The 112,294-nt window shown below is 67.9% G+C and carries 109 protein-coding genes (2 of these 109 running past the window's edge); 49 read left to right on the forward strand and 60 right to left on the reverse strand.

What is annotated here, in order from left to right:
- On the reverse strand, positions 1-945 hold the 5' portion of the coding sequence (gene lysS, locus RM50_RS03590) for a lysine--tRNA ligase (RefSeq protein WP_043450051.1). The gene continues 594 nt to the left of window position 1, outside the view; 945 of the gene's 1,539 nt are visible here — the first part of the coding sequence; the start codon lies at positions 943-945; its stop codon lies off the left edge, out of view.
- Between the two features lie 68 nt (positions 946-1,013).
- On the opposite strand from lysS, the gene RM50_RS03595 reads away from it, so the two are divergent.
- Positions 1,014-1,934: an alpha/beta fold hydrolase gene (locus RM50_RS03595; RefSeq protein ID WP_052259935.1), complete on the forward strand. Its 921-nt coding sequence runs from the start codon at positions 1,014-1,016 to the stop codon at positions 1,932-1,934.
- Here RM50_RS03595 and atzF read toward each other — a convergent pair.
- The 5 genes from atzF to RM50_RS03620 are packed head-to-tail and all read right to left on the reverse strand — an operon-like array spanning position 1,912 to position 10,605.
- Positions 1,912-3,759: an allophanate hydrolase gene (gene atzF, locus RM50_RS03600; RefSeq protein ID WP_043450053.1), complete on the reverse strand. Its 1,848-nt coding sequence runs from the start codon at positions 3,757-3,759 to the stop codon at positions 1,912-1,914. The genes RM50_RS03595 and atzF overlap by 23 nt on opposite strands.
- Positions 3,756-7,517: an urea carboxylase gene (uca, locus tag RM50_RS03605; RefSeq protein ID WP_052259936.1), complete on the reverse strand. Its 3,762-nt coding sequence runs from the start codon at positions 7,515-7,517 to the stop codon at positions 3,756-3,758. The genes atzF and uca overlap by 4 nt, the downstream gene beginning before the upstream one ends.
- Positions 7,514-8,185: an urea amidolyase associated protein UAAP2 gene (locus RM50_RS03610; protein WP_043450056.1), complete on the reverse strand. Its 672-nt coding sequence runs from the start codon at positions 8,183-8,185 to the stop codon at positions 7,514-7,516. Before RM50_RS03610 ends, uca begins: the two co-directional genes overlap by 4 nt.
- Positions 8,182-9,057 carry an urea amidolyase associated protein UAAP1 gene (locus tag RM50_RS03615; protein WP_043450058.1) on the reverse strand — a complete coding sequence of 292 codons (876 nt, stop codon included), beginning with the start codon at positions 9,055-9,057 and terminating at the stop codon, positions 8,182-8,184. The genes RM50_RS03610 and RM50_RS03615 overlap by 4 nt, the downstream gene beginning before the upstream one ends.
- 48 nt (positions 9,058-9,105) lie before the next feature.
- Positions 9,106-10,605: an amino acid permease gene (locus RM50_RS03620; protein WP_043450060.1), complete on the reverse strand. Its 1,500-nt coding sequence runs from the start codon at positions 10,603-10,605 to the stop codon at positions 9,106-9,108.
- A 240-nt stretch (positions 10,606-10,845) separates the two neighbouring features.
- On the opposite strand from RM50_RS03620, the gene RM50_RS03625 reads away from it, so the two are divergent.
- Positions 10,846-11,526 (forward strand): TetR/AcrR family transcriptional regulator, encoded by a 681-nt coding sequence (locus tag RM50_RS03625; protein WP_043450062.1) that lies wholly within the window; start codon positions 10,846-10,848, stop codon positions 11,524-11,526.
- A 58-nt stretch (positions 11,527-11,584) separates the two neighbouring features.
- On the forward strand, positions 11,585-12,421 hold the full coding sequence (locus RM50_RS03630; RefSeq protein WP_043450064.1) for an alpha/beta fold hydrolase: 837 nt from the start codon (positions 11,585-11,587) through the stop codon (positions 12,419-12,421).
- 21 nt (positions 12,422-12,442) lie between these two features.
- On the opposite strand, the gene RM50_RS03635 is transcribed toward RM50_RS03630, so the two are convergent.
- Together RM50_RS03635 and RM50_RS03640 are read right to left on the reverse strand one after the other, a co-directional pair.
- Complete coding sequence (locus tag RM50_RS03635) at positions 12,443-13,939, reverse strand: DHA2 family efflux MFS transporter permease subunit (RefSeq protein ID WP_043450066.1); 1,497 nt, start codon at positions 13,937-13,939, stop codon at positions 12,443-12,445.
- A gap of 121 nt (positions 13,940-14,060) precedes the next feature.
- Positions 14,061-14,627 carry a type 1 glutamine amidotransferase domain-containing protein gene (locus tag RM50_RS03640; RefSeq protein ID WP_043450068.1) on the reverse strand — a complete coding sequence of 189 codons (567 nt, stop codon included), beginning with the start codon at positions 14,625-14,627 and terminating at the stop codon, positions 14,061-14,063.
- Between the two features lie 356 nt (positions 14,628-14,983).
- Here RM50_RS03640 and RM50_RS03645 point away from each other — a divergent pair, with 356 nt between their 5' ends.
- Positions 14,984-16,477 (forward strand): HNH endonuclease signature motif containing protein, encoded by a 1,494-nt coding sequence (locus RM50_RS03645; RefSeq protein ID WP_082006958.1) that lies wholly within the window; start codon positions 14,984-14,986, stop codon positions 16,475-16,477.
- A 164-nt stretch (positions 16,478-16,641) separates the two neighbouring features.
- Here RM50_RS03645 and RM50_RS03650 read toward each other — a convergent pair whose 3' ends face one another.
- Positions 16,642-17,283: a TetR/AcrR family transcriptional regulator gene (locus tag RM50_RS03650; protein WP_240471860.1), complete on the reverse strand. Its 642-nt coding sequence runs from the start codon at positions 17,281-17,283 to the stop codon at positions 16,642-16,644.
- 128 nt (positions 17,284-17,411) lie between these two features.
- On the opposite strand from RM50_RS03650, the gene RM50_RS03655 reads away from it, so the two are divergent.
- A complete protein-coding gene (locus tag RM50_RS03655; protein WP_043450071.1) occupies positions 17,412-17,675 on the forward strand; it encodes a hypothetical protein in 264 nt (87 codons plus the stop codon).
- Between the two features lie 76 nt (positions 17,676-17,751).
- On the opposite strand, the gene RM50_RS03660 is transcribed toward RM50_RS03655, so the two are convergent.
- The 15 genes from RM50_RS03660 to dacB all read right to left on the reverse strand — a co-directional run bounded on the left by RM50_RS03660 (position 17,752) and on the right by dacB (position 32,920).
- The gene (locus RM50_RS03660) at positions 17,752-18,678 is read right to left on the reverse strand and encodes a 4-phosphopantoate--beta-alanine ligase (RefSeq protein WP_043450073.1); all 927 of its coding nucleotides are present in this window, start codon (positions 18,676-18,678) and stop codon (positions 17,752-17,754) included.
- Entirely contained in the window at positions 18,679-19,572 is an 894-nt protein-coding gene (locus tag RM50_RS03665; protein ID WP_043450076.1) for a Rossmann-like and DUF2520 domain-containing protein, read from the reverse strand.
- The gene (locus RM50_RS03670) at positions 19,565-21,262 is read right to left on the reverse strand and encodes a PH domain-containing protein (protein WP_043450079.1); all 1,698 of its coding nucleotides are present in this window, start codon (positions 21,260-21,262) and stop codon (positions 19,565-19,567) included. Before RM50_RS03670 ends, RM50_RS03665 begins: the two co-directional genes overlap by 8 nt.
- Complete coding sequence (locus RM50_RS03675; protein WP_043450083.1) at positions 21,259-21,771, reverse strand: PH domain-containing protein; 513 nt, start codon at positions 21,769-21,771, stop codon at positions 21,259-21,261. Before RM50_RS03675 ends, RM50_RS03670 begins: the two co-directional genes overlap by 4 nt.
- Positions 21,752-22,297, reverse strand: a complete 546-nt coding sequence (locus RM50_RS03680) for a DUF3180 domain-containing protein (RefSeq protein WP_043450087.1) — start codon at positions 22,295-22,297, stop codon at positions 21,752-21,754. The genes RM50_RS03675 and RM50_RS03680 overlap by 20 nt, the downstream gene beginning before the upstream one ends.
- On the reverse strand, positions 22,294-22,839 hold the full coding sequence (gene folK / locus RM50_RS03685) for a 2-amino-4-hydroxy-6-hydroxymethyldihydropteridine diphosphokinase (RefSeq protein WP_043450089.1): 546 nt from the start codon (positions 22,837-22,839) through the stop codon (positions 22,294-22,296). Before folK ends, RM50_RS03680 begins: the two co-directional genes overlap by 4 nt.
- Positions 22,836-23,228: a dihydroneopterin aldolase gene (gene folB / locus RM50_RS03690; protein WP_043450091.1), complete on the reverse strand. Its 393-nt coding sequence runs from the start codon at positions 23,226-23,228 to the stop codon at positions 22,836-22,838. Before folB ends, folK begins: the two co-directional genes overlap by 4 nt.
- Before the next feature lie 13 nt (positions 23,229-23,241).
- On the reverse strand, positions 23,242-24,180 hold the full coding sequence (folP, locus tag RM50_RS03695) for a dihydropteroate synthase (RefSeq protein WP_043450093.1): 939 nt from the start codon (positions 24,178-24,180) through the stop codon (positions 23,242-23,244).
- Positions 24,181-24,189: 9 nt separating this feature from the next.
- Positions 24,190-24,834 carry a GTP cyclohydrolase I FolE gene (gene folE, locus RM50_RS03700; RefSeq protein WP_043450095.1) on the reverse strand — a complete coding sequence of 215 codons (645 nt, stop codon included), beginning with the start codon at positions 24,832-24,834 and terminating at the stop codon, positions 24,190-24,192.
- Between the two features lie 9 nt (positions 24,835-24,843).
- Positions 24,844-26,904, reverse strand: coding sequence for an ATP-dependent zinc metalloprotease FtsH (gene ftsH / locus RM50_RS03705; protein WP_043450097.1), 2,061 nt, complete (start codon positions 26,902-26,904; stop codon positions 24,844-24,846).
- A 172-nt stretch (positions 26,905-27,076) separates the two neighbouring features.
- Positions 27,077-28,141 (reverse strand): LacI family DNA-binding transcriptional regulator, encoded by a 1,065-nt coding sequence (locus RM50_RS03710; protein WP_043450099.1) that lies wholly within the window; start codon positions 28,139-28,141, stop codon positions 27,077-27,079.
- A 13-nt stretch (positions 28,142-28,154) separates the two neighbouring features.
- Complete coding sequence (gene hpt / locus RM50_RS20575; protein ID WP_041651844.1) at positions 28,155-28,706, reverse strand: hypoxanthine phosphoribosyltransferase; 552 nt, start codon at positions 28,704-28,706, stop codon at positions 28,155-28,157.
- A gap of 30 nt (positions 28,707-28,736) precedes the next feature.
- Positions 28,737-29,810, reverse strand: a complete 1,074-nt coding sequence (gene tilS / locus RM50_RS20580; RefSeq protein ID WP_205622221.1) for a tRNA lysidine(34) synthetase TilS — start codon at positions 29,808-29,810, stop codon at positions 28,737-28,739.
- 90 nt (positions 29,811-29,900) lie between these two features.
- Complete coding sequence (locus RM50_RS03725; RefSeq protein ID WP_043450320.1) at positions 29,901-31,046, reverse strand: zinc-dependent metalloprotease; 1,146 nt, start codon at positions 31,044-31,046, stop codon at positions 29,901-29,903.
- 365 nt (positions 31,047-31,411) lie between these two features.
- Positions 31,412-32,920 (reverse strand): D-alanyl-D-alanine carboxypeptidase/D-alanyl-D-alanine endopeptidase, encoded by a 1,509-nt coding sequence (dacB, locus tag RM50_RS03730; RefSeq protein WP_043450103.1) that lies wholly within the window; start codon positions 32,918-32,920, stop codon positions 31,412-31,414.
- Between the two features lie 154 nt (positions 32,921-33,074).
- Here dacB and RM50_RS03735 point away from each other — a divergent pair, with 154 nt between their 5' ends.
- The 3 genes from RM50_RS03735 (at position 33,075) to RM50_RS03745 (ending at position 35,787) form a co-directional block, all read left to right on the forward strand.
- Positions 33,075-33,563, forward strand: coding sequence for an inorganic diphosphatase (locus tag RM50_RS03735; protein WP_043450105.1), 489 nt, complete (start codon positions 33,075-33,077; stop codon positions 33,561-33,563).
- Between the two features lie 87 nt (positions 33,564-33,650).
- Positions 33,651-34,994, forward strand: coding sequence for a carboxylesterase family protein (locus RM50_RS03740; protein ID WP_082006959.1), 1,344 nt, complete (start codon positions 33,651-33,653; stop codon positions 34,992-34,994).
- A gap of 37 nt (positions 34,995-35,031) precedes the next feature.
- The gene (locus RM50_RS03745; RefSeq protein ID WP_043450107.1) at positions 35,032-35,787 is read left to right on the forward strand and encodes a DUF429 domain-containing protein; all 756 of its coding nucleotides are present in this window, start codon (positions 35,032-35,034) and stop codon (positions 35,785-35,787) included.
- A 1-nt stretch (position 35,788) separates the two neighbouring features.
- On the opposite strand, the gene RM50_RS03750 is transcribed toward RM50_RS03745, so the two are convergent.
- Positions 35,789-38,230, reverse strand: a complete 2,442-nt coding sequence (locus RM50_RS03750) for a phosphoketolase family protein (protein WP_043450110.1) — start codon at positions 38,228-38,230, stop codon at positions 35,789-35,791.
- Positions 38,231-38,422: 192 nt separating this feature from the next.
- Here RM50_RS03750 and RM50_RS03755 point away from each other — a divergent pair, with 192 nt between their 5' ends.
- A complete protein-coding gene (locus RM50_RS03755; protein ID WP_043450112.1) occupies positions 38,423-40,654 on the forward strand; it encodes a catalase in 2,232 nt (743 codons plus the stop codon).
- A gap of 190 nt (positions 40,655-40,844) precedes the next feature.
- Complete coding sequence (locus RM50_RS03760; protein ID WP_043450114.1) at positions 40,845-41,444, forward strand: hypothetical protein; 600 nt, start codon at positions 40,845-40,847, stop codon at positions 41,442-41,444.
- A gap of 5 nt (positions 41,445-41,449) precedes the next feature.
- Here RM50_RS03760 and RM50_RS03765 read toward each other — a convergent pair whose 3' ends face one another.
- Together RM50_RS03765 and RM50_RS03770 are read right to left on the reverse strand one after the other, a co-directional pair.
- Positions 41,450-42,034: a histidine phosphatase family protein gene (locus tag RM50_RS03765; RefSeq protein WP_043450116.1), complete on the reverse strand. Its 585-nt coding sequence runs from the start codon at positions 42,032-42,034 to the stop codon at positions 41,450-41,452.
- Between the two features lie 66 nt (positions 42,035-42,100).
- Entirely contained in the window at positions 42,101-42,988 is an 888-nt protein-coding gene (locus RM50_RS03770) for an HAD family hydrolase (protein ID WP_043450325.1), read from the reverse strand.
- Between the two features lie 258 nt (positions 42,989-43,246).
- Here RM50_RS03770 and RM50_RS03775 point away from each other — a divergent pair, with 258 nt between their 5' ends.
- Complete coding sequence (locus RM50_RS03775; protein ID WP_052259937.1) at positions 43,247-44,242, forward strand: hypothetical protein; 996 nt, start codon at positions 43,247-43,249, stop codon at positions 44,240-44,242.
- Between the two features lie 79 nt (positions 44,243-44,321).
- Here RM50_RS03775 and serS read toward each other — a convergent pair whose 3' ends face one another.
- A complete protein-coding gene (gene serS, locus RM50_RS03780; RefSeq protein WP_043450118.1) occupies positions 44,322-45,602 on the reverse strand; it encodes a serine--tRNA ligase in 1,281 nt (426 codons plus the stop codon).
- Positions 45,603-45,690: 88 nt separating this feature from the next.
- Between serS and RM50_RS03785 the strand changes: the two genes are divergently transcribed.
- Entirely contained in the window at positions 45,691-46,770 is a 1,080-nt protein-coding gene (locus tag RM50_RS03785) for a diacylglycerol/lipid kinase family protein (protein WP_043450120.1), read from the forward strand.
- A 26-nt stretch (positions 46,771-46,796) separates the two neighbouring features.
- On the opposite strand, the gene RM50_RS03790 is transcribed toward RM50_RS03785, so the two are convergent.
- From RM50_RS03790 to RM50_RS03800, 3 genes are all read right to left on the reverse strand, one after another.
- On the reverse strand, positions 46,797-47,000 hold the full coding sequence (locus RM50_RS03790) for a hypothetical protein (RefSeq protein ID WP_043450123.1): 204 nt from the start codon (positions 46,998-47,000) through the stop codon (positions 46,797-46,799).
- A 93-nt stretch (positions 47,001-47,093) separates the two neighbouring features.
- Positions 47,094-48,074 (reverse strand): prephenate dehydratase, encoded by a 981-nt coding sequence (gene pheA, locus RM50_RS03795; protein ID WP_043450127.1) that lies wholly within the window; start codon positions 48,072-48,074, stop codon positions 47,094-47,096.
- Entirely contained in the window at positions 48,074-48,400 is a 327-nt protein-coding gene (locus RM50_RS03800) for a rhodanese-like domain-containing protein (RefSeq protein ID WP_043450131.1), read from the reverse strand. Before RM50_RS03800 ends, pheA begins: the two co-directional genes overlap by 1 nt.
- 187 nt (positions 48,401-48,587) lie before the next feature.
- On the opposite strand from RM50_RS03800, the gene RM50_RS03805 reads away from it, so the two are divergent.
- The 4 genes from RM50_RS03805 (at position 48,588) to RM50_RS03825 (ending at position 51,965) form a co-directional block, all read left to right on the forward strand.
- Entirely contained in the window at positions 48,588-49,994 is a 1,407-nt protein-coding gene (locus RM50_RS03805; RefSeq protein ID WP_043450133.1) for an amidase, read from the forward strand.
- A 132-nt stretch (positions 49,995-50,126) separates the two neighbouring features.
- Positions 50,127-50,354: a hypothetical protein gene (locus RM50_RS03810; protein ID WP_043450135.1), complete on the forward strand. Its 228-nt coding sequence runs from the start codon at positions 50,127-50,129 to the stop codon at positions 50,352-50,354.
- Positions 50,355-50,901: 547 nt separating this feature from the next.
- Complete coding sequence (locus tag RM50_RS03820) at positions 50,902-51,345, forward strand: LapA family protein (protein WP_043450140.1); 444 nt, start codon at positions 50,902-50,904, stop codon at positions 51,343-51,345.
- Positions 51,346-51,383: 38 nt separating this feature from the next.
- Positions 51,384-51,965 carry a dihydrofolate reductase family protein gene (locus RM50_RS03825; RefSeq protein ID WP_043450142.1) on the forward strand — a complete coding sequence of 194 codons (582 nt, stop codon included), beginning with the start codon at positions 51,384-51,386 and terminating at the stop codon, positions 51,963-51,965.
- A 92-nt stretch (positions 51,966-52,057) separates the two neighbouring features.
- On the opposite strand, the gene RM50_RS03830 is transcribed toward RM50_RS03825, so the two are convergent.
- The 3 genes from RM50_RS03830 to RM50_RS03840 are packed head-to-tail and all read right to left on the reverse strand — an operon-like array spanning position 52,058 to position 56,210.
- On the reverse strand, positions 52,058-53,578 hold the full coding sequence (locus tag RM50_RS03830; RefSeq protein WP_043450144.1) for a carboxyl transferase domain-containing protein: 1,521 nt from the start codon (positions 53,576-53,578) through the stop codon (positions 52,058-52,060).
- A gap of 2 nt (positions 53,579-53,580) precedes the next feature.
- Positions 53,581-54,792 carry a CaiB/BaiF CoA transferase family protein gene (locus RM50_RS03835; protein ID WP_043450147.1) on the reverse strand — a complete coding sequence of 404 codons (1,212 nt, stop codon included), beginning with the start codon at positions 54,790-54,792 and terminating at the stop codon, positions 53,581-53,583.
- Between the two features lie 50 nt (positions 54,793-54,842).
- Positions 54,843-56,210, reverse strand: coding sequence for an SLC13 family permease (locus RM50_RS03840; protein ID WP_043450149.1), 1,368 nt, complete (start codon positions 56,208-56,210; stop codon positions 54,843-54,845).
- 133 nt (positions 56,211-56,343) lie between these two features.
- Between RM50_RS03840 and RM50_RS03845 the strand changes: the two genes are divergently transcribed.
- Entirely contained in the window at positions 56,344-57,042 is a 699-nt protein-coding gene (locus RM50_RS03845; RefSeq protein WP_043450151.1) for a FadR/GntR family transcriptional regulator, read from the forward strand.
- A gap of 30 nt (positions 57,043-57,072) precedes the next feature.
- Here RM50_RS03845 and RM50_RS03850 read toward each other — a convergent pair whose 3' ends face one another.
- Together RM50_RS03850 and RM50_RS03855 are read right to left on the reverse strand one after the other, a co-directional pair.
- Complete coding sequence (locus tag RM50_RS03850; RefSeq protein ID WP_043450154.1) at positions 57,073-57,576, reverse strand: DUF4190 domain-containing protein; 504 nt, start codon at positions 57,574-57,576, stop codon at positions 57,073-57,075.
- Between the two features lie 35 nt (positions 57,577-57,611).
- Entirely contained in the window at positions 57,612-58,208 is a 597-nt protein-coding gene (locus RM50_RS03855; RefSeq protein WP_043450329.1) for a LysE/ArgO family amino acid transporter, read from the reverse strand.
- Between the two features lie 70 nt (positions 58,209-58,278).
- Between RM50_RS03855 and RM50_RS03860 the strand changes: the two genes are divergently transcribed.
- The gene (locus RM50_RS03860) at positions 58,279-59,205 is read left to right on the forward strand and encodes a LysR family transcriptional regulator ArgP (protein WP_043450158.1); all 927 of its coding nucleotides are present in this window, start codon (positions 58,279-58,281) and stop codon (positions 59,203-59,205) included.
- On the opposite strand, the gene RM50_RS03865 is transcribed toward RM50_RS03860, so the two are convergent.
- The gene (locus RM50_RS03865; RefSeq protein ID WP_043450161.1) at positions 59,165-60,187 is read right to left on the reverse strand and encodes a nuclease-related domain-containing protein; all 1,023 of its coding nucleotides are present in this window, start codon (positions 60,185-60,187) and stop codon (positions 59,165-59,167) included. The two genes, RM50_RS03860 and RM50_RS03865, sit on opposite strands and share 41 nt — an antisense overlap.
- Before the next feature lie 239 nt (positions 60,188-60,426).
- Here RM50_RS03865 and pgm point away from each other — a divergent pair, with 239 nt between their 5' ends.
- Positions 60,427-62,091, forward strand: coding sequence for a phosphoglucomutase (alpha-D-glucose-1,6-bisphosphate-dependent) (gene pgm, locus RM50_RS03870; RefSeq protein ID WP_043450164.1), 1,665 nt, complete (start codon positions 60,427-60,429; stop codon positions 62,089-62,091).
- On the opposite strand, the gene RM50_RS03875 is transcribed toward pgm, so the two are convergent.
- Both RM50_RS03875 and RM50_RS03880 read right to left on the reverse strand, forming a co-directional pair.
- Entirely contained in the window at positions 62,088-62,597 is a 510-nt protein-coding gene (locus tag RM50_RS03875) for a 2'-5' RNA ligase family protein (protein WP_043450330.1), read from the reverse strand. The genes pgm and RM50_RS03875 overlap by 4 nt on opposite strands.
- A gap of 199 nt (positions 62,598-62,796) precedes the next feature.
- On the reverse strand, positions 62,797-63,402 hold the full coding sequence (locus RM50_RS03880; protein ID WP_043450165.1) for a malonic semialdehyde reductase: 606 nt from the start codon (positions 63,400-63,402) through the stop codon (positions 62,797-62,799).
- 200 nt (positions 63,403-63,602) lie between these two features.
- Between RM50_RS03880 and RM50_RS03885 the strand changes: the two genes are divergently transcribed.
- The gene (locus RM50_RS03885) at positions 63,603-64,967 is read left to right on the forward strand and encodes a uracil-xanthine permease family protein (protein WP_043450168.1); all 1,365 of its coding nucleotides are present in this window, start codon (positions 63,603-63,605) and stop codon (positions 64,965-64,967) included.
- Between the two features lie 5 nt (positions 64,968-64,972).
- On the opposite strand, the gene RM50_RS03890 is transcribed toward RM50_RS03885, so the two are convergent.
- Entirely contained in the window at positions 64,973-65,905 is a 933-nt protein-coding gene (locus RM50_RS03890; protein ID WP_043450170.1) for an SGNH/GDSL hydrolase family protein, read from the reverse strand.
- Positions 65,902-66,786 carry a GAF domain-containing protein gene (locus RM50_RS03895; protein WP_043450171.1) on the reverse strand — a complete coding sequence of 295 codons (885 nt, stop codon included), beginning with the start codon at positions 66,784-66,786 and terminating at the stop codon, positions 65,902-65,904. The genes RM50_RS03890 and RM50_RS03895 overlap by 4 nt, the downstream gene beginning before the upstream one ends.
- A 278-nt stretch (positions 66,787-67,064) precedes the next feature.
- On the opposite strand from RM50_RS03895, the gene treS reads away from it, so the two are divergent.
- Entirely contained in the window at positions 67,065-69,338 is a 2,274-nt protein-coding gene (gene treS / locus RM50_RS03900) for a maltose alpha-D-glucosyltransferase (protein WP_043450173.1), read from the forward strand.
- A 42-nt stretch (positions 69,339-69,380) separates the two neighbouring features.
- On the opposite strand, the gene RM50_RS03905 is transcribed toward treS, so the two are convergent.
- Positions 69,381-70,601, reverse strand: coding sequence for an ROK family transcriptional regulator (locus tag RM50_RS03905; RefSeq protein ID WP_043450175.1), 1,221 nt, complete (start codon positions 70,599-70,601; stop codon positions 69,381-69,383).
- Positions 70,602-70,794: 193 nt separating this feature from the next.
- On the opposite strand from RM50_RS03905, the gene RM50_RS03910 reads away from it, so the two are divergent.
- The 10 genes from RM50_RS03910 (at position 70,795) to RM50_RS20150 (ending at position 81,186) form a co-directional block, all read left to right on the forward strand.
- Positions 70,795-71,883 (forward strand): Gfo/Idh/MocA family protein, encoded by a 1,089-nt coding sequence (locus tag RM50_RS03910; RefSeq protein WP_043450177.1) that lies wholly within the window; start codon positions 70,795-70,797, stop codon positions 71,881-71,883.
- Complete coding sequence (locus RM50_RS03915; protein ID WP_043450179.1) at positions 71,880-72,710, forward strand: hypothetical protein; 831 nt, start codon at positions 71,880-71,882, stop codon at positions 72,708-72,710. The genes RM50_RS03910 and RM50_RS03915 overlap by 4 nt, the downstream gene beginning before the upstream one ends.
- 140 nt (positions 72,711-72,850) lie before the next feature.
- Positions 72,851-74,176: an ABC transporter substrate-binding protein gene (locus tag RM50_RS03920; RefSeq protein WP_043450181.1), complete on the forward strand. Its 1,326-nt coding sequence runs from the start codon at positions 72,851-72,853 to the stop codon at positions 74,174-74,176.
- A 12-nt stretch (positions 74,177-74,188) separates the two neighbouring features.
- Positions 74,189-75,151 carry a carbohydrate ABC transporter permease gene (locus RM50_RS03925; protein WP_043450182.1) on the forward strand — a complete coding sequence of 321 codons (963 nt, stop codon included), beginning with the start codon at positions 74,189-74,191 and terminating at the stop codon, positions 75,149-75,151.
- Complete coding sequence (locus RM50_RS03930; RefSeq protein ID WP_043450184.1) at positions 75,151-76,041, forward strand: carbohydrate ABC transporter permease; 891 nt, start codon at positions 75,151-75,153, stop codon at positions 76,039-76,041. The genes RM50_RS03925 and RM50_RS03930 overlap by 1 nt, the downstream gene beginning before the upstream one ends.
- Before the next feature lie 40 nt (positions 76,042-76,081).
- Entirely contained in the window at positions 76,082-76,840 is a 759-nt protein-coding gene (locus RM50_RS03935) for a sugar phosphate isomerase/epimerase family protein (protein WP_043450188.1), read from the forward strand.
- Positions 76,837-77,964 carry a Gfo/Idh/MocA family protein gene (locus RM50_RS03940; RefSeq protein WP_043450191.1) on the forward strand — a complete coding sequence of 376 codons (1,128 nt, stop codon included), beginning with the start codon at positions 76,837-76,839 and terminating at the stop codon, positions 77,962-77,964. The genes RM50_RS03935 and RM50_RS03940 overlap by 4 nt, the downstream gene beginning before the upstream one ends.
- Positions 77,965-78,079: 115 nt before the next feature.
- Positions 78,080-79,246 carry a Gfo/Idh/MocA family protein gene (locus RM50_RS03945; RefSeq protein WP_052259938.1) on the forward strand — a complete coding sequence of 389 codons (1,167 nt, stop codon included), beginning with the start codon at positions 78,080-78,082 and terminating at the stop codon, positions 79,244-79,246.
- 16 nt (positions 79,247-79,262) lie between these two features.
- Positions 79,263-80,264: a sugar phosphate isomerase/epimerase family protein gene (locus tag RM50_RS03950; protein WP_043450193.1), complete on the forward strand. Its 1,002-nt coding sequence runs from the start codon at positions 79,263-79,265 to the stop codon at positions 80,262-80,264.
- 7 nt (positions 80,265-80,271) lie between these two features.
- Entirely contained in the window at positions 80,272-81,186 is a 915-nt protein-coding gene (locus RM50_RS20150) for a TolB family protein (RefSeq protein WP_052259939.1), read from the forward strand.
- Positions 81,187-81,196: 10 nt separating this feature from the next.
- Here the strand turns inward: RM50_RS20150 and RM50_RS03960 are convergent, their stop codons facing one another.
- The 3 genes from RM50_RS03960 to RM50_RS03970 form a co-directional block, all read right to left on the reverse strand.
- A complete protein-coding gene (locus RM50_RS03960; RefSeq protein ID WP_052259940.1) occupies positions 81,197-82,060 on the reverse strand; it encodes a glycosyltransferase family 2 protein in 864 nt (287 codons plus the stop codon).
- Positions 82,061-82,271: 211 nt separating this feature from the next.
- Entirely contained in the window at positions 82,272-82,637 is a 366-nt protein-coding gene (locus RM50_RS03965; RefSeq protein WP_043450198.1) for a hypothetical protein, read from the reverse strand.
- 60 nt (positions 82,638-82,697) lie between these two features.
- Positions 82,698-83,597: an SDR family oxidoreductase gene (locus RM50_RS03970; RefSeq protein WP_043450201.1), complete on the reverse strand. Its 900-nt coding sequence runs from the start codon at positions 83,595-83,597 to the stop codon at positions 82,698-82,700.
- A gap of 219 nt (positions 83,598-83,816) precedes the next feature.
- Here RM50_RS03970 and RM50_RS03975 point away from each other — a divergent pair, with 219 nt between their 5' ends.
- Genes RM50_RS03975 through RM50_RS03985 form a run of 3 tightly spaced genes read left to right on the forward strand, consistent with a single transcriptional unit; the run spans position 83,817 to position 85,375 of the window.
- Positions 83,817-84,338, forward strand: a complete 522-nt coding sequence (locus RM50_RS03975) for a DUF6328 family protein (RefSeq protein ID WP_043450203.1) — start codon at positions 83,817-83,819, stop codon at positions 84,336-84,338.
- A gap of 3 nt (positions 84,339-84,341) precedes the next feature.
- Positions 84,342-85,004: a DUF6766 family protein gene (locus RM50_RS03980; protein WP_043450206.1), complete on the forward strand. Its 663-nt coding sequence runs from the start codon at positions 84,342-84,344 to the stop codon at positions 85,002-85,004.
- Between the two features lie 44 nt (positions 85,005-85,048).
- Entirely contained in the window at positions 85,049-85,375 is a 327-nt protein-coding gene (locus RM50_RS03985; RefSeq protein WP_043450209.1) for a hypothetical protein, read from the forward strand.
- A gap of 12 nt (positions 85,376-85,387) precedes the next feature.
- Here RM50_RS03985 and RM50_RS03990 read toward each other — a convergent pair whose 3' ends face one another.
- The 5 genes from RM50_RS03990 to RM50_RS04010 form a co-directional block, all read right to left on the reverse strand.
- Entirely contained in the window at positions 85,388-86,512 is a 1,125-nt protein-coding gene (locus RM50_RS03990) for a glycerate kinase (protein WP_043450212.1), read from the reverse strand.
- 111 nt (positions 86,513-86,623) lie between these two features.
- Entirely contained in the window at positions 86,624-87,433 is an 810-nt protein-coding gene (locus RM50_RS03995; RefSeq protein ID WP_052259941.1) for an SDR family oxidoreductase, read from the reverse strand.
- A 109-nt stretch (positions 87,434-87,542) separates the two neighbouring features.
- A complete protein-coding gene (locus RM50_RS04000; RefSeq protein WP_043450214.1) occupies positions 87,543-87,983 on the reverse strand; it encodes a hypothetical protein in 441 nt (146 codons plus the stop codon).
- A gap of 88 nt (positions 87,984-88,071) precedes the next feature.
- Complete coding sequence (locus tag RM50_RS04005) at positions 88,072-88,335, reverse strand: hypothetical protein (protein ID WP_043450216.1); 264 nt, start codon at positions 88,333-88,335, stop codon at positions 88,072-88,074.
- A gap of 156 nt (positions 88,336-88,491) precedes the next feature.
- Positions 88,492-89,268 (reverse strand): class I SAM-dependent methyltransferase, encoded by a 777-nt coding sequence (locus tag RM50_RS04010; protein ID WP_043450218.1) that lies wholly within the window; start codon positions 89,266-89,268, stop codon positions 88,492-88,494.
- A 186-nt stretch (positions 89,269-89,454) separates the two neighbouring features.
- Here RM50_RS04010 and RM50_RS04015 point away from each other — a divergent pair, with 186 nt between their 5' ends.
- From RM50_RS04015 to RM50_RS04025, 3 genes are all read left to right on the forward strand, one after another.
- Positions 89,455-91,128, forward strand: a complete 1,674-nt coding sequence (locus tag RM50_RS04015; protein WP_052259942.1) for a hybrid sensor histidine kinase/response regulator — start codon at positions 89,455-89,457, stop codon at positions 91,126-91,128.
- Between the two features lie 20 nt (positions 91,129-91,148).
- Positions 91,149-92,699, forward strand: a complete 1,551-nt coding sequence (locus tag RM50_RS04020) for a putative bifunctional diguanylate cyclase/phosphodiesterase (protein ID WP_043450222.1) — start codon at positions 91,149-91,151, stop codon at positions 92,697-92,699.
- Between the two features lie 171 nt (positions 92,700-92,870).
- A complete protein-coding gene (locus RM50_RS04025) occupies positions 92,871-93,935 on the forward strand; it encodes an EAL domain-containing protein (protein WP_240471855.1) in 1,065 nt (354 codons plus the stop codon).
- 17 nt (positions 93,936-93,952) lie between these two features.
- Here the strand turns inward: RM50_RS04025 and RM50_RS04030 are convergent, their stop codons facing one another.
- The gene (locus tag RM50_RS04030; protein WP_043450224.1) at positions 93,953-94,189 is read right to left on the reverse strand and encodes a DUF6480 family protein; all 237 of its coding nucleotides are present in this window, start codon (positions 94,187-94,189) and stop codon (positions 93,953-93,955) included.
- 134 nt (positions 94,190-94,323) lie between these two features.
- On the opposite strand from RM50_RS04030, the gene RM50_RS04035 reads away from it, so the two are divergent.
- Positions 94,324-94,761: a hypothetical protein gene (locus RM50_RS04035; protein ID WP_043450226.1), complete on the forward strand. Its 438-nt coding sequence runs from the start codon at positions 94,324-94,326 to the stop codon at positions 94,759-94,761.
- On the opposite strand, the gene RM50_RS04040 is transcribed toward RM50_RS04035, so the two are convergent.
- The 4 genes from RM50_RS04040 to RM50_RS04055 form a co-directional block, all read right to left on the reverse strand.
- Positions 94,758-95,570 carry a glycerophosphodiester phosphodiesterase gene (locus RM50_RS04040; RefSeq protein WP_043450229.1) on the reverse strand — a complete coding sequence of 271 codons (813 nt, stop codon included), beginning with the start codon at positions 95,568-95,570 and terminating at the stop codon, positions 94,758-94,760. The two genes, RM50_RS04035 and RM50_RS04040, sit on opposite strands and share 4 nt — an antisense overlap.
- A 44-nt stretch (positions 95,571-95,614) precedes the next feature.
- A complete protein-coding gene (locus tag RM50_RS04045) occupies positions 95,615-95,878 on the reverse strand; it encodes a hypothetical protein (protein ID WP_043450232.1) in 264 nt (87 codons plus the stop codon).
- A 101-nt stretch (positions 95,879-95,979) separates the two neighbouring features.
- A complete protein-coding gene (locus tag RM50_RS04050) occupies positions 95,980-96,798 on the reverse strand; it encodes a Cof-type HAD-IIB family hydrolase (protein ID WP_043450235.1) in 819 nt (272 codons plus the stop codon).
- 94 nt (positions 96,799-96,892) lie between these two features.
- Entirely contained in the window at positions 96,893-97,204 is a 312-nt protein-coding gene (locus RM50_RS04055; protein WP_043450238.1) for a hypothetical protein, read from the reverse strand.
- A 271-nt stretch (positions 97,205-97,475) separates the two neighbouring features.
- Between RM50_RS04055 and RM50_RS04060 the strand changes: the two genes are divergently transcribed.
- Both RM50_RS04060 and RM50_RS04065 read left to right on the forward strand, forming a co-directional pair.
- Positions 97,476-97,907 (forward strand): LexA family protein, encoded by a 432-nt coding sequence (locus RM50_RS04060; protein WP_043450241.1) that lies wholly within the window; start codon positions 97,476-97,478, stop codon positions 97,905-97,907.
- Positions 97,908-97,915: 8 nt separating this feature from the next.
- Positions 97,916-99,214 (forward strand): Y-family DNA polymerase, encoded by a 1,299-nt coding sequence (locus RM50_RS04065; protein WP_205622219.1) that lies wholly within the window; start codon positions 97,916-97,918, stop codon positions 99,212-99,214.
- A gap of 52 nt (positions 99,215-99,266) precedes the next feature.
- Here the strand turns inward: RM50_RS04065 and RM50_RS20585 are convergent, their stop codons facing one another.
- A complete protein-coding gene (locus tag RM50_RS20585; protein ID WP_110542275.1) occupies positions 99,267-99,413 on the reverse strand; it encodes a lmo0937 family membrane protein in 147 nt (48 codons plus the stop codon).
- A 276-nt stretch (positions 99,414-99,689) separates the two neighbouring features.
- Here RM50_RS20585 and RM50_RS04070 point away from each other — a divergent pair, with 276 nt between their 5' ends.
- The 9 genes from RM50_RS04070 to RM50_RS04110 all read left to right on the forward strand — a co-directional run bounded on the left by RM50_RS04070 (position 99,690) and on the right by RM50_RS04110 (position 109,240).
- Complete coding sequence (locus tag RM50_RS04070) at positions 99,690-100,865, forward strand: ABC transporter substrate-binding protein (RefSeq protein ID WP_043450244.1); 1,176 nt, start codon at positions 99,690-99,692, stop codon at positions 100,863-100,865.
- 361 nt (positions 100,866-101,226) lie between these two features.
- On the forward strand, positions 101,227-102,018 hold the full coding sequence (locus RM50_RS04075; RefSeq protein WP_240471856.1) for a matrixin family metalloprotease: 792 nt from the start codon (positions 101,227-101,229) through the stop codon (positions 102,016-102,018).
- Positions 102,019-102,183: 165 nt separating this feature from the next.
- Entirely contained in the window at positions 102,184-103,203 is a 1,020-nt protein-coding gene (locus tag RM50_RS04080) for a VOC family protein (RefSeq protein WP_043450249.1), read from the forward strand.
- 6 nt (positions 103,204-103,209) lie between these two features.
- Positions 103,210-104,172, forward strand: coding sequence for a fumarylacetoacetate hydrolase family protein (locus RM50_RS04085; protein WP_043450251.1), 963 nt, complete (start codon positions 103,210-103,212; stop codon positions 104,170-104,172).
- Entirely contained in the window at positions 104,169-105,206 is a 1,038-nt protein-coding gene (locus RM50_RS04090) for a cyclase family protein (protein ID WP_043450255.1), read from the forward strand. The genes RM50_RS04085 and RM50_RS04090 overlap by 4 nt, the downstream gene beginning before the upstream one ends.
- A 51-nt stretch (positions 105,207-105,257) precedes the next feature.
- Positions 105,258-106,382 carry an FAD-dependent oxidoreductase gene (locus RM50_RS04095; protein ID WP_043450258.1) on the forward strand — a complete coding sequence of 375 codons (1,125 nt, stop codon included), beginning with the start codon at positions 105,258-105,260 and terminating at the stop codon, positions 106,380-106,382.
- Complete coding sequence (locus RM50_RS04100) at positions 106,379-107,452, forward strand: amidohydrolase family protein (protein WP_043450260.1); 1,074 nt, start codon at positions 106,379-106,381, stop codon at positions 107,450-107,452. Before RM50_RS04095 ends, RM50_RS04100 begins: the two co-directional genes overlap by 4 nt.
- Positions 107,453-107,463: 11 nt before the next feature.
- Positions 107,464-108,462, forward strand: coding sequence for a fumarylacetoacetate hydrolase family protein (locus tag RM50_RS04105; RefSeq protein WP_043450262.1), 999 nt, complete (start codon positions 107,464-107,466; stop codon positions 108,460-108,462).
- Position 108,463: 1 nt separating this feature from the next.
- Positions 108,464-109,240 carry an SDR family NAD(P)-dependent oxidoreductase gene (locus tag RM50_RS04110; RefSeq protein ID WP_043450264.1) on the forward strand — a complete coding sequence of 259 codons (777 nt, stop codon included), beginning with the start codon at positions 108,464-108,466 and terminating at the stop codon, positions 109,238-109,240.
- A gap of 14 nt (positions 109,241-109,254) precedes the next feature.
- On the opposite strand, the gene RM50_RS04115 is transcribed toward RM50_RS04110, so the two are convergent.
- From RM50_RS04115 to RM50_RS04130, 4 genes are all read right to left on the reverse strand, one after another.
- Positions 109,255-110,037: an SDR family NAD(P)-dependent oxidoreductase gene (locus tag RM50_RS04115; protein ID WP_043450266.1), complete on the reverse strand. Its 783-nt coding sequence runs from the start codon at positions 110,035-110,037 to the stop codon at positions 109,255-109,257.
- Positions 110,038-110,160: 123 nt separating this feature from the next.
- Positions 110,161-110,724 carry a DoxX family protein gene (locus tag RM50_RS04120; protein WP_052259943.1) on the reverse strand — a complete coding sequence of 188 codons (564 nt, stop codon included), beginning with the start codon at positions 110,722-110,724 and terminating at the stop codon, positions 110,161-110,163.
- A 100-nt stretch (positions 110,725-110,824) separates the two neighbouring features.
- Positions 110,825-111,787 (reverse strand): LysR family transcriptional regulator, encoded by a 963-nt coding sequence (locus RM50_RS04125; RefSeq protein WP_082006961.1) that lies wholly within the window; start codon positions 111,785-111,787, stop codon positions 110,825-110,827.
- 48 nt (positions 111,788-111,835) lie between these two features.
- Positions 111,836-112,294 carry the final stretch of an MFS transporter gene (locus RM50_RS04130; protein ID WP_043450270.1) on the reverse strand. It continues 759 nt past the right edge of the window, so only the last 459 of its 1,218 coding nucleotides appear in the window; its start codon lies off the right edge, out of view; its stop codon occupies positions 111,836-111,838.

Consider the following 112,294-nt stretch of genomic DNA (forward strand, 5'->3'; position numbering starts at 1 on the left):
GGCACCCACGGCGTCCGCGGCGTCAAGGATGATCTCCTTGATCCGTTCGGCCATGACGAATTGGTCGGCCCAGGCCTCGTAGCACTCAAGGGTGGTGAATTCGGGGCTGTGGGTGGAGTCCACGCCTTCGTTGCGGAACACGCGGCCCATGTCGTACACGCGGTCGATGCCGCCCACGACTGCCCGCTTGAGGTACAGCTCGGTGGCGATGCGCAGGGTCATCTTCTGGTCGAATGCGTTCATGTGGGTCTCGAACGGGCGGGCCAGGGCGCCGCCGTGGACCAGGTTCAGGATGGGCGTTTCCACCTCGACGTAGCGGTGGCGGAACAGCGTTTCGCGGATGGAACGGGTGATGGCCGCGCGGGTGTAGACCATCTCGCGTGCCTCGTCGCGGACCATCAGGTCAACGTAGCGCTGGCGGACGCGGGTTTCCTCGTTCAGGTCCGCGTGCAGGACGGGCAGCGGGCGGAGGGCCTTGGAGGCCATGGACCAGGAATCCGCCATGATGGACAGCTCGCCGCGGCGGGAGGAGATGACCTCGCCCTTGATGAAGACGTGGTCGCCGAGGTCAACCAAGGCCTTCCAGTCGGCGAGCGCTTCCTCGCCCACGTTGGCCAGGCTGAGCATGGCCTGCAGGCGGGTGGCCTTGCCGTCGGTGCCGCCTTCCTGCAGGGTGGCGAAGCAGAGCTTGCCGGTGTTGCGGATGAAGACAACCCGCCCGGTGACGCCCACGATGTCGCCGGTGGTATCGTCCGCTTCGAGGTGCGCGTACTTTTCCCGGATCTCGGCGAGGGAGTGCGTGCGCTCCACACCCACGGGGTACGCCTCGGCGCCGCGCTCAAGAAGTTTGGCGCGCTTTTCCATGCGGATGCGCATCTGCTCGCTGGCGTCGACGGGCTCTGGGGCGTTCTTGGGCGCGGGGGTGTTTTGGGAAGTCACAATCATCAAGTTTACCGGGCATTGGGTAGCCGGGTTCCCAGTTGCCGTGCAGGTGTGCGCCCTAGGATGGGCGGGTGAAAGAACGCGTACTTCCAACGCACGACGGCGGCAGGCTGGCTTTGTACAGCTACGGCACCGATGATGCCCCGGGCGAAAAGCGGGTGCTGGTGATCGGCGGGGCGTTCCTCACGGCGCTGATCTACCGCCCGTTCTCGATTGAGCTGGCCAAGGGCCTGGGTGACGGCTGGGCGGTGGACGTCTACGACCGCCGGGGCCGCGGCAACTCGTCAGAACAGCCGGCGGACTATTCCATGGCCACGGAAATCCAGGATGTCCGGACGGTCCTCACCGCCACCGGTGCCCGGAACATCCTGGGCCACAGCCTGGGCGGGGCGGTGGCCCTGAACGCCGTCCAGGAGTTCACCGGGACCTCGTTCGTCCCGGACAGGCTGGCCGTGTACGACGCGGCGGTGAACAGCGACGGCAGCATCGACACCGCGTGGCTTGACGGGTTCGAGGACGCCGTCAACAACGGCAGGGTGGGCCACGCCCTGGCGCACATGAAGAAGGCCACCAAGCCCGGTTCGGCGATGGCCAGGATCCCGGAGCCGGTGCTGGCCGGCCTGATGGCCGTGTTGTCCCGCACGAAGGTCAACAGGATGTTCCAGCAGGTCATGCCCAGTGGAGTGGGCGAACTGCGGGCCGCCTACGACGAAAAGGACCACGCCCGGGACTTCAGCGTGCTCCCCGCGGGCACGCATTTCATGGCCGGCGGAAAGAGCCCCCGCTACTACAAGGTGACGGCGGAGCGGCTGCATGCGGCGGTGCCGGGCCGCACCTACCAGCTGTCCCCCAAGTGTTTCCACGGTTCCATTCCGGCCGCCGTGAAGGAACTGGTGACGGACATCGCGGCCTACTTCACAGCCGGCTCTGAACGTCCGGACGGGGAGCCCCGCCCGGACGCCACTGGCGCTATCCGCGTTCCCCGCGGCTGAAGCCGGCCAGCGCCGCTTCCCCGAGGTCGCGCCACACCGTCCGCGGCTTCGGGGCCACGCTCCGGTCCGCCAGCCAGTCGCCCCAGGCGGTGATGTCCTCGCCGGAGGAGGCAGCCACGGCGTCGCAGGCGAATCCAACGGCGGTGGAACCGTCCGAAAGCGTCACGGATCCCAGCAGCATGGGCTCGGGAAGGGCCGCCAGGAACGTCCCAAGGGCCGTCGGGGACAGCAGCCACCGCTCCCCCGCGAGCTCGGCGCCGTCGTCGGACCGGTAGACGCCCGGCTTGGGCGGCACCGTGGCCAGCGACACCATCCGGTAGCGTGCGGCGGTCCGGACGGGCCCGTCCCAGTACGCCCCCAGTTCCTCCAGCTGCGGTGCCAATGGCTGCCCCCTGCGGTGCGCTCCCACCACCACCAGCGGGACGGCGGCGGCGCCGGCGGCCACCGGCCAGGGAACGGACGACGGCGGCTGGCTGGCTGCCGCCTGCAGGGGAACCGAAGCGCCGGCAGCAAAGAGCGCCGGGGCGGCGGGGGTGGCTTCGATGCGGCGGGCGATGTCTGCGGCCACGGCGTCGTCGAAGGTCCGTCCCACTACCGTCAGCCCGAACTGGGCACCCTCCACCTCGCCGGCAGGAACCGCCACGGCGCAGAGATCAAAGAGGTTGCAGAAGTTGGTGTACGTGCCCATCCGGGAGTTCACGCCCACCGGGTCCGCGGCCACGTCGGCCAGCGTGGGGTGGAACGGCGCGGTGGGGATCAGCAGGCCGTCGAAGCCCTCCAGCCGGGCCATCGCCTTCGCCTTGAGTGCTTCCAGCTTGGCGGTATCGGCAACGTACCGGTGCGCGGGAACGGTGCCGGCCGCCCTGATGATGCCCTCCACCGTGGGGTCGATGCCCGCGTCCCCTGCCCCGCCGCCGTCGAACGTTTCCAGGAAGCTGCCCACGGCGGCATGCCGTTCTGCCACCAGCCCGCCGTCGTAAAGGAGCCGGGCGGCCTCGAGGAAGTCGTCGAATTCGATGGGGGCTGTTTCCACACCGGAGGCTGTGAGACGGCCTACGTGCCGCCCAAACTCGGCAGCCCAGGCCGGCGGAAGGGCCGGGAGGGTGGCCGGATACGCGACCCGGGGCCGTGATGGTGCAGCCAGCCGGACGTCCGTGGGCCAGTCGCGGGAGTTGCCGGCCATGACGCCCATGGCCAGCTCGGCGGTGGACAGGTCCCGGGCAAAGATGGTGACGGCATCCCAGGACCGGCAGGCGGGCACCACACCGGCAGTGGAGACGGCGCCCAGGGTGGCCTTGATCCCAACAATGCCCTGGAGCCCGGCCGGCACCCGGCCGGAGCCGGCGGTGTCCGTGCCGATGGCGATGTCCACGAGCCCCAGCGCGACGGCCACGGCGGAGCCGGAGCTGGACCCGCCGGAGATGTACTCCGGCCGGCGCGAGTCGCGGACGGCACCGTAGGGGCTGCGGGTCCCCACCAGGCCCGTGGCGAACTGGTCAAGGTTGGTGGCCCCCAGGACCAGGGCGCCGGCGGCACAGAGCCGGGCCACCGCTTCGGCGTCCTTTTCCGGGAGGTAGCCGAATCCGGGGCAGGCGGCCGTCGTCGGGATGCCGGCCACGTCCACGTTGTTCTTGACGGCGAGCAGCAGGCCGGCCAGCGGGAGCTGCGCCCCGCCGGCCACAGCGGTATCTATGGACGCCGCTTCGGCCAGCAGGTCCTCCCCGCTGCGGAGGGTAATCCAGATTTCGGGCCGGTCCACTGCCTTGAGCGCTGCGAGCGCTGCCTTCACGCGGCGGGTGGCGTTGGCGGTGACTGGCGTGCTCATACGGCTGCCTCTTCCAGTTCCAGTTCTTCCAGTCCTGCCGGTTCGGGGGCGCCTGCCGGTTCGGGGGCGCCTGCCGGTTCGGGGGCGCCAAGGACCACCACTGCCTCGCCGGCCACCACCTGGCCGCCGGCCGCCGGCAGGACCCGCAACACCACGCCGTCGCACGGCGCCTCGAGCACGGTTTCCATCTTCATGGCCTCCAGCGATACCAGCGGCTGGCCCTTGGCCACCCGGTCGCCTTCCGCCACGTCGACCTTCCAGACGCTGGCGGCGAAGGGTGCTGCGACGAGGGAGCCGTTCGCCGGGACCTCAACGTCGTCCACCACGGGCGTGACGACGGCGGCGAGGGCCTCGGCGCGGTCGAACTCGCCGGCGTCGGCCCAGGCCTGCCGTTCCACGGCGAAGGCCGCGCCCTGCTTGTCCCTGAATGCGTCGATGGAAACGCGGTTCTCGGCCAGGAACTGTTCGTGCCCGGCCAGGGAGAAGGTGCCGTCCTCGATCTCCACCCCGCGGCCGCGGCCGGCGGCCATATCGGCGCGCAGGTCCAGCAGTTCCTCGGGGCTGACGGGGTACCAGGAGATCCGGTCGAAGAAGCGGAGCAGCCACGGCGACCCGGGTTCGAACGGGGCGGAGTCGGCGTACCGCGACCACACCTGGGTGGTGCGGCCCACGAACTGGTAGCCGCCCGGACCTTCCATGCCGTAGATGCACATGTAGGCGCCGCCGATGCCCACGGCGTTCTCCGGCGTCCAGGTGCGGGCAGGGTTGTACTTGGTGGTGACCAGCCGGTGCCGCGGGTCCAGCGGGGTGGCCACCGGCGCTCCGAGGTAGACGTCGCCGAGTCCCAGGACCAGGTACTCGGCGTTGAAGACGGTGTCGAAAACGTCGTTGACCGAGTCCAGGCCGTTGATGCGTCGGATGAACTCGATGTTCCAGGGGCACCAGGGGGCGTCGTCGCGGACGCCTGCCATGTAGCGTTCGATCGCTTCCCGGGTTGCTGGATCGTCCCAGGACAGCGGCAGCCGGACCGTGCGGCTGGGCACCACCAGTTCCGAGCTGGCGGGCAGGGCTGCCTCGACCTCCTGGACCAGGTCCAGCAGCCGGGCGGTGGACAGGACCGACGGGTCCACCTTGATCTGCAGCGACCGAATGCCGGGAGTGAGGTCCACGATGCCAGGCACCCGGAGCTGTTCAATGTGCTGGTGCAGGGCGTGGACCCGGGCGCGCAGCCCGAGGTCCAGCACCATCTCGCCGTATTCCACCAGCAGGTTGTCATCGCCGGAGCGGCGGTAGGTGACTGCGGGCCGGCCGGAACCTTCCGGCACCCGGCCCAGCACGCCGTCGTCGCCGTCCCCGCGGACGGGGCGGGGGGCCGTGCGGCCTACGGCCTGAGCTGCCGTGGACGGGTCCGCTGACCACAATGCATCCCCCGGGAGGACCAGCTGCCGGCCGGGTCCCAGGTCCCTGGCCGACGGCGCCCGGCTGGCTTTGATGGGCACGAACCGGACCTTGTCGCCCGGCCGCAGTTGGCCCAGCTTCCAGCGCTCGGCCGTCACCACGGTGACGGGGCAGACGAAGCCGCCCAGGCTGGGGCCGTCCGGGCCCAGCAGGATGGGGGTGTCACCGGTGAAGTCCAGGGCGCCGACGGAGTAGGCGGTGTCGTGGATGTTGGACGGGTGCAGGCCTGCCTCGCCGCCGTCGGTGCGGGCCCAGCGGGGCTTGGGGCCGATGAGGCGGACGCCGGTGCGCGCGGAGTTGAAGTGCACCTCATACTCAGTGCCGTACAGCTCCTCGATGTCTTCGCGCTGGAAGAACTCGGGGGCGCCGTGCGGGCCTTCGGCCACTGCCAGTTCCCAGGTTGTGGTGAGGGCGGGACGGCTGTCGAGCGGGACGACTGCGGTTGGGGCCGGGTCCTCCGCGGACTTCACCGCGCGCAGCACGTCGCCTGCCCGGAGGACCCGTCCGGCGTGGCCGCCGAACTGGCCCAGGGTGAAGGTGGAGGCGCTGCCCAGGTACTCGGGGATGTCGAGGCCGCCCTGGAACAGGATGTAGCCGCGCAGGCCCTGGCCGGCGGCCGTGCCGACGTCGAGCGTTCCGCCGGCCGGGACGGTGACGGGTGTCCAGGCAGGCACCTCCGCGCCGTCGACCGTTACCGTTGCCTCGGCACCGGTGACGCAGATGGTGGTGGCGTGGGTGAAGGTCAGGCTGGGGCCGGTCATGGTGAATTCCAGGCCGGGGGCGCCTTCCGGGTTGCCCAGGGCAGTGTTGCCGAGCCGGAAGGAGAGGTCGTCCATCGGGCCGCTGGGCGGAACACCGATCTGCCAGAGACCGGTCCGTCCCGGCCAGTCCTGCACGCTGGTCTGCAGGCCGGGGCGGGTGACGGTGATGCGCGGCTCCGGGTCCCCAACACCGTCAAGGGTGCTGGTGGAGTGCCCCACGCTGCGGACCACGTCCATGCCGCTGACCGCCCGGAGCATTCCCAGGTTGGTCTCGATGCCGTCGATCCGGGTGTTCTCCAGGGCGGCGGCGAGCCGGTCGAAGGCCTCGGCGCGGTTGGCGCCGGAGGTAATGATTTTGCCCAGGAGGGGATCGTAGTTGGTGGAAACGTCGGTGCCGGTCTCCACCCAGGCATCAACGCGTGCTTCGGCCGGGCCGGGATAGGCGGCGTTGGTGACGGTCCCGGCGCTGGGCTGGAAGCTGCGGGCCGGGTCCTCGGCGTAGACGCGGGCTTCCACGGCGTGGCCGGATACCGGCAGCGCGTCCGGAACATCGGCCAGGACAGCCTGGGCTTCGGCTCCGCCCTGGGCCAGGCGGAGCATCCATGCCACCAGGTCCACGCCCGTGACGGATTCGGTGACGGGGTGTTCCACCTGGAGGCGGGCATTGACTTCCAGGAAGGAGGCTTCCCGGCGGGCGGAGTCGTAGACGAACTCCACGGTGCCGGCGGAGCGGTAGTTAAGGGAGGCGCAGAGGGCGCGGGAGCTGCGGTGCAGTTCCTGGCGCAGGTCGTCGGGCAGGTCCGGGGCCGGAGCTTCCTCCAGGACCTTCTGGTGGCGGCGCTGCAGCGAGCAGTCCCGGTCACCCAGGCTGACAACGCGGCCTTCGCCGTCGCCGAACACCTGGACCTCAACGTGCCGGGCGTTTTCGACATACCGTTCGGCGAAGACGCCGGCCGTTCCGAAGCTGGCGCCCGCCAGGCGGGCCACGCGGGGGAAGCTCTCCACCAGTTCCGCTTCCGACCGGCAGACCGTCATGCCGATCCCGCCCCCACCGCCGGTGGCCTTGAGCATCAGCGGGAAACCGATCGTCGCGGCGGCCGCCACCGCGGCGTCCACATCCTCCAGCAGCCCGGAACCGGCGATCATCGGCACCCCGGCCGCCCGGGCGGCGTCGCGCGCTGTGTGCTTGGTGCCGAAGATGCGCAGCTGCTCGGGGGTGGGGCCCACGAACACCAGGCCTGCGGCTTCCACCGCTTCGGCGAAGGCGGCGTCCTCCGACAGGAAGCCGTAGCCGGGGTGGATGGCGCCGGCGCCGGTTGCCTTCGCGGCGTCCAGGATCGCGTCCACCCGGAGGTAGGACTCCTTCGCGGGGGCAGGGCCCAGGAGCACGGCTTCGTCGGCGAGCCGGACGTGCTTGGCGCCGCGGTCCGCCTCGGAGAAAACGGCAACCGTGCGCAGTCCCAGCTTCTTGGCGGATTCGATGATGCGGCAGGCGATTTCGCCGCGGTTGGCGACCAGCAGGGTGTCAAAGTTGTTCACTTGGCTGCCTCCGGCCGGGTGACGATCATGCGGACTGGGGTGGGGTTGAAGCCGTTGCACGGGTTGTTGACCTGCGGGCAGTTGGAGACGAGCACCAGGGTGTCCACCTCGGCCCTCAGGGCCACGCGCTTGCCGGGGGCGGACAGGCCGTCGACGATGCCCAGGGCGCCGTCCGGGTCCACGGGAACGTTCATGAACCAGTTGATGTTGGAGACAAGGTCCCGCTTGCCCAGGCCCCACCGCGAGCCCTCGATCAGGAAGTTCTCCACGCAGGCGTGCTGCTCGCGGGTGTGCTGGCCGTAGCGCAGGGTGTTGGATTCCTGGGAGCACGCGCCGCCGATGGTGTCATGCACGCCCACTTCGTCCGCGACCACGGTCATCAGGGCGGCGCCGGTGTCTGCCCGCAGGACAGAGCCGGTGGTGAGGACGATCGACTGCTGCGCGGCGATCGTGGTGGCGGCGGAGTAGCGGATGGTGGTGTCGGCCGCGGCGTAGAGCAGGCAGTCCACGGCCTGGTTGCCTTCCAGGTCCACGATGGTCAGCACGTCCCCGGCAGCCACCACGGCGGACCAGGGGCCGCGGGCCTCGACGAATTCGTCCAGGACCACCGCGCCGTGGGCGAGGGCGGTCCGGGCGGCGTCCGGGCGGGTGTCAATGGCGGTGTTCATCGGGCGTTCCTTGCGGTGAGGTCGTGTTCGGTGTTGCGGAGTGCCTGCAGGTGTTCCGGCGTGAGTGGGCCTGCCAGGTTGCCTGCCGCCAGCGCATCCAGGTCCTGCGGGGCGTGCCAGGCGAGGATGTCGACGGCGGTCCCCGTGAAGTCCGGCCGCGGGTCCAGCGGGTGGGCGGTGTTGGCCAGGACCAGCACGGCGTCCATCTGGAGGAGGAGTTCGACGGCGGCGCCCGGCCCGGCGCTGCCGGTGAAGGTGATGCTGCCGGCCGGGTCCACGGTGACGCCCTTGAAGAAGGACAGCGAGGGGGCGACATCACGGGGGCCGAGGCCGTTCTTGAGGGCGCCGAGGGTGAGCAGTTCGCGCGCCGCCGGGGATGCGCTGTGCGCTGTTCCGGCGCCGTACTTCGCGGTGTTGCCGGCGAGGGTGGTGGCCCCGGTGAGGGCGTCATGCCGGTTGGACGTGTCCGCGACGATGGTGGCTATCAGCCGGCCGGCGTCCGAGAGCAGCGGGTGGCCGGCACCCGGATAGGCCTGCCACGGGACCTTGACCGTGTCGGCGCCGTTGAGGCGTTCGTGCAGATTGCCGGCACGGTACAGGAGGGTGTGCACGCAGGCGTCCCCGGCGGTGTCGGTGAGCCGGATACGTGTGCCGCGGGCCAGGGGCAGGCTGGTGTAGCGGCCAAAGGCGAGGGACTCCGCCCAAGTGGGGGACGCGCCGTCGGGCATCCCGGCCAGGAGGCGGGCGGGCGCCGAAGCTGCCGGCACGAAGCGCATGGTCTCCGCGGTCCTGCCGTGCTGTTCCCGGGCGTGGGCCCGGGCGCCGGCCGTGGTGGCGGTCCCGGTGACAGCGGTTTCGATGGTCTGTGTCATGTCAGTCCTGTAGGTCGTGGAAGGTTTTTGCTGAGCGGGAGTTGCGGGTCACGCCTTGGCGAGGTTCCGGCTGCGGACCCAGAAGCCCAGGAGCAGGACGGCCGTGACCATCAGGGGCGCGGACCAGAGCAGGAGGCCGTTCTCTCCGGAGGGGTCATACACCTCGGGCCGGGGCCAGGCGAGGTTGACCACCATGACCGCGCCGTAGAGCACTGCGAGGATGTTGACCGGAAGGCCCCACCGGCCCAGGGAGAAGAGGCCCGCGGGCATGGCCTGTCCCACCCGGTTCCAGTCGCCGCGGAGGCGGTTGATGAGCTGCGGGACGGTGACCAGCAGGTAGGCGAGGTAGACCATGACGATGCAGACGCTGCACAGGGTGGTGAACAGGGCGGCGTTGCCGACGTTGATGGCGAGCACGCCCACTGCCAGGGCGCCGATCACGATGGAGGGCCACATGGGGGTGCCGCGGGTGGGGTGGACCGAGGAGAGCAGCGCCGACGCCGGGAGCTTGCCGTCGCGGGCCATGGAGAAGACCAGGCGCGAACCTGCGGTCTGGATGGCCAGGGTGCAGACGAAGATTGCGATGGCCACGTCCACCAGCAGGACCTTGCCCCAGAAGGTGCCCAGGACGGCGGTGAGGACGTAGGGCAGGCCTTCCGTGGCGAGGCGGCCGTCGTCCAGGCTGGGGGCGGCCATCAGGGCGGTGATGATCATCAGCGCGCCGCCGAGGCCGGAGATGAGCAGGGCGGACAGGATGGTGCGGGGGGCGGTGCGGCGCGGGTCCTTGGTTTCTTCGGACAGTTCGCCGGCGGAGTTGAAGCCCACCATGACGTAGGCGGCCATCAGCCCGGAGACCAGGAAGGCCCCTACGGCGCCAAGGTCCGATCCCTGCAGCACAGTGGTGTCAGCAACCACGTCCGGTCCGCGCTGGGCGGCGCTGACGAGCGCCAGGATCACAGCCGCGACTCCCACGATTTCGCAGGTGACGCCTACCGAGTTCACGTGCGCCATCAGCTTCACGCCCAGCGAGTTGATGATGGTGGTGGCCACCAGGAGCACGGCGCCCAGGACCACGGCGTTGGAAGCCCCGGTCACGGTGTTGAGCGCGGGGTCGCCGCCCACCACTTGGAAGCCGTCCCAGAGCTGGGGCAGGACCACCTGCAGGGCGATGGCGGCTGCAGCGGCGGTCACCACCTGCGCGATGGCCATGAACCAGCCGGCGAACCAGCCGACGCCCTCTCCCCCGACGCGGCGCGCCCACTGGTAGACGGCTCCGGAGAGCGGGTAGCGGGCTGCGAGTTCCGCGAAGTTCAGGGCCACCAGCAGCTGTCCCACCAGGACAACTGGCCAGGTCCAAAAGAACGCGGGTCCGGCGAAGGAGTAGCCGAAGGCGAAGAGCTGGAAGATGGTGGTGAGGATGGACACGAAGGAGAAGCCGGCGGCAAAGGATGCGTAGCGGCCGAGCTTGCGGTGGAGGGTGGGCTGGTAGCCCAGGGACGTCAGGTCTGCATCGTCCTGGTGGACGGTGGGGAGGACGGTTGATGTCATCGGGAATCTCCGGGGGTGGAAAGGGATCGTGGGGGCAAAGCCTCCCGGTACCGCAGCGCTCGGCCGAAGCCTGCTGATTACCGGTCAATTGATAGTTTTCCAGCGGGATGTCCCCAAACAGTTTCACCTCTGTAAAAGGCGGATAGACATCTTGTTTCCGGCAGATTTCCGTCCCCTCACCACTGCCAGCGCCGGATTGGGCCGGGTTCGCGCGCGTCGAGGTGGTGCAAGAATGAGGCAGTGACTTACGCCGGACCGGGCCGCCCCCGCCACCAGCAGCCCTCGCGGCCAGGGGCCACCGCCCGCGACGAAATCCTCGATGCCGCGGCTGAGCTCTTCACCACCCAGGGTTTTGCCAGCACGTCCACCCGGTCCATTGCGGACGCCGTGGGAATCCGGCAGTCCTCCCTGTACCACCACTTCAAGACCAAGGACGATATCCTCGAGGACCTGCTGGAGGGGACGGTGTCGGCCGGCCTGACGTTTGCGCGCGCCGTGGCGGCCCTGCCCGCAGGCGATCCGGAAACCGAAGCCCCTGCCGGAAGCCGGCTGCACGCCGTCGCGCTTTACGACGGCACGCAGCTGTGCAGTGCCCGGTGGAACCTTGGCGTCCTGTACCACCTGCCGGAGGTCCGGAGCACCCGCTTTGCCCGTTTCCTCAGCGACCGGCAGGAGCTCAGGGCCCTGTACGGGCAACTGGGCGCGGGCCTGCCGGCCACTTCGGCCGGGGTGGAGGGTCCGGACGGCGGTGACTTCACCTTCCGCCTGGTCGAATCCCTGATCTACCTCCGGGCCGATGGCGCGGTTACCCCAGGTTCGGCCCTGCAGGCCGCGGACGCGGGACTGATCCTCTGCGGACTGGGCCCCGAACTGCCGGCCATCCGCGCCGCCAGTAAGGCGCTGATCGAACGCCTGGCGTAAGATCCGCAACGCCGGGCGCCGGGATGCCCCGCGCAGTTGGCTCGGCTAGGCTCGGAACATGACGCGAGAGAACATCAGGACCCCCGACGGCGGCACTGTGGAGCTCTTCTCCACGGGCGCGGAACTGGCTTCGGCAGGTTCGGGCGTGGTGGTTGTTCCGCCCTCCATGGTGACGGCCGCGGACTACACCAAATTCGCGCAGAAGCTGAGCGCATCACTGGGCCGTCCGGTGCACACCTTCAACCGGCGCGGGCGGGGAGCCTCGTCTCCGCAGCCGGAGGATTACACCCTTGACGTGGATATCCGCGACCTGGACACGGTCATGAAGCACACCTCCAGCACGGACGTCTTTGGCCACAGCTTTGGCGGCGCGGTTGCCCTGCACGCAGCCCGGACCCTCCCGGTGGAGCGGCTGGCCGTCTACGATCCCGCCGTCTCCGTGAACGGCAGCGTCACGGCCACTTGGATCGCCGAGTATGAACGCGCCATTGCTGCCGGCGACGACGACAGGGCCCTCGCCGTCATCCAGCGCGGGCTCGAGGCCGGCGGGACGTTCTCATCACGCATGCCGCTGTCCATGCTGACGCTGGCAAACAAGCTCACCGCGGGCACCACGGAGGGGAAGCAGCAGCGTGAGCTGATGCGGACCGGCGTCCGCGAAATCAAGGCGATTATTGCCGCGGACATGCCGGCCGAGCCGTTCCAGGCTCTGCCGCTGGAAACGCTGATCGTGGTGGGCGAGAAGAGTCCCGCCTACTTCGGCATCGCCTGCGGGCAGATCCACGATGTCCTGTCCGGGTCCAGCTACACCATCCTTCCCGGGTTCGGCCACGACGGCGCCATCAAGGCCCCGGACAAGCTGATCAAGGAACTGAGCGACTTCTTCGCCGGCTGAGTACGGCTCGGGCGGATTGGGCTAATGCCCTGCGCCGTGGCCCGCGGCGCCTTCGGTCTTGCGCATCATCGCGGAGAGGACGACGGCGGCAAAGGCGATCACTGTGGCCGTCATGAAAGCGGCACTCATCCCGGCAACGAGTCCGGACGCGGCACTCACAACGGCGAAGATCGACACCAACAGGGCCGTACCCGCGGCCCCGGCCACCTGCTGCGTGGTGCTCATGATCGCCGACCCGTGCGAGTAAAGGTGCGGAGGCAGCGGGTTCAGCCCCGTGGTGAAGGCCGGGGTGAACAGCAGCGCCAGGCCGAAACTCAGCCCCACGTGCAGGGTGACGATCCACCAGACCGGTGTGCCGGCGTCGAGCATGGAAAACTGCCAGAGGGTGACCACCATGAGGATGGATCCGGACACGGTCAGTGGCAGCGGGCCAACCTTGTCGAAGGCGCGGCCGATGACCGGACCCAGCAGCCCCATGGCCAGGCCACCGGGCAGCAGGGCAAGGCCGGTTTCGAGCGAACCCAGCCCGCGGACCTGCTGGAGGTAGAGCGGCAGCAGGATCACGCCGCCGAACAGGGCCATCATGGCCACCACCATCAGCAGCACCGAGACCGTGAACATCCGGAAGTTGAAGGCCCGCAGGTCCAGCAGCGGCGCTGCAGCCTTCTGCAGCCGGAGCTGGCGGAACACGAACACGGCCAGGGCGGCGACGCCGATGAGCAGGGCTGCAATGGCGCCCGCGCCGGGGCCGGCCTGCCCGCCGTGGCCGCCGCCGATCTGGCTCAGGCCGTACACCAGGCCGCCGAAGGCAGGAACGGTCAGGATGACGGACAGGAAGTCCAGCTTGCCCTTCTCGGCTTCACCCACATTGGTGAGGTACTTGGCGCCGATGGCCAGCGCCGCGAGGGCCACGGGCAGGACGAAGATGAACATGAAGCGCCAGGTGAAGTGCTCCAGGATCAGGCCGGAAACGGTGGGGCCCATGGCCGGCGCAACCGAGATGGCAATGCTGACGTTCCCCATCACGGCGCCGCGCTTGGCCAGCGGCACCAGGGTGAGGATGGTGGTCATCAGCAGCGGCAGCATGATGGCTGTGCCGCCTGCCTGGACGATGCGGGCCAGAAGCAGCACCTCGAAGCCGGGGGCGGCAGCGGCAAGCGCGGTTCCGCCGGCGAAAAGGCCCATGGCCAGCATGAACACAGCCCTGGTGGAGAGCCGTTGGAGGATAAAGCCCGTGGTGGGGATGACTACGGCCATGGTCAGCATGAAGCCGGTGGACAGCCACTGGACGGTGGGGGCGTCCACGCGAAGGTCCACCATGAGCCGCTGCAGGGCGACATTCATGATGGTCTCGTTGAGGATCACCACGAATGTCGCCACCAGCAGCGTGCTGATGATGGTCACTGCCTCCCGGGACATCTTCTCCGGCGCGGAGGACTGGGCTTCGTGTCCGGGCACTTCCCGTCCGGGCGTTTGGACGGATGGGCCGCTGGAGTCGGGCGAGGTCTCGGTAGACATGGGTGTTCCCTCAGGGGTTTTATGAGTGGTGCGCGGTCAGCCGCTGCAGATTCCAACACTCTACCCGCTGGAGTAATTCCTCCACACGGGGATTTCTTAACCCTGGGGGAACATTGGGGGGTTAGGCCGTCTGCCCCGCATGCTGCCCTTCGGAGATCTCCTCCACCAGCTTGTTGTTGAAGGCTGGAAGGTCGTCAGGGTTCCGGCTGGTCACCAGTCCCTGGTCCACCACCACTTCCTGGTCTGTCCAGTTGGCACCGGCGTTCTTCAGGTCGGTTTCGAGGGTGAAGTAGGACGTGACGTTCCGGCCCCGGACCACGCCGGCCTCGATCAGCAGCCACGGTCCGTGGCAAATGGATGCCACCGGCTTGTGCTGTTCAAAAAAGCTGCGGGTGAAGCTCTGGGCGTCCTTGTCGACCCGCAGGTGGTCTGCGTTCACCACGCCGCCCGGAAGTACCAGGGCGTCGAAATCGGAGGCATTGGCATCGGCCACGGTGAGGTCCACGTCGAAGGTGTCGCCCTTCTCCGTGCCGTTATAGCCCTGCAGCTTGCCGCTCTTGGGAGCCACCAGGGTGGGCTCGCCGCCGGCGTCCTTCACGGCCTGCCAGGGGCTGGTGAGCTCCACCTGCTCCACGCCGTCAGTCAGCAGGAATGCCACCTTCTTGCCTGCGATGCTGTGCTCTGACATTTTTCCTCCTCATCCTTGCGGTTGCGCGCTTTTGGCACGCGGGGGTCCCGCTTGAGAGTTGATTGCCTGACCAGTCCAGCCTAGGAAATGGGAAAGTAATAAGCAAGCTGACTATCCACCTTGCGCGCTCTCCCGAGTGCGCCGCGCAAGCTCCTTTGCGCGGCGGGTATTTGGGGTGCGCCGGGGATTTTGCGCCCTGGAATTGCGTACGACGGCGGCAGGCATCTTGCGCGGCCGAGGCACCTTCTTGGACGGCCGGTGGCGTTTGGACGTGACGGCTGGGCCTCCGGCGGCTCCCGACCGGTGGCCAGTGACCGGCGATGCCACGTCAGAATGTCAGTGGGTCGCTGGATGATATGGGTATCGGAATCGGGACACGCGGGGCAGCGGTTGTGGAGGGACTTGAATCCTCCATGGCTGCCTTCCGCAGGCTGGTTCAGGAAGACACCGCCCTTGCCTCAGGTGCCTGCGTTGGCACTGAGGTGGACGTGCTGCAGCGGCGGTATGAGCTGTGCCTGGAAGGGTTGGAGCTGACAGCCCGGCTGGAGGCGCGGCTGGCGGCGCTAAAGTCCCGGCAGGCTGTCCAGGCCGTCGAGTTTCAGCAGGCCATGACTCCGCCGGACGCGTCCGTGCAGGACCGCCTTTATGCCGAGATGTCTACTGTGGAGGAGATCGCCGGGGTCCTGACAGTGAGCTCTGAGGCCGCGGGGGCGTTGGTGGAGCAGTCCCGGCGGGTCTGCTCCCTGCCGCCGGTGTTCGAGGCGTTGTCCGCCGGGGCGATGTCCTGGCAGCACGCGAAGATTATTGCTGACGAAACGGAGGGGCTCACTCCTGAGGGCGCGGTGAAGTTGGTGGCGCATTTCTTCGATCCCGAGGGTCCCAACCTCCCCCGCGGCGCTGGCCCCGGTGAACTTGTCCCGTCACGGTTCAGGGCCAAAGTCCGTGCCTGGCGCGAACGCCACCACCCCGAGTCGATCGAGAAGCGCCACGCCAAAGGGTTCAAGGATCGGCGGATGGACTACACCCCGGACCGGGACGGCATGGCCTGGGTTTCAGGCTACCTCCCCGGCGACACCGCCTGCGCCTTCTGGAACCGGAGCACCGCCACCGCCCGCGGACTCCAGGGACCCGACGAACCCCGTACCCTCACCCAACTCCGCCCGGACATCGCCGCGTCATTGCTCCTTGGCGCCACCCTGCATCCCACTACCGCGGACACTGCCCGTGCCGCCAGCAGCGGAAATCCAGGAGCGGCAGGCGAAACCAACACCACAGTCGGCAAGGTCCCCGCTCCACGGGCCGACGTCCTGGTCACCGTGCCGGTATTCTCCCTCCTCGGCCTCACCGACGAACCCCCCGAACTCGACGGCTTCGGGCCCATCCCGGCATCGATGGCACGGAAACTGGTCGCGGACGGCGCCGAATCGTTCTACCGGGTCCTGATCGACCCCAGGGACGGGGCGCCGCTGGAGATCGGCCGCAAGAACTACCGGCTTACCGAGACCATCAAGCGCTGGATCAGGATGCGCGATGGCAAATGCACCTTCCCCGGCTGCACCAACCGCACTCCCGACAACGACACCGACCACCTGCAAGCCTGGGACCGCGGCGGCAGTACTGAGGTCAGCAATCTGGCCCAGCTCTGCCCCAAGCACCACCGACTCAAACACGCGCGCCCCTGGATTCCCGAGCCGGCAACCAAGAACGGGGCACCCGGCTGGACCTCGCCAACAGGACGGCACTACAAAGCCGAACACCCCGACCCCGAACCGCCACACTGGCCACCAGGCATCCTGCCGGGAGAACGAAGCCTGCTCGAAGAAGTTCTACTGCAGCGCCTGGCTGCCTAGCGCCTGCGCAACAACACCCTCCAACAGCACATTGTGCTGCTACCTGGCCGACGTCCTGCTACTTGGCCGACGTCCTGTTACCTGCCGGGCGTCCTGCTAGCTGCCCGGCCTCCTGCTGCGTGCAGGTGTTCCCGCTGCGGCCGACGCCGCGACGGGCCGTAGTGCTAACCCCTGTGGTGCTCAATCAAGCAGCCCGCCATCTGCTGTGCACGCTGGGCCGCCTGCAGGTCCCCCTCGGTGGCCGCAATGATGGAGCCCTTCATCAGAATGTGCCAGGACCGCGCGAAGTCCTCCGCCCGGGACAATCCGGCTTCTTCCGCCAGCCCCTGGACGTGCCCACGCATCTTCGCCAGGTAGTCCTTGCTGGCTTGGCCCAAGGGGTGCGCAGGCCCCATTTCGAGCAGGACGTTGATGAAGGCACTGCCCTCGAAATCGTCCCGACGGAACCACTCGGCAAAGACATCGAAAATTGCCAGCAGTTGCTCCACGGGCGTGCTGCCCCGCTGGCGCGCCTTGGAGATGATGCTGTCAACGGTCCACTGTTTATCGCGCTGTTCCAGGAACGCCAGCACCAGGGAATCCTTGGACGGGAAATGGCGGTAGAAGGTGGCTTTCGCAACGCCGGAACGTTCAATGAGTTCGTTTACGCCAACGTCCCGAATCCCCCGCCGCGAAAACAATTCGTAGGCCACCGACAGGATCCGCTCCTCCGGGTCCAGGCGGCTGGAGGAAGAAGCTGGCGCCGACGGCTGGAGAGACGCTTGCGCGGAGCCTACGTCCGGCTTCATACCGGACCCCGGATTCATCACATCCATAGGCTAATTCTGGCACGAGACAGACTTGTCTTTCTCCCTGTAGTGTGTTGGCTACGTGCAGTGCATTCGAACGCCGCACCGGCAACGTCGCCGGTGCGCATTGATGCAAGGAGGCCACTATGACAGCAGAGCAGCTCGCCCCCGTGCCCCCAGATCCGGAGCCATGGCTTCCCCGTGACACGCCCGCGGAGATCCGGCAGTTCGCCATTGAGTCCCTCCGGTGGCAGGCGCAGGAAATCATCGATGAACTGCTTTCCAGCACAGACCCCGCCGATGAGCTGGCCAAGGCCCGCCTCCGGCGCTTCGTGGCACGGAATCCGGGGCGGCCGGAAAAGGCACTCCTGGAACAGTTCATGGCCAGCGAGGACGGACCGGCCCTCTAACCGGCCGTAAATAGGCCGGGTCAGGATTGCAAAGGTCAGGCTGGAACAGGGTCAGGGGCAGGAACAGGGGCGGGGCTCAGGAATTCAGCGGCATATTGTCGATCAGCCGGACCGGACCAACCCTGGCCGCGATCAGGGCCAGCGCTTCGCCGCGGAAGGGAGTCTCGCGGCAGTTCTCGGCCAGGGGCTCCAGGGTCCCCGGGTCCACTACCTCGAAATAATCGAGTTCCACCAGGGGCTGGGACTCCACCAGGGCCAGCGCCGAATCAAGGTCCAGCGGCTCATGGGCATTCGCCCGCTCCTCCAGCAGCCGCAGGGCCCTGGACAAGACCAGCGCGGCGTCCCTCTCGTCGTCGGACAGGAACCGGTTGCGGCTGGAAAGTGCCAGACCGTCAGCTGCCCGGACGGTTGGCACGCCAACGATCTCCACCGGGAAGTCCAGGTCGGCAACCATGCGCCGGACCAGGGCCAACTGCTGGGCGTCCTTTTGCCCAAAGTAGGCGCGGTAGGCCGGCAGGCTGCCGTTGACGGCATCGCCGCCGGAGCCAGCGGGAAGACCCGCCGCAGGCATCCCGTAGTGCAGCAGCTTGGCCACGACGGTGAGTGCGCCGTCGAAGTGTCCGGGCCGCGAGGCGCCCTCCCACTTCTCCCCCAGCCGGCCGGAGGTAACGCGCACCAAGGGCTCACCGCCGGGGTAGACCTCCTCCACGGAAGGCGCGAACGCCAGGTCCACGCCCTGCTCCTCCAGCAGCGCGAGGTCAGCCTCAAGCGTCCGCGGATAGCGGTCCAGGTCTGCAGCGTCGCCGAACTGGAGGGGGTTGACGAAGATGCTGGCCACCACCACGTCGTTCTGCCCGACGGCGGTCCGGGCCAGGGCGGCGTGGCCCTCGTGCAGTGCGCCCATGGTGGGCACCAGCCCCTGGGAAGCGCCTCCCTTGGCGGTCAGCAGCCTGGCGCTTTCGGCTTTCAGGCCGGCCACTGTGGTGACGAGTTGTATGGACACTCAGTCCTCCTTTTGGTCAAGGGCGTCGTTCAGCCCCTTCAGCTGGTCAGGTTTCAGCAGTCCGCGTCCTTCGGCCCGAAGCGCCGTCGCCCGTGCCATCGCAAGGTAGGCCGCCAGGATGTCGCCGTGACCGCCGCCGTCGAACTCCCGCAACGCCTCGGCGTGGGCACGCACCGTACCCACATCCCCGCGGGCCACTGGTCCGGTGAGTGCCGATTCCCCGGACGCCAGGGCATTCTCCAGCGTGGCCCGCAGGAGCGGACCCAGCATGCGTTCGGGCGATTCCACGCCGACGTCACGCAACAGTTCCGAGGCCTGCGCCACCAGGGTGACCAGGTGGTTGGACCCGTGCGCCAGGGCTGCGTGGTAGAGCGTCCGGTCCGCCTCCGCGATGGCAACTGGCTCGGCCCCCATCTCCACCACCAGCGCCTGCGCGATGGGCAGCATGGCGGCATCCGCCGTCACCCCGAAAGTGCAGTCCAGCAGCCGGGTGAGGTCCAGGCTCATGCCCGTGAACGTCATGGCCGGATGCAGTGCCAGCGGGATGGCGCCGGCGGCACGGACCGGATGCAGTACTCCGACGCCGAAGCGGCCCGAGGTGTGCGCCACGAGCTGGCCCGGCTGCCAGGCGCCAAGCTTCGCCAGTCCCTCCACCAGGTCCGGCAGGGCGTCGTCCGGGACGGCGAGCAGCACCAGCTCGGCCCGCTCCACGATGTCCTGCACCTCAAGGACCGGCACGCCGGGCAACAATGCTTCGGCCCGTTCCCGGCTCGCGTCGGACACCGCCGAGACCCCGATGACGGCGTGTTCGGCCGCACGCAGGGCAGCGCCAAGCACGGCCCCCACCTTGCCGGCACCGATGATTCCGACGCCGAGGCGTCCTGGCTTAGCCATGCTGCTGGCCTTCCTGTTGGGGACGGGGGCGCGCTTCTCCGGCGGCCGCCTCCGGCAGCGTCGCCGCAACCACCGTCGCGCCGGGTACGGGGTCGGGTGCGTCTGCCGGGATAACCTGCCGCAACCATTGTTCGGTGGTTTGCCTCTTCCGTGCCAGCCGGGCGCGGGCCGACTGCTCATTGAAGAGTTGCCTGGCCTCGTCCAGGCCGGCCTGGATCAGCCTCGGCGCAACGGGACCGGCGGTGGTGTGCAGGACCAGGTCGGCAACGCGGAACCGGCGGGCCAGCGGGCCCTGATGGAGCGCCATCGACTGCGTCCGCTGGTGCGGCACCACCACAAGGTGCCGCCACCAGCGGCCCGAGCGGATCAGCAAGGCGGTGCCGGTAGCCGCAAAGCCGTTCCGCCGCCAGGCCAGGGGTGCAAGAATCCGGGCCCGGCGCGGCGTGGTGACGAAGCCGCCGTCGGAATCCCTGCCTGTAAGCCCCGCGGCGAAAACGGCTGCGGGCGCGTCCGTCCCGGGGTCCGGGAGCACCAGCGACAGCATGGCGAGGACGTCGGCGAACGTGCCCACCGGCAGGAGGATGGTCCTGGTGTTCCCTTCGACGGCATTGCCGGAAGCCCCGTAGCCGGCGACATTGACCTGCATCCGGTACCAGCCGAGCGGACGCCACAATGGCGGCTGGGAAACCTTCACCACCTGGATCCGGCCGGGCGGCAGGGTCTGCGCCTGCGTGTCCAGCAGGCCGTACCGCAGCCGGATCCCGTCGGGCGAGATGGCTGCGGTGAAGTTGTAGCCCTTGTTGAAGAAGTTCCAGTAACCGGCGGCGAGGCCCAGGGCGGCCGGCACCAGGTAGAAATAGAAGGCTCGGTTGTCAGTCACGGCGGACAGGACCACCGAAGCGGCGCCGCCCACCACGATGAAGAAGCTTTGCTCACTCAACAGCAGCGATCCGATAAGGCGCGACGGCGGCACGGCAAGTACGGTGGCTTCGGGCGCCTCGGGTGCAGGCAGGAAAGGGTGCTCCCCCGGGTGCAGCGCCCCGGAAGCTGTTCCGCCGACGGTCACGGCGCCGGCGACGGGCCCGCCCGGAGCGTGGCCAGGTGCGGGACCAGGGGCGGCCGCCCCTGCCCCGGAGGCTTGGGCCAGGATGGTGGCGCGCAGCTGCCTGGCGTCCCCGATCTTGAGGTAGGCCAGGCGCACTGCGGACTCGCCGGCGTCGGCCACCTCGAACCGGAGCTCGGCCAGGCCAAAGATCCGGGCCAGCAGCGGCTGGACGATGTCGATCGCCTGCACCCGGTCCAGGCGTGCCTGCCGGTGCTGGCGGAAGAGGAAGCCGGAGTTCACCCGGACGTAGCCGCCGGATACCTGGTACTTGGTGAAGTACCAGGTGAGGACGAAGCCGAGCACGGCCACGGCCAGCACCAGCGCTCCGCCGCCCAGGAGCCACGGCGCGCGACGGGCGAAGCCGTTTTCGAACACTGCCTGTCCCTGCAGCATCCGCTCAAAGAGGTCCCGGCCAAAGAAGAACGTGATCGCGGCCAGGGCAAACCAGCCCCTGACAAAAGGTGACGCCGGATGAACGCGCCGCCAGTCGCCGTCGGACGTGCCGGTGCTGTCCGGGACTGGGAAAGGAGGTGCGGAGGCGGGCGGAACGGGTGGCTGCCCGGGCAGGTGGCCGTCAGCCGTCACAGCCCTGCCAGCCTGGCTTCGCCGCGTGCGGCCAACTGTTCGCGCAGCCGCGCGCCCTCCGCTGCGGGGAGGCCGGGGATGCGGGCGTTGGTGCCGGGGGACGCCGTGTGCAGCTTGACGCTGCACAGGCCCAGGGCCCGTTCCACGGGTCCGACGGCGATGTCCACGTACTGCATCCGGCCGTAGGGCACGGCCATGGTGCGCTGGAAGAAGATGCCGCTCCTGACCAGCAGGTCGTCGTCGCGCTCGGCATAGCCGATGGCCCGGACCTGGCGTGGGATGAGGACCAGCCGCCACAAAGCCAGCAGCAGCGCGATGGCGGGAACGGTGACGGCCAGCCACAGCGGCGGCCACCGCCACCAGCCCAGGAGGACCATCACCAGCGGCGCGGACAGGACCAGGACGGTAACCAGGTTGGCAACGGCCCATTCCACCAGCCGGACCGTGACATATTTCGGTGACACCCGCTGCCAGTCGATACCCGGCGGGTCAGTCGCCTCGGTATGCATACTCGCCTTCCCCTGCGGCCTCGCCGCGGGCAGGCCGGCCCTTCCCGTCGAGGCCCTTGGTGTCGCCGTCTTCCGGGGGAATTTTGCAGAAACGCTCCACCAGGAGCCCCACCACGATCATCACCAGGCCGCCACCGGCCATGGCAAGGGCCAGCCAGGTGATGCCTTGGTCGCTGCGCAGGCTCCAGATCCGCAGCTGGTCCAGGAAGATGCCCACGTGCCACCCCAGCAGAACCGTTCCGGCATACGCGCAGGCCTGGGCCAGGACCAGTGTCCGGGCGGCCAGCAATGGATCCAGCTGCGTCTTCTGCGCCTTGCTGTTCGGCTGGTGGCTGTTCCGCCACCGGAGGACCCGGATCCCCAGGATCAGGGTGATGATGACGATCACGCCCATGGTGGCCAGCGCGGTCGCAGGCAGGACCGGCGTGGCCATGCTGTAGCGGCTGGTGACCACCGTGGCTGACCAGCCCGCGACGGCAAGAATGATGCAGACCAGGAGCAGGCGCAGCGGGCTGATGGGCTTCATCGTTCCTCCACCGCTCCCGCCGTCGGCATGCCGTCAAAGTCACCGAAGCCGTCGAACGGCGCGAGGTCGGCGAAGTCCTCTGCCTTCACGGCGAGGGCGCCGATTCGCTGACCGTCCAGGGTGGCGGCGGGTTCGATGAGCGACCAGGGGTAGAGCACGAACGCCCGGGACGCCGCCCGCGGATGCGGGATGGTCAGGGCGGGGTCGTCGCTGTGCAGGTCACCGTAGGTGATGATGTCGACGTCGAGTGTCCTCGGACCCCAGCGGACCTCGCGGACGCGGAGGTGCTTGTTTTCCACCGCCTGGCAGTGGGCCAGCAGCTCCTGCGGGGACAGGCTGGTTTCCACCGTGATGACCATGTTGAGGAAGTCCGGCTGCCCGGCAGGGCCGCCTACGGCCTTCGTCTGGACGATGGGCGAGACGGCGAGGAGCCGCACCTCGGGCGGATCCACCAGGTCTGCGACGGCCTCCGTCAGGGTTTCGTTGCGTTCTCCGAGGTTGCTGCCCAGGGCGAGCACGGCCTTGGTGTAGACGCCGTTCATGCCTGGGCTCCGGCCGGCGCAGGATCGGCTGCCTTCCGTTCCCGGTGGACGCTGACGGCCACGTCGCCGAACGGGACTTCGATGGGGGCCTGCGGTTTGTGGACGGTGATGTCCACGGCCTGCAGCCTGAATTCGGCCAGGAGGCTGTCGGCGATCCGCACTGCCAACGCCTCGATGAGGTTCAGGGGTTCTCCGGAAATCCATTCAGTAATACGCTGCGCCACCTCGCCGTAATGCGCGGTGTCCCGGACGTCGTCGGACTGCGCCGCTTCGGTGAAGTCGAGATACAGCACCGCGTCCACCACGAAGGGCTGGCCATCCCGGCGTTCGAAATCGAGAACACCGTGGTGACCCACTGCGGTCACTCCGGTCAGCGTAATCCTGTCCATGGGTCCCCCGGCCCTATTGCGTCTTGGGTACGGCTTGTTGCGCGGGTCCGGCAGCCATGCGCGCAGCCACTTTGACGGCGTCAAGGCTGGGCCCGACGTCGTGCACGCGCACTGCCCAGGCGCCGCGGTAGGCGCTGATGGCGGTGATGGCCGCGGTGGCACCATCCCGCTCTTCCGGCGCGGCGGACTTGCCGGCCACCGTAAGCAGGGTGCCCAGGAAGCGCTTCCGCGAGGCACCCACCAGAACCTTGTGGCCCAGGCTGTCCAGCTGGTCCAGGTTCTGCAGCAGTTCCCAGTTCTGGGCGTCATTCTTGGCGAACCCCAGGCCCGGATCAATGATGATCTGCTCCTGGCTGACGCCGGCGGCGTAGAGCTTGTCCCGCACTCCTGCCAGCTCGGACACCACTTCCCCGGCAACGTCCGTGTATTCGGCGAGCGAGTTCATGGTCCGGGCGTCCCCGCGGCGGTGGGTGAGGACGTAGGGCACCTTGGAGGCCGCCACGAATTCGGCCATTTCGGGCTCGATGCTGAGGCCGGAGATGTCGTTGATGATGGCGGCGCCGGCCTTGACGGCCGCTTCCGCCGTGGAGGCGTGCGTGGTGTCGATGCTGACCAAGGCGCCGGCCTTCACCAGGGCTTCAACCACGGGCAGGACGCGGCGCTGTTCTTCGTCGGGGGTGACGTCATCGGCGCCGGGCCGGGTGGACTCGCCCCCGACGTCGATGATGTCCGCACCGGCGTAGAACATCCGCAGGCCGGCGGCGATCGCGGTGTCCGCGGTGGGGTGCTTCCCGCCGTCGCTGAAGGAGTCAGGGGTGACGTTCAGGACTCCCATGACCAGGGTGCGGCCGGTGGGGAGGTCTTCGAAGCGCGCCGCCGGGCGGGGCTTGCGCAGGATGGGCAGCGGGGAGGTTGCGGGCCCCGTTCCCGGGGCTGCAGCGAGTGAATCCATGGTCTGTGGTTACCTTCCGAGGATGAGGCTCATGGCTTCGGCACGGGTGGCCGGGTCATGAAGCTGCCCGCGGACCGCACTGGTGACGGTCTTCGCTCCGGGCTTGCGGATGCCGCGCATGGACATGCACATGTGTTCGCATTCAACAACGACAATGGCGCCACGGGGCTTGAGGTGGCTGACCAACGCTTCGACGATTTCCGTGGTGAGCCGTTCCTGCACCTGCGGGCGGCGGGCATAGATATCCACCAGCCGGGCCAGCTTGCTCAGACCGGTGACCTTGCCGTCATGGGACGGGATGTACCCCACGTGGGCCACTCCGTGGAACGGAACCAGGTGGTGCTCGCAGGTCGAATAGAACGGAATGTCCTTGACCAGGACCAGTTCCTCATGGTCCAGGTCGAAGGTGGTGGACAGGACGTCCGCGGGATCGTGGTGCAGCCCGGCGAACATCTCGGCGTACGCCTTTGCCACCCTCTTCGGGGTGTCCAGGAGGCCGCCGCGGTCCGGATCCTCACCGATGGCAAGGAGGATTTCGCGGACGGCCGCCTCGATCCGGGGCTTGTCCACTTTTTCGGTTTTCGAGGGGTGGGCACCGGCCTCCGCCAGGTGTCCGGCGGAGGCGGGAACGTCGTCGTCGTCGAAGGAAGTCACAGGGAAAGCTTAGCCGCGAAGGGTGTCAGGCCCCGATTCGGGGGTCCCCCCGTGAAACGGTGCATCCTCCGGAACGCCCTGCGCATGCGGGGGCTGGGCGTCCAGCGGCTCGTCCAGGCGGGCCTGCTTGGCTTCCTCCTGGGCCTCGCGCTCCGCCCGCTCCCGGCGGGTTTCCACCGGGCCGGCGAGGACGGGACGGGTCTCCTTGGAGAGCCACACTTCACGGAAGTCCCGCTTGCGGACGTCACGGAAGATGTCGGCGATCTCGGCTTGGTTAAGTGTTTCGCGTTCCAGCAGTTCCAGGGCCAGGATGTCCAGGATCTCCCGGTTCTCGGTGAGGATCTCGTAGGCCTCATCGTGGGCCTGCTCGATCAGGCGGCGCACTTCCTCGTCCACGACGTAGGCGATCTGGTCGGAGTAGTTCCGCTCGTGCCCGGCGTCGCGGCCCAGGAAGGGTTCACCGCCGCCCTGGCCCAGGCGGACAGCGCCGACGCGTTCGCTCATGCCGTATTCGGTGACCATCTTGCGTGCGGTGCCGGTGGCCTTCTCGATGTCGTTGGAAGCCCCGGTGGAGGGATCGTGGAACACGATCTCTTCCGCCACGCGGCCGCCCATGGCGTAGGCCATCTGGTCCAGCAGTTCGTTGCGGGTGATGGAGTACTTGTCGTTTTCCGGGACCACCATGGTGTAGCCGAGGGCCCGGCCGCGCGGAAGGATGGTGATCTTGGTGACCGGCGCGGAGTTCCGCAGGGCCGCCGCCACCAGGGCGTGGCCGCCTTCGTGGTAGGCGGTGATCTTGCGCTCGTGTTCCTTCATGACGCGGCTGCGCTTCTGCGGGCCTGCCATGACGCGGTCAATGGCCTCGTCCAGGGCGCGGTCGTCGATCAGGTTAGCGTTGGAGCGGGCGGTGAGCAGCGCGGCCTCGTTCAGGACGTTGGCCAAATCTGCGCCGGTGTAACCGGGCGTCTTCTTGGCCACCGCCTTCAGGTCCACGCCCGGTGCCATGGGCTTGCCCTTGGCGTGCACCTGCAGGATCTGGTCGCGGCCGATCAGGTCCGGCGCTTCCACGGACACCTGGCGGTCGAAACGGCCCGGGCGCAGCAGGGCCGGGTCCAGGACGTCGGGACGGTTGGTGGCCGCGATCAGGATGACGTTGGTCTTGACGTCGAAGCCGTCCATTTCAACCAGCAGCTGGTTGAGGGTCTGCTCGCGTTCGTCGTTGCCGCCGCCGATGCCGGCACCGCGGTGGCGTCCGACGGCGTCGATTTCGTCCACGAAGATGATTGCCGGGGAATTGGCCTTGGCCTGCTCGAACAGGTCGCGGACACGGGAGGCACCCACGCCGACGAACATTTCCACGAAGTCGGAGCCGGAGATGGAGAAGAAGGGTACGCCCGCCTCACCTGCGACAGCGCGGGCCAGCAGGGTCTTGCCGGTACCCGGCGGGCCATAGAGCAGGACGCCCTTGGGGATCTTGGCGCCAACAGCCTGGAACTTGGCCGGTTCCTGGAGGAATTCCTTGATTTCCTGGAGTTCCTCCACGGCCTCATCCGCACCTGCGACGTCGGCGAAGGTCACCTGCGGCATGTCCTTGCTGACCATCTTGGCCTTGGACTTGCCGAACTGCATGATCTTGGATCCACCGCCCTGCATGCGGGTCATCAGGAACCAGAAGAGGGCGCCCAGCAGGATGACGGGGATCAGGAGGGAGAGCAGGCCGGAGAACCAGTTGCTTTCGATCGGCTGGTCCGTGAAGCCCTGCGCCGGCTTGGCGTCCGTAACGGCCTTCACCACGTCCTGCGCGCGGGCATCCACGAAGAAGAACTGGACGCTCTTGCCCTTGTCCTGCCCATCCAGCTGCAGGTTGTCCTTCAGCGTGAGGTCAACGCGGTTCTCGCCGTCGAAGATCTTGGCCTGCTCCACCTTGTTGCTGGAGAGCAGTTCCAGGCCCTTGTCCGTGTCGATCCGGGCCGCACCGCCGGGGGCGAGCGTCGCAAAAGCCACCAGGAGCAGACCGACCACAACGACGATCCAGATGCCCGGGCCTTTGAAGAAGTTCTTAGCTTTCATCTGTTCGGGGGCTCGCCCCGTCCCTTCCGGTAGTGCTTCACGGCGAGTAGTCTGCGCGCGTGATGGTGCTGCGTCAGCTTCTAGCTATACACCGTCCGGAGTACATCACGCATAGCGAAAAGCAAAAGTTCCCTGTGGGCGTAGCATGCCGGCTGTCCGCCGGACGCCTGCCTCAGCGGTGCTCCCCGGGCGCCGCCACGGATCCGCGGGTCACCAGCGGACACTCGAGCAGCACGGGCTCCGGGCGGTCATGGAACCCTGGCCCGGCGTCCCCGGGCTCTCCGGCGTCGATCGTGTCGATCAGCCGGTTGGCCGCCCAGGCGCCCATTTCATAGTGCGGCAGGGCCACGGTGGTGAGGCCGGGGTGGAGGCTGCCGGCGATCAGTTCCTGGTCGTCGAAGCCAACGATGGACAGGTCTTCCGGGATGGACAGGCCCAGTTCCGCGGCAGCCCGGTAGGCTCCCATGGCCATCCTGTCGTTGTAGCAGAAGAGGCCCGACGGCGGGTTGGCGCCTTCCAGCATCCGCCTGGCGGCCGCGTACCCGCCCAGGGCATCGGACGACGCCGTCCCGACAGGGGCGCCGCCGGCGTCCAGTCCCGCGCGGGCAAGGGTGTCCCGGAAACCCTGCAGGCGCTGGTGGGTGGAGGGAACATCCTCCGTATTGTTGATGAAGCCGATCCGCGTGTGCCCGGCGGCGAGCAGCGCCTGCACAGCTGCGGAGGCGCCGCCGTGCTCGTCCGGAACCACAGCCGGGAACGTCCCGGCGTCGGTGACGGCGTCCACCAGTACCGATGGCACCCGGGCCAGGTTGGCGGGCGGCTGAACGCTGCGGTGGTACATCGTTGCGTAAAGGATCCCGTCCACCTGCCGCTCCAGCAGCGACTCGACGTCCGCCTGCCGGGATGCGGTGTCGGCGGCGCCTGCGGTGTTGATGAGCATCAGGGTGTAGCCGCGGGCGCGGGCGGCCTGGTCCGCGCCCAGGATGATCCGGCCGGCGTGCGGCGTGGTGGCCACGTCCTCGCTGACCAGGCCCAGCACGCCGGACTTCCGGCTGCGCAGTGCCTGGGCCAGGCGGTTGGGGCCGTAGCCCAACTGGTCCGCCGCCGCCCTGACCTTGTCGCGGGTGTCCTGGCTGACGCGGGCGTAGGGCGCATCGTTGAGCACGTGCGAGACGGTGGTGGCGGAGACGCCGGCCGCCTTGGCAACGTCCCGGATGCCGATGTTCCTTGGCAAGATGGTGGGCGGCAGCCTACTCGTAGACGTGCGGCGCCAGGGTGCCTACGAAGTCCAGGTTGCGGTACTTCTCGGCGTAGTCCAGTCCGTAGCCGACCACGAATTCGTTGGGGATGTCGTAGCCGACGTACTTGACGTCGATTTCCACCTTGGCGGCGGTGGGCTTGCGGAAGGCGGTGCAGATTTCCACCGACGCGGTACCGCGGGACTCCAGGTTGGTCTTGAGCCAGGACAGGGTCAGGCCGGAGTCGATGATGTCCTCGACGATCAGCACGTCCTTGCCCATCAGATCCGTATCCAGGTCCTTCAGGATGCGCACTACCCCGGAGGACTGGGTTCCCGAGCCGTAGGAGGAGACAGCCATCCAGTCCATGGAAATGTGGCTGTGCAGTGCCCGGGCCAGGTCCGCCATAACCATCACGGCACCCTTGAGGACGCCCACAATGAGGATCTCGCGCCCTTCATAGTCCTTGTCGATCTGCGCTGCGAGTTCGGTGATCCGCTGCTGGATCTGTTCCTTGGTGTAGAGAACGTGCTTGAGATCTGCCTGGACGTCGTTTGAATCCACCAATGGCTCCTGTGTAGATGCGGGGTGCGACTATTTTGTGGGCGGCTTGGAAGGCCGGAATACTAGCTTCCCACAGCGTGCCCGTTCGCGGGGAACGGGACCGGGGCCGTGGGGGGCGGCGGGGACGGCTTTGCCCGTGGCTCCCTCCAGCTGCGCCAGCGACAACCGGTAGGCGCTGACACCGCCGGGAAGCTGCACCGGGCCGGCCGAACCGTGCCGCCGGAGCAGGGCTTCCGCCGCCAAAAGGCGCTGGTAGCTGGGCTGCTGGCCGCCTGCCTCCGCCGCGGCCTTGGCAATGACCCGGAACCTGATGGCCGGCGCCAAGGCGCGCAGGGCCTCTTCCGGAAGGGCAAGGTCGGAGCCGTCCCGCTCCACGAGGGAGGCGTAGGTGCTTTCCGCCACATCCTCCAGGTAGTCGGCGTCCAGTTGCAGGATTGCAGCGGTCCGGGCCAGCGATTCCGCCACGCCGGGGCCCAGCTTGTCCTCCAGGTGCGGGAGGACCTCCACCCGGGTCCGGGACCTCGCGAAGGCGGGGTCCGCGTTGGTGGGATCGTGCCAGGGGTCCAGTTCCTCCACGACGCAGATCTCTTCGGTGTCCGCCCGCCGAAGGCCCAGGAACGGGCGAAGGAGCACCGTGTCTCCGGAGCCTGCCCGGGCCGGGCGCATGCCGGCAAGGGAACGGGTTCCGGAGCCTCGGGCCAGGCCCAGCAGGACCTGTTCGGCCTGGTCGTCCAGGGTGTGCCCCAGCAGGATTGCCCCGGCGCCCTGGCCAGAGGCGGCAGCCTCAAGGGCGGCATGGCGGGCCTCGCGGGCAGCAGCTTCGGGCCCCATTCCGGCGGCGGCCACCCTAACGGTGCGGATCTCCACCGGTGCAAGGCCCAGCTCCTGCAGCATCCCTGCAGTGCGGGCTGCCACCTCGGCGGAGCCGTCCTGCAACTGGTGGTCCACCACCACCGCACCCACGGTCAGCGGATGGCCGTCCACGTGGCCGCGGCGGGCGAAGTAGGCCGCGACGGCGGCGAGCGCCAGGGAGTCCGGCCCGCCGCTGCAGGCCACCAGGACGTGGCGGGGGTAGCCGGCACCTGCCAGGGCCTCCTGCAGCATCCTGCGTGCAGTGCCGACGACGGGAGCCAGCCTTCCGGGCCGGCGCCGTCCGCTGGTGACAGGGGACGGCGCCGGAACGTCGTCAGGCAACTACAGGCCCATCCGCTCAAGCCACAGCTTGGCGTCGTGGATCTCCGGCTCAGTGGGAAGGTGGTCCACCGAGTCCCAGACCTTGTTGAAGCCTTCCATCCCGGCAACGTCCACCACGGCGCGGACGAAGCGGGCGCCGTCGGAGTACTGCCGCATCTTCGCGTCCAGGCCCAGGAGGCTGCGGATGAACTTCTCGATCACGCCGCGGTCCTTGCCGCGGTCGTTGAACCGCTGCCGGATGGTCTTGACGGACGGCACGATGCTGGCGTCCACGGCGTCCATCACCACGTTGGCGTGCCCTTCGAGCAGGCTCATGACGGCGGTGAGGTGCGAGATGGCGGCCTTTTCCTCGGGATCCTGGAGCAGGTCCAGGATGGCGCCGCGGCCCGGCGTGTTTCCGCTGGCGGAGCGGTCCTTCAGTGAACGCGCAGCAGCGGAGGCACGCTCCATCAGGGAGTCGACGTTGCCCAGCAGGTGCCCGCTGAGGTTGTCGATCTGCTCCAGCATGTGGTGGCGCAGCCAGGGGGCCGCCGCGAACTGGACCCGGTGGGTTTGTTCGTGCAGGCACACCCAGAGCCGGAAATCCTCCGGCGTGACGTTGAGTTCACGCTCCACCGAGATGATGTTCGGGGCCACGAGCAGAAGCCGGCCGGCGGCGGGTGCGGAGGAGTTCTCGGCAAGCGCGGCGAAGGGGTCGTACTGGCCCAGGACCTTGCTGGACAGGAAAGCGAGGACAGCGCCCAGCTGGGAGCCGGTGATGGCGCCGCTGACCTGCGCGGCAGCGGGGCTCAGGTTTCCGCTGCGGCTGTCCAGCATCTTCTGCATGGCCGGTTTGAGCATCACGGCGAAGCTTTGGGTGTTGGCTTTGGCCCAGGACGCCCGGTCCACCACCAATACTGACGAGTCGCGCAGATCGCGCGCCGCCTCCAGCCCGGTGATCTCATGGACGTGCGGAACGGAGGCGTCCGCGAGCCGGCGCAGGCTGTCCACCGCCCCGCCGATGGCTGCTTCGTCCAGCACCGGGCCGGCCGGAGCCAGCCGCGCTGCGGCGGAAGCGGCAAGGTCCCAGTTGATCAGGGACTGGGCAGTCGGTGACCCGGCCTTCGTGGACACGGTCGGTGCGGACTCGCGCGCAGTGGACTCCATGGTTCCCATCAGAACACAGCAGCCCGGGGATCGTCCTTAAGTTCGCTCACCGGCGAACTTCCACAGCCTCCGCACAGGAGCGCGAAAGCGCTGTCCAAGACCCGCCGGGCAGGCTGGAAACCGCAGGGCAACCTGCCTGTCCGGAGCGGCCCGTACCCGCACAACCGTTGCTGCCCCGCATCGTTCATGCGGGACAGGGCCGGTCATAACCATCGAAGGAGGACACCATGATCCCTTACCGTCCCATCGTGCCCCTGACCATCGGCCCGCGCACGGGCTGGAGGTCGGTGCTGGCCGCCGTCGTCATGGCCGCGCTGCTGGGCGTCCAGCCGCAGTAATACCCGCCGCCCCACCCCGGGTGGGCGCTAGCGGCAGCCGCAGCCGGCCAATACGGTGGCGGCACGGTCCAGGGCTTCCTTGTTGCCGGCGGCGCCGGGTGTCAGTCCGTTGCCGATGAAGGAGAACACCAGGAGCCTTCCATCCGCGTCCACAACGTAGCCGCTCAGCCCCAGCACGGTGTTCAGGGTTCCGGTCTTGGCCCGCACCAGCCCGGCGCCGCCGAAGGTGGTGGCGTCCCCGTACCGGGCGTCCAGGGTGCCGGACAGGCCGCCGACCGGGAAGCCGTCCAGAGCGGCACGCAGCCTGGTGTCGGCTCCGGTGGTGATGGCCCGCAGCACGTCCACGAACAGCCGTGCCGGGACCTGATTGCCCATGGCAAGCCCGCACACGTCCGCCAGCTTGAGGGTGTCCGCGGGGATGCCGGCCGCCCGGACCTCGTCCGCCACCACGGCCACGGCGCCGTCGTTGCTGCCGGGCCGGCCCGTGGCCACGGCGGCCAGCCGGCCCATGGTTTCGGCCAGGTAGTTGTCCGATACCTGCAGCATCAGGTCCACCTGCTCCGCCACCGTGGCCGATTCGACCGCGGCGAGGACTGCCGGGTTGGCCTGGGAAGCGCCCGCGGAACGTTCGACGCCGGCCGCCACCGTCAGTCCCGCAGCGGCACCGGCCGCACGCAGCTGGGCCGCGAACGCTTCCGCCGCGGTTATCGCCGAATCCTGCGGCCGGGGGCCGGTGGTGACGGCGGGATCGAAGCGGGCCGAGTTGAGGGCCAGCGGGTACAGCGGCGCTATTTCGCCTGCTTCCACGTCGCCGGACTGCCAGTTGGGATTCAGCGCGGGTCCCGTGAACAGGGAGTCGTCCACCAACACCGTGATGTCGCCGGTGGTGCGGGCGGCCTGCAGTGCCTGCACCGTGCGGGCCGCGAGGGTGGCAAGGCCGGCATGGCCCATCACCTGCTCCGGCTGCGATCCGCCCGCGGCCAGGAGGACGTCGCCGCCGCCCACCAGCACCACCTGCCCGGCGGCAGGGCCTTGCACCACTTTGGTGGTGAAGCGGCGGTCCGGCCCCAGGGTGCGCAGCGCGGCCACCGCCGTCAGCAATTTAAGGTTCGACGCCGGCACGCGGCCGTCTGCGCCGCCCCGGTCGAAGAGGACCTGGCCAGTGAAAGCGTCCTGGACCATGCCCGTGAAAGTACCGCCGCCGTCGGTCTTCAACACCGGATCAACCTGCGCCGCCACCACCGTCGGAGCCGGCACCGGGGCGGATTGCCGAAGCGGTGCCAGCACCTGCGGGGCGGCAATCGTTGCCGGGGCCTGCTGCCAGGCGGGCGGCGCCGGGGCGGGCGGAGCTGCTGCCGGGCCGGTGAAACCGGGAACAACCAGGAGGACCGCCGGTATGGCCAGGACCAGCAGGAGCAATGCGGCGAACACCAGGTGCCAGGGCGTGTGCGGCTCTTTCCCGGAGACCCGTCGGGGGCTGCCGGGGCGCCCGGCCCGGCGGGCGCGCAGCGGTTCCTGGCCGGTAGTTTTGGTCATGCTGGTGCTGGTCCTCAAGTCCTGAAATTTCCCCACAAGTTCCTGATTCCAGGGCCTCTCGCTATATCCTCAATACTAGTCGGCGGCACCGACACGCTTTTTTGTGGCCCGTCAAGTGTGCCGCGCACCCCCTGCAATTGCCGAGGAGCATTCCATGAAGCACGACGTGACCATCGAGATCCCCAAGGGATCACGCGTCAAGTACGAAGTTGACCACGAGACCGGCCGCGTCCGCCTGGACCGCGTCCTCTTCACCTCCATGCAGTACCCCACCCACTACGGGTACTTCGAGAACACCCTCGGCGAAGACGGCGACCCGCTGGACGCGCTGGTGCTGCTGCAGGACTTCGACCTGCACCCCGGCGTCATCGTTGAGTCCCGCCCCATCGGCGTCTTCAACATGACTGACGACGGCGGCGGAGACGCCAAGATCCTGTGCGTGCCGGTGGATGCCCGCTTCGACCACATCCAGGAAGTCAGCGACGTCAACGAGTACCTGATCAAGGAAATCGAGCACTTCTTCACCCGCTACAAGGACCTGGAGCCCGGCAAGTGGGTCAAGGCCGAAGGCTGGGGCGACCGCGCCGCCGCCGAAGCCGAACTGGAAGCCTCCATCAAGCGCTACGTGCCCACCGGACACTAGTCCCGCTGAGGGTGTGGGGCCCCTCCTTGTTGACGGGCCCACTCCAACCGCCGTCGTTGTTCCAGGAAGTTGTGGCATGGTGGGGCTGTGAGTTTCGAGCACGCCCCGACGTCCCAGCTGTTGTTCCAGCCACCCTGCGGCCCCGTCACCGGCTGGGCTGATGGTGACGTCCTCCGCGCCAGCGGCATCCCGTACGCCACGGCCGGACGCTTCCAGCCTCCGGTGCCCGCCCCGGACTGGACCTCGGAATTTTCCGCTACGTCCCTCTCCCCCGCCTGCCCACAGGCACCAGTCCCCTTCCTCGACGACGTCCTGGGCACCAGGTACGGTGAACTGCCCGGCAGCGAGGACTGCCAGAACCTCTCCATCACCATGCCCGGAGACCTCAGGCCGGAGGAACGGCTGCCGGTCATGGTCTGGATCCACGGCGGCTCCTACACCACAGGTTCGGGCGACCTGGCCATCTTCGACCCCGCCCGGCTGGTCGCCGAAAACCGCGTCATCGTGGTGTCCGTGACGTACCGGCTGGGCCTGTTCGGGTTCCTGGCCACTCCGACCGGCCGGCCCGGCAACCTGGGCCTGCTCGACCAGCTTGAGGCCTTCCGCTGGGTGCAGCGGAACATCGCCGGCTTCGGCGGCGATCCGGGCCGGGTCACCGCGTTCGGCCAGTCCGCGGGCGGCGACGCCATCGCCCACCTGATGGCCGTGCCGGAAGCACCCAGGCTCTTCCAGCGCGCCATCATCCAGAGCGCACCGCTCGGCATTACCCGGGGACGGGCCAGGATGAACCACGCGATGGGAACCGCTGCGGAGTCCCTGACGGAGGAGACCCCGGCCATGGAGGTGGTGGCCCGCGAGGCAGACGTGGCGCAGGTGGCCAGGAAGTTCGGGATGCTGGCGGCCATGCCGTTCGGCACCCAGTACGGGCACGATCCGCTTCCCGAAGAGCGAGGCATTGAAGAAGCGTGGAACCGCGCCGCGCCGGCCATCGACGTGCTGATCGGCCATACCTCCGAGGAGGCGCGCCTGTTCCTTCCCCGCAGCCCGCGGCTGATGCGCCTGGGAGGCATCCCCCTGGCGGGCCCTGCCGCCGTGCGGGCCATCGACTGGGTGGTCACCGAAACCGTGTACGGCAGGGCCACCCGCCGGTTCGCCCGCCGCCACGCCAAGGCAGGCGGAAGGGCGCACCGCTACGTCCTGGACTGGCACGCGCCCGGCAACATCTTCGGCGCCGCCCACACGGTGGATTTGCCCCTGCTGCTCGGCAACCGGAAGACCTGGGACGGCGTTGGGCTCATTGCCGGAGCGGACTGGGCGGACGTGGACGCCGCGGGCCGCAGGATGCGCGCCCTGTGGGCCGGCTTCGCCTCCGGCCAGGACCTCGGGGACTCGGGCAGCATCCCCGGCGTCCTGCGGTACCGGGCCGTCTGACGCAATGCCGTCTGACCGCAGGGTTGGTGGGCAGCCCATGAAGACCCTCGGCGTGGACCTGGCGGCCGCGACCAAGAAAACTGCCGTGGCCGTCATCGAGTGGAGCGATGACCGGGCCCGGCTCACCCACCTGGCCCTGGACGTGGACGACCAGGAGATCGTGGACCTGTTCGGCACTTGCGCCATGACCGGCGTCGATTGCCCCGTGGGCTGGCCGGACGCGCTGATCCCGTTCCTCACCGGCCACCTGAATAATGATCCGGCACCCGTCCTTGACCACGACGGGATCGCCGGCCGCCGGCTCCTCGCCTATCGCGATACCGACCGGTTCTGCACCGCGCAGACCGGGCTGATTCCGCTCAGTGTCTCCGCTGACCGGCTGGCCCACCCGGCCATGCGCTGCGCCGTCATCCAGGCGAAGATCGCTGCGCTGCACGGCCCGCAACCGCGTGACGGCTCGGGCCGGCTGGCAGAGGTGTACCCGGCGGCATCGTTGAAGATCTGGGGGCTCAAGGGCCGGGGCTATAAGGGCCGGGGCACTCCGGAAGCGGAGCGGCTTGGCGTGCTGCTCGGCTCACTGCAGGACCAGGCGCCATGGCTGGACCTGGCCGGGAACGAGGCGCGGCTCGCGGCTTCGGACGACCTGTTCGATGCCGTCATCGCCTCGCTGACCGCCCGGGCCGTGGCCCGCCGTCGTACCCTCGCCCCTGACGATGCGCATGCCCGGGCGGCCCGCAGCGAAGGCTGGATCCACCTGCCCTCCTGCACCCCGGATGAACTCCTGGGGCAGTAAGTCAGCCGCCCAGCTTCCAGTTCCGGATCTCCTCCGGGTCCTCGCCGTGGGTGCGGGTGTGCTCGCGGGCCCGGCTGCGCCGGTCCTGCAGGTCCTGGCGCAGGAGCGAATGCTTCTCGGCCAGGCCCGGCACGCGGTCGATCGCGTCGATGGCAAGCGTGAAGCGGTCGATGCCGTTCAGCATGGCCATATCGAACGGCGTGGTGGTGGTCCCCTCTTCCTTGTACCCGTGCACGTGAAGCCCCTGCTGGTTGGCCCGCCGGTACGCCAGCCGGTGGATCAGCGCCGGGTAGCCGTGGTACGCGAAGATGACGGGCTTGTCCGCCGTGAAAATGCCGTCGAAGTCGTGGGCCGGGAGGCCGTGCGGGTGCTCGCTTTCGTCCTGCAGCCGCATCAGGTCCACCACGTTGACCACACGCACCTTGAGTCCCGGGGCGCCCTCGCGAAGCAGCTCCGCCGCGGCCACGGTCTCCACCGTGGGGACGTCACCGGCGCAGGCCAGGACGACGTCGGGCTCCTCGCCCGGCACCTCCGAGCCGGCGAACGTCCAGATCCCCAGGCCGCGGCGGCAATGGCTGGCGGCATCCGCGGGACCAAGCCAGGTGGGCGAGGGCTGCTTGCCGCTGACCACGATGTTCACGTAGTCGGTGGACGCCAGGCAATGCTCCATGACGGAGAGCAGGGTGTTTGCGTCCGGCGGCAGGTACACCCGGATGACCTCGGCCTTCTTGTTCACGGCGTGGTCGATGAAGCCCGGATCCTGGTGCGAGAACCCGTTGTGGTCCTGCTGCCACACGTGCGAGGACAGCAGGTAGTTCAGTGACGGCACCGGCTGGCGCCAGTGCAGTTTGCGGGACACCTTCAGCCATTTGGCGTGCTGGTTGAACATGGAATCGACTATGTGCACGAAGGCCTCGTAGCAGTTGAAGACGCCGTGCCGCCCGGTCAGGAGGTAGCCCTCCAGCCAGCCCTGGCACAGGTGCTCGCTGAGCACCTCCAGGACCCGTCCGGAGCGGGCAAGGTGCTCGTCGACGTCGTCAATCCGGTACTGCCACACCTTGTCGGTGACCTCGTAGACGTTCTGCAGCCGGTTGGAGGCCGTCTCGTCCGGGCCGAACAGCCGGAAGTTTTCCATGTTCTGCGCAATCACGTCCCGCATCCAGAAGCCGAGGGTGATCATCGGGCTGACCCGGTCGGTTCCCGGGCTGGGCACCTCCACGGCGTGGTCCTGGTAGGCGGGCAGCCTGAGGGCCCGCCGGAGCAGCCCGCCGTTGGCGTGCGGGGTGGCACTCATGCGGAAGTCCCCGGTGGGTGCCCCTTCGGCGACGCCGGGCCGGAGCCGGCCGTCGCCGTCGAACAGCTCTTCCGGCCGGTAGGACTGCAGCCATTCCTCCAACTGCTTCAGGTGTTCGCCGTTGGTGCGCACCTCGGACAACGGGACCTGGTGGGCCCGCCAGGTCCCTTCCACCTGCAGCCCGTCCACCATCCGCGGCCCGGTCCAGCCCTTCGGCGAGCGCAGCACGATCATGGGCCAGCGGCGGCTCCCCTCCCCCGCCTGTTCTCCGGATTCGTCCCGCCGGTGGGCGTCCTGGATGGCCCTGATGTCCGCCAGGCAGCGGTCCAGCACGGCGGCGAAATCGCGGTGCGCCTGCTCCGTGCTGTCCGGGTCCGCCACCGTCACGAAATACGGCTCGTGGCCATACCCGCGCAGCAGCTGCTCCAACTGGTCCTGCGGCATCCGGGCCAGGATGGTGGGGTTGGCGATCTTGTAGCCGTTCAGGTGCAGAATGGGCAGCACGGCGCCGTCCGCGGCAGGGTCCAGGAAGTTGTGCGAGTGCCAGCTGGCCGCCAGCGGCCCGGTTTCGGCCTCGCCGTCGCCAATCACGACGGCGGTCACCAGCTGGGGATTGTCGAACACCGACCCGTAGGCGTGGGCCAGCGCGTACCCCAGTTCCCCGCCTTCGCTGATGGAGCCGGGGCTTTCCGGCGCGGCGTGGCTGGGGATGCCACCCGGGTAGGAAAACTGCCGGAACAATTCGGCAAGGCCGGCCCCGTCATTGCCCACATGGGCATAGATTTCCGAGTACGTCCCCTCCAGCCAGGCATTGGCGACGACGGCGGGACCGCCATGGCCCGGACCGGCAACAAAGAGCATCTCCAGGGAGTCGCGGCGGATCACCCGGTTCAGGTGCGCGTAGACGAAGTTGAGCCCGGGCGTCGTTCCCCAGTGGCCCAGGAGCCGGGATTTGGTGTCCTCTGCCTGCAGAGGTTCGCGCAGCAGCGGGTTGGACCGCAGGTAGATCTGCCCCACGGAGAGATAGTTCGCGGCCCGCCACCACCGGTCGACGAGCTCCAGCTCCGCCTGGTCGATGCCGTCCCGCTGCACCGTGTCCTGCTGGTTCCCGTCCTGCTGTTTCCCGTCCTGTCCAGTGCTGCCGGCCATAACCATCCTCACCTTGGGTATGCCGCTGCAGGCGGCCGTTCCCCCATCGCAACAGATCGAGGGGCACGCAGGCAACCCCCGCCGTCGCGCCTTTCCACCTTGCCCCGCCCCTGCAGGCCACCTGTAGGGTAGTAAGCAAGCTTAGCTTCCGCCTGGCGGGGCTGGGAACATCTGATGAGGGGAGATCAAGACATGCCAGCCGAAGACAACATCGCAATTCCCGGGGCGCCGGCCAGTGAGGCTCCGGCGCAGGCAGAGCCCACCACACCCCGTGAACCGCTGCCGCCCAAGCCGGACCAGCGCGGCCCGGAGGCAGTGTCGCCAACCGGCAGCCCCACCGGGGCACCCGCCACTGCGCGCGGCCAGTCCGGCCAGTACCTGACCACGGCCCAAGGCCTCCGGCAGCAGGATACGGACCACTCGCTGAAGGCCGGCCCGCGGGGACCCATCCTGCTGCAGGACCACCACCTGCGCGAGAAAATCACCCACTTTGACCACGAGCGGATCCCGGAGCGCGTCGTCCACGCACGCGGAGCTGGAGCACATGGCGTGTTCCGCTCGTACGGGACGGCTTCGAAGGTCACGCGCGCCGGATTCCTTGCCCCGGACGTCGAAACGCCCGTGTTTGTCCGGTTCTCCACGGTGCTTGGCTCCCGCGGGTCAGCGGACGCGGTGCGGGACACCCGCGGGTTCTCCACGAAGTTCTACACGGATGAAGGAACCTACGACCTCGTGGGCAACAACATTCCGGTGTTTTTCATCCAGGACGGAATCAAGTTCCCGGATATCGTCCACGCGGCCAAACCCCATCCAGACCGTGAAATCCCACAGGCCCAGAGCGCGCACGACACTTTCTGGGACTTCGTCTCGCTCCACACCGAGGCGCAGGCCCACACCATGTGGAACATGTCCGACCGCGGCATCCCGCGGTCATACCGGACCATGGAGGGCTTCGGCGTCCACACGTTCCGGCTGGTCAATGCCGACGGGGACACCACGCTGGTGAAGTTCCACTGGAAGCCCAAACAGGGTGTCCACTCGCTGGTCTGGGAAGAAGCCCAAATCATTAACGGCATGGATCCGGACTTCCACCGGCGCGACCTTGCCGATGCCATCGAAGCCGGCGCCTATCCGGAGTGGGAACTGGGCATCCAGACGTTCCCGGACACGGAGGACCAGATGTTCGAAGGCATCGACCTCCTGGACCCCACGAAGTTCGTTCCCGAGGAACTCGCGCCGGTGCAGCCCATCGGCCTCATGACCCTCACCGCGAACCCGACGAACTACTTCGCCGAGACCGAGCAGGTGGCCTTCCACCCGGGGCACCTGGTGCCGGGCATCGACGTCACCAATGACCCGCTGCTGCAGGTCCGCCTGTTTTCCTACCTGGACACGCAGATCTCGCGCCTGGGCGGCCCCAATTTCGGGCAGATCCCGATCAACCGGCCGCACGCCCCCGTCAACGACATGCTGCGTGACGGCATGCACCAGACGGCGGTCCACTCGGGGGTTGCCCCGTACCGGCCCAATTCGCTGGATGGCGGCTGCCCTTTCCTTGCCGGACAGGACCTGGGGGCCTTCGTGGACGTGCCGGCCGCGGTTGCGGAATCCATCAAGGAGCGGCGCAACCCGGCCTCCTTCGATGACCACTACAGCCAGGCCCGGCTGTTCTTCCGCAGCCTCAGCGCGGTGGAACAGGACCACGTGGTCCAGGCGTATACGTTCGAGCTCGGCAAGTGCTACGAAACCGCCGTCCGCGAACGCCAGCTCCAGGCCCTGGCCAATATCGACGCCGCGCTGTGCGCCGCAGTGGCCGCCGGCCTCGGCATGGCTGCCCCGGAAGCTTCTGAGCAGGTGGCGGAGCATGCTCCCAGCCCGGCGCTGTCCCAGGTCGGCCGGACGTGGCCGGTAGCCGGGCGCGTGGTGGGCATCATTGCCGATTCCTCCAGCGACCTTTCGCAGGTGGACGCGGCCCGCAAGGCGCTCGACGGCGAGGGCATGGTCCCGCTCGTCATCGCACCAACCGGCGGCACGCTTTCCTCCGACGGGCTTTCCGTCACGGTGCAGCGGACCTTCCTCACGGCTCGGTCCACCGAATTCGACGCGCTGATTGTTGCCGGCGGGCAGCGTCCTGCCCCGGACGCCACTGCCGGTCGCGATGCCAAAGCCGGGGAGCCGGCGGCAGGCGCCGATCCGCGCGTCGGACTCATGCTGTCCGAGGCCTACCGCCATGCGAAGGCCATCGGCTTCTGGGGTTCGGGTTCCGGGGTTCTGGACGCGGCAGGCATTCCCCAGCAGGCTGCTGGCATAGCTGCCGGAGATGACGCTGCGTCGGTAACCTCCGCGGTCTCGGAACTTCTCGCCGCCCACCGCGCCTGGGATCGTTTCCCGGCGACCGGTGCCGCTGCGGGCCCGGCACGCTGACCCACGCAAACTGACCCAGACAAACTGACCCAGGCAGGTTGGTCGAGGCAGGTGGTTCCGCCGGTTTATCGCTGGGGGTCCGCGTCATCCCGATGCGGGCCCCCGGCCCTGTTCCCGGGAGGTCCGGGCCGCTGACCAGTCGTAACATGCCGGTTTCGCAGTTCCTACTTCCGGGTAGTGTGGATCCAGAATGTTCACCCTGACCATCAACCAGACGGACAGCCGGCTCGACGGAGACCAGGTCCCGCAGCTGCTCAAGGCGCTGCGGCACATCCCCGCGCGCCTGGACTTCGACCGGTCGGTGGAGGACGAAGTCCAGGGAATCGTCGATTGCCCGCACCAGGCCGTGGATGCCGCGCTGATCGCGCTGCGCACCGGGCACTGGTACGTGGGGATCGGCGCCGGGCCGGTGAATGAGCCCCTGCCCAACCAAATCAAGGACGCCTCCGGCCACGGCCTGGTCTATGCCCGCCGCGCGGTGGACCGGCTGCGGAGCAGCAAAGAACGCATCCCGGTGGCGGTGGAGGGGCCCCTGGCCGATGTGGCCCATGATGCCGAGGCCGTCCTCCGCCTGCTGGGTCACATCGTGCGGGACCGCTCAGAGGCGGAATGGCGGGTGCTGGACCTGCTGACGCCCGGGGTCCGCGGCCAGCAGAAGGCCGTGGCGCAGGAACTGGGGATCACCACCCAGGCCGTCAGCAAGGCCGTGGCACGGGCCCAGTGGAACGAGGAGCATGCCGCCCGGCCGGCGGCCGCCAGGCTGCTGGCCCTGATCCTGGCGGTGCAGTAACCGGTTCAGCTCCCGGTGGCAGCCATGACCGGCTCGCCGTTGAAGTACTCCAGCTTCCAGCCATCGATCGCGTGGTGGTGCGCAAGGTTGAGGGCCGCGTTGTCCACGCTGGTGAGGGTCTGGCCGATGGCGCGGCTGAGCGTGACGCGCAGGAGGGTGCCGTGGGTGACCACCAGGAGCCGCCGGCCGCGGAACTCCTCCGCCAGGGCTTCCAGGGCTGCAATGCCGCGGTCGGCGGCCTCCTCTTCGCTCTCGGCACCCTTGAACCCGCCGGGGACGCGCAGCGCCTCCAGCTCGGGGCCGGCCTGCATTCCTTCGGCGGGGCCGAAGCTGCGCTCGGTGAGTTCCGGGACGCGGCGGGCCACGGTCAGCCCGAGGCCTTCCGCGATCAGGTCGGCCGTTTCAGCGGCACGGCTCAGCGGCGAGGAGACGATGGCGTCCCATTCGTACGGGGCCAGGATGCCGACGGCGGCACGCGCCTGTCCGCGTCCGACGTCGTTCAGCGGGATGTCGGTGGATCCCTGCAGCCGGCGCTCGGCATTCCAGTCGGTCTGGCCATGGCGGACGAGGGCGAACGTCGTAAGGGTCATGCCTCTATTCTGCCTTGGCGCCGGCCGCCGACCGGAATCGCGGCAGCGGGCCCTGCCCTGCCTGGCTCAGAGGAGGCTGCGCAGCACGTGGGCCGCGCCGTCGTCGTGCACGGAGTGGGTGACCTCATCCGCTGCGGCCACCACTTCCGCGGGAGCCTGCCCCATGGCCACCCCCCTGCCGGCCCAGGCGAGCATCTCGATGTCGTTCCGGCCGTCGCCCACCGCGACGGTCAGGTGCTCTTCGAAGCCAAGCCGGACCCGGAGGTTTTCCAGGGCGCTGGCCTTGGTGACGCCGGCTGCGGCGATGTCCAGCCATGCGGTCCAGCCCACGGAGTACGTCACGCCCGCAAGTCCCACGTGGTTGATGGCCTCGTTGAACTCCTCGGGCGTGTTCTCGGTGCTGAACACCACCACGCGCACGGCGGTGGCCTCCAGCATGGTGTGGAAGTCAACGCCGATGGCCTCGACGCCGAAGCTGGCGTCCTGGAACCGCTCGGTGGAGAGGAAATTGCCGTCGGCGTCCTCGAGGGCGTACTTGGCCGAGGGCAGCCGTTCCCGGAGTGCGCGCAGGGCCGGGGCGGGGTCGAACGTAGCCTTGTGGATCACCTCGTAGCCGTTCTCCAGTTCCGGGTGGAGCCGGAGCGTCACGCCGCCGTTGCAGCAGATGGCGTACCCGCGCTCGATGCCGATCTTTTCGATGATGGGAAGGGTGGCATTCAAGGAGCGGCCGGTGGCAATCATCACTTCATGCCCTGCGGCCACCACCGCCTGCGCGGCCTCCCGTACTCCCGGGGACATGTGGCCGTCGTGGTTCACCAGGGTCCCGTCCACATCCAGGGCGACCATGAACTTCCGGTCGACACCGGTGAAGCCGGCGTTGTCCTGGTGGTTGTCTCGATTGGTGTCTCGCCGGTCATCGTTGCCGGCGACTGAGGTTTCAGTCAGCGTTGTCATCCACATAGTGAACCAGACGTAACTGACAGGCGCTAGGACGCGGACCACAGGTTTATTGAACTGTTGGTTAACACGGCGGATTTCCACATTTGGGGGCCGGTGCTCGTCAGCTTCGTAATGCACCCGTCTGCGGACATCACAGCGCCGCCCGCACCGGTGCACCGTCCATACGGCGGTGCAAATGCGAAATCCAAGGTTGTCCACATGCCCGGGCTTTCCCCTTCAACGGCCGTCCGTTGGCCGGTGAGGATAAGTGGCATGCACCTGATCTCCGCGCAGGACCTCCGCCGCACCACGGGTGACACCCGTTCACTCAGCAGGCGCTATGCGCGGGGTGAACTCGTCCGCGTCCGCAAAGGTGTTTACGCCGACAAGGAAGAGTGGGTATCCCTGGCTCCGTGGGAAAGATATCTCCAGACAGTCCGCGCCGTGGATTTGGAGCTCCCGGGATCCACATTTTGCCTGAACTCAGCCATTGCTGTTTGGAACCTGGCCCTCCTCGCAGTTCCCGGGTACGTCGATCTGGCCGGGGCATCGAGGGGGCACACCGGGCGGAAGCAGTCAACCACTTCCGCAGCCTGCAACTATTTCGGAGTAACGGGCATCGAACACATCAGCGCTTACGGAGTTCATAGGCATCCGGGGCATCCTGCCGCAGTTGAGTACGCAGGGCTTCAGGTGACTCCCCTGCCCGCGACCGTAGTGGAAGTCATCGCGAGGGAGAGCTTCGCGGCAGGAGTAGTGCTGGCGGATCACGCCATCAGCAGCCGCCGCCCTTCGGGACCTGCGCTCAGCAAGGATGAACTGCTGGACAAGGCTTCCCGGCTCCCCTCAGGAGCCCGCCGGGATTGGGTGGCCAAGGTGCTCGACTTCGCCTCGCCCGAGTCAGAGTCGGCTGGTGAATCGCTCAGCCGCGCCCAGATGCATCTGCTCGGCTTTCCGGCCCCCATGCTCCAAGCAACGTTCCGGCAGGGGGGTTCACTGCTCGCCCGGACTGACTTCTTTTGGCCTAAGTACCGGCTTATCGGGGAGTTCGACGGCGACGCAAAGTACCTGAGTGACGACTACCTGGGTACACGGACGGCACGGCAAACCGTGCTGGCGGAGAAGAAACGCGAGGACAGGCTGCGGGCAGCGGGTTTCCGGTTTGTTCGATGGGACTGGGCAACGGCTTCAGACGCCACCCGCTTCGCGGCATGCCTCCGGCGGGCAGGCCTGCAGAGCACCCGGAGCAGATCATCCGGCACCCACTGACGGACAGTGCACCCCCGCACTCGCGGGTGCACTGTCCGTCCAAGGGTGAACTGTCCAGATGCGGGTGTATCACACAGGACTAGAGAACCGGCAGGACCTCAAGCCCGCCCAGGTACTTCTGCAGCGCCTTGGGGACTTTGACCGAGCCGTCCGGGTTCTGGTGGTGCTCCAGGAGCGCCACAATCCAGCGGGTGGTGGCCAGCGTACCGTTCAGGGTGGCCACGGCGCGGGTGCCCTTGGAAACGCCCTCCGCGTTCACTACCCGCTCCCGGATGTTCAGGCGGCGGGCCTGGAAGGTGGTGCAGTTGGACGTGGACGTCAGCTCGCGGTACGCGCCCTGGGTGGGGACCCAGGCTTCGCAGTCGTACTTCCGCGCGGCTGAGGTGCCCAGGTCGCCGGCGGCGGTATCGATCACGCGGTACGGCAGCTCGCACTTGGCCAGCATTTCCTCTTCCCACGCAAGCAGGCGCTGGTGCTCCGCTGCGGCTTCCTCCACCGTGGTGTAGATGAACATCTCCACCTTGTTGAACTGGTGCACGCGGATGATCCCGCGGGTGTCCTTGCCGTGCGATCCGGCTTCGCGCCGGTAGCAGGAGCTCTGGCCGGCATACCGGATGGGACCTGCCGAGAAGTCCAGGATCTCGTCCGCGTGGTACCCGGCGAGGGCGACCTCCGAGGTGCCCACCAGGTACAGGTCGTCCTCGGCCAGGCGGTAGATCTCGGCGTCGTGCTTGACGTCGAAGCCGGTGCCCTGCATGGTCTCGGGCCGCACCAGCGTGGGGGTGATCATCGGAATAAAGCCGGCTTCGATGGCCTGGTCCATGGCCATCTGCAGCAGGGCCATCTCCAGCCGGGCGCCCACGCCGCGGAGGAAGTAGAACCGCGCGCCGGAGACCTTGGCCCCGCGTTCCATGTCGATGGCGCCAATCAGCTCACCGATCTCCAGGTGGTCCTTCGGCGTGAAGTCAGGGAATTCACGCGGCGTGCCGACGGTCTTGACCACCACGTAGTCGTCTTCGCCGCCTTCGGGAACGCCGTCCTCGATGAGGTTGGGGATGGTGCGCAGCAGCTCTTCCTGCTTGGTCTGCGCGGCATCAGCCTCGGCGGAAGCTGCCTTGACGGAGTTGGCCAGCTCCTTGACCTCGGCCAGCAGCGCCTGCTTTTCCTCACCCTTGGCCTGCGCCACCTTCTTGCCGAACACGTTCTGTTCAGCCCGGAGGTTTTCGAAACGGATCAGTGCGGCACGGCGGGCGGAATCCGCGGAGATGATCGCGTCCACCACTGATTCATCGGCGCCGCGGGCACGCTGGCTGGCACGGTACTTGTCCGGGTTTTCGCTGAGGTCTTTTACGTCGATCACCAGACAAGGGTATCCAATTCAGTGCACGACGGCGGGCGCCCGGCGCCGTGCCGCCGCCCGCCGTGCGCCGGGCTACTGTTGAACCACCATGAGCGACTGGATTCTCTACCTGCTGATTGCGGTGGCGCTTGCCTTCGCCACCTCGAGCTGGTGGGGCGTCCGCCGCCTCAAGGCACTGCATATACGCAGCACCGTGGCCGGCGAAGCCTACGACATAGGCCTGGCCCAGCAGCGGGTGGCGGTGGTCCTGAATCCGGTGAAGGCACGCGCCGAGGAAGCCAGGGCAACCATCCAGCGGGCCTGCCTTGCCGCGGGGTGGCAGGCGCCGGTCTTTTACGAGACCACGGCGGAGGACCCCGGCTTCTCGCAGGTCAAGGCCGCCCTGGCCGGCAAACCCGACGTCGTCCTGGTGGGCGGTGGCGACGGCACGGTCCGCGTGGTGGCTGAGGCGCTGGCGCACACCGAGATCGCGATGGGCCTGATCCCGCTGGGCACCGGAAACCTGCTGGCCCGCAACGTGGACCTGGACGTCAGTGACCTGCATGCAAGCGTCCAGACTGCCCTGTTCGGCCGCCAGCGCTACATCGACACGGCGCGGATGGCCATCGAAAACTCGCGGACCGGGCACTACTCAGAGCACGTGTTCCTGGTCATTGCCGGGATCGGCATGGACGCCGAAGTCCTGGCCGACACCAACGCGGGGCTGAAGAAGGCCGTGGGCTGGCTGGCCTACACCGAAGCGGGCGTCCGCCACCTGCCGGGACGGCGCAAGAAGGTCTCCATCTCCCTGGACGACAGTCCCGAGCAGATCCGCAACATCCGCAGCGTCCTTTTCGCCAACTGCGGGCTGGTGCCGGGTGGGATCGACTTCATCCCGCAGGCCATGATCGACGACGGGATGCTCGATGTAGTGGTGATGAGCCCGCGCAGCGTGATGGGCTGGCTGCTGATGTACGTGAAAATCATGTTCAAGCACAGCGGAAAGCTGCCGATCATGACCGTCTACCGGTCCGGCCGGGTGGTCATCAAGTGCCCGGAACCCATGCCCACACAGCTCGACGGCGACACGTCCGGGGAGGCGACGAAGCTCACCGTGCAGGTGGAACCGCGGTCGCTCCTGGTCCGGGTCAGGGGGCAGTCACACGGCAGCAGCGCCGCAATCAGGTAGGCGGCGGCAATAAGTCCTGGGCGTGGTCAGGCGCTGGCCTTCTTCGCAGCCTCCGCAGCGGCTTTCGCGGCAGCGCGGGCCTCGGACTGCTCACGGATCATTGCCTGCTCCTCTTCGAAGCGCAGGCGGTCGGCGCGGTCGGCTTCGTCCCCGTCCCAGTCCTGGTTGTCCGCGGCGGGCTTGGGGTTGACGATCATCCCCTGGCCGTCATTGTCATTGCTGCTGGTCATGACCCGCTCCCTTCATCCGGGGCCATACCCCTGTGGATCAAGCAAGCATACGCATTGTCCACAGCCCGGGGAAGTACTCCGGACGGTATTCACCTACGCTGTGGGCGAAGCCGCGGAACCGTTTTCACCTGCACCGGATTCCCTGCCGAGGATGGAATCCACCCAGGATCCGGCAGCCGAAAAAGCCGCGTCCGAGGTGTACCCCGGCACGGGTGTTGCTTGCCCGTCAGCCCGGGCATACGAACCCAGGAAGCGGATGCCGGGGCTGATGCGGTGCAGCCCGGCCAGCGCATCCGCCACCCGCGCCTCACCGGCGTGGCCCTCCGCGTCGATGCTGAAGAAGTAGTGGCCCAGGTACTGTCCGGTGGGGCGCGATTCGATCCTGCTGAGATTGACCCCGCGGCTGGCGAACTGGTCCAGGATTTCCATCAGCGCGCCGGGACGGTCCTGGGGAAGCGGGACCACCACTGTCGTCTTGTCGGCGCCGGTCCGCGCCGGCAGTGCGCCCGGGCGGCTGACCAGGATGAAGCGGGTCACCGCCTCCGGGTTGTCCCCGATATTTTCGGCCAGCATCGAGAGACCCGGGTGCCCGTGTGCGACAAGGGGCGCGCAGATCGCCGCGTCATAGTGGCACTCGTCGGCCAGCAGGCCCATGGCCGACGCCGCTGTAGAGGAGCCGGGAACGTATTCCGCTTGAGGAATGTTGGTATCCATCCATACCCGGCACTGCGCCCAGGCATGGCCGTGCGTGGAAACCCGCCGTACATCCCGAAGCTGCACTCCAGGCCGGGCCACCAGGACAAAGCTGATGGGCACCAGGACTTCCCGGATAATCCGGAGTTCCTGGCCGGACGCGATAGCGTCCAGGGTGGCGGTAACGCCGCCCTCCACGGAGTTCTCGATGGGGACCATCGCGGCGTCGGCCTGCCCTGCGCGGACCATGTCGAGTGCAGCATTGACGTTCGACGCCGGGACTCGGGCCGCCTGCAATGCGCCGGGTACGTGCAGCAGCGCTGCCTCCGTGAACGTCCCCTCGGGTCCCAGGAAGGCGTACACCGGGGAGTGTGCCGGCACTAAAGCACCAAGGGCTTCAGCCCGTTGTCCGAAACCAGCGGCTTGCCGGATTCCAGCCACTGGTCCATACCGCCGGCAACGTTGATGGCGGTGTAGCCCTGGCCCGTCAGCCATTGGGCAGCCCGGAAGGAGCGGCCGCCGGTCCGGCAGATGACGTAGATGTCCTCGTCGGGGTCGAGCTCGTCCAGCCGGGCCGGGATCTGGTCCATGGGGATGTGGAGGGCGCCGTCTGCATGGCCGGCGACCCACTCATAGTCCTCCCTGACGTCCAGGATGACGGCGTCGGCGGGGATGTCGTGGACGGGGACGGTATCGAAATCACTCATCGGGAGTCCTGTCGTGGTGGATCAAAGTCAGTATTAAGCCTAGTAGGTCCTGCTCCGGCCAGCAGATGGACGGGCAAGGCTAGGCTTCTTGGTGACGTTGGGGCTTCCGTTGGGTTCGAAGTCCCAACTGGAGCCTGCGCAGCGCCCGCCAGGCCGGAAACCACCCGCGAGAGGACAGGAGGCCCGCATGGTTGAGCTGCACGACCTCCCGGCGGTGGAGCTGCGGAACCTCCTGCGTACCGGAGAGGTGTCCGCGGTGGAGGCCGCCGCCCATTTCCTGGCCCGCATCGAACAGCGCAACCCCCTGCTGGGCGCCTTCATCACCGTCACCACCGGGCAGGCACTGGAACAGGCGAAGGCGGCTGATGCCCGCCGCTCCCGCACAGCCGGCGGCGATCTGCCCCTGCTGCATGGCATGCCGATTGCCTTCAAGGACCTCACCGATGTGGCCGGCGTGGTGACCACCCACGGCAGTGCCGCCCTGGACCACAAGCCCGCCCCGGCGGACGCCCCGCTGGTGGCCCTCTTCAAGGACGCCGGCGTGATCTCGCTGGGCAAGACCCAGGTGCCCGAATTCGGACTGACGGCCTACAGCGAAAACCGCATCGCCCCGCCGTCGCGCAATCCGCACGCACCCAGCAGGAGCCCGGGCGGGTCCTCCGGGGGCAGTGCAGCCGCCGTCGCGGCAGGGCTGCTCCCCTTTGCCCCGGGGACCGACGGCGGCGGATCAGTCCGCATCCCAGCTGCGGCCTGCGGACTCGTCGGGTTGAAGCCAGGCCGCGGGCTGGTGGCAGCCGGGGAGAGCGCGGGCGATCCCGCACGGCTGGTGGTGCCTGGTCCGCTCGCCCGGAACGCGGAGGACGCAGCGCTGATGATGGACGCCATGGCGCCCGGCGGCCACTACCTTGGGGCGCTTCGGCGGGAGCCGCCGCGCCTGAGGATCGGCATCACCCTGGACAGCCCCTGGTCCGGCACGTTCCCCTTCACCCCGGACCAGGAGGCCCTGGACGCGCTCCGCGCAGGCGAAAACCTCCTGGAACACGCGGGCCATACCCTTGGCGACGCCGCCATCCGTTACGACAACCGGTACCCGGACGCCTTCACCACCGCCTGGACGGCCGGGGTTGGCGCTGCCCGGATCAGCCCCGCACGCGAAGCCTCGCTGGCACCCCTCACCCGGACCTTCAGGCGGCGCGCCCAGCAACGCAGCCCGGCCAAGCTTGCCGAGTCGCTGGCATTCCTGCGCCGGTTCCAGCACGACACCCTGGCCCAGTACGGCGAGTGGGACCTGATGCTGATGCCCGCACTGGCGCAGACCCCGCGTCCGGTGGGCTGGTTCACCGGGACCGCCCACGGCAGTGAGCCTTGGCCGTCCGCCCAGTGGCCCGGAGACGCCGACGGCGACTACCGGAAGCAGTGCGAGTACGCGCCGTGGTCATCGATGGTGAACGTGTGCGGCCTGCCCGCCATCACTATTCCGGTGCACTGGACCGGCGGTTCCAGCGGCAGCGGGCTCCCCATGGGCATCCAACTGGTGGGCCCGATGGGTTCCGAGGCCGTCCTCCTGCAGGTCGCCCACCAGCTGGGTTTCTAGGGGCCACCCCGGTCCCCGCTGTTGACCTGAACCTAACGGCGGCTTAACCCGGCCGTAACCTGGCTTGACCAGACTGGTAAGGCGCCATCCCGTTTCCTCCACCATCAAGTGCTCCACGAGGAGTTGTCCTGCATGAACGCTGAAACCAACGCGACCGGCGCCGAAACGGACGCAACGGCTGCCGACGGCCGCCCGGACCTAAGCAACACCAACGTCAGGGAAGACCTCGCCATGACCGGCCGGTGCGCCCTGGTCCACCTGCCCACCGGCAGGACCTGCCTGCTTCCGCTGCGCCACCAGGGTCCGTGCGACTTCCATGGCCCGCAGGAGGCCCAGGACGTGGTGGCGGCCGGCAGCTAGCCCGAAGTAATCGCCGGCGCAGGAAATTTCCGGGCGCCAGCGTTTTTGACGTGCAGGCAGGGTCCCGGCGCAGGCGTTTGGCGCTGACTGTCGACTCCCGGAGGGATCAGGAGGACGATTAATAGGCAGTCACCATAAGGAGGTCTGTGATGTGCTACGCATCGAGCAAGGACTTTGGGTGGGGCGCCAGGAAAGAAACCACGCGCCGGCCTGAAGCGGAACCGTCAACCCCTGCGGAGACGCCGGAGAAGCCGGTCAAGGCACAGGATTTCACGTTCTGGGCCTTTCCCAAGTGGCGCAGGACGCCTGCGGCACGCACCCCCTCCGCTGAACGGAGCAAGGAGAGGGTCTGACGCCCGGGCCGGGTAACCGGGCAGGGGTCACGGAGGGGTCCTGACGGGGCCCCTCTGCCATGCCGGCACCGTTTCCAAACCCCGAGGTGCTGCAGCTGAGCCCGCCGCCGGCGTCGTCCGGTCGTTGTGCTGCGGCAACCAGGGCGTCTATGGTTGAACGATAAGCATGCTTAGCATTCGGGAAGAGGACGACTATGAGCGCAGGACAGAGTACGCCTACACCTGACAGGCAGCCGGAAACCGAACCTGGCACGGCACAGCCCACTCCCACGGCAACACCGGCGGGACGGCCTGCGGGTTATGGCAACGCGCCCTCCTACCGGGCGGATGGCCCGGAAGCCACGGGCACCGGGCCGACGGCGGGGGCTGCTCCCGAACGCAAAGTCACCCGTGCCGGGGTCATTTGGGCCGCGGTGGTGGCCGCCCTGGTCCTCTTGATCCTGCTGATCGTCTTTATCCTGCAGAACCAGGAGCTGGTGCTGGTGAAATTCCTGGGCTTTGAGGGCTCCGTCCCGCTGGGCATGGCGCTGTTCATCGCCGCCGTGACGGGCGGAGTGCTCGTAGCCGTCGCCGGCGGCGCGCGGATTCTGCAACTTCGCTCCAACGCCCACCGGGACAGGGCCGGGCAGCGCAGGTAACCGCGGCTGCCAGGCCGGCGCGGGAAAGGCTGGCGACAATGGGCAAGGTTGTGGTGGCCAACCACATGACGCTCGACGGCGTGATGCAGGGACCCGGCCGGCCCGACGAGGATACCCGCGGCGGCTTCAGCCACGGCGGTTGGGCTGTTCCCTATGCAGACCAGGCCACCGTCCACAAGATGGGCGAACGGATGGGCCCGGACCACGCCTTCCTGTTCGGACACCGCACTTACCGGCAGTTGCTGGAGTCCTGGAACCGGCAGGGCGGCCCCTTCAAGGACGCCCTGCTCAATACGCCCAGGTACGTCGCATCGAGGAATCCGGAAACCCACCTCGAGTGGCCCCATTCAACCCTCCTGCACGGTGACGTTGCCGCCGCCGTACAGGAACTGCGGGCAGGCACCAGCTCAAACCTGGTGGTCATGGGCAGCGGGGAGCTGATCCGCTCCCTCATGTCCGCCGGCCAGATCGACGAGTACCTGCTCATGATCCATCCCGTCGTCCTGGGCACGGGCCACCAACTTTTCGCCGGCGGCAGCCGCGCTGCGCTGCGGCTGGTGGAAGCGGAACCTACTGCCACCGGCGTCATCGTGGCCCTCTACACCCCCGACCGCCGGTAAGGGACAGCGCGAGCGGCCCAAACCGCCGTCGAGCGCATGCCCCACGCCGTGCCGCGCCCGTGCCGCGGTTCGCCCCGGCCAGGCCGGACCTGTCAGCGGGCTCCCAGGGTGGCGAACTTGCGGGCCCGTGCTGCCACGAGATCCGGCACGGGAGTGGACGCCACGGCGCCCAGTTCATATTCGATCGCCCTGGCCATCCGGGTGCAGAACTCGCGGGGCTCCAGTGAAGCATCCCCGCGCTCGTCCACAATGTGGTCCACCAGGCCGTTGGCGTGCAGGGCGGACACGTTGACCCCCTGGGCCTGCGCCATTGCGGGCGCGAAAGCGGTGGTCCGGTGCACGATGGCACTGGCCCCCTCCGGCGGCAGGGGCGAAAGCCAGCTGTGCTGGGCGGCGATGGTCCGGTCCGCCGGCAGCAGCGCCAGCGCCCCGCCACCGGCACCCTGGCCCAGCAGCACCGAGACCGACGGCGATTGCAGCCCGATCAGTTCGTGCAGCGACCTGGCGATCTCCCCTGCAAGGCCGCCTTCCTCCGCTTCCTGCGAGAGCGCCGCACCGGCAGTGTCGATGACGGTGAGCAGGGGAAGCCGCAGTTCCTCCGCGAGCTTCATCCCGCGGCGGGCCTCGCGCAGCGATCCGGGCCCCATCCCGGCCGCGTCCCTCCGGAGCGGACGGGCGTGGCCCAGCACAATGCAGGACTGGCCTCCGAAACGTGCCAGCGCGAGCAGCAGCCCCGGATCCTTTTCCCCCTGGCCCGTGCCGTTGAGGGGCAGCGCGTCGGTGGCGCCGAACTTCAGCAGTTGGCGCAGGTCGGGCCGACGCGGCCGGCGGGAAAGCTCGATGGACGTCCAGGCATCAACCGTTGACGGCCGGATGCCCAGGGTTTCGGGGGGAGCCGGCCGCACCTGGCCGGCCACGGGATCCCCCGGGGACAGCATGGCGAGTGCCCGGCCCACCAGGTCGGCAAGATCGCCCGGTTCCACCACCCCGTCGATCAATCCCTTGTGGAAGAGGTTCTCCGCCACCTGGACGTTCGCCGGGAACGGCTGGCCGTAGAGTGCCTCGTACACCCTGGGGCCCAGGAAACCCAGCAGGGCACCGGGCTCGGCCACGTTGATGTGTCCCAGGGATCCCCAGGACGCCATGACGCCCCCGGTGGTGGGGTGCCGGAGGTAGACAAGGTAGGGAAGGCCGGCCTGGCGGTGGGCACGGACAGCGCCGGTGATTTTGACCATGGACAGGAATGCAAGCGTCCCTTCCTGCATGCGGGTTCCGCCGGAGGCGGGGCCGGCCAGCAGGGGAAGCCCCTCAGCCGTGGCACGTTCGACGGCGGCAACAATCCTTTCCGCCGCCGCGTGGCCGATCGACCCGGCCAGGAAGGAGAATTCGCTGACGATCAGTGCCACCCGGCGGCCGCGGATGAGGCCGGCGCCGGTGAGCACGGATTCGTCGGCGCCGCTGCGCTCCCGGGCGCGGGCCAGGTCCTGCGCGTACTCCGCGGACAGGTCCGGCTGCTGCGGTTCCGTGTCCCAGGAAACGAAGGAGCCGGGGTCCACCACCGCGCCCAGCAGTTCGGCTGCGTTCATGTGCCGTACCTTTTCCGCCGTCGCCATGCCTACTTCGCCCCGGCTGCGGCAGAGGCCAGGCCCAGCCATTCCCGAATCGCCGGCCCGTCCTCGTCGAGCAAAGGCGGCGCGTCGTGTTCGGTGCGGGTGGTTTCGGCCGTGTCCCCCGGTGCGAAGAACCGCAGCGGCGGCCCGGGCAGGCTCACCTTGCCAAGGAGTGGATGCTGCACGTCCACCACCAGGCCCTGGGACGCCACCTGCTCCCAGGCGTACACCTCATCCAGGGAGCGGACCTTCCCTGCCGGGATCCCGGCGTCGTTCAGTTTGTCCAGCAGCTCCGCCGCGCCGTAGCCGGCAAAGACGCGTTCGACGGCGGCAACCACCCCGGCGCGGTTCCGCACCCTTTCGGCGTTGCTGGCAAAGCCCGGGGCGGCCGGGTCCAGGCCGAAGGCGGAGGCGAACGTGTGCCAGAGCTTCTCGCTGCCGACGCTGATCTGGACGCTCCCGTCCCTGCAGTTGAACAGGCCGTAGGGGGCGATGGAGGGGTGGTGGTTGCCCTGGGCGCGCGGCACCTCGCCGGCGATCGTGGTCCTGGTGCCCTGGAAGGCATGCACCCCGATCAGCGATGCCAGCAGGGAGGTGCGCACCACCTGGCCCCGGCCCGTGCTGTTCCGCTCGACCAGGGCCGCCAGGACGCCAACCGCCCCGTTCATGCCGGAGAGCAGGTCGGCGATGGGGACGCCCACGCGCTGGGGGTCGTCCGGCCCGGAACCGGTCAGGGACATGAGGCCGGCTTCGCCCTGGAGGATCTGGTCGTAGCCGCTGCGCTGGGATTCGGGTCCGTCGTGGCCAAAGCCGGTGATGGACAGGATCACCAGCCGGGGGTTGAGCGCGTGCATGGCGGCCGTGGAGAAGCCCAGCCTGTCCATCACGCCGGGCCGGAAGTTCTCGATCACCACGTCTGCCCGCTCCAGCAAGCCGCGGAGCACCGCCTGGCCGTCGCCGTTCTTCAGGTCCAGGCTGATGGACTCCTTATTGCGGTTGCAGGACATGAAGTAGGTGGACTGCAGGTCGTCTTCGGGACCGACGAACGGCGGGCCCCAGCCGCGGGTGTCATCCCCGGTGCCGGGGCTCTCCACTTTGATGACGCGGGCGCCAAGGTCCGCCAGCATCATGCCGGCGTGCGGTCCGGCCAGTGCCCGGCTGAGGTCGACCACGAGGTGTCCGGCCAGGGGGCCTCGGGTGGTTTCAGTTGTGCTCATGTGCTGGGTTTTCCTTTCTGAAGTGCGTGCGCCGGCCGGTCCGTTGGCGGCTACAGCCAGCCGGGGACCACCAGCGCCAGCCAGGCCAGGACGGGTCCTGCCACGATGACGATTCCGCTGTAGCCGAGGATCTGCTTGTAGAACCGGTCCTTGTCCACGCCCTCCGGCGCGTTGGCCAGGACCAGGGCGCCGTTGGTGGAGAAGGGCGAAACGTCCACGATGGTGGCTGAAACGGCGAGGGCGCAGATGACACCGACGGCACCGATCTCGCCCGTGGAGAGGAACGGCACGGCGAGCGGGATGAGTGCGGCCAGGATGGCCGTGGACGATGCGAAGGCGGACACCACGGCGCCGATGAAGCAAATGATGAGTGCGGCCAGGAGCGGCATGCCCATTCCGGCGACGCCGCCGGAGACGAATTCGATGGTGCCGGCTTCCTCCAGCACGCCGACGAAGGTCAGCATGCCGCAGATCAGCAGCACGGTGGACCAGCTGATCTTGTTGATGGCGCCTTTTTGGGCTGCGGGTGAGACCAGGGCCAGGACTATGGCGATGGTGATGGAAACGAATCCGACGTCCATCTTGAAGCCGAGGGCCACGACGGCCAGCACGATCAGGCCGGCAATGGTGACGAGCTGCGGAATCCGCTCCCTGCGCTCCTTGGTGGCGGCAACGCCGTCACCTGCGGGGTCGCGGGGCCCGTACATGCCGGATCCGAATCCCTTGAAGGGAACGTCCGCGCCGGCCTTGGCGCCGACACTGACTGCCATGCGCGCCTCCGCTGCCTGTTCCACGAACTGGCCCACCCGAGAGGACAGGAGGTTCCTGCCGCCCAGGACGACGAAGAGGACCAGCGCGATGACCAGGTTGAAGACCAGGCTCGAGAGGAACAGCGCCGTGGGGCTGAAGGCGAGGTCGGTCTTGGCCAGGATGCCGTTGACAGTGACGCCGTAGACAGCGATGGGCGAGAAGCCGCCGGCCTGGGCGCCATGGATGACCATCATGCCCATCAGGAGCGGGCTGATCTTGTACTTGCCCGCAAAGCTCAGGGCGATGGGGGCAATGATGGCGACGGCGGCGGGAGAGAGCGCGCCCACGGCCGTGATGACGGCGGTGATCGCGAACATGACCCATGGGATCAGGGCGACGCGGCTGCCCACCAACTTGACGGCACCGCGCACCAGGAGGTCGATGGTGCCGTTGTTCTGGGCGATGGCGAACAGATACGTGACGCCCACGATGGTCAGGAAGAGGCCGCCGGGAAAGTTGGCCAGAATCTCGTTGGTGGACATGCCCAGCACCACGGAGCCGAGCAGGAAGGCACCGACGAACGCGAGGGCACCCATATTGAGGGGCAGGACGGTGGCGAGCAGGAACATCGCCGCCAGGATGATGATCGACAAGACAGGAGCGGACATCGTTGGTCCTCCGTTGGGGGAAAGAATGTGACGTGAGTTACTGGCTCACTGGACTAGCCTCTTAGACAGTGAGTCTATCTGTCAATAGAACGAGGGAGTATTCTGGACAGGGACAACCCCAAGGGAGGGCTTTGTGGAGAAGACTGCACGGATGGGCCTGGAACGCGTCACGCGGCCACGGCTCTACGAACAGCTGGTGGAGCAGATCCTCGCCTACATCGAGTCGGCCCAGCTGCGTCCCGGCGACCTCCTGCCCGCGGAGCGCGACCTTGCCGAGCGGCTGGGAGTTTCCCGCGCTACCCTCGCCCAGGCCCTGGTGGCCTTGGAAGTACTGGGGGTCATTGACGTGCAGCATGGCACCGGGGCTGTCCTGGCCCGCCGTCCAAGCGTGGCCTCGGTGATCAAGGGCCTGCGCGAACACCAGAGCCGGCTGCCGGAAATCGTGGAGGCACGCAGCACGCTCGAAGTGAAGTTGGCGGCACTGGCGGCCGAGCGGCGGACGGAGGAGGACCTCGCCGCCATCGACAATGCGCTGGACGTCATGGCGCAGGAAATCAACGACGGCGACCGCGGCACGCATGGCGACGAACTGTTCCACCAGGCCATCACCGCCGCGGCGCATTCCTCGGTCCTGGCGCAACTGATGGCCTTTATCGCGGAGATGATCCTGGAGACCCGGATGGAGTCCCTGGGCCAGCCCGGGCGGCCCGAGCAGTCACTGGCGTCCCACCGGAAAATCACCGATGCCATCAGGGCGCAGGATCCGCGGGCCGCCGCCGACGCCATGCTGGCCCACATCGAGCTGGTCTCGGACGTGGAACTGCTCCGCTAGCAGCAGGCCGCCCGGGACTCCAGGGTGCGGCTAGAAGGTCCCGGTGTTGGACCCGGCACTGCCCGCGACGGCCAGGCCGATAATGAGCAGCAGCCAGATGGCGCCGTACCCCAGCAGGCAAAGGTAGCCCAGCACCAGGCCCGTGAAGGACATCCCCCTGCCGGACGGTTCCCGACGCAGGGCCAGGTGGCCGGTGGCAATGGCAGCGATTTGGGGCAGCATGAGCCACCCCATGATGACCGAGGCGATACCGCAGACCATGCTGGCGATGCTGAGGGTCTTGGGCTCAACAGGCCTGCCGTAGTAGGACTGCTGACCGAAGTATCGCGGCTGGCCGTACTGGGAGTTGCCGTACTGGGAGGCGCCGTACTGGCCCTGGTTGTACGAAGCCTGGCGATATGGGGCCTGGCCGTAGGGTGCCTGGCTGTAGGGCGGCTGCCCGGACTGGGACTGCCCGGACTGCGGCGGCTGGTAGCTGGGCCAGGGTGAATCGCCGTTCTGGCGGTCGGGCCCCTGGGATGGCTGGTTGCTCATGGTTTCTCCCCTGCGAATTCTGGCTACAGCCTACTTCAGTGCAGGACCAGGCGGATGGCCAGGAAGACCATGAGGAGGCCGATGCCGGCGTCTATCCATCGCCAGGCCCGGGGGCTGCGGAGCACACCGGCCAGCCCCCTGGCCCCGTACCCCAGGGCGGAGAACCACAGGACGCTTCCCGTCACGGCTCCGCCGGCGAAGACCCACCGCAGGCCGGCGCCCTGCTGGTTGGCGAGGCTGCCCAGCAACACCACCGTATCCAGGTAGACATGCGGGTTGAGGAAGGTCAGCGCGGCCGTCGTGGCGATCACCGAGTTCTTCGACCTGGGCTCCTGCTCCGCCAGCGATGAAGGCCTCAGGGCTGCCATGAAGGAGCGCACTGCGAACCAGAGCAGGTAGGCAGCACCGGCCCAGCGAAGGACCTCCAACGCCTCGGGAAAGCGGCTCACCAGTGCGCCGATTCCTGCCGTTCCGCCCAGGATCAGCACGGCGTCGCCGGCCATGCATACGGCCACGACCGCGCCGACGTGTTCCTTCCGGACGCCCTGGCGCAGCACAAACGCGTTCTGAGCGCCGATTGCCACGATCAGTGCCAGCCCGGTCAGCAGTCCTGTAATTCCCGCAGTCCACATGCCCTCGACGGTACGGTCACCCGCAAATGTAGGCAAATAAATGATTCTTGGGGATCATTAGAATAGCTTCATGAATGTGGAACACTTGAGGGCCCTCGCGGCAGTCATCGATGAGGGAACATTCGAGGCGGCGGCAGACCTGCTCCGGATCACACCATCCGCGGTGAGCCAGCGGATCAAGGCACTGGAAACCTCCGTGGGCCAGGTCCTGGTCCGCCGCCGGGTGCCGTGCGCGACTACCGACGCCGGGGCGCTGCTGCTGCGGATGGCCCGTCAGGTGCAGGTGCTGGAAGCGGAGACGTCGGCGGCACTGGGCACGGGCCCGGCCGCCAGGGCGCACTTGCCCGTGGCAGTCAACGCGGATTCGCTGGCCACCTGGTTCCTGCCGGTGCTTGGCGATGCCGCCGGGTGGGAGGACTCTGCCCTCAACCTGCACCTGGAGGACCAGGGGTTCAGCAGCCAGCTTCTCCGTGAGGGCGAGGTGATGGGGGCCGTGACCTCGGATCCCGTGCCGGTCAGCGGATGCCGGGTGGAACCGCTGGGCTTGATGCGGTACATCCCGGTGGCCGCACCCGGCCTGCGCCACCGCTTTTGGGGCTCCGGACGTCTCGACTGGGCGGCCATGCCGGTCCTGAAATTCAACAGCAAGGACACTCTCCAGCAGCAGTTGCTCACCCACAAGGACGTCTCCCGGCAACCACCAACCCACACCATCCCCTCTTCCCAGGGGTTCCTCGCGGCCATCAAGGCCGGCCTGGGCTGGGGAATGATCCCGGAACTCCAGCTGGCGGATGAGCTGGAGCTGGACTCCCTGGTGCGGCTGGACGAGGACGGCCACGAGGATGTGGCTCTCTACTGGCAGGCCTGGACCCTGGATTCGGAACGGCTCAACCGCCTTACCGCCGCCGTCCGCAGCGCCGCGCGCGAACGGCTGCGGGCGGTGGATGCCGACGGCCCTAGCGGCCCAAGTAGGGCAGGATATACACGGCGAAAATGACGAAGGCTGCCAGCAGGGCGAGCTTCGCGCCGCTGGTTCCCGCGGGCTGCTGCGCCTTGCTGTTCCGGCCGTGCCTGCCCCGGCCAGCATGGTCCGCCGTATGCTGTCCCGCCGGCTTCGCTGCGCGGTGCCCTGCCTGCTTGGCCGGGTGCTGGGCCGCCTGTTTTTCAGCATCCCGTCCCGCCTGGTTTCCTTTCGGAGGAAGCCCGCGCCCCGCGGGGTGCCTTGCCCTGCTGTGGCTTCGGCCCGCTCCCTGGGAAGGGCGGAGTCCACCGTGCGGGGACTGCACGTGCGGGGCTTCCACGTCCGGCGCCACAGCGGGACCGGCCGGCGGCAGCGCTCCGGCCGGCCGCACCACAGTTCCGGGCCGCACATTCCGCAGGGCCGTGATGCCCGGTTCCTGCTCATGGGTCAGCAGCTGGCCCAATTGTTCGTAGAGTCCCACCACGGCTTGCTGGTCGAGCACCGCGGGCAACGCTGCAATCGCGTCCACCACGCGCTGCGAACCGGCCACGGCAACGTCCGACGCCGTCACGCCGAAGAGGTCCGGCTGGGCCGCCATGCAGATGAGGGGACGCACCAATCTGCGGTGCGGGGGCGGCAGCACCGAGGCCACGGCGGCGCACTGGGCCAGTGCACCTTCCACCGCCTGGGTCCGCGCATAACGGCCCTGCCACAGGACACCGGAGGCTACCCGCACTTCACCGGTCCAGTTTTTCGAATCGACCACCACTACCCCGCCGGGTCCCACCAGGACGTGGTCGAGGTTCGCCTTGGGCCGGCCCGGCCAGTGCACGTCGTGGAGTACATACCAGCCGCGCGGTACCAGTTCACTGAGCTTGTCTGCCACCACCCGCTCCCCCACCGAGCCCGCGTCCCATGCCTTCGTGCAGCGCTCGGCCTCGTCCAGCTGGCGCTTGAGCCGGGCCACACGCTCGGCCGCCAGCCTGGACTGCTCCGCTGCCCCGTCTCCTGCCCCCATTGGACGTCCCCGTTTCCTTGCCGGACAGGACGACGGCGGCGGCCCGCCGTCGTCCGTTCCTTTCGGTCATTTCGTGGAATTTCCTTGAAATTAGCAGGGCGCCGAAGGCCCGGTATATAGGTACTTTCCGGACGGTGTACTCAGGTGGACTACTTGGTTGGCGCCGTCACGGCAGGTCACAGGGGCCGCATTTCGGGCGGGTCGTTTTGACTCGTGCCAGGTTCTGGCATGCTGGAGCCATGGCTAGCCGCGCGGGCACAGTTGCCCAACCCCAGGACCTTGTTGACATCACTGCGCTCCTTGACGCGTACTACGACATCGCACCGGACCTCAGTGATCCGGGCCAGCGCGTGGTGTTCGGCACCTCGGGGCACCGGGGGTCCAGCCTCAAGTCCTCGTTCAACGAGCAGCACATCGTGGCCATCACCCAGGCCATCGTGGAGTACCGGGCCGCGCAGGGCGTCACCGGCCCGCTGTTCCTGGCGAAGGACACGCACGCGCTGAGCGAGCCCGCCCAGAACTCCGCCCTCGAGGTGCTCGCCGCCAACGGCGTCCAGGTGCTGGTGGATGCCCGCCACGGCTACACCCCCACCCCGGCCCTGAGCCACGCCATCCTCACCTATAACCGGAAGGCTGCGCCGGGGGCCCCGCAGGCAGACGGCATCGTCGTGACGCCGAGCCACAACCCGCCCGCGGACGGCGGCTTCAAGTACAACCCTCCGCACGGCGGCCCTGCGGACTCGGACGCCACCGGGTGGATCGCCAACCGGGCGAATGAACTGCTCGAGAACGGCCTGCGCGGCGTAAAGCGGATTCCGCTCGCAGACGCCCAGGCCGCTGACACCACCGGCAAATTCGACTTCCTCAGCAGCTACGTGGACGACCTTCCGTCCGTCCTGAACCTGGACGCCATCCGCGACGCCGGCGTCCGGATCGGTGCGGACCCCATGGGTGGCGCGTCCGTGGACTACTGGGGCGAGATTGCCGAGCGCCACCACCTCAACCTCACGGTGGTGAACCCCACCGTGGACCCGCAGTGGGCCTTCATGACCCTGGACTGGGACGAGAAGATCCGGATGGACTGCTCCTCGCCGTCGGCCATGGCCTCGCTGATCCAACGGATGTCGGACGCCGCCGCCTCCGGCCAGGCAGCCTTTGATATCGCCACCGGCAACGACGCCGACGCCGACCGGCACGGCATCGTCACCCCTGACGGCGGCCTGATGAACCCCAACCACTACCTGGCCGTGGCCATCGACTACCTCTACCGCAACCGCAGCGGCTGGAACCCGGCCTCCGTGGTCGGCAAGACCCTGGTGTCCTCCTCCATCATCGACCGGGTGGCCGAAAGCCTGGGCCGCAAGCTCGTAGAGGTTCCCGTGGGCTTCAAGTGGTTCGTGCCGGGCCTGCTCTCAGGCGAGGGTGCCTTCGGTGGCGAGGAATCCGCAGGCGCCTCCTTCAATAAGCTGGACGGCAGCGTCTGGACCACGGACAAGGACGGCATCCTGCTGGCCCTCCTGGCTTCCGAAATCACCGCGGTCACCGGCAAGTCCCCATCGCAGCTGTACAAGGGGCTGACGGACCAGTTCGGCGCTCCCGTCTACGCCCGGATTGATGCCGCGGCCACCCGCGAGCAGAAGGCCAAGCTGGGCAAGCTCTCCGCCAGTGACGTCACCGCCACGCAGCTGGCAGGGGAAGAAATCACCGCCAAGCTCACGGAGGCTCCGGGCAACGGCGCAGCCATCGGTGGCCTCAAGGTGGTCACGGAGAACGCCTGGTTCGCGGCCCGGCCCTCCGGCACCGAGGACGTGTACAAGATCTACGCCGAGTCCTTCAAGGGCGAGGAGCACCTCAAGCAGGTGCAGACCGAGGCCAAGGCGCTGGTGGACAGCGTCATCGCCTAGCCGCCGGCATCAAGGCTCCACAGCCGGAGGACCTGCCTGATGGCGTGGTCCCCGCCAGGGGCCATGTCCACCAGGGCGACGCGGTCGAGCACGACTGCGTCGCCCCGGTGGAGGCGTTTGCTGCCGTGGTGTGAGATGTGCGGCCGGTAGCCTGCGAGGGTGTGGCGCGGGGTGAGGATCCTGCCGCCGACCTCCGGCACCAGGTCCACCAGCTGTTCATGAAGCTGCTGCAGGGCCCGGTTTGGGGCCACGAGATTGACCGGCACGCTTCCGTCGCGGCCGAACCCGGCGTCCGCCCCCACCGTCAGCGGGGTGCCCAACGCTGCGGCAACCGGGACGTCGGCGAGCCCTGCGAGGCGTTCGGCGACGTCCGCACCCGCCGCATTGCCGGCGTCGAACCTCACGTCGAACCTCACCAGGGTGATGTGCAGCGGCCAGTCCGTCCGCGGGAAAACCTGGCCCTCAGCCACCGGCTCCACGAAGGCCACAAAGATGAGGTTCCGCATCGGCATGCCCCCAGTCTCCCACCCGCCCGTCAGACGCCCCATCACCTTTCGCCCTTAAAAACACAACGCCCCATCACCTCCCGCCCCTTAAAACCCAACGCCCCCATCAGTAGGTGATGGCGCGTTGGGGAAAAGGGGGTTAAAGGTGATGGGGCGTTGGGAATAAGGGGGCAGGAAGTGATGGCGCGCCCGGGGAGGGTTAGACGGTGCGGACGGCCTCGTCATAGGAAAACTTGGGCTTGGCGTCGCCCCAGGCGTCGGCACCGGGCTGGCCGATGTTGACCACCAGGAAGCTCTTCTGGTCGCCGGCCGGGAAGAAGGCGGCGTCGATGGCGGCGAAGTCGGCACCGGTCATCGGGCCGGCGGCGAAGCCGAGCGAGCGGACGGCCAGGATGAAGTAGCCCGCCTGCAGATGGGCATTGTTGTTTCCCGTGGCCGCGGCGAGCTCCGGGTCGGCGTCGTACATGGCCTTGGGGGCGTTGTAGCCGGGCAGGAACTCGTCCCACTTGCCGGCCCAGTCGGTGTCGTAGCTGAGGATGGCCACGAGCGGGGCGGAGGCAGTCTTGGCCTGGTTGCCGCGGGACAGCGCGTCCACCAGGGTGGCGCGGGCTTCGGGCGACCGGACATAGGTCACGCGCAGCGGCTGGGAGTTGAAGGCCGTGGGGCCGAACTTGGTGAGCTCATAGATGGCCCGGGCCTGCTCGTCGGTCACCTCGCCGGTGAACGAGTTGGCGGTTCGGGCCTGGGCGAAGATGGCGTCCACGGCTGCCGAATCGATAACCGCTTCTTCATGGGCAATGGTCATTGGCTTACCTTTCGCTGCGCCTCCCCGCCAGCTGGGGTGGCCTCTGTGCTTTCCATAGTTGCAACTTCAACTGCTTCGGTCCTCTTCCCATGACGGCAGGTGACGTTGGCCACAGCAGGCGGCCGGGAATTACTTGGCGGTATTCTTGACCGAGTTATTCTTTGCCCCCTCGCGGCACCCCCTGAAAGGCATTCCTTCCCATGAGCATGCTTGGAATCAAATGGAAGCTGCACGGCACCGGCAAGACCATCAATCCCGGACAGGTGGTGGCCCCGGATGAGCGCCTGGCCTGGCCCCTGACGATCGGCGTGGGAATGCAGCACGTGGTGGCCATGTTCGGCGCCACGTTCCTGGTTCCCATCATCACCGGGATGCCGCCGGCCACCACCCTGTTTTTCTCGGGGATCGGCACGCTGCTGTTCCTGGTGATCACCAAGGGCCGGGTGCCCAGCTACCTTGGCTCAAGCTTCGCCTTCATCGCGCCCATCACGGCCTCCCAGGCGCAGTTCGGCATCCCCGGCGCCCTGGGCGGCGTGGTGCTGGCCGGGGCGACCCTGGCGCTGGTGGGTGCGGTGGTGCAGAAGTTCGGCGCCGGATGGATCAACCGGCTCATGCCGCCGATCGTCACCGGCGCCATCGTGGCGCTGATCGGCCTGAACCTCGCCCCCGCCGCCAAGCAGAACTTCGATGCGGCGCCCATCACGGCCCTGGTCACGCTGGTCACCATCATCCTGGTCAGCGTCCTGTTCCGCGGGATCCTGGGCAGGCTCAGCATCCTGGTGGGCGTGGTGGTGGGCTACCTGGTGGCGATGCTCCGCGGCGAGGTGAAGTACGACAAGATGGACGCCGCAGCCTGGGTGGGCCTGCCGCACTTCCAAACGCCCGAGTTCCACATCGGCGTCCTGGGCCTGTTCGTCCCGGTGGTCCTGGTGCTGGTGGCGGAAAACATCGGCCACGTGAAGTCCGTCGCCGCCATGACGGGGCAGAACCTCGACGGCGTCTCCGGGCGCGCGCTGATGGCTGACGGTGCCGCCACGGTACTGGCAGGCCTCGGCGGCGGGTCCGGCACCACCACGTACGCCGAAAATATCGGCGTCATGGCTGCCACCAAGGTGTATTCGACGGCGGCCTACTGGGTGGCGGGCATGTTCGCCATCCTGCTCAGCTTCTCGCCCAAGTTCGGCGAACTGATCGCCACCGTCCCGGCAGGCGTGCTGGGCGGCGCGGCCACCATGCTGTACGGCATGATCGGCATCCTGGGTGTCAAGATCTGGGTGCAGAACAAGGTGAACTTCGCCAACCCGGTCAACCTGACCACCGCCGCAGTGGCCCTGATCATCGGCATCGCCGACTACACCTGGACTATCGGCGACCTGAAGTTCACCGGGATCGCGCTGGGATCCGCCGCCGCCCTGGTGATCTACCACGGCATGAAGGCCATCGCGAAGGCACGCGGGACCGTGGCGGAACCCGAAACGGAGCCGGGCGTGCTGCCACCCGCGGCGAAGGCCGCAGCAAAAGCTGCAGCCAAGGCCGAGGGCAAGCGTTCCCCCAGGAAGCGGTAGCGGCCTCAGGCAACCCTGTCCGGGGCCGCCCCCTCTTCCGGTCCCAGCCGGAAGCCGGCGGCCATGCCGGACGAGGAGGCCTGGACTGCCGGGTGGCCGGGAGGAAACGGGCCGGGACGGCCCTGGCCGAACACCGGACCGGGCAGCGGGCGCTTGGCCCTCAGGAGGTCGTCAGCCTGGTGGGGCCGCAGCCGCTTGAGCACCCAGGGCACAAAGTACTGCCGCGCCCACACCAGGTCCTCGGCCCGGGCCTGGGTCCACCCATGGACCGGAAGCGGACGCGGCTGGAGCGGCTTGAGTCCGTGGGGCACGCCCAGGGCGTCGAGGGTTGCCACGGCCACCGAGTGGTGGCCCAGCGGCGACAGGTGCAGGCGGTCCGGATCCCACATCAGCGCATGCTGGAGCTCCGGCAGGCACCACAGGTCCACCATAATGGCATGGTTCCGGACCGCGATCCTGTGCAGGTGCTCGTTGTAGATGGCCACCCGGCCGCGGATCTTGCCGAAGACCGGCGTGTTGCCCCAGTCCGGTCCCGCGAACAGGAGCACGGTGGCGCCCGTGGCTGACAGCGTGCCGATGGCCTGGTCGAGCTTTTCTGCCAGCTTGTCGGGGTCGCCCCGTTTGAAGATAATGTCGTTGCCCCCGGCAGCCACGGCCACCAGGTCCGGCTTCAGGGACAGCGCCGGCGCCAGCTGCCTGTCCAGGATCTGCTTCAGCAGCATGCCGCGGATGGCCAGGTTTGCATAGGCGAAGTCCGGATCGCTGGACGCCAGTTCCTCCGCAACCCGGTCCGCCCAGCCCCGGAATCCGCCCAGGCTGAGCGGTTCGGGATCGCCAATCCCTTCGGTGTAGGAGTCTCCGAGGGCAACGAACCGGTGCCAGGGGTGCCTGCCCGGTCCTTCCGCAACGGAACGCAGTTCCTGCTTCTCGACGGTCATGCCGTCCTCCCTTCTGCGGCGGACGGAGGTTCCTTCCCCGTCCGGGCATTCCTGCGGGGGGACGTTCCGGTTGGAAAGTCCCGCCCCGCCGCCGGCGGCCGCGGCAGCTCCGCCACGCCGTCGTACGTTTCCTGCCGCAGCCCCGAAGGCTGCCCGGCCCCGCGGTCCAGCCCACCGGGGGCCACAACGTTCAGGGCCGCGTCCCGGAGGTCCAGTTCATGGTGCAGCGCCTGCGTCTGCAGGAACCGCAGCGCGCCCTCCCGGGTGAGTCCGTATTCGTTCATGAGGCTGCGCACGGCCAGGTCCACCAGGACCAGGGAGCTTTGGACGACGGCGAGGCCCGCCGTCGCCTCCGCCCGCCCGGCCACGCGGAGCACAACCCGCAGCGCCCGGGCCACCTCTCGTGCGTAATTCCGGCTGCTGACCAGGTCGTCGCTGGTGAAGGTGTGCGGCTCCGACGCGTAAAGGCTGATCGCTGCGCTGGTGCCGCCTTCGGAAAGGATGGGGACGGCGAGGAGGGACTGGACCCCGTGGGCGGCGGCAGCACTGGCGTAACCCGGCCAGCGGCGGTCCATGCCCAGGTCTGACACCAGGACGAACTCCCCGCTGCGGACCGCCTCCATGACCGGGCCGTCCGAAAACGAGCATTGCTCCCGGTCCGCCTCGCGCGCCTGCTCCGTACTGGCCGTGAGCGCGCGGCCTTTGCCCAGCCGGAAGAGGGTGGCCGCCCAGCCGATGCCGCGCCGGTCGCCGTCAATTCCCGCCATCAGGTCATGGGTGACTTCCCAGAGATAGTTTTCGACATCCTTGCTGTCGAAAACCGGCTCCGGGGTAACTGGAAGCGGTCCCCAGCCAACCTGCCCCGTGGGATCAGCGGCCATGTTCCAGCCTTGCTATTAGAGCTCCGGGCCCACTGCAAAACCTGTGCTCTAAGAATACGACCGGATGACCGGTTGGAGGTGGACAGTGGCGAAACAAGGGGGATTGGCCGCGTTAGGGGCAGGCGGCGCGCCGGTGGCCCCGCCACCGGCTCCGCTGCACAGTAGCATCGGGAGAGGGAACGCCGAATAGTCCCTTGTTCGCCTGGGTACCTGTCCTTGAGCAAGGGGTCTTGGAGCATCCATGCCAGCACGGAAACGAGCAATGGAAAGAGGAGCTTATGCGGGAACCAGGTACCAGCGAGCGCACTTCAGAAGCGGATGCACCCGCCGGTAATGGCGAAGTGGAGGCCGGCACCGAGCCGTCAGCGGAGCTGGATGTCAATTTCGACGAACAGTTCTTCGCGGCGCGGCCCAAGGCCCTGCGGCCGATTGCGCGCCGTCGCCAGTTCGTAGGCACCAGGCCTTCCTTTGAATTCGACGGCCGGAACGCGGCGTACGTGGAGTGGCTGCGGAACCAGGCGATGCTCGGGGATGCGAACACGCTGGCGCGCCAGCTGTCCGGCCAGGCCAGCATGTGGCAGAACTCCTATGCGCACCCCAACCCGCGGGCCGCCGTCGAACGCGCCTCTGTCTGGTTTACCGCCTACCCGCTGTCCTTCATCACCCGGACCGGCCAGTCGTTCCTTTCGGCGCTGGGTGATCCGGAGATGTGGAAGGCGTTCCGCGAAATCGGCATCCGCGGCATCCACACGGGACCGGTGAAACTCGCCGGCGGCATCAGCGGCTGGTCCCACACACCCAGCGTGGACGGGCACTTCGACCGCATCAGCATGGCCATCGACCCGGTCTTCGGGACGGAAGAGGAGTTCCGGCGGATGTGCGAGGTGGCCGCCGAGCACGAAGGCACCGTCATCGACGACATCGTCCCGGGCCACACCGGCAAGGGCGCGGACTTCCGGCTGGCCGAAATGAACTTCCGGGACTACCCCGGGATCTACCACATGGTGGACATCCCGGAGGAGGACTGGCACCTGCTTCCGGACGTCCCCGAGGGCGCCGACTCGGTCAACCTCAGCCCCGACTCCGAACAGGCCCTGCAAAAGGCCGGCTACATCATCGGCCGGCTGCAGCGCGTTATCTTCTATGAGCCCGGCGTGAAGGAGACCAACTGGAGCGCCACCCGGCCCATCGTGGACACCACCGGCAAGACCCGCCGCTGGGTCTACCTGCACTACTTCAAGGCGGGCCAGCCGTCCATCAACTGGCTGGACCCCACCTTCGCCGGGATGCGCCTGGTGGTGGGCGATGCCCTGCATTCGCTGGTGGACCTGGGCACGGGGGCGCTGCGCCTGGACGCCAACGGCTTCCTGGGCGTCGAAAAGAGCGCCGAAGAGCAGCCCGGCTGGTCCGAGGGACACCCGTTGTCCGAGGCCGCCAACCAGCTCATCGGCTCCATGATCCGCAAGGTGGGCGGGTTCTCCTTCCAGGAACTGAACCTGACCATCGACGACATCAAGGCAACCTCGGATGCCGGCCCGGACCTCTCCTACGACTTCATCACGCGGCCCGCGTACCATTACGCCCTTGTCACGTCGGACACCGAGTTCCTGAGGCTCACCCTCCGCCTGTCCCTGGAAATCGGGGTGGACCAGGCCTCGCTGGTGCACGCACTGCAGAACCATGACGAGCTCACCTACGAACTGCTGCACTTCGCCGCCGGCCACCGGGACGAGATGTTCGAGCTCAACGGCGAGGAATTGACCGGAGCCCAGCTGGCCGAACAGGTCCAGCAAACCCTGCGGGACCGGCTGACCGGAGAGAACGGGCCTTACAACGCCGTGTTCACCACCAACGGCATCGCCTGCACCTCGGTGAGCTTCATCATGGCTGCCTTGGGGATCAAGGACCCCGCCTCGGTCACCCCGGAGCAGGAAGCCCAGATCCGGGACGTCCACCTGCTGCTGGCCATGTACAACGCCCTGCAGCCCGGCGTCTTCGCCCTGTCCGGCTGGGACCTCACGGGCATCATGGCCCTGGACCGCAGCAGCGTCCGGGAGCTGACCTCGCAGGGCGATACGCGCTGGATCAACCGCGGCGCGCACGACCTCATGGGAACCAGCCCTGACGCCACCACGTCCTCCGCCGGGATGCCGCGGGCCCGGAGCCTCTACGGCTCGCTGCCGGACCAGCTGAAGGACGAAGACTCGTTCGCCCGGCGCCTGCAGCGGATCCTTGCCGTGCGTGAGGACAACGGAATCGCCACCGGCACCCTGCTCGACGTGCCGGACGTCTCCAACCGCAGCGCGCTGGTGCTGGTCAACCGGCTGAAGGACGGCACCCTGCAGGTTACGGCGCTCAATTTCTCCGGGCAGGACATCGCCGGCAGCATCCAGTCCAACGAACTTCCGTCCGGCGCCAATGTCCAGGACCTGTTCAGCGGGGAAACCGTGGGCCAGGTGGACGACCTGCACAGCTTCTTCCTGGAGCTTCCCGCGTACGGGGGGACCGCGCTGGTCCTGACCGAGACGCCGGACACGGAAGAGGAAGCCTAGGGCAATCCGCCGGGTAACGCCGGGGACGCAGAGTCCGCGGCGTTACCCGGCGATCGCACCGGCCAACGTGGCCTCGATGACGGCCGGGGAGAGGACATACTGGGTGACCAGCTGGCTTGCGCCCAGGACGCCCGCATGGCCGCCGGCCCGGGAAACGTTGATGCGCAGGTGCGAGGTGGCCAGCGGCGGCGAGCGGCGGTACACCACCTCGCGGATGCCTGCCACCAGGTGCTCCCCGGTCTCACCCACGCTGCCGCCCACCACGATCACGGACGGGTTGAGCAGGTTGACCACCGTCGCCAGCACCTCGCCGATGTCCCGGCCCGCCTGGCGCAGCGCCTGGATGGCCTGCAGGTTGCCGTCGGCCGCCAGCCGGAGAACGTCAGCGGCCTTTGCCACCTCCAGTCCCTGGCCCTTCAGGGAACGCACGACGGCGGGTCCGGACGCCAGCGCCTCCAGGCACCCATAGTTTCCGCAGGCGCACAGGACCTCCGCGCCGCGCGCCACCTGGACGTGGCCCAGGTCCCCGGCGGTGCCATTGGCGCCGCGCTGCAGTTCGCCGTTGCTGATGATCCCGGAGCCGATGCCGGTTGCCACTTTCACGAAGAAGAAGTTGTTGTACTCGGGCCAGTGGGCCGACTGCTCGCCCAGCGCCATGATGTTCACGTCGTTATCCACCAGCACATGCACGGGCAGTGAGCGCTGGACGTAGCTGACCACGTCGAAGCCGTCCCAGCCCGGCATGATGGGCGGCTTCACCGGCTTCCCGCTGTCGTGTTCCACGGGCCCGGGCAGCCCGATCCCGATTCCCGCGAGTTCCGCGACGCTCCGTCCGGCCGCTACCAGCAGTTCCCTGCCCTGTGCCACCACCTGGTCCAGCACCGCTTCCGGCCCGTCGGCCACCTGCTGCTCCAGCCGGTGCTCGGCCAGGATCTTCCCACCCAGGTCAGTGACCGCCACGATCACGTGGGTGGCCCCCACGTCCACGGCCAGCACCAGCCGGGCGGCCGGGTTGAAGGCAAAGCGCGACGGCGGCCTGCCGCCGCTCGAGAGCGCCTCACCTGCCGGACCCACCAGTCCGGACAGCATCAGCGCGTCGATGCGGGAGGCGACGGTTGAACGGGCGAGGCCGGTGCTCAGCGCGAGTTCGGCACGGGTCCGGGCTTTGCCGTCCCGGAGGAGCTGGAACAGGTCTCCGGCACGGGACAGGCTGCCGGCGTCGGAATCTTTTCCGGGCTGTTTCCCCGAGCCTGTAGAAGTCATGCCTCAGTCATAACACTCTTACTTATGGCTGTCACGATGGCAGAAGAATGACGCGCAACAAACAACTTTTGCTTGATGCGCGTCAAAAGTGGTTCTAGGTTGTGACTCAGGGCACATCGGTTCGCCCGATGTCTCCCATCACCGGCAGTTATCCCTGGTCCCCTTGAGTCCGCTTACAAAGAGGTAATTGAACTTGTCCCACCATGCAGCGCCACCAGACCGGCCCCTCGGCGTCGGCATCCTCGGCGCCGGACCTGTCACCCAGGCCATCCACCTCCCCGCACTGGCCCGGCTCCGGGACATCCTGGAAGTTCGGCACATCATGGATGTGGATCCCGCAGTTGCCTCCTCCGTGGCGGCGCGGGTTGGCGCAACCGCCAGCACCAGCGTTGACCACCTGCTGGGTGACACCGGCGTGGACATCGTGGCGATCTGCAGCCCGCACCAGTTCCACGCAGAGCAGGTCATCGCAGCCTGCAGGGCGGGCAAGAAAGCGGTGCTCTGCGAAAAGCCCTTTGCCATGAACGCAGCCGAAGCCGAACGCATCTCGGCCGTCAGCACCGAAACCGGGGTACCGATCGTGGTCGGGGCGATGCACACCTTCGACCCCGGCTGGCTCGCCGCGGAACAGCATTGGGACGACCTCACGGCCCGGGTGCATACGATCCGCTCCTCCATCGTCCTGCCGCCCAATGCGCGCTTCGAGGACTTCGCTACCGAGATCGTGACCCGGCCTGCTTCCGGCAACCCGGATTACTCGGACCTTGAGGTGATCAAGGGCGCGCTCCAGGGCGGGATCATGGGGCTGGCCATCCACGACCTGCCGCTGGTCCGCCGGTTCACGCCGGACTTCGCCGACGTCGAAGTGCTGCAGGTATTCCACGTCCGTCCGTTCGGCTACGCCGTATCGCTGCGCACCCCGACGCGGTCCATCGAACTGCGCGCCGTCATGGGCAGCACCTGGAAGCCTGAATGGACCTTCGAGGCGATCGCCGACGACGAGGCGCTCCGGATCGACTTCACCCCGTCCTACGTCCAGGCCGGCTCCGCCGCCGCCACCTTCTCCCGCGGCAGCGAAACCAGGACCTTCGGCCCCTATGGACACAACGGCTACGAAGGCGAATGGCGGGAACTTGCCGCATTGGCCCGCGGGACCAGGCAGGCTCCGTCCGCCCAGGCCCTCATCGATGACCTGACCTTCGCCCTCGACATCGCCGGGGCCACGGTGGCGGCCGCCGCGGCAGGGCATGCAGCCGCCGACAAAGCAGGAGTCTCCGCATGAGCGGCCGGTACACGGTGTCGGCAACCCCGGCCGCAGTGGAGGCCGGGGCGGTCACGCAGACCCTGGCTTCGCTGCCCGCAACGTTCCAGCCGGCCGGGGAAGACCAGGCAGGCACGGCCGACGTGCTGGTGCTGGCCGGCGGTGCGGGCTGGACGACTGAGGCCGCCGCCGCTGTCGCGGCCGGGACGCGGGGTGTCGTGGTGGTCAACCCGGTTCCCGAGGACACCACGGAACTGGCCGCTGCGGCGCATGCCGCTGGAACCGCCGTCGTCCTTGACCTCCGCTGGGCCTCGAATCCTGCGCTGGTGGCCGGAAGCGGCCAGCCGGACGCCCGCGGTGCGGTGCGCAGTGCCCTGGGCACCGCCGCACTGCTGGACAGTGTTGCGGCTTCGGCACCGGGCACGGAATCCAAGGAGCTCCTGGCTGCACACCTCGCCGCCCTGCTGGCAGTCAGCGGGCAGCTGGATGGCGTGCGCGTCATCCGCAGCGACACCACCGGGTACACGGTCTGCGGCAGGCTGGCCAACGGCGCCCCGTTCACCGCCCAGGGCGTGCTCACCGCTGCCCGGCCGGCCGGCGTCGACATCCGGCTCTACACCGCCGACGGCGGGGTGGCCGTCCAGGTGCCCGATCCGGACGCCGCCTGGCCTGCGACAATCCGGGTCACCGGGGCCCACGGCGAACTTATGCTCCCCACGCTTTACGAATCCGCCCACCGGTCAGCGTGGCGGCGCCTGAAGGACCATCTTGGCGCCGGCACCCTGCCGGACGACCTGTCCGGGTTCGCCCGGCTGGCCGACCTCTACGCAACCCTCGCTGCCACGTAACCAGTCCACCGATACGCAACCACACAAGCAGTCCAACAGCCAAGCAGTCCAAAGCACAGTCCAGTCCCACCTCCACTCTCAACGATGAGCAGGACCGCATCTACGGCGCACCACGCCCGCCGGTCCCGAAAGGACACATCATGAACGCAACTTCCGAACAGCGCCGCTCCTTCTCCCGGCGCGGTTTCCTCGGCCTGACGGCTGCCGCAGCAGCAGCCCCGCTCCTGGCTGCCTGCGGCGGCGGTTCGGCAACCCAGGGAGGCGGCGGCGGTGCAGGCGGCACCGTCAAGTTCTGGGACATGCCCTGGGCAACCCCCGCCTACAACGACGCCGCGAAGGGCATCGCGGAAGGATTCTCGGGGGCCAACGGCGCCAAAGCGTCCTACCAGATCATCCAGTGGAACAATTTCTACCAGACCTTCTCCTCCGCCATCGCGTCAAAGACAGGACCCGCAGTCTCCACCGGCGGCGGTTTCCAGGCGTTCCAGTTCGAGCAGCAGGGCCAGATTGCCTACGCGGACAAGGTAATCGAGAAGCTGAAGGCCAATGGCCAGTTCGACGACTTCCTGCCCGGCGTGCTGGATCCGTTCAAGTCGGACAAGGGCTATGTGGCCGTCCCCTGGCAGCTGGACATGCGCGTCTTCTGGTACCGCAAGTCGCTGTTCGAAAAGGCCAACGTCGCGCTGCCAACGGACTGGCCGTCGCTGCTGGAAGCCGGCAAGGCGCTGAAGAAGGTGGGTGCGTTCGGCTTCACCACCGGCGCGGGCGCGGGCAACAACTATGCCAACCACTCCATGATCATGATGATGGTCAACAACGGCGGCGGTGTCTGGAACAAGGACGGCGAGCTGGACCTGATGAATGACCGCAACGTCGAGGCCATGGAGTTCGTGCTGGAGCTGGTGTCCAACGGCATCGTGGACCCTGCTGCCGTCAGCTACACCACGGACAACATGTCCGCCCAGTGGAAGGACGGGAAGGCGGGCTACGGCCTGTTCCAGGTCAACGTACCGCAGCGCGTGGGCGACACCTCCGGCGACCTGCTGGTGGCTGACCCCATCAAGGGCCCGCACGGGGACAAGGCCACCATCGTCTTCCCGAACAACATCATGATGTACACCAACACCCCTTCGCAGGAAGCCTCGGAGGAGTTCCTGGTGTACTACCTGGGCCAGCTCAAACAGCTGTGGCAGAAGAAACTGATGTCCGCCCTGCCGGTCTTCAAGTCGATCACGGAGATCCCCGAGTTCGCCAACGACCCCAACAACGTCAAGATCGTCAAGGACTGGCAGCCCATTGCCAAGACCTTCGCCGCACAGGGCAGCCGGCTCAATGCCAACCTGGCGGCCCTTGACGGCGGCCAGGCACTGAACCAGTTCAGCCAGACCATCATCACCGGCAAGGCCGACGCCAAGACTGCCCTGCAGACCTTCCAATCCGGCCTCGAGTCGGTCCTGAAGAAGTAGGACCGAGCGCCCATGTCCAGCACCACCACCCAGTCCGGCTTTGCCCGGGCCCGCCGCGGGCTTGCCCCCGGCAGGTCCGGGGCCGCCCCCGGCAAGCGCAAGAGCAAACTCTCGGCCCAGGCCACCAGGACGTTCTTCTGGCTCCTGCTCCCCTCCGTTGTCCTCCTTGTCCTGATCCACGGCTACCCGCTCATCTACGCCGCCATCCAGGCCACACACGACGGAAACCTCCTCCAGACCGGAAACTTCGTGGGCGGCCAGAACTTCGCCACCGTCCTGACCTCGCCCGCGTTCTGGAAGGCGGCCCAGTTCACGCTGTGGTTCACCATCGTGGGCGTCTTCGGTTCCTGGCTCGTTGGCCTCGGCCTGGCCCTGCTCCTGCGCACCAGGATCCCGGGAAGAAACACGTTCAAGGTCCTGCTGCTCCTGCCCTGGGTGGTGCCCATCGTGGTGTCCTCCACCGCGTGGAACTGGCTGGTGGCCACCCCGGACAGCCTGATCCCGGCGCTGTTCCGGAACCTGGGCATGGGCACCCCGCTCTTCCTGGCGGATCCCACCCTGGCCTCCGTCACCGTCATGGTGTTCAAGGTCTGGGTCAGCTTCCCCTTCATGATGATGATGATCTCCGCCGCCCTGGCCTCCGTTGACACCACCGTCTACGAGGCGGCCAGCATGGACGGGGCAAGCCGCTGGCAGCAGTTCACCCAGATCACCCTGCCGCTGATCGCCCGCTCCACGTACATCAGCTGGATCCTGATGACCATCTTCTGCGTCAACGACTTCCCCACCATTTACCTCCTCACCGGCGGCGGCCCGGTCAACGCCACCACCTCCCTGGTGGTCCTGGCCTACCGGACCGTGTTCCAGGACTTCGCCACCGGACCCGGCGTCGCCATCGCCTTCCTCATGACCATGACCCTGGTGGTCATCTCCGTCATCCTGTATCGCCAGATCCGAAAGTCGAGCGTCGAATAATGAGCGCAGTCCTTCACGCCCATCCCGAATCCGGCCCCGCACTCGGCATCGACGCCGCCAAACGGCGCAGGGTCCTCTCCGAAGCCGGCCAGCGCGGCCGCTGGTGGCGCTTCGCAGCAATCCTGATCATCACCGGGATCGTGCTGGTTCCCATCATGGTTACCGTGCTGCTGGCCTTCACTCCCGGACCCAACAGCACCGCGACCGGGCTGACTTTCGAGAACCTCGGCAACGTCTTCTCCAAGACCCTGGCAGCCACCTGGCTCAAGAACAGCCTGGTCACCACCCTGTCCACCGTGGTGGTCTCGGTGGCCGTCGCGGCCCCGGCCGGCTATGTCCTTTCCCGGGGCCGCAGCAAGGCAGTCTCCGGGTACTCCCTGCTCCTGTTCGTGATGCAGTCCCTCCCCATCATCACCTCCGTGGTGCCGCTGTTCATCCTGTTCGCCGGCATGGGCCTGGTGGACAACCTCCTGGGCCTGACCATCATCTACGTGGGTTCCACCATGACCGTGGCCACCTGGATGATGGCCGCCTACTTCGACTCCATCCCCATCAGCCTGGAGGAAGCATCCTGGATCGACGGCTGCTCCGTCTTCGGGTCCTTCACCAAAGTGGTGCTGCGGAACTCCCTTCCCGGCGTCCTTTCCACCGCCATCTTCGCCTTCCTCCTCGCCTGGAATGACTACCTCGTAGCCATCGTGTTCCTCCGCTCCAACGAAATCTTCACGCTCCCCATGGGCGTGCAGTCCTTCTTCCAGCAGAATGCAACTGACTGGACATCCGTCATGGCCCTGGCCGTGGTCATGATGCTCCCGCCCGTTATCGTCTTCGCCACCCTGAACAAGTACTTCAGCGTTGGCGGCATCGGCGGCTCCCTCGCCGGCCGCTGACCCCGACCTCCACGACCACCAGAACCACCAAAGGAAATCCATGTCGTACTCACTGCAGCTTTACACCCTCCGCAACGCCATGTCGGAGGATCTTCCGGGGACCATCAAGCGGGTGGCGGAGATCGGCTTCACGCAGGTCGAGCCGTACAACTTCGTGGCCACGGCCAACGAACTGGGCGCTGCCCTGAAGGAAAACGGGCTCACCGCGCCGTCCGGCCACGCACCCCTGATGAGCCAGGACCAGGACGAAATCTTCGCGGCGGCGAGGGGACTGGGCATCAGCACGGTAATCGACCCGTTCCTGCCCGCCGAGCACTGGCAGAAAGCGGAAGACATCCAGGCCACCGCAGGGAAGCTGAATGCTGCCGCCAGGAAGGGTGCGGAGTACGGCATCCGCGTGGGTTACCACAACCATGCGTGGGAACTGGAGTCCACCATCGAGGGCCGGACCGCCCTTGAGTACTTCGCGTCACTGCTGGACCCGGAACTGGTCCTTGAAGTGGACACCTACTGGGCCGCAGTGGGCGGCCAGGACCCCGTCGAGCTCCTGGGCCGGCTCGGTGACCGGGTGAAGTTCATCCACATCAAGGACGGCCCCCTCAACAAGGACAACAAAGCCCAGCAGCCGGCGGGCCAGGGCAAGGTCCCGGTCCTGGACGTCATCGCCGCCGCCAAGTCCCTGGAGGTGGGCGTGGTGGAGTTCGACGACTACGCCGGTGACATCTTCGAGGGCATTGCCCAGTCCCTGACCTTCCTGAACAGCAACAGCACCACTGGAGCAGAAGGAGCGCAGGCATGAGCACCCCAGCAGCCAAGCCGGTCCGCAGCGGCCCGGTAGGCGTCGGCGTCATCGGCGCCGGCGTGATCAGCAAGCAGTACCTGGACAACCTCACGGCCTTCCCGGACCTCAAGGTCCACGTCATCGCCGACCTGTTCGAGGAAGCCGCCGAGGCACGCGCCACGGAGTACGGCATCGCCGAGTGGGGCGGTGTGGACAAGGCCCTGAACCACCCGGACGTCGAAATCATCGTCAACCTCACCATCCCCGCAGCGCACGTTGAGGTGGCCACGGCCGCCGTCAACGCCGGCAAGCACGTCTGGACCGAAAAGCCGTTCAGCCTGGACCGGGAATCCGGGCTGGGCCTGCTCAAAACCGCTGACGCCGCCGGCATCCGCCTGGGCTGCGCCCCGGACACCTTCCTGGGCGCAGGCATCCAGACCGCCCTCCGCCTGATCCAGCGGGGCGACATCGGCACCCCGCTGACCGCGATGACCACGTTCCAGACCCCCGGCCCGGAATCCTGGCACCCCAACCCGGCCTTCCTCTTCCAACATGGCGCCGGCCCACTGTTCGACATGGGCCCGTACTACCTCACCACCCTGGTCCAGGCGTTCGGCTCCATCCGCAAGGTGGCCGCCGTCGGGTCCAAGGCCAAGGACGTGCGGGTGATCGGTTCCGGGCCCAAGGCCGGCGAGGAATTCACCGTCGAGGTGCCCACCCACGTCTCGGCCATGGCCCAGTTCGAATCCGGGGCCTCCTCGCACAGCGTCTTCTCCTTCGAGTCCCCCCGCACCCGGATGGGCTTCGTGGAAATCACCGGAACCGAAGCCACCCTGTCATTGCCGGACCCCAACTACTTCACCGGTGACATCAAGCTCTGGCGCGCCGGCGACGAGGACTGGACCACCGTCCCGGCCACCGGGCCCGCCAACGGCCGCGGCATGGGCGTGCTGGACATGGCCCGCTCCCTGCGGGCCGGGACAGCCCACCGGGCCACCGGCGAACTGGCGTACCACGTCCTGGACACCATGGTGTCCATCTCCGAATCCATCGATTCGGGCACGTTCGTGAACGTCGAAAGCTCGGCCCCGGCCTCCGCCGCACTCCCCGAGGACTGGGCGCCGGAGTCCGCCACCCTCTGACACGGACGCCACCCCGGCACCCGCCATCCCGGCAGCCAGCATCCCCGGCAGGATCCAGCACCGTCCAGCAAGATCCAGCACCGTCCAGCAAGCAGGAAGCACGCAGGAACGCATCATGACCACACCCGCACACACGTCAGAACCACCGGCCTCCCGTCCGTTGGGGGTAGCCGCCATCGGTTACGCCTTCATGGGCAAGGCGCATTCGAATGCGTGGCGGAACGTGGCCAGCTTCTTCGACGTCCCGGCCTTCGAACAGAAGGTCCTCGTGGGCCGGGATGCCGGCGCCGTGGCCGAGGCAGCAGCCAAGTACGGCTGGGCAGAATCGGCCACGGACTGGCGCACGGTCATCACCCGCGACGACATCGACGTCGTGGATATCTGCGCCCCGGGCTGGATGCATGCCGAGATCGCCATCGCGGCGCTGGAGGCGGGCAAGCACGTCCTGGTCGAAAAACCCCTGGCCAACACGCTCGCCGAAGCCGAACTCATGACGGCCGCGGCCGCGAAGGCCCGCGCCAACGGCGTCCAGTCCATGATCGGCTTCAACTACCGCCGCGTCCCTGCCCTGGCCCTGGCCCGGGAACTCATCGCAGAGGGACGGCTGGGCACCGTCCGGCACGTCCGTGCAGCGTACCTGCAGGACTGGCTCGCCGACGCCCAGGCACCCATGACGTGGCGGCTGCGGAAGGAAACCGCGGGGTCCGGCGCGCTCGGGGACATCGCCAGCCATGCCATCGACCAGGTCCTGTTCCTCCTGGGCGACCAGGTCACCGAGGTATCCGGCCGGCTCAACACCTTTGTGGGGCAGCGTCCCGGGGAGAACGGCACCGAGGAGGTGACGGTCGACGACGCCGCCTGGGCAACGCTGACCCTCGCCTCCGGAGCCGTCGCCTCCGTCGAGGTGTCCCGGGTGGCCACCGGCCGGAAGAACAGCCTGCAGATCGAGGTGTACGGGGACAAGGGCAGCCTGCTGTTCGACCTGGAAAACCTCAACGAACTCGGCTTCCTGGACGCCACCGTCCCGGTCCGGGAGCAGGGCTTCCGCCGGATCCTGGTCAACGAACCCGACCACCCCTATCTGGAGGCCTGGTGGCCGCAGGGCCACATCATCGGCTGGGAACACACCTTCACGCACCAGGTCCGCGACTTCCTGCTGGCCATCAAGGACGGAAGCCGGCCCTCGCCGTCGTTCGAAGAGGGACTGAACGTCCAGTACGTCCTGAACGCGGTGGAGGAATCCGCCGCCAACAAGAGCACCCTCACCGTCGTCCGCCACTAAGCCAAGGAGCCTGACCATGCCCCGCCCCTTCACCCTGTTCACCGGCCAGTGGGCCGACCTGCCCCTCGAGGAAGTCGCGCGCCTGGCCTCCGGTTGGGGCTACGACGGCCTGGAAATCGCCGTCTCCGGCGACCACCTGGACGCCTGGCGCTGGGACGAACCCGGCTACGTCGAGTCCAAGCTCGAACTCCTGGACAAGTACAACCTCAAGGTCTGGGCCATCTCCAACCACCTCAAGGGCCAGGCCGTGTGCGATGACCCCATCGACTTCAGGCACCAGGCCATCGTCGGGTCCAAGGTCTGGGGCGACGGTGACCCCGAAGGCGTCCGCACCCGCGCCGCCGAGGAACTCAAACACACCGCCCGGCTCGCCAAGGCACTCGGCGTGGACACCGTCGTCGGGTTCACCGGCTCCTCCATCTGGCAATACGTGGCCATGTTCCCGCCCGTCCCGGAAAAAGTCATCGACGCCGGCTACCAGGACTTCGCCGACCGCTGGAACCCCATCCTGGACGTCTTCGACGAATGCGGCGTCCGCTTCGCCCACGAAGTCCACCCCTCCGAAATCGCCTACGACTACTGGACCACCGTCCGCACCCTCGAAGCGATCGGCCACCGCGAAGCGTTCGGCCTGAACTGGGACCCCTCCCACATGATGTGGCAGGGCATCGACCCCGTCTCCTTCATCTGGGACTTCAAAGACCGGATCTACCACGTGGACTGCAAGGACACCAAGGTCCGCCAGACCGGACGCAACACCGTCCTGGGCTCCCACCTCGCGTGGGGCGATCCGCGCCGCGGCTGGGACTTCGTCTCCGCCGGCCGCGGCGACGTCCCCTGGGAAGCCTCCTTCCGGGCCCTCGCCGCCATCGGCTACAACGGACCCATCAGCATCGAGTGGGAAGACGCCGGCATGGACCGCCTCCACGGCGCCCCCGAAGCCCTCGCCAACCTCAAGAAGTACGACTTCCCCGCCTCCCAAACCAGCTTCGACGCCGCCTTCAGCAGCAAGGACTGAATCCTCGATGCGCAGCCTGCAGCCCGGCCAGCACTGCGAAATCCGGGTTGCCTCCGTCAGTGGCGATCAGGAGATGGCATACGCCGCCGGGAATATGCTCCTTGAGGCACCCAACTGGACGCTTGACGGCCGGGCGCTGGTCCTGAATGGGGACGGCAGGCTGTGGCGGCTGGAACTGGCCAGCGGTGCGCTCACGGAAATTCCGCTCACCGGGGTCCCCGCGCTCAACAATGACCACGTCCTGGACCCGGACGGGAGCAGCGTCTTCCTGTCCGGGGAGGACGGCCACATCTACCGGGCACCCCTCCTGGGAGGCCAGGCGACCCGGATCACGGACGACGACGGCTCGTTCCATTTCCTCCACGGCGTCAGCCCCGACGGCCGACGGCTGGCGTATGTGGACATCGAGGGCGGCGACTTCGGACTGCCGGGCCGGCTCCGGACCATGCCATCCGGCGGCGGCCCGGCAGAGACCGTGGACGTTGGCCCCGGCCATTGCGATGGGCCCGAGTATTCGCCGGACGGCGGCTGGCTGTACCTCAACACGGAATCCTTCACCACCGCCCCCGGCCATGCCCAACTGGCCCGTGTCCGCCATGACGGCAGCGGCTTCGAAGGGCTGGCGCAGAGCGGAACGGTCGACTGGTTTCCGCACCTCTCCCCCGACGGCCGGCTGGCCAGCTTCATCCGCTTCCCCGCCGGGACGCAGGGCCACCCCGCCGACCTGCCCGTCGACGTCGTCCTTGTTTCCACCGGCGACTGGGCTACACCGCTGCACACGTGGCCGGTTTTGGGCGGCCAGGGCACCCTCAACGTCAACAGCTGGTCCCCGGATTCGCAGCGCTTCGCGTTCGTCGCGTATCCACGGGCCGGGGCGGCGCCGGGAGGTGGGCACCAGCGCCTTCCTGCCACCCCCTTGTAGGTCGGCCCGGTCAGACACGGTCCTTGTCCAGGACCACGTCGTACGCCTCCACCCGCCGGTCCGTCACGGTGGTGGGTGCCTCCAGGTGGACCGCCCCGGCGGGCAGGATGCCCGCCCCGCCGTGCCGTTCCATCACCTGCCACTGCGCCACGACGTCCTCGCCGGCGTGGTCTGCCGGAAGGCTGGTCCAGAAACGGAAGCCACCGGCGTCGTTCAGCGCCTCCCTGCGGTACAGGACGCAGCCGCCCAGCCACGCCACGTGGTAGGGCACCCATTCGCCCGGCTGGAGCGACAAATCGGCGCTGACGTGGCTGAGGTTGGCTGCGCTGTGCAGCGGCCACCGTTCAAAACCCGGCTCACCGGGCCGGATGCGCTCAGGGACCACCGGGCTCTGCCAGGCCTCGAAGGGGGCGGTCTGTTCCGGCCGCCGGTCGCCCAGGAAGGACAACCCCTGCGGGGCCATGCCGACAAAGCCGCACTGCAGCCGGTCCAGCGCCCCGCTCAGCCGCTCCAGCGCTCCCGGCTCCAGCCAGACGTCGTCGTCCAGGAAGAGGCATTGGGCCGCCGTGGACTGGTCCAGCAGGAACTGGCGGTGTTCGGCCAGCCCGCGCCGTGGCAGGTGCCGCAGCAGCGTGACGGGACGGCCCTGGGCTTCCAGGACGCGCACCATGGCCGTGGCGGCGGGGTGCTCCCAGGCGGGCTGGCCGGCTGACTGGTCACTGACAACGACGGCGAAGGCCGGCCCGGATTGCGCGGCCAGTCCCGCGAGGGTGACGGCGAGTTCGGCCGGCCGGTTGCAGGTGGGGATCAGGACGTCCATCACCACTTGGCTCGTCCGGTCCTGGGGCCGCGCCCACTGTTCCGAAGTTCTCATGCCCACAGTCCACCCTTCCGGCATCGGCGTTGGCGCCGGCGGGCAGCACCAGGTGCATGCTGCTGCCCGTTGCCCGGCACGTTGGTTTCGCGTATTCCGTACCCAGCCGGGCAGGATCTATTCCCCCTTCCGCCACCCCCGGAAACAGCGAAAGCCCCTGCTTCCACCGCCGGAGTGGCAGTGGAAGCAGGGGCCGCTGGCCGGACGGTCTTTATCCGGCGTCGAAGTTCTCGCCGTCGTCATTGGGCGACTTTTCCTGCGGCAGGTCGTTGCCGCTGCCGTCCGGGATGCCCGTGGCCTCCTGGCCGGACTCGGAGGACACCGGGGCCGAGCCTCGGGAATCGTCGTTGGATTCATCGATCTCGGCTGCGCTGGAGGGAAGGTCCATGTCGTGCGGAACGGGCTGCTGGCCCGTTCCGGACTGCGGATCGTTGGTGTCAGCGCCGGCGGAAGAAGTGCCGCCGCCGGACTGCTGCCCCTGGCCGCCCTGGGCTCCGGCCGCCTCCTGCTCGGCCGTGGGGGTGCCGTAGCCGCCGGGAGCGGTCTCGGGTTCAGCCTGCTGGTTTTCCTGCGTCATGCTTCCTCCTGTTGTTGATTGCCGATATTGCTGGTCTATGTGGTGCTTTCTGCTGCGCCGTCACAGTCCCTTGCCGCCGGTGACGGGCAGGACGGCGCCGGAGATGTAGGAGCCGTCCTCCGAGGCGAGCAGCACGTAGGCGGCGGCGAGTTCCGCGGGCTGCCCTGCCCGTTCCAGGGGCGTGTCCTGGCCGAAGGACGGGAGCTTGTCCGGCCACTCCGTGGCAGGGATCAGGGGGGTCCAGATGGGCCCCGGCGCCACCGCGTTCACGCGGATTCCCTTGGGCCCGAGTTCCTGTGCCAGGGCTTTGGTGAAAGCCACCTGCGCTGCCTTGGTCATGGCGTAGTCGATCAGGCCCGGCGATGGGTTGAAGGCCTGGATCGAGGCCGTGGTGATGATGGACGCGCCGGCCTTCAGGTGCGGCACCGCTGCGCGTGCGGACCACAGCAGCGAGTACAGGTTGGTGCGGAAGACGCGGTCGAACTCTGCGGTGGGGAGGGTCTCCAGGCTCTCACGGTTCTTTTGGTAGGCCGCGTTCAGGACCAGGATGTCGAGCCGGCCAAATTCGGCTGCGGTCTCCTCCACGATGCGCGTGCTGAAGTCCTCCTCCCGGCCGTCACCGGCAAAGAGCAGCGCGCGGCGTCCGGCTTTGCGGATCCATTCTGCGGTGTCCTGCGCGTCGTCCTCCTCTTCGGGGAGGTAGGAGATGGCGACGTCGGCGCCTTCCCGGGCGAAGGCGATGGCCGCTGCCTTGCCGATGCCGGAGTCTCCGCCGGTGATCAGCGCGACCTTTCCGGCGAGCTTGCCATGGCCCTCGTAGCTGAGCTCACCATGGTCCGGTTTGGGATCCATGGGCGCAGTCAGGCCGGGCTGTTTCTGTTCCTGCTCGGGGAACGGGCCCGAGTGGTAGCCGCCGCGCGGATCCTTCGGCTGGTCTGCCTGCTTGTCACTGTCGCTCATAGTCCGCCTGCCTGTGTCGGTTGACCTGTGTCGGTTGGAAAGACTCCGCCATGTCCCGGCTCTTTGAAGCTATCCCGGGCAACGGAGCAAGTCCACCAGTTCGGGTAATAATCAGTAAACTTATCAAATGTCGTGGCGCGCGCAACGGCCGGCCTTGTTTCTGGGTATGGGAGGAGTAGAAAGAAGGCCTGGGCCCTGGACGGAAAGAAAGGAGCGCACATGTCCGAAGTTGAGGACTACACCGGCCGGACGGGGCGGAACGAAACCCGCGAGGAACAGCTGGACCGCAACTGGGCGGAGCTCCTGCAGGAGCTGCGCGTCCTGCAGACCGGCGTGCAGATCCTGGCCGGCTTCCTGCTGACACTGCCGTTCCAGCAGCGCTTCGAAAAGCTGGACGACTGGGAGGTGGGGCTGTACCTCACCAATGTCGTTATCGCGGCCCTGACCACCGCCTTCATCCTGCTTCCGGTCAGCGTGCACCGCAGGCTCTTCCGCAAACGGCTCAAGGAAACGCTGGTTTCCAGCGCCGACAGCATCACCAAGATCGCGCTTGGCGGCATCGCCCTGCTGAGTGCCGGCACCGCCGCGCTGGTGTTCGACGTCGCCGCGGGCCGGTCCGCGGGCGTGACCGCAGGCGGGGCGCTGCTGGGCGTCATGGTGGTCATGCTGGTTTTTGTGCCGCTCAGCCTGAACAAGCGGGCATCAGGCAGGATGCTCCCGCCCGCATCGGAGAAGGAGTAAGACATGCGCAGATGGGCAAAAGAGCACGGACTGCTGTTGGCCAACGCCGGCCTCTTCGTGGCGTTTTTCGTGGGCATGATTCTTTCCGGAGCCGCCTCCTACAGCGAAGACCAGCAGGCGCATGGGCAGCCTGCGGTCTCGGTCCTGCAGTTCCTGGGCACCGGCGCGTTCGTGGAAGCCACCTTTGAGAACTGGGAATCGGAGTTCCTCCAGATGGCCATGTACGTGGTGCTGACGGTGTTCCTGTTCCAGAAGGGCTCGTCCGAGTCCAAGCCGATGGGCAGGAAGGCCCCGCAGGATGAAGACCCCCGCGATGCGAACATCAGCAGGGCCACGCCATGGCCCATCCGTCGGGGCGGGGTGGCGCTCAAGTTCTACGAGCACTCCCTGTCGACACTGTTCTTCGCCTTGTTCCTGGCCTCGTTCCTCCTGCACGCCGCCGGCGGCGTGGACGAGTACAACCAGGACCAGCAAAGCCACGGCCAGCCCGGCATTACCTTCCTGCAGTACCTGGGCACCAGCCGCTTCTGGTTCGAGTCCTTCCAGAACTGGCAGAGCGAGTTCCTGGCCGTTGCCGTCCTGGTGGGCGCATCGGTCTACCTGCGGGAAAAGGGGTCACCGGAGTCCAAGCCCGTTGCCGAACCGCACTACGAAACCGGGGCCTGAGGGCCCGCACCATCCGACCCGCCCCATCCACGAGGAGAGACTGCATGCGAACGTTCCTGCGAACCACCCTGTTGGCCCTTTTGCTCATGGCCGCCCCCGCCCTGCCGGCCGGCGCTGCGGCGCCCGCCCCAGTCCCCGGCCAGGTGGCGTCGGGATCCGCAGGAGGGGCATGGGCGGCTGCCACGTCTCCCACGCCTTCCCCCGGGGATACCGCATCCACCGGCCCGGCCAACCCCGGCACGGGCGAGTCGGCACAGAATGAGTCGACGCGCTTGAACTACGCCCCCTGGGTTATCGCCGGCATTGCCGTCCTGGTGGTCATCGCGGTCCTGGTTTTCCGGCGCCGCCGCAACACCACAATCGTGGGCTGACACAAAGCAGGGCTAGGCCCCTTCGAGAACCTGGCTTGTGGCCCAGGCCAGGTACTTGGCCGCGTTCGCCACCGCGTCGTCCGGGCCTGCCGCGACATCCAGCAACTGTGCCGCCGCCACCACGCCGTGTGCCGCCAGGTCCTCGAAGGTCACCAGGATCCTGCCTGCCACCACGATGACGGGAATACCGCGCTCCCTGGCGGCGTCCGCGAGCGCAATCGGCGCCTTGCCGGTGAGTGACTGCGAGTCCATCGACCCTTCGCCGGTAATCACCAGGTCTGCCTGGCCCAACTGGGCGGCCAGCCCGGTCAGCCCGGCCACCAGCGCGAACCCGCCCTCCAGGCTGGCGTTGGTGAAGGCAAGGAACGACGCCGGGAAGCCACCGGCGGCGCCGGCGCCGGGGACGTTCACGTCCCGGCCCGTTGCTTCCCGCAGGACGGACGCCCAGTTGCGCAGCCCGGCGTCGAGCCTTTCCACACTGTCCTGGTCCGCACCCTTCTGGGGGCCGAAAACGTGCGCCGCGCCGGAGGGGCCATACAGGGGGTTGCGGACATCCACGGCGATGCGGAAGGTGGTGGCGCTGAGGCGCGGGTCCAGCGCGCTGGTATCCAGGGCGACGACGTCGGCCAGCGAGCCCCCGCCCAGGGGCACCATGTTCCCTGCCCGGTCCAGGGGCTTCAGGCCAAGGGCGCGCAGGGCGCCGCTGCCGCCGTCGGTCATCGCCGATCCGCCCAGCCCCAGGACGATCTCCGTGGCTCCCGCGTCCAGGGCCGCCGCGATGAGCTGGCCGCAGCCGTAGCTGTGCGCGCGCAGTGCGTTTTCGGGGGTCGGCTCCATATCGGCCAGGCCCGAGGCCTGGGCAGTCTCGATCACGGCCGTCACCTTGCCGTCGGCCGCTTTGTGGATGGCCCAGGCCGCTCCGAGCGGAGCCAGGATGGGACCGACCACCGCGTTCAACCGCTCTTCGTAGCCGGCCGCGACAGCCGCCTCCAGGGTGCCTTCCCCGCCGTCGGCGATGGGGAACTGGGTGGCGACGGCGTCCGGGTACACCCGCAACGCCCCCTTCGCAATGGCGGCAGCCGCCTCAGCAGCCGTCAGGGACCCCTTGAACTTGTCCGGAGCGATAAGAATGCGCATGCGCTCCATCATGCCAGCAAGCGGCAGGAAAGCGCTTGCCACGGAAGCAACGGGCGCCTATGTGACTGTCATCCGGCAGCACCGCGCGGCCACCGCCGCCCCAGGCGCCGCCTAGGCCTCGCGCCAGTCGTTGCTGGTGATGTGGGAGCCGGCCTGCGGCCCCATCTGCAGCATTCCACCGTCCACCACCCAGGCTGCACCGGTGACGTAGCTGGACGCCGGCGAGGCGAGGAACGCAACGACGTCCGCAATCTCCCATGCGTTCCCGGGACGCCCCAGGGGCACTCCGGGCCGATCCGTCGCCGTCGGATCCTGGTCCTCCTGCCCCGTCATGGGCGTGGCGATCTCACCGGGGGCGACGGTGTTGGCGGTGACGCCGTACCGCCCCAGTTCCAGGGCCAGTGTCTTCATCAGGCCGCCAAGTCCGTGCTTGGACGCATCGTAGGCGGACGAGCCGACGCGGGGCTGGAATTCGTGGACGCTGGACACGGCGATGAGGCGGCCGCCGGTTCCGGCCTTGACCATCCGCCTGGCCGCCGCCTGCAGGCAGACGAAGGCTCCGTTAAGGTTCGTGTCCAGGATCCGCGTCCAGTCGTCGAGGTCCATGTCGAGGAATGCGGTGCTGGCGCCTGTCCCCGCGTTGTTCACGAAGACGTCCAGGCCGCCCAGTTCCGCGGCGAGGTCATCGATGACGCCGGCAGCGGAGCGGAGTTCGGTGGTGTCCAGTTGCCGGACCACCGCCTTGCGGCCCACCCCGCGGATCTCGCTGGCAGTCTTTTCCGCACCCTCCTCGTCGGAATGCCAGGTGACGCCCACATCCATTCCGGCCCGGGCCAGGGCCACGGCGGCTGCTTTGCCGATTCCGGAATCGGAGCCGGTCACGATGGCGGTGGTGGGCGTGAAGTTGCTGGTGTCCGGCATGATGGGGCCTTTCGGTAGGTGCGGCGGGCGATGATGTCGGGCCGGCGTTCACGGCCGGCGGGCCAGGGTCAGGCAGCTTTGACGGCCAGGCGGATGCCACGGTCGCCGGTCAGGCGGGGCGGCGGAGTTCCGGCCCGTACCCGTCATCGGGAGCGTGGGATGGCCGGCGGACTGCCGCGGCCTCCCGTGGTGGTTCGGGGACGGCCATTAACGGGACCGCGAAGGTCACCACGGGCCGGCCGGCGGCATCGTCTGCCGACCGGACGGTCAGGCTCCTGGTGCCGGGTGGAACCGAGGGGGTGAACACCTGGAGGTTCCGGGAACCCAAGGTGGCGGACTCCTGGAGGGTGTATTCGGTCCCCAAGTGGTCCTGGAGAGTAATCCGGGGCTCGGGCGCGTCGCCGGCGGGAAGGTGGATGTTCACCACCAGTCCGGATGCCCACACCTCTACGGAGAGGATGGTGAATTCGGTATCCGGGGTGACGTGCCGTCCGTATGTGGGGGGAAGCAGCATCCGGCGGAGTGCGCCGGATGGAATGAGGTTGCTCATGATGGGTCCTGTAGGTCTTGCGCCGGCGGCCGGAGCCGGCTCCGGAGGATGATCCGGTGCCGGATGGACGCTGGGGCGCGGATGCGGCTCAGGCGTCTTCGCGGTTGGGGTTCTCCAACCGGAAGAAGTTCGATTGCCTGCCGTCACCGCGCTGTTCCTGGTAGATGAAATTCAGTCTCCGGGAGTTGAAAAGTGTGGAACCATTCCACCCGGCGACTCGCGGCGAATACTTCAGGGATGTCGAGGAGTCCGGTCCGCGCCGGATCTTGCCGCCTTCAGGCCCAGCGCCCAGGTCCCCGCGGTCCCTGCTTTCATCCGCTGCACGGCTCCTGGCGTCTCTATCCCCTGCCATGGCGGACCTCCTCTCCCTTCCGGGCTAACTAGTAAGTCTACTTACCATGTAGCCTCTGGATGCAGCCCCGTGTCAAGGGCAGGGCCGGGGCCCTGTGGGCGATGTGCGGGACTGCGGGGAATCTGCGCGGGAGTGGAGGGGCCGCCCGCTGCAGCGCTAGCGGCGGGGGCGCACCACGGCGAAATATCCCGGTACCTGGTCCTGGCCGGGGACCCCTGTGGCGGGGTTGGTCTCGATGGTCACATGGCCATCCTCAAGGAGTTCCCAGGACGACGCCGGGAAGGCACGGTCGCGCTCCAAGGGGCCGAAGTGCCCCGGCATGGGGAGCCCGCGGATGGCCAGTTCCAGCGGCGCCGGAATAGCTTTGGTGGTGGCGCCGAGATGGGACACATACTCAACCGCGTTTCCCTGGAAGTTGGTTTCGGCCATGAACACGGTGCCGCGGCGTCCGGCCAGGGCCCGCAGGTTTTCCACCAGCGCCGCCTGGTGCGCGGGGTCCAGGACGTGGAGCACGCCGCGGATGAAGACATTCGCGCCCGCGTCCTCTGCCCCGATGGACTGCGCCAGGGCTGCGCCTGCGCCTTCCGCCGTCATGTCCCGCGCTTCGAACGTCATGTTGGCAGTCCCGGCGGACCCGGCGCGCGCTTTGGCCACGGCGTGGGGGGAGACGTCCACGCCGACCACCCGGGGGAAGATCCCCGCCAGCGCGCGGGTGAAGCTGCCGTGGCCGCAGCCGGTGTCCACCACGGGAAGCCCGGGATCAAGATGGCGCAGGAGGCTGTCCTTGTACCCCAGGAACTCGTGGTCATTGCCCGAATCCCAGAGGACCTCGCCGCCCGGGCCGGTGGCGGTGATGCGTGCCCAGTAACTGTCCCACGCAGTGTTGCGGTCCTTGGGGGCGCTCCGCGAGAGCCTGACGAGCTTGGGGATCATCAGGTACTTCTGCCAGGCGGAACGCGGCGGCTTTGTTGGGTAGGGCACGGGTCAAATATATGTTCCCTCCCGCCCAGCGGATGCACCTTGCGCTGCGTTACGGCGTGCCATCACCCCGCGCTGCGCAGCAGCAGCCGGGTCCGGCGTCCGTCCGCTGTGGACCTCCGCAGCCCGCATCCCCCTAGAATGTACTCAACTGGGAGGGAAGGGAGCACTGTGACGGCTGTGCCGAGTGACGCGCGCCTGCCCCGGACCGCCGTCGTCGCCGATCCCGACACCGGGCGGCTGGCACGCAACGCACAGGCACTGCGCGATGCCGGATACACCGTCCTGGAAGCGGCCGACGCCGGCACCCTGGCCACCGCGCTGCGGGCCGGCGAACCATCCGTCATTGTGGCGGACGCTTTCCTCTCCTCCGTGCAGTCCCAGGCCCCCGTCCTGGTCATGGTGGACCTGGACAGCCCCGCCGAAATAGCAGCGGCAAAGCCGCCGGGCGTCCACGACTGCATCACCAAGCCGCCGGCGCCCAAGGAACTGGTCCACCGTGCATCAGTCCTCATTGAACAGGTATCCCGGCGCCGGGCCTCCAGGCAGGAGGCCGAGGGGCTCCGTGAACAGCTGCGCGAAGTTTCCGCTGCGGTGCGCGCCACCAACGATCCCCAGGAAATCGCCAACCACGTGGTGTCGGGCTTCGGCCGTACCTTCAAGGCCGACCACGTGGTCCTCTGCACTTTCGAGGACCACCGCGTTCCCGCCATCACGGCCACTTGGCACCGGCCGGGCCTTTCGGAGCTGCCCCCCGGCGCCCTGCCCTGCGAGGACGAGGCACGTGCCACGGCCGACGCACTCTGGGCCGGAACGGAAACGCTCTCCGCTGACGGCGGCGACACCGACGCACGGGACGACGACAAGCCGGCGCCCGCCGTCGCCGGAGCCGCCTCGACTCTGGCCGTGCCCATCGGCGAAGGAAATTCCTCGCTGGGCATCATCCTGATCGCCACTATGGACAGGCCGCGCGCCTGGTCCAATGCGGAACTGGGACTGATCCGGCACGTGGCGGGGAACGCCGCCTACGGGCTGATCCAAAGCCACCTGATCAACAGCCAGCAGCAGGTGGTCAAGCAGCTGCGGGAACTCGACAAGGCCAAGACCGATTTCCTGGCCACGGTGAACCACGAGCTGCGCACTCCCTTGACCTCGATCATGGCCTACCTGGACATGATCCAGGAAAGTACCGAGCACCCGGTGTCCAACGAGGTCCATCAGATGCTGGACATCGTGGTCCGCAACACCGAACGGCTCCGGACGCTCATCGAGGACATGCTGAGCGTCTCGCGCGGCGGCCTGGACAACACCGCCATGCAGCTGGCACCCGTCCGCCTGGGGCACACGCTGGACCTGGTGGCCGCGGCGCTGCGTCCGCTGGCCACGCTCCAAAACGTCACCATCGACGTGGATCCCGTTCCCGAGGATCCGGAAATACTCGCCGACGAGGTGCAGCTGCAGCAGGTGTTCACCAACCTGGTGTCCAACGCCATCAAGTTCACGCCCAGCGGCGGCCGGATCGAAGTCGGCAGCGAATCGCACGCCACGGCCGACGGTTCCAAGTGGGCCACGGTACGGATTGCCGACACCGGAATCGGCATCTCGAGCGATGAAATCAACCACGTCTTCACCAGGTTCTACCGGGCCTCCAACGCCATGAACGGGGCCATCCCGGGAACCGGGCTGGGACTGGCCATCTCCAAGGACATTGTGGACCGCCACGGCGGCCGCATCGACGTCGCTTCAACGCTGGGTGCCGGGACCACGGTCACGGTCAGCCTTCCCCTCGGCACTGACCGCGCCCAGGCCAACTAGGCGCCGAAGGAGGACAGGCCATGTTTGCCGACGACGACCCCCGGCTCTCCCAGCTGCTGGAAGGCATTGTCCGGCTTGCTTCCGGCGACCTCACCTCGCGGATCGAGGTCTCGCCCGCGCGGGACGAGCTCGACGCGATCATCATGGGCACCAACCTCCTGGCCGAGGACCTGCAGATCATTTACGCGGAACTTGAGCAGCGCGTCCAGGTCCGCACCCAGCTCCTGCACGAGGCACACCTTGAAATGCAGAAGATGGCCATGCAGGACCCGTTGACCGGCCTGGCCAACCGCTCGGCGCTGCTCGACGCGCTCCGCACCGCCCTCGAGGCGCGGCCGGGAGCCGACGGCGAGCCGGCGCAGGAAGGCCCGGCCATCCTGCTCCTGGACCTGGACGCCTTCAAAGCCATCAACGACAGCCTGGGGCACACCGCCGGTGACCAGGTGCTGGTGACCGTCGGCGAAAGGCTGCGGACCGCCGTCCGGACGTCCGACGTCGTAGCCCGCCTGGGCGGTGACGAATTCGCCATCGTCATGCCGTCGGCGTCGGCGGACCAGGCGGCGGTCGTGGCGCACCGGATCCTGGCCTCGCTCCAGGACCCTGTTGAACTGCCCGGCCGCAGCGTGCGCTGCGGTGCCAGCATCGGGCTCAGCGTGGGCGGTGATGGCCAGACTCCGGAGGACATGCTGATGGAGGCCGACGTTGCCATGTACGCCTCCAAAGCTGAGGGGCAGAACAAACTGCACCGGTTCGAGCCTGCCCTGCTCCTGATGCGGCGGCTCCGCAGCCAGCTGGTGGACGACCTGCGCGCCGCCATCAGGAACGACGCACTGACACTGCACTACCAGCCGGTGGTGGAACTTGGCACCGGCAGGATCGAAGGCGTGGAGGCGCTGGTCCGCTGGAACCACCCCACGCGGGGTTTCATCATGCCGGACGAATTCATTCCCCTCGCCGAAGAGGCCGGGCTGATCTCGCAGCTGGGGCTGTGGGTCCTTCAGACGGCGGTACGGCAGCTGCGGACGTGGATCGACGCCTCCCTGGTGGATGGCACATTCTCGGTGCGCGTCAACATTTCGGCCACGGACCTGCAGAGCCTGCAGTTCATCGAGGATGTGCGGAACACGCTCCAGGAGACCGGCGTGAAGCCGGAGCAGGTGGTGCTGGAACTGACCGAAGTGGCGATCGTCAAAGGCAACGAGCTGGACCGCTATTCGCTTGGCGGGCTCCGGGGCCTGGGCGTGGGAATCGAAATTGATGACTTCGGCACCGGCTACTCGTCCATCAGCTACCTCCGGCGGCTGCCCGTGGACCGGGTCAAAGTGGACAGGTCGCTGATCACGGGGCTGGAGACGGATCCCAGCCAGCCTGCCCTGGTGGCTGCGGTCCTGCAGCTGGTCCGGGCCTGCGGGCTCGATGCCGTCTGGGAGGGCGTGGAAACGGCGGAACAGGCCGCCATCCTGCGCGACCTGGGCTGCCGCAGCGCGCAGGGCTACTACTTCAGCCGCCCGGTGCCGCCGGAGCAGATCCCGCAACTGCTGGCTGACCAGCAGGAAAGCGCTAACCAGTAACGTCAAAACTACTGCGCTTTTCCGGCCGCCGTTATACGATCAGCGTGCGGTGTCTGGTTTTTCGCCGCCGCGGAATTCAGGTCTGGCAGCACCGTACTTTTATAAGGCGTTTGGACATTTGAACATTATTGGGCCATCGGGTCATTACTTCGTCAACTGGGGGCGTTGCTAATGTCGGTTCGGGTACAGGCATGGGGAATTATCGCCGCCGTGCTGGCGGATACGGATCCTTCGGGAGCCGCCGTCCGGCAGCGGCTGAGCAACAGCCTCGATGAGAATCCCGGCGTGCCCGAACGGGCCCTGCTGGAATACCTTCTCGAGACCCGGCGCAGTGACGCCACCGTGGTGGAAACGCTGGAGGCCACCCGGGACATGCGCCTTGGCGCGCCTGCGCTGCCGCCGCAGTTCGCGGAGCAGCTGGACGCAATCCGCAGCATCTCCCGCATTGGCGCCCTGCTGCAGAACCAGATGGTCATGACCGCGTTCCAGCCCATCTACGGGCTGGAGGGGAAAACCGTGGTCGGGGCGGAAGCCCTTTCCCGTTTCGTCAGCGACGACGGCGCCGCCGCCGAACTGTGGTTCGCCGAGGCCGCCGCCGTGGGCCTGGGCGCAAACCTCGAATTTGCTGCGCTGGGCTCCGCGGCTACGGCCGCCCAAAACCTGCCGGAAGACCTTTACGTTTCCCTTAATATTTCGCCGACGTCCTGCCTGGATCCTCGGTTGCCGGAACTGTTCGAGCACATTGAACTGCCCATCGACCGGGTGGTGCTCGAATTGACGGAGGATATTCCGGACGAGGAATACCTGCAGTTTATTTCCGCCCTGAATCCACTCCGTGAAAAAGGGCTGCGGATCGCCGTCGACGACACCCACACCGGTGCCGGCGCCCTGAGCCGGATGATCCATCTCCAGCCTGATTTCCTCAAAGTGGGCCGGAACGTGATCGGCGACGTGGACAAGGACGGCCTCCAGCGGGCGCTGGCGGCCTGCCTGGTGGACTTTACCGACCAGGTCGGCATCACCCTGGTGGCCGAGGGCATCGAGACGGTGGGCGAGCTCAAGGTCCTCACCGAGCTGGGCATCAGCGCCGGGCAGGGCTACCTGCTGGGCCGGCCGTCCGTGCGCCCCGAGGACTGGACCAACTGGAACACGCGCCTGGACGTTGACGGCCTGGAGCGCCAGCTGGCCGGCCAGGGTGACTCGCCCACGGCCTCCCGCGGTACCAAGTCGCCCTGACCCGGGCCGTCTGGCAGCTATTCCGAGTGCCCCTGGTCCCGGCTCATCTGGTCTTCTGCCGGCGGAGTCTCTCCCGGGGGCACTCCCCCGCCGGGCTCCAGTCCGGTGACATTGCCCTCGGCGGGGTCCGGATTCGCCGAACGGCCGGATTCCCTGCTGCGCTGCTTATCCAGGTGCGGCTGGGCGGCGCCCACTTCTTCCTGTCCCGGCCGGTCGGGGTTCGCGGGATCATTTTCCGGATGGTAAGTACTCACGCTGCTCTTCCTTCCTCTCCGGCTGCGGTCTGACTCCCCAGCACTGGACTAATTGTAAGCATGCTGATAATTCTGGAGGAGTAGGGCCGGTATGCCGCTGGGGCACCGGCACGCGAGCCGGAAGGAGCAGTCACATGGGAATCGGCGACAGCATTGGCAAGGCAGCGGAAAACGCCATGGAGGACCTGGCCGGGACATCGAAGCCAACGGAAAAGCTGGATGTGCCCGATCCCACCGACCCCAATGACGACGTGGAGGTCCACTCGTCGCTCAGCGAAGGTTCCAACGCCATGTCGGCGGAGAAGCAGAAGGCGCCCGGTTTGAAGACCGGAGCTGCGCCGGCCCCGGTGTCCGACAGTCCCCTCGGCGGGGACGTCGATGAGACGGACAATGACAGGGACGGCACCGGCAGCACGGACGACGACGGCCTGGCCGGGGATGCCACGGCACCCACCGGTGGCGGGGGAACAACAGCGGGGCCGGCAGGACTTCCGGACAGCAACCCCGATGAACTGCGGGCAGACCCGACCGAAGGCGACGAGGATCCGTCCACCAGCACGGGCCGGGGTTAGCCCTCCGGCCGGTGCGGCCACTGGCCGCGGGCCAGCAGCACGCCGCGCAGCAGGTCCGCCCGGTCAGTGACGATGCCATCCACGCCCAGTTCGAGGAGCCGGTGCATTTCGTCGCTGTCATTGATGGTCCACACGTGCACCACCAGGCCAAGGGCATGGGCGCGCCGGAGGAAGCCGGACGTGACAACACGGAGCCGCCCGTAACGCACGGGAACCTGCAGGGCGTGGATGTCCCGAAGGACCGGACGCATCAAAAACCGGAACACCGGACGCGGGAGCACAGGGCCCAGCAGGGTGAAAAGCGCCGTTGAGCCCACGCCCGCCGAGGAGGCCACCGGCCGGCTGAGCAGCTTCAGCACCGCCCGCCGCCGCCGGTCGGAAAAACTGGTGACCAGTACCCGGTGGTGCACCTGGTGCCGCTCGATGGCGGCGGCAGTGCTGCGGACTGAGCCCCAGTCCTTGACGTCGAGGTTCAGCCGGGCGTCAGGAAGTGTGGTGACCAGTTCGTCGAAGGTGGGGATGGGCTCGCGGCCGTTGATCCGCGCTTTGGCCACGTCCGCGGCCGGCAGGTCCGCTACCCGCCCCTTGCCGTCCGTCACGCGGTCAAGGGTTTCGTCGTGAAAGAGCAGCAGAACGCCGTCGGCAGTAGTGTGCACATCGGTTTCGAGGTACCGGAATCCCAGGCTGACGCCGGAACGGAACGCGGCCATGGAGTTCTCCAGCCCCTCCGTCGAGAACCCACGGTGCGCCATGGCGATGGGAAGCTGCCGCCCGGACTGGTCTTGATGGTCGAAAAAGGGCAGGGTCACATTGCGAGCGTACCGCCAGCAGCACCTGGATCAGGCCGGTGCGGTCATTCCCGGCAGTCGGTCTCCCCACACGCAACGATGTCCACGCCGTCGCCGCAGTGCAGCAGGGTCCGGCCACGGCCACCGTCGAGGTGGACCCACACCGCCGTATGGTCAGGGGTGATCGTGTCCACCACGCCGCCTGCCTCGAAGCCCGGCGAGAACAGGATTCGGACGCGGTCACCCTGCCGCAGCTGCTTCCAGTGCGGAGCGGGCATCGCTGTGCGCAGCGGTGCATCGGCAAGGTGCTGCTTGACGTTCTTTGCCATGATTGCCCCCTAAGAGCCGGCGTACGAGGTGCCTGCTTTCCACGTTTGAGGCTACGGCGGAAAGGTAAACGCCAGGTGAGCGGCAGCTGGGAGTTTGGGGATCAGGAAAACTGGACGCCCAGGGAAGCCAGCCTGGCCTCCAAAACCTGGGCTACGCCGTCGTCGTCAAAATGCGGCGCCTGCTGCCCTGCTGCCCGGATGGCTTCCGGATGGCCGCTGGCCATGGCATAACCGTGGCCGGCCCAGCGGAGCATCTCAATGTCATTGGGCATGTCGCCAAAGGCGACGACGTCGGCGGCGTCGATTCCCAGGGCCGCGGCATATTCCGCCAGGGTGACTGCCTTGTTGACGCCGGGCAGGGACAGTTCGAGCATGGCGACGCCCGGCGAGGAGTGCGTGGCGGCGGCCAGGTGTGCGACGGCGGGCGCCACCTCCGCCAGGAAGTCATCGGGCGTGCCTTCGCGGACGATGGCGAGGAACTTGACCACCGCGTCGTCATCGGTGAGCGTGTCCTTCAACGGCGCGGGAGTGAATTCGGCAAGCAGTTCACTGGACCCGTTTTCGATGAAGCCGGGCTCGAGGTGGAATCCGCTGAGGGTTTCGGCGGCGAACAGCGCGGCGGGCCGGAGTTCCTTGATGATGCGGCGGAGTTCCAGGACTGTCCCGATGGCGAGGGCGCGGGCGGAGACCAGGCGGTCCGCCTCAAGGTCCCAGACGACGGCACCATTGGAGCAGATCACCCGCCCGGTGTGGCCAAGCTGCTCCTCGAGCGGGTGCAGCCACCGCGGCGGCCGGCCGGTGACGAAGACAAGTTCGACGCCGGCCTCCCGGCAGGCGTGGAAGGCGCGGATGGTGCGGGGGCTGATTTTTCCATCGTGCCCAAGGATTGTTCCGTCGATATCGCTTGCAACCAGCCGCATCCTGCCAGTCTACGTGGGCGTCCGGCCGCCGGGGTGCGCAGGGTGGAGCATGGCCCGGGAGTGACTCTGGGACCGGGCGCGTCACAGCCTGCAGTCAGGGGCCGACGGCGTGCTGGACCTTGTGCCTGATCTCCCTTCCGGCCTTGCGGGCCTGGGCCGGCCTGGTGAAGGCGCCCGGCGAATAGGCCATGCAGTAGTCCACCGGCTGCACAGCCCTCCACCGCCACCCCTCCGAACTCCGGAAGATTTCGAAGGTGGCATTGGCGGCAGCTGCCTTGAAGGCGGCTGCCTCACGTTCGGCGAAGGCCATGGACGCGAAATAGCGGCCCGGCCACGCCAGCAGTTCACCGTTTTCAGAGAGCCACCAGGACGGCCCTTGACCCCGGTCCGCGACTTCAAATTTCACGACAGGTCCTTTCCTCGATCCGGCCGGGCAGCTGGCCGCCCACCTGCTGGCAGGGCGGCAACCACCCAGGCTCAGGATGAGGGATGAAGCACAAGGACGCGGCCTGATCCGGTAAAGAATGGCTCAAGAACAGTGGACGACGGCTGCATCCCTTCGTTAGCCACGGACTCTCCAAAGCCGGACCCTCCGCCGCCTGGCAGGGGGAGTGCCCGTTGTCAGCCACCGGCGCTACACTGAAACTATCGAACATATTTTCGAATAAAGGTGTGTTGTGGGCGTTATTGTCGGTCCCCGCGTGATAGATGCGGGCGCCTCCCTGTTCTCGGTGCTGATCTCCCCCGTGGCGGTGGCAGCGGGCTTCCCGTCGCCGGCACAGGACTACTTCGATGGCCGCATTGACCTCAATGCACACCTGATCAAGGACATCACCAGCACCTTTGTGGTCCGGGTAACCGGTGATTCCATGGAGGGCGCCGGCATCAGCGACGGCGATGAACTGATCGTGAACCGGGCACTGGAGCCCCGCGACGGATCCGTAGTGATCGCTGTGCTGGATGGAGAACTGACCGTGAAGCGGCTCCGCATCACCCGCACAGGCGTGGTACTGCAGGCAGAGAACCCGAAGTATCCGGACATCCACGTTCCTGCCCTGTCCGAGTTGACCATCTGGGGCGTAGCCACCAGGTGCCTCCACCATGTGTAAGGAGCAGCATGGCTAAGCCCGCCCTGATGCGGCGGATGCCGCAGATTGCCCACGTGGACGTCAACTGCTTCTACGCCTCGGCCGAGCGGGCTTTCGATCCCTCACTGGAGGGACGGCCGCTGGTGGTGCTGTCCAACAATGACGGCTGCGCGGTGACCCGCTCCCCTGAGGCGAAGGCCCTGGGCATCTCCACCGGCGAGCCCTGGTTCAAGCTTGCGCCGCGGGCCAAGGAATGGGGCCTGGTGGCGAAGTCCAGCAACTATGAGCTCTACGGGGACATCAGCGCCCGGGTGATGGAACTGCTGGGCAGGTACTCTGCATGGCTTGAGGTCTACAGCATCGACGAGGCGTTCCTGGGCGTGAAAGGCGGGCCGGAAGAGCTGCTGGCTTTGGGCCGCCGGATGAAGGACGCCGTGCGGCGGCATGTGGGAGTGCCGGTGTGCGTTGGCATTGCCCCCACTAAGACCCTGGCCAAGCTCTGCAACAAGTGGGCCAAGAACAATGCAGCTTTCGGCGGAGTCTGCCTGTGGGACGCCGTCCCGCAGGAGGTGCGGGAGGCATTGCTGGCCCGCTTGCCCGTGGACGAGATCTGGGGCATCGCCGGGCGGCTCACCCGGCGGCTCAATGTCCTGGGAATCTTCACCGTCCTGGACCTGGTCCGCGCGGACCCCGTCATGATCAGGGACAGGTTCTCTGTGGTGGTGATGCGGACGGTCCTGGAGTTGCGGGGAACCCCCTGCATCCCCATGGAGGAGGAGCGCATCGGCCGCGACCAGCTGATCTTTTCCCGCTCCTTCGCCACCCCCGTCACAACAGCGGCAGGCCTGCGCGAGGTGCTCAGCATCTACGGGCAGCAGGCGAGCGCCCGGCTATCCAAGCACGGGTTGCAGGCGAAGGTCCTGACGGCATTCGCTGCCACGTCCCCCTTCAGGAACCACGAACAGGCGTATCCATCCGTGTGCGTCGCGCTTCCGATGCCCACGGCGGATCCGGTCCTGCTCACCAGGGCCGCCCACGCGCTCCTGCCCCATATCCGGGACGGACTCAAATACGCCAAGGCCGGCCTCATGCTCACAGACCTCCGTCCCACAGGGAACCAGCCGCCGCTGGAGCCGTTCGTGAACCCCCACGAGGACCGCGGAATAGGGCCCCTCCTTGAGGACGTGGGCAAGAAGTTTGGCCGGAGCTCCATTGGGTTGGGGCACGCCGGCATCAGGTCGGGACTGGACTGGACCATGAAACGCGGCATGCGCTCGCCACGCTACACCACGCATTGGGACGAACTGCCGTTGGTAAAGGCTGCGTGAACCGCCGGGCCCCGCCGCCGGGCTGCCGGCCGGCGGCGGGAGCGGCAGCTTGCTAGACGCGGGACCTGCCGCGGACGAAGTGGATGATCAGGACCACGACTGCGACGACCAGGAGAATGTGGATCAGGCCGCCGCCAATATTCGCGAGCAATCCAAGAAGCCACAGAACGGCGATGATGATGGCAATCCAGAGCAACATGAGTGTGTCCTTTCCTAGTTTTACAGAATCCCCATGCGGTGTAGGTACCCACCGGGCAAGGGGGCGAATCAGGGCCCACACCTGCTGGCCACAGGCTTGGCCGCTGCCGGGCGCCCCAGCCACCGGTTGGAGACGCCGCGCGACGATTTTTGACGCCGCGCTACGCCGCGTTGAGCGTTCGCGTCGCCGCGTGAACGCCCGCTACGGGATTGATTGTGGGGGTGGCGGGCGCTCCGTAATCTCGTCTCAGCATCCGCCCCAGCAAAGGATTTCCCCATGGCAAACCAGCAGGACAAGAACCCGCACGTCCAGTCCTCAACCCGCATCGTCGCCGGACAGTCAGCGAAACCCAAGCGCCCCCTCGGCCTGAAGATCGGCATCGCGGCAGCCGTCCTGGCCCTCGTCGGCGGGGGTGCCGCCGTCGCCTCCGCCGTCAACAACGGCAGCGCGGCACCGGCAGCCGAGGCGGCTCCGGCAGGCAATCCTGCCGCCGAGCTGAAACTCGGCTACTTCGGCAATGTCACGCACGCCCCGGCCCTGGTGGGGGTCAGCAAAGGCTTCATCGCCGATGAACTGGGGAGCACGAAGCTCAGCACCCAGGTGTTCAACGCCGGCCCCGCGGCCATCGAGGCGCTGAACGCGGGGGCTATCGACGCCACCTACATCGGCCCGAACCCGGCCATCAACTCGTTCGTCAAGAGCGGCGGCGAGTCGATCAACATCATCGCCGGCGCTGCGGCCGGCGGGGCGCAGCTGGTGGTCAAGCCGGAGATCAACTCGGCGGCTGACCTCAAGGGCAAGACGCTCGCCTCGCCCCAGCTCGGCGGTACGCAGGACGTGGCGCTGCGCGCCTGGCTTTCCTCCCAGGGTTACAAAACCAACGTGGACGGCAGCGGCGACGTCGCCATCAACCCGACGGAAAACGCCCAGACCCTGAAGCTGTTCCAGGACGGAAAGCTCGACGGCGCGTGGCTGCCTGAGCCGTGGGCGTCCCGCCTGGTCCTGAATGCCGGGGCCAAGGTGCTGGTGGACGAGAAGGACCTGTGGGACGGCTCGCTCTCCGGCAAGCCGGGTGAGTTCCCCACCACCATCCTGATCGTGAACCAGAAGTTCGCCGCCGACCACCCGGACACCGTCAAGGCACTGCTGAAGGGCCACGTGAAGTCGGTCGACTGGCTGAACCAGGCCTCCGCCGCGGAGAAGGCCACGGTCATCAATGCGGCATTGAAGGACGCGGCCGGCGCGGAGCTCAAGGCGGACGTAATCGACCGGTCCCTGAAGAACATCGTCTTCACCGTGGACCCGCTCGCGGGAACCTACAAGAAACTCCTGGCCGACGGCGTGACCGCCGGCACCACCAAGCAGGCGGACATCAACGGCATCTTCGACCTGCGCGCGCTCAACAGCGTCTCGGGCGGGAAGACTTCCGCAGCCGGGCTGGGCAAGGAGTAGCTTTCAGCGGCTGCCGGGCACCGCAACTTCCTGCGGAAATACTGTGCATTTACGGTGCCAAGGCTGCGCACCGCGCCGCTACGCTGATGGGGTTGCCCCGTCAGCGTAGCGGCAACGCTTAAGGGGGATGCCGGTGACCGGTTTAGGAAAGAGCAGCACGTCGCGGCCGGATATGTCCGGCGTCTCCTCACCGCCAATGGTCCGGCGTTCGGCCAGTGGACGGATCCCGCAATGGGCCATCGACGAGGCCTTTGGCAAGCCCGGGGTGCCTGAACCGTGGCGCAGTACTGCCCCCGCACCTGTACAGCGGAAGAAGGCCCGGGGGTGGCACAGAAGGCGCCCACGTCCAGCCCGGCGGTCGGTGCGGTTCAGGACCACCCTCGGGATCGCCGTCGTTGCCTGCCTGTACTTCACCCCCGCACTTTTCGACCGGGTGGTCCTTCCCCTCGCGGCGCCCTACCTTCCCGGAGCGAAGGTGCCGCCACCGGGATATGAGGCCGCTCCCTCACCCTTGGGCACCCCTCCAGTAAGCACAGGTTCCACCGCCTTCCTACTGCAGGAGTCGCCCCGGGCAGACCAGCACCTGGTTGCTTACGATCCGTGCCGCCCCGTTCATTACGTTGTCCGGCCGGACAACGCGCCGGCAGGTGGAGACCTCCTGATCCGGGAAGCCGTGGCAGCAGCGTCGCAGGCATCGGGTCTGAAGTTTGTGTACGACGGACCCACGGCGGAGGCACCCAGCGATGACCGGCAGGCATTCCAGCCTGACCGCTACGGGAAACGCTGGGCGCCCGTTTTGATCGCCTGGTCCACTCCCGCGGAAACTCCCGGCCTTGCCGGAGACGTGGCCGGACTCGGCGGAAGCGGTTACGCGCAGGCTCCCGGGCAACCGCTGGTGCCACTGGTCCTCGCCGCGGGCCAGGTCAGTCTCGACGCCCCTGATCTTGCCGCTATCTCCGCCAGCCGCCCGGACGGTGCGGCTGAAGTGCGGGCAATCATCATGCACGAACTTGGACACGTGCTGGGCCTCGGCCATGTCAATGATCCGACCCAACTCATGTTTGCCGAAAACAGGGGCGTCACGGACTATGCGGCAGGTGACCGGGCCGGGCTTGCCCTGCTGGGAAGCGCCCCCTGCGTGCCGCAGTTGTAGCGGATGCGGACTCCTCTCCGACAAGCGGCAAACCGCTCGCGGGGTATCAGCTTCATGGATATCTGATATCGAAAAAGTCGTCTTCCCCGAATATATGAAGTGCCTCACAGTGGTTACAGGACCTGCACCAATCAGACCGCAGCCAGTAACCAAAAGGACTTCACCGTGGAAACTCCCCTCTCCCATCTTGCCCACCTCGAGATCACCAGCCCGGACGTCGAAGCCTCGGCCAGGTTCTACGAGGAAAAGTTCGGCATGCGCATCATCGACCGCGTGGACGGCAACGTCTACCTCCGCTGCTGGGGCGACTACTACCGCTACAGCCTGGTGGTCACCGAAGGACCGGAAGCGTCCCTGGGCCGGATGGCCTGGCGCACCAACTCGCAGGCAGCCCTGGAAGCCGCCGCACAGCGCATCGAAGCGACCGGCGTGCAGGGCACCTGGACCGCCGGCGGGCACGGCTACGGCAAGGCCTATGAGTTCACCGGCCCCTACGGCCACCACATGCGCCTCTTCTACGACGTGGACAAGTTCGTGGCCGAACCCGGCTTCGAATCCACCTACCCGGACCGGCCCGAGCGGCGCAGCAGCCACGCGGCAGCACCCCGTTTCCTGGACCACGTCACGGTGGCAACGCAGGATGTCCGCGGCTTTGCCAAGTGGTACAACGAAGCCCTGGGCTTCCGCGTCATGGCCTTCGTGGACCTGGACGAAGCCCCCATCACCGTCTTCTCCGTCCTGACCACCAACGAAAAGTCCCACGACCTCGGCGTCGTGCTGGACACCTCCAACCGCCCCGGCCGCGTCAACCACATCGCCTTCTGGGTGGACACCACCGAGGACCTGCTCCGCACGGCGGACGTGATGATGGAAAACGGCACCCCCATGGAATACGGCCCGTCCATCCACGGCGTGGGCGAACAGAACTTCCTGTACTTCCGCGAGCCGTCCGGCCTGCGCGTGGAGCTGAACTCCGGCGGCTACCGCAACTACGTCCCGGACTGGGAAGCCAACACCTGGAAGCCCTCGCTCGGTTCCAACAACTTCTATAAGAACGGTGCCATGCCGCACTCCATGACCGAGTCGTTCCCGCCCGCCGAGGGCTTCACCGCCACAGAGGAAGGCGCGTCCCCGGAAATGAAGGAAGCGCTCCTGAACCCGTACGCCAAGCAGGGCCGGGGCTAAGACACCATGGCCGAAACCACCTACGCACTGGTCCGGTTCCAGGAGCCCGGCGACAGCAAGGCCCGCGCAGGCCTGCTGGTCAACGAGCGGATCCTGCCGCTGGACGGGGACATTAACTCCCTGATCGAGCACTGGGACACCACCGAAAGCGAGCTCGACGCACTCGCCGCCTCCGCAGGCGCGGACACCGGCCTGCCGCGGGCCGCCGTCGAAATCCTCGCCCCCGTGGAACCTGCCCAGGTCCTGCAGACCGGGGCCAACTACCGCAAGCACGTCATCGACCTTGCCGCCGCCCACCGCGAACCCGGCGAGGACGAGGAGGAAGTTCGCGCCAAAACCGCCGCGATGATGGACAAGCGCGCAGGCCAGGGCACGCCGTACTTCTTCATCGGGCTCCCGACGGCGATCGCGTCCGCCACGGACGACCTCACCCTGCCGGCCTACTCGAAATCCCACGACTGGGAACTGGAACTGGCGGCAGTGATCGGCAAGACCGCGTTCCGGGTCACCCCCGAGGAGGCACTGGACCACGTCTTCGGCTACACGATGGTCAACGACATCACCACCCGCGAATACGTGTTCCGCAAGGACATGCCCGCTATCGGTTCCGACTGGTACCGGGCCAAGAACGCCCCCGGCTTCCTGCCCACCGGCCCGCTCCTGGTTCCCGCCAAGTTTTTCGGCGACCCGCAGGACGTGCAGGTGACCCTGAAGCTCAACGGCAAGGCCATGCAGGACGAGTCCACGCAGGACATGATCTTCGGCGTGGCCAAGCTGGTCAGCGAAGCCTCGCAGATCATGCCGCTGCGCCCGGGCGACCTGGTGCTCACCGGCAGCCCGGCCGGCAATGGCCAGCACTGGGGACGGCTCCTCCAGGACGGCGACGTCATGGAAGGCACCATTACCGGCCTGGGCACCCAGCTGATCCACTGCAAGGACGAAGTGGCAACCGAAAGCAGCAAACCGTGACCACACAGGACACAACCCGCATCACCGGAACCGGGGACTCAACTGATTCCCCGGTGATCCGGCGCGACGACCCGCTCGGCAGCATCCGGGCCATGGCGCAGGCCCACAACAACTGGGGACGCTGGGGCCAGGACGATGTCCTGGGCACGCTGAACTTCATCGACAACGCGAAACGCGTCGAAGCGGCGGCGCTGGTCAGAACCGGCGAGGCGTTCTCGCTGTCCCAGCCCTTCGACACCAACGGTCCGCAAAAGGGGTGGCGCCGGCGCACCAACCCGGTCCACACCATGACGGACACCGGCGTGGACGCCGAACGCGGCAACCAGGGCTTCCCGCATGGCTTCGGTGGGGCGGACGACGTAATCGCCATGCCCCTGCAGTGCTCCACGCAGTGGGACGGGCTGGGACACATCTTCGACCAGGGCAAGGCCTGGAACGGCCGCGCCGCCGGGGATGTGGTCAGCTCCGAGGGTGATCTGGTCACCGGCATCGAAACGGCTGCGGCCAAGATCGTTACCCGGGGCGTCCTGCTCGACGTCGGACGTGCGCTCGGACCGGAGCTGGGACGGGACGACGGCGAACTGCCGGACGGATTCGCCATCACCCCCGAACACCTGCAACGGACCATCGCACTCCAGGGCCCCAGTTCCGAAGTGCGGCGCGGGGACATCGTGGTGATCCGCACCGGCCAGTACAGCCGGGTCCGCCGCGACGGCTGGGGCGACTACGCAGGCGGAGCGGCCCCGGGGCTGTCGTTCAGCGCGGCGCCGTGGCTGCACCGCAGCGAAATCGCCGGCATCGCCACGGACACCTGGGGCTTCGAAGTCCGGCCGAATGAGTTCGACGGCGCCTTCCAGCCCCTCCACCAGATCGCCATCCCCAACCTTGGCCTGTTCCTGGGCGAGATGTGGGACCCGGACGGACTGGCGGAGGCATGCGCCGCGGACGGCAGCTACGACTTCCTGCTCACGGCCGCGCCCCTCCCCATCACCGGGGCCGTGGGATCACCGGTCAACCCGATCGCCGTCAGGTAATTTTTTCCCTTAGACAACAGCAGAACCGCCGTCAATACAAAGGAGTCAGCGATGGCAGCAGTACAGAACGTCGGAATCGTGGGGGCGGGAGCCGCGGGACTGGCCGCCGCCATCCTCCTGGCCGACGCCGGAGTCCAGGTGGAAGTCCTGGAAAAGGCAACCGAACCTCAGACCCTGGGATCCGGAATCACCCTGCAGGGGAACGCCCTGCGGGTCCTTCGCCAGCTCGGTGTCTGGGACCAGGTGGCAGCCAAAGGCTACGGCTTCAGCACGCTGGGCCTGCGCGCCCCCGACCCCAACGGCACGGTCATCGCGGTCCTGGAGGACATCCGCACCGGCGGCGACGACCTTCCCGCCACCATGGGCATGTACCGGCCTGACCTGACCGCCATCCTCCGGGAACGGGCCGAACAGGCGGGAGCCCGGATCAGCTACGGGAAGACCGTCACGGGTATAACAGACGACGGCGGGTCCGTCACCGTCAGCACGGCCGACGGCGGCACCGCGACCTATGACCTCCTGATCGGCGCCGACGGCCTGCACTCCGCTGTCCGCAAGGCCATCGGCATCGACGTGGAACCCCGGCCCACGGGCATGGGTATCTGGCGGGCCTTCGTGGAGCGCCCGGAAGAAGTGGTCCGCACCGACCTCACCTACGGCGGCCCCTGCTTCATTGCCGGGTACTGCCCCACCGGCCCCGACACCATCTACGCCTACCTGGTGGAAAAGGCGCAGGAGCGCAAACACGAGGACGGGCCACGCATCATGGCCGGGCTCGCCGCGGCTTACGGCGGCCCGTGGAAGGACATCCGGGAAAACCTGGACCACAGCGCGCGCATCAACTACACGTGGTTCACCACCCACCTGGTGGATGGCCCCTGGAACCGGGGACGCACGGTCATCATCGGCGACGCCGCCCACAGCTGCCCGCCCACGGTGGCCCAAGGCGCCGCCATGGCACTGGAGGACGCAGCCGTACTGGCCGAACTCCTGGTCGAGGCCGACGACGTCACCGAAACCCTGTTCAAGGAATTCACCGACCGCCGGCTGGACCGGGCCAAGGCAGTGGTCAATGCCTCCGTCCAGCTGGGCCAGTGGATGCTCGACGGCGTCCGGGACGCCGACGTGCCCGGTCTGATGCACGGCCTCTCCGTCATGCTGAAGGAACCCGCATGAGCCCCCGCCCGGCTGACAACCCGGTCCTGGACGTCCACGCCCACATCCTGCTCCCGGCCCTGCAGCAGCTCGTGGCCGACGCGGACCCCGAGGGCTTCGCCGCGCTGCAGGCCATGGAAGTGCGCCGCAATGGGCCCGAGTCCATGGCCGCCTCGGGGAAGATGATCAAGGAACGCTGGCCGCAGCTGACGGACCTGCACCGCCGGCTGGCAGATATGGACGCGCAGGGCGTGGATGTGCAGCTGGTCTCGCCTTCGCCGTCGCATTTCTACTACTTTGCCGGCGACGAGCTGGCCCTGCAGGTGGCGCAGCAGGCCAACCAGGCAGTACGGGAGTTCATGGACCGCGCGCCGGAACGGTTGAACGGCCTGGGCCTGGTTCCGCTCCAGCACCCGCACCTGATGGTGCAGGCTTTGGAGCACGCGGTGCTGGAGTGCGGACTGCTGGGCGTGGAAATCGGTTCCTACGCCGCCACTCCCGGCGACCCGGACCGCAGCACGGTGGAGCTTTCGGACCCCCGGCTGGAACCGTTCTGGGGCCGGGCCGAAGAGCTCGGGGCGCTGGTGTTCCTGCATCCTTTCGGCTGCTCGCTGGATGAACGGCTGGACCGCTTCTACCTGGCCAACACCGTGTCCCAGCCCGCCGAAAACGCCGTGGCCCTGTCGCACCTCATCTTCAGCGGTGTCCTGGACCGCCACCCGGCCCTGAAGGTCGTGGCTGCCCATGGCGGTGGCTACCTCCCCACCACGCTGGGCCGCTCGGACCACGCCTGGAAGGTACGGCCCGAGGCACATGGCTGCGCCCAGCCGCCGTCGTCCTACCTGCAAAAGCTGTACTTCGACTCCCTGGTGCACAGCCCGGCAGAACTGCGGGCGCTCGTGGCGGCCGCCGGGCCGGAGCAGGTGCTGCTCGGCTCGGACTACCCGTTCGACATGGGCTCCGACCTTCCCGTGGACGAGGTCCAGGCAGCCGGACTTCCGGCCGGCGACGAGGCCCGCGTCCTTGGCGGCAACGCCCGGAGGCTGGGAATCACCGCAGCTGCCGCCCTCACCACCCGACCTACCGCTTAAGGAGGCTCCGAATGGTCAAGATTGCACGCTGGAATGACGACGGCGGGACGCAGTCCGGCTTTGTGGACGGCGGCGCTTGTTTCGCCCTCCCCCAGGGACAGGACGTGCAGACACTGCTGGACGCCGGACTTGAGGAGACGCTGGCCACCGCCCGGCGGGTCATCGGGTCCGGTCCGGCGGTCCGGCTCGCGGACGTGCAGCTGCTCGCCCCGCTGGTGCCCGCCACGATCCGGGACTTCGTGGCGTTCGAGGAGCACGTGGAGGGCGTCCGGAAGAGCATCGACGGCGTAGCCGGCGTGGTGCCGGAATGGTATGAGGCACCCACGTTCTACTTCACCAACCCGCACACGGTGACCGGGACCGGCGAGGTGATCGGCATTCCGGCAGGCTGCACGGACCTGGACTTCGAGACCGAGGTGGCCGCCGTCGTCGGACGCGTCCCCGGCAGCGACGGCAGCAACCTGACGGCGGAAGAGGCCCACAGGCATATCTTCGGCTACACCATCCTCAACGATTGGTCCGCCCGGGACCTGCAGCGCCGCGAGATGAAAGTCAGCCTCGGCCCGTGCAAGGGCAAGGACTTCGCCAACACCCTGGGGCCCTGGATTGTCACGGCGGACGAGTTCGAGGACCGGCACGACGCCGGGGGCTTCCTGCCCATCTCCATGGCGGTGAAGGTCAACGGCGAGCCGATCGGCCAGGACCTGCTCTCCAACATGGGCTGGCCGTTCGCGGAGCTGGTGGCCTACGCGTCGCAGGATTCGATGGTACGGCCCGGCGACGTGCTGGGATCCGGCACGTGCGGGAGCGGCTGCCTCGCCGAGCTCTGGGGACGCAACGGCGCACAGACTCCCCCACCCTTGAAGACCGGCGACGTGGTCCGGATGACCGTGGAAGGCATCGGAACCATCGAGAACACTGTTGGCGCCCGGCGGGAAGCCGTGACCCGGGTGGCAGCCCGGACCCGCCCACGCAACCGGACTGTCCAGCCGGCGTCCGCCGGATCCTGAGGTGGTTTCCCTCCAGCTCGAAGGCCGTACGGTGGTGGTCACCGGGGCCGGCCAGGGCCAGGGCGCTGCAGAGGCACGGATGCTGGCCGAAGCCGGGGCGCGGGTGATCGCCACCGACCTCGCCGGCGGCATCCCCGCAGGGCTGGCCGGGGTGGTTCCGGCCGCGGACGGATGCCTCGTGTACCGGCAGCTTGACGTATCGGATGCCGCGGCGTGGGCGCGCCTTGGGGATTGGATCCGCTCCGAGGGGTGGACCGTCCATGGCCTGGTGAACAACGCCGGCATCACCCAGCGCAGCCGCCTGCTGGACGTGTCTCCCGCTGACCTGCATAAGGTCTACGGGGTCAACGTGGCAGGGAGCCTGCTGGGTATCCAGACCCTGGCACCGCACATGGCCAGGGGTGCCTCGATCGTGAATGTCGGCTCCGTGGCCGGCCTGACGGCCCACTATCCGGTGGCCTACACCGCGAGCAAGTGGGCGGTGCGCGGGCTGTCCCAGGTGGCCGCCATGGAACTCGGTCCGCGCGGTATCCGGGTGAACACCGTTCATCCCGGATTCATCGAAACTCCCATGACGCAGGGAGCCAAGCCGGAGTTCCGGCAGGCCACGCTGGCCGAAACCCCGCTCGGGCGCACCGGCAGCGTGGAGGAGGTGGCCGGTGTCGTGCTCTTCCTCCTCAGTCCGCTGTCCTCTTTCGTGACGGGCGCAGAGATCCCGGTGGATGGCGGCCAGTCCGGCCACGGGGGCGCCAAGTCGGTCTCCGACGCCCTGCGCTGAAATTCCCTGACCGGTCAGCCGGGCAGCACGGCCGACCAGCCGCCGTCGACCATCAGGTTGGCCCCGGTGACGTACGAGGCCTCGTCCGAGGCGAGGAACAGGGCACAGTTGGCCACTTCCTCCGGCGCACCGATCCTGCCCAGGGGAATGCTTCCGGCAATGGTCCGCATGGGGTGGTCGGGGGCGAGGAGGTTGCCCTCGGTGGCGGCGGTGCGGATCATCCCGGGGCTGACCGTGTTGACGCGGAGCCCGAATGGCGCACCCTCGGCAGCGAGCTGCCTGGTCATGGCCACCACCGCGCCCTTGGTGGCGGTGTGGGCCAGCCGCCCGTTGGTCATCGAGCCGGTCACCCCCGCCGTGGAGCCCACCAGGACAATGGCGGCGTTCGGCGCCGCGATCAGCTGCGGCCAGAAGTACTTCACCGGCAGGAACACCACATCCATCTCGTGCTCCACGTTCCACTTCCAGTCCGCGTACGTGAGGTGCTCCACCGGCGCGAAGCGCGTGACGGCGGCGTTGGCGTACAGGATGTGCACCTCCCCATGGACGTCCGCGACGTCCTGGGCCCACGACGCCACGGCAGCCTCATCCGTGAGGTCTACCCGGTTGCTGCTCATCCGGCCACCGGCGGCGGTGACCTGCGCGACCGTGGCGGCAGCGCCGTCGTCGTCCATGTCGCAGCCCACCACTACGGCCCCTGCCGCAGCGAACGCGAGCGCGGCGGCCCTGCCCTGGCCGCTGGCCGTCCCGGTGATAACAGCTGTCTTGCCGGCCAGGCGCGGGCTGGAAACGGGCATGGAAAATCCTTCCGGACGTGTGTTTCTCGACTTTCGCAGGGGTGGACCGGAAGGGGAACAGCGTTTTAGGACTAGGTGGTATCTGCCGCGCGGATAGTCCCTCAGATAGTCAGGGCTACGGGCTCAGCCGTTTTCCGCGGCAGTGCCGTTGGCAGGTGCCGCGGCGTCTGCGGCGAGGGCCTTGCGCCGGCGGGATACCTGGATTGCGATGGCGGTGGGGATCACGGCCAAAGCGGTAATGCGCATCCAGGGCCGGTCCAGGACGTGGCCGCTGAGCGCATCCAGGGAGTATGGTCCGGAGCCGCCGATGGTGAAGGCGGCGGCGGCCAGGCCCAGCACGGCCGGATACTCGAGGCCGCCCTCCTGGGCGAAGAAACCGTTGGGGGCATGGACGCTTGCCGCCACGCCCATGGTGGTTGCAGCAGCGGCGCCGGCGGCTGGCGTCGCCAGACCCAGGGCCAAGGCAAGCCCGGCTCCCGCTTCACCTACGCCCGCGAGGACGGCGCTTGTCTTGGCGGGGCGGAACCCCATGGCGTGCATGCCCTTACTGGTGCCTTCGACGCCTCCCCCGCCGAACCAGCCGAAGAGTTTTTGGGATCCGTGGGCCACGAGCACTCCTCCCAGAGCCACCCTGAACAGGGTTTGCGCCGCTGCCGCCGCCCCAGGGCTGGTGGTTCCATTGCTCATAACAGTCCTCCTTGGTTGGTTGAGTCGCTGCACGGCTCGGGTCAGCAAGAGTCTACGACCGGGCAACGACACCGTCACGGGCGCCGAACAAGCCTCGGGCCTACGGGCTGACTGCCTCGTGGATAGCCACCGGATGGGTGCTCACGGGGAAGAGCTCGTGGAGCCGGGCGCAGGAGCGCTGGACCACGGACCGGAGCCATACGCTTGCCGGATCTTCCGCCTGGGAGGGGTGCCAGTACATGGCCTCCACCAGGGACGCCTCGGTCCCGCCGGAGAATTCCAGCACCGCAATGTCCGCACCCCGCTGGGCCCGGGCCGCCAGCATCCCCGGCACCAGCGCCACAAGGTCCGTCCCCTCCACCAGCAGCGGCAGGGACAGGAAGCCGGCCACCACGGCAGCCACCCGGCGCTTGATGCCGCGTGCCTCGAACAGTTTGTCAGCGGGGGTGCTGATGCCCTCGCCGAAATAGCCGACGGCGTGCGGAACGCTTGCGAGGTCCGCCAGGGTCAGCCGGGGCTGCTGGAGCAGCGGGTTGCCGGCGTCGGCAACGGCCATGAAGCTGTCCCGGAACAACTGCCTGCTGGCGCCCTGCATCTGGTAGCCCGTGGGGCCCACCAGCAGGTCGATCTTCGAGTAGTCGGCCATCTGACCCTGAATACCGGATTTTGCCGTAGGGACGAAGTCCACGGATACGCCGGGGGCTTCGTCCCGCAGGATGCCCCGCAGCGGGCCGACGATCAGCGCGGCTGCGTAGTCGGAGGCTGCGATGACGAACTCCCGTTCGCTGGTGGCCGGGTCGAAACCGGACCGCACACGGGTGGCGCGCTGGATGTGGAGCATGGCTTCGTCCACCAGCGGGACCAGGGACTGGGCGAAGGGGGTGAGGTCATAGGTGCGGCCGTTGCGGACCAGGAGTTCGTCGTCGAAATGGCGCCTGAGCCTCGCCATCGCCGCGCTCGTGGCCGGCTGGCTGAGCTGCAGCCGCTCCGCCGCCCGGGAGATGTTGCGCAGTTCCAGCAGGACCTGCAGGTGGGGCAGCAGGTTCAGGTCCAGGTTCTTCATACCCACAGGTTAGCCGTGCCCGCGGTGCCGTCTTCCAGTGCAGTAGGGCTAAGGGTTGACGGGGACTGCCCGCGGTCCCCGGACCAGGACGGCGAGGAGGGCCACCGTGCATGCGATTCCCAGGGCGCCCAGGGCGAACCCGAGGCCGCCCAGCGCCGCTGCAGCCGCGCCGAGGACGATGGGAGTCAGGAACTGGCCGATGAACAGGGTTCCGGTCCAGATGCCGGTGCCGCGGCCGCGCTGCTGGTATTCGAGTCCGTTGACGGCCCAGGTCAGGAGGGTGGGCAGCAGGACACCGGTTCCCGCACTGACAATGACAGCACCGGCAATCGCCAGCGGAACATTCCCTGCAACGGAGACGAGCGAAAGTCCCACGGCGGCCAGTCCGAACGCGAGCGCCAGCAGGTTCTTCGTGCCCAGCTTCGCCAGGAAGCGGAAAGAGATGGCGCCTGCTGCCGTGGCCAGGGATGCGATGGCCGCGGCGAGGCCGATGAGTGCCGCGTCGGC

Source organism: Pseudarthrobacter phenanthrenivorans (assembly GCF_000813845.1).
Taxonomy (GTDB): Bacteria; Actinomycetota; Actinomycetes; order Actinomycetales; family Micrococcaceae; genus Arthrobacter; species Arthrobacter phenanthrenivorans_B.

Coding starts and splice junctions, on each gene's coding strand:
- RM50_RS03970 (WP_043450201.1), bottom strand. CDS start 83,597: ATGAGCGACAGTGACAAGCAGGCAGACCAGCCGAAGGATCCGCGCGGC.
- RM50_RS03770 (WP_043450325.1), bottom strand. CDS start 42,988: ATGACAACGCTGACTGAAACCTCAGTCGCCGGCAACGATGACCGGCGA.
- RM50_RS03895 (WP_043450171.1), bottom strand. CDS start 66,786: ATGGCCGCTGATCCCACGGGGCAGGTTGGCTGGGGACCGCTTCCAGTT.
- RM50_RS03615 (WP_043450058.1), bottom strand. CDS start 9,057: ATGACACAGACCATCGAAACCGCTGTCACCGGGACCGCCACCACGGCC.
- RM50_RS03825 (WP_043450142.1), top strand. CDS start 51,384: ATGGGCAAGGTTGTGGTGGCCAACCACATGACGCTCGACGGCGTGATG.
- RM50_RS04035 (WP_043450226.1), top strand. CDS start 94,324: ATGGGAATCGGCGACAGCATTGGCAAGGCAGCGGAAAACGCCATGGAG.
- RM50_RS03905 (WP_043450175.1), bottom strand. CDS start 70,601: ATGACTTCTACAGGCTCGGGGAAACAGCCCGGAAAAGATTCCGACGCC.
- RM50_RS03650 (WP_240471860.1), bottom strand. CDS start 17,283: ATGAATCCGGGGTCCGGTATGAAGCCGGACGTAGGCTCCGCGCAAGCG.
- atzF (WP_043450053.1), bottom strand. CDS start 3,759: ATGAGCACGCCAGTCACCGCCAACGCCACCCGCCGCGTGAAGGCAGCG.
- RM50_RS04045 (WP_043450232.1), bottom strand. CDS start 95,878: ATGGCAAAGAACGTCAAGCAGCACCTTGCCGATGCACCGCTGCGCACA.
- folB (WP_043450091.1), bottom strand. CDS start 23,228: ATGGACAGGATTACGCTGACCGGAGTGACCGCAGTGGGTCACCACGGT.
- RM50_RS03840 (WP_043450149.1), bottom strand. CDS start 56,210: ATGTCCGCTCCTGTCTTGTCGATCATCATCCTGGCGGCGATGTTCCTG.
- RM50_RS03960 (WP_052259940.1), bottom strand. CDS start 82,060: ATGAGAACTTCGGAACAGTGGGCGCGGCCCCAGGACCGGACGAGCCAA.
- RM50_RS04070 (WP_043450244.1), top strand. CDS start 99,690: ATGGCAAACCAGCAGGACAAGAACCCGCACGTCCAGTCCTCAACCCGC.
- RM50_RS04085 (WP_043450251.1), top strand. CDS start 103,210: ATGGCCGAAACCACCTACGCACTGGTCCGGTTCCAGGAGCCCGGCGAC.
- RM50_RS20150 (WP_052259939.1), top strand. CDS start 80,272: ATGCGCAGCCTGCAGCCCGGCCAGCACTGCGAAATCCGGGTTGCCTCC.
- RM50_RS04115 (WP_043450266.1), bottom strand. CDS start 110,037: ATGCCCGTTTCCAGCCCGCGCCTGGCCGGCAAGACAGCTGTTATCACC.
- RM50_RS03950 (WP_043450193.1), top strand. CDS start 79,263: ATGCCCCGCCCCTTCACCCTGTTCACCGGCCAGTGGGCCGACCTGCCC.
- dacB (WP_043450103.1), bottom strand. CDS start 32,920: ATGACCAAAACTACCGGCCAGGAACCGCTGCGCGCCCGCCGGGCCGGG.
- RM50_RS03800 (WP_043450131.1), bottom strand. CDS start 48,400: ATGAGTGATTTCGATACCGTCCCCGTCCACGACATCCCCGCCGACGCC.
- RM50_RS04120 (WP_052259943.1), bottom strand. CDS start 110,724: ATGAGCAATGGAACCACCAGCCCTGGGGCGGCGGCAGCGGCGCAAACC.
- RM50_RS03620 (WP_043450060.1), bottom strand. CDS start 10,605: ATGACATCAACCGTCCTCCCCACCGTCCACCAGGACGATGCAGACCTG.
- RM50_RS04020 (WP_043450222.1), top strand. CDS start 91,149: ATGTTTGCCGACGACGACCCCCGGCTCTCCCAGCTGCTGGAAGGCATT.
- RM50_RS03865 (WP_043450161.1), bottom strand. CDS start 60,187: ATGGGGGCAGGAGACGGGGCAGCGGAGCAGTCCAGGCTGGCGGCCGAG.
- RM50_RS04025 (WP_240471855.1), top strand. CDS start 92,871: ATGTCGGTTCGGGTACAGGCATGGGGAATTATCGCCGCCGTGCTGGCG.
- RM50_RS03835 (WP_043450147.1), bottom strand. CDS start 54,792: ATGAGCACAACTGAAACCACCCGAGGCCCCCTGGCCGGACACCTCGTG.
- RM50_RS03855 (WP_043450329.1), bottom strand. CDS start 58,208: ATGTGGACTGCGGGAATTACAGGACTGCTGACCGGGCTGGCACTGATC.
- RM50_RS03785 (WP_043450120.1), top strand. CDS start 45,691: ATGAGCGACTGGATTCTCTACCTGCTGATTGCGGTGGCGCTTGCCTTC.
- RM50_RS03665 (WP_043450076.1), bottom strand. CDS start 19,572: ATGGCTAAGCCAGGACGCCTCGGCGTCGGAATCATCGGTGCCGGCAAG.
- RM50_RS03745 (WP_043450107.1), top strand. CDS start 35,032: ATGAAGACCCTCGGCGTGGACCTGGCGGCCGCGACCAAGAAAACTGCC.
- RM50_RS03985 (WP_043450209.1), top strand. CDS start 85,049: ATGCGAACGTTCCTGCGAACCACCCTGTTGGCCCTTTTGCTCATGGCC.
- RM50_RS03630 (WP_043450064.1), top strand. CDS start 11,585: ATGACGCGAGAGAACATCAGGACCCCCGACGGCGGCACTGTGGAGCTC.
- RM50_RS03925 (WP_043450182.1), top strand. CDS start 74,189: ATGTCCAGCACCACCACCCAGTCCGGCTTTGCCCGGGCCCGCCGCGGG.
- RM50_RS03880 (WP_043450165.1), bottom strand. CDS start 63,402: ATGACCATTGCCCATGAAGAAGCGGTTATCGATTCGGCAGCCGTGGAC.
- RM50_RS04005 (WP_043450216.1), bottom strand. CDS start 88,335: ATGGCAGGGGATAGAGACGCCAGGAGCCGTGCAGCGGATGAAAGCAGG.
- RM50_RS03830 (WP_043450144.1), bottom strand. CDS start 53,578: ATGGCGACGGCGGAAAAGGTACGGCACATGAACGCAGCCGAACTGCTG.
- RM50_RS03735 (WP_043450105.1), top strand. CDS start 33,075: ATGAAGCACGACGTGACCATCGAGATCCCCAAGGGATCACGCGTCAAG.
- RM50_RS03850 (WP_043450154.1), bottom strand. CDS start 57,576: ATGAGCAACCAGCCATCCCAGGGGCCCGACCGCCAGAACGGCGATTCA.
- RM50_RS03750 (WP_043450110.1), bottom strand. CDS start 38,230: ATGGCCGGCAGCACTGGACAGGACGGGAAACAGCAGGACGGGAACCAG.
- RM50_RS03860 (WP_043450158.1), top strand. CDS start 58,279: ATGAATGTGGAACACTTGAGGGCCCTCGCGGCAGTCATCGATGAGGGA.
- RM50_RS03635 (WP_043450066.1), bottom strand. CDS start 13,939: ATGTCTACCGAGACCTCGCCCGACTCCAGCGGCCCATCCGTCCAAACG.
- RM50_RS03645 (WP_082006958.1), top strand. CDS start 14,984: ATGGGTATCGGAATCGGGACACGCGGGGCAGCGGTTGTGGAGGGACTT.
- RM50_RS03725 (WP_043450320.1), bottom strand. CDS start 31,046: ATGGAGTCCACTGCGCGCGAGTCCGCACCGACCGTGTCCACGAAGGCC.
- RM50_RS03805 (WP_043450133.1), top strand. CDS start 48,588: ATGGTTGAGCTGCACGACCTCCCGGCGGTGGAGCTGCGGAACCTCCTG.
- RM50_RS03980 (WP_043450206.1), top strand. CDS start 84,342: ATGCGCAGATGGGCAAAAGAGCACGGACTGCTGTTGGCCAACGCCGGC.
- tilS (WP_205622221.1), bottom strand. CDS start 29,810: ATGCTGCAGGAGGCCCTGGCAGGTGCCGGCTACCCCCGCCACGTCCTG.
- RM50_RS03760 (WP_043450114.1), top strand. CDS start 40,845: ATGTTCACCCTGACCATCAACCAGACGGACAGCCGGCTCGACGGAGAC.
- RM50_RS03810 (WP_043450135.1), top strand. CDS start 50,127: ATGAACGCTGAAACCAACGCGACCGGCGCCGAAACGGACGCAACGGCT.
- RM50_RS03655 (WP_043450071.1), top strand. CDS start 17,412: ATGACAGCAGAGCAGCTCGCCCCCGTGCCCCCAGATCCGGAGCCATGG.
- ftsH (WP_043450097.1), bottom strand. CDS start 26,904: ATGAAAGCTAAGAACTTCTTCAAAGGCCCGGGCATCTGGATCGTCGTT.
- RM50_RS04050 (WP_043450235.1), bottom strand. CDS start 96,798: ATGCGGCTGGTTGCAAGCGATATCGACGGAACAATCCTTGGGCACGAT.
- RM50_RS03965 (WP_043450198.1), bottom strand. CDS start 82,637: ATGACGCAGGAAAACCAGCAGGCTGAACCCGAGACCGCTCCCGGCGGC.
- RM50_RS03675 (WP_043450083.1), bottom strand. CDS start 21,771: ATGCATACCGAGGCGACTGACCCGCCGGGTATCGACTGGCAGCGGGTG.
- RM50_RS04000 (WP_043450214.1), bottom strand. CDS start 87,983: ATGAGCAACCTCATTCCATCCGGCGCACTCCGCCGGATGCTGCTTCCC.
- RM50_RS03680 (WP_043450087.1), bottom strand. CDS start 22,297: ATGAAGCCCATCAGCCCGCTGCGCCTGCTCCTGGTCTGCATCATTCTT.
- RM50_RS03765 (WP_043450116.1), bottom strand. CDS start 42,034: ATGACCCTTACGACGTTCGCCCTCGTCCGCCATGGCCAGACCGACTGG.
- RM50_RS04105 (WP_043450262.1), top strand. CDS start 107,464: ATGGTCAAGATTGCACGCTGGAATGACGACGGCGGGACGCAGTCCGGC.
- RM50_RS03995 (WP_052259941.1), bottom strand. CDS start 87,433: ATGCCGGACACCAGCAACTTCACGCCCACCACCGCCATCGTGACCGGC.
- RM50_RS03920 (WP_043450181.1), top strand. CDS start 72,851: ATGAACGCAACTTCCGAACAGCGCCGCTCCTTCTCCCGGCGCGGTTTC.
- RM50_RS03875 (WP_043450330.1), bottom strand. CDS start 62,597: ATGCGGAACCTCATCTTTGTGGCCTTCGTGGAGCCGGTGGCTGAGGGC.
- RM50_RS03930 (WP_043450184.1), top strand. CDS start 75,151: ATGAGCGCAGTCCTTCACGCCCATCCCGAATCCGGCCCCGCACTCGGC.
- RM50_RS20585 (WP_110542275.1), bottom strand. CDS start 99,413: ATGTTGCTCTGGATTGCCATCATCATCGCCGTTCTGTGGCTTCTTGGA.
- RM50_RS03940 (WP_043450191.1), top strand. CDS start 76,837: ATGAGCACCCCAGCAGCCAAGCCGGTCCGCAGCGGCCCGGTAGGCGTC.
- RM50_RS03935 (WP_043450188.1), top strand. CDS start 76,082: ATGTCGTACTCACTGCAGCTTTACACCCTCCGCAACGCCATGTCGGAG.
- RM50_RS03885 (WP_043450168.1), top strand. CDS start 63,603: ATGAGCATGCTTGGAATCAAATGGAAGCTGCACGGCACCGGCAAGACC.
- RM50_RS03990 (WP_043450212.1), bottom strand. CDS start 86,512: ATGCGCATTCTTATCGCTCCGGACAAGTTCAAGGGGTCCCTGACGGCT.
- folP (WP_043450093.1), bottom strand. CDS start 24,180: ATGGATTCACTCGCTGCAGCCCCGGGAACGGGGCCCGCAACCTCCCCG.
- RM50_RS03945 (WP_052259938.1), top strand. CDS start 78,080: ATGACCACACCCGCACACACGTCAGAACCACCGGCCTCCCGTCCGTTG.
- RM50_RS04125 (WP_082006961.1), bottom strand. CDS start 111,787: ATGAAGAACCTGGACCTGAACCTGCTGCCCCACCTGCAGGTCCTGCTG.
- RM50_RS03755 (WP_043450112.1), top strand. CDS start 38,423: ATGCCAGCCGAAGACAACATCGCAATTCCCGGGGCGCCGGCCAGTGAG.
- folK (WP_043450089.1), bottom strand. CDS start 22,839: ATGAACGGCGTCTACACCAAGGCCGTGCTCGCCCTGGGCAGCAACCTC.
- RM50_RS03890 (WP_043450170.1), bottom strand. CDS start 65,905: ATGACCGTCGAGAAGCAGGAACTGCGTTCCGTTGCGGAAGGACCGGGC.
- RM50_RS04095 (WP_043450258.1), top strand. CDS start 105,258: ATGGCAGCAGTACAGAACGTCGGAATCGTGGGGGCGGGAGCCGCGGGA.
- RM50_RS04010 (WP_043450218.1), bottom strand. CDS start 89,268: ATGATCCCCAAGCTCGTCAGGCTCTCGCGGAGCGCCCCCAAGGACCGC.
- RM50_RS03975 (WP_043450203.1), top strand. CDS start 83,817: ATGTCCGAAGTTGAGGACTACACCGGCCGGACGGGGCGGAACGAAACC.
- RM50_RS03790 (WP_043450123.1), bottom strand. CDS start 47,000: ATGACCAGCAGCAATGACAATGACGGCCAGGGGATGATCGTCAACCCC.
- RM50_RS03640 (WP_043450068.1), bottom strand. CDS start 14,627: ATGTCAGAGCACAGCATCGCAGGCAAGAAGGTGGCATTCCTGCTGACT.
- RM50_RS04015 (WP_052259942.1), top strand. CDS start 89,455: ATGTACTCAACTGGGAGGGAAGGGAGCACTGTGACGGCTGTGCCGAGT.
- RM50_RS04100 (WP_043450260.1), top strand. CDS start 106,379: ATGAGCCCCCGCCCGGCTGACAACCCGGTCCTGGACGTCCACGCCCAC.
- RM50_RS03775 (WP_052259937.1), top strand. CDS start 43,247: ATGCACCTGATCTCCGCGCAGGACCTCCGCCGCACCACGGGTGACACC.
- RM50_RS03820 (WP_043450140.1), top strand. CDS start 50,902: ATGAGCGCAGGACAGAGTACGCCTACACCTGACAGGCAGCCGGAAACC.
- RM50_RS03610 (WP_043450056.1), bottom strand. CDS start 8,185: ATGAACACCGCCATTGACACCCGCCCGGACGCCGCCCGGACCGCCCTC.
- RM50_RS03915 (WP_043450179.1), top strand. CDS start 71,880: ATGAGCGGCCGGTACACGGTGTCGGCAACCCCGGCCGCAGTGGAGGCC.
- RM50_RS04065 (WP_205622219.1), top strand. CDS start 97,916: ATGGCTAAGCCCGCCCTGATGCGGCGGATGCCGCAGATTGCCCACGTG.
- pgm (WP_043450164.1), top strand. CDS start 60,427: ATGGCTAGCCGCGCGGGCACAGTTGCCCAACCCCAGGACCTTGTTGAC.
- treS (WP_043450173.1), top strand. CDS start 67,065: ATGCGGGAACCAGGTACCAGCGAGCGCACTTCAGAAGCGGATGCACCC.